This is a genomic window from Nannocystis bainbridge, from assembly GCF_028368995.1.
GTDB classification, from domain to species: Bacteria; Myxococcota_A; Polyangia; order Nannocystales; family Nannocystaceae; genus Nannocystis; species Nannocystis bainbridge.
In genome coordinates, this window is the sequence record NZ_JAQNDL010000002.1 from 1,786,792 (window position 1) to 1,902,134 (window position 115,343).

Sequence of the window (115,343 nt, forward strand, 5' to 3'; positions counted from 1 at the left end):
GATTTCCACCACCACGGCGCGTTCTTCCTGCCGCACGCCTTCAACTTCTTCGCCTCGTTCGGCAAGCCGCGATCGCAGCCGACCTCCGCGTGGCCGCGTCGCTTCGATCACGGCACCGCCGACGGCTACCAGTTCTTCCTCGACGCCGGCCCGCTGCAGAACCTGCAGGACCACCACCTCCGCGGCGAGGTCACGACCTGGAACCATATGGTCGAGCACCCGAACCGCGACGAGTTCTGGCAGAAGCGCGACCTGCTGCCGCACCTGCGCAAGGTCGCCCCGGCGGTGATGGTCGTGGGCGGCCTTTTCGACGCCGAGGACCTCTACGGCCCGCTCAACATCTACCGCGCCGTCGAGCGCAACAACCCCGACGTCTTCAACATGCTCGTCATGGGCCCGTGGGTTCACGGCGGTTGGTCGCGCACCGAGGGCGACCGCCTCGGCGACATCGAGTTCGGCGCCAAGACCTCGCGCGAGTACCAGGAGCGGCTCGAGCTGCCGTTCTTCGAGCATTTCCTCAAGGGCGCCGGCGCCCCGCCGAGCGGCGAAGCCCACGTGTTCGACACGGGCGCGCGCCGCTGGCAGACCTTCCCCGCCTGGCCGCCGCAAGCTGTCCCGAGGGACCTGTACTTCAGGGCATATCAGTCGTTGACCAGCGGCGCCCCGCGCGAGCGCGCCGGCTTCGACCTGTTCGAGAGCGACCCAGCCCACCCGGTCCCGTACACCGCCGAGACCGCCATCGGCATGACAAAGGAGTACATGACCGAGGACCAGCGGTTCGCCGCCCGTCGGCCCGACGTGCTGGTCTACCAGACGTCGGAGCTGATCGAGGATCTGACGGTCGTGGGGCCCGTCGAGGCCGAGCTGTTCGTCTCGACCACCGGCACCGACGCCGACTGGATCGTCAAGCTGATCGACGTGCTGCCGGACGACACCGGCGCCACCAGGGGCGAGCGCGACGAAATGAAGTACGCCAAGCTCGGCGGCTACCAGATGATGGTCCGCAGCGAGGTCGTGCGCGGCCGCTTCCGCGACAGCGCCGAGAAGCCGGCCCCGTTCGTGCCGGGCAAGGTCACCAAGGTCACCGTGCCGCTGCTCGACGTGCTCCACACCTTCAAGAAGGGCCACCGCGTGATGATCCAGGTCCAGAGCTCGTGGTTCCCGCTGGTCGACCGCAACCCGCAGACCTTCGTGGCCAACATCTTCAAGGCCCAGGCCAGCGATTTCAAAAAGGCCACGCACAAGGTCCACCACGCGGCGAGCCACCCCAGCCGGGTGCGCCTGCCGGTGCTCGCCGCGGCGCCGGCGAAGTGACACGACGAACAGCGTGACGCAGGTCGCGCGGCACACCGCTTCGAAAGGACGAACCTCGCGGGTGAGGCGACAACCTCGCCCGCGAGGTCGCTACCAACCTCGCCGAAGCCACGCGGCCAACCTCGCCCGCGCGCCTGCGTCACGCTCGCGTCGTCCGGCGCGCGAACACGGCGAGGTGATGCGCGTGCTCGGCTCGGTAGCGCCGCTTCAGCCGCGCGGCCGGGAGCTTCAGCGCCTCGGTCAGCGCGCCGCTGTCGGCCAGCCCCGCGAGCCGCGGCAGGAATCGTGACACGGCGCGCACGCGGGCGTCGTCGCGTCGCGCGAGTCGGCGCGCGTTGTCGGCTGCCCACGCGTCGTAGTCGATCGAGGCAGCGAGCGCGAGCAGGCGATCGACCTCGTGCTCGCTGCGGGTGAACTCGGCCAGGTACCTGCCGACCGTCCCGTGGTGCCGCCGCTCCTCGGCGAAGCCGGCCGCCAGCAGCACGAGCCCACGCGCGGTCCCCTCGTCGAGCGCGGGCGCCAGTCGGAGCGGCGCCTCGCAGCCCGGGCACGCCTCGACCTCGTCCCCGCGCCGCCCCGGCGCCCGCGGACGCACAGACCACCGCGTCCCGCACACGTGGCAGCGCACCCGCCCGGGCCCGCGCTCAGGCATCGCTGTCCTTTGCGTCATGCCCATTCGAACATGTCGCATGAAACATGTCCATCAAGCCATGCCCCTGGAGACAGCCGCATGCACGCCGGCTCGCGCGCTCGTCCCATGCCCTCGCGGACAGCCTTCATCACGCCCGCTTCTTGAGCACGAACGTCGTCTGGCACCACTGCGGCTGCGGCGCGGCCAGCGGCGCGGCGACCCGCGGGCGGCTGTTGGGGGCCACCGTCTTGGTCGTGAGGTCCATGAAGCAGGTGGTGACCGCGATCCCGCCGGCGTCCGCGGGCGCGAGCTTGAGGAACGCGATGGTGTTGCTGATCTCGGTGCCGAAGTGGTACGCGCGCAGGTTCGGCGGGCCGGACGGGCCGCCCGGGTAGGCCAGCGGGAACGTCAACACGCCCTTGTCCTGCACGTCGAACGCCCGGGCGCCGATCGACTCCATGGTCGGGATCATGCACGCCGGCGAGCTGACGAGCTCCCACACCTTGCGGTCTTTGGCGGCGTCGAGCTCGAGCAGCCGGCTGTGGTGCACGTCGCCCGACAGCACCAGCACGTCGTACGGCGCGTTCGTCAGCGCTCGCCAGATCCGCGAGTACTCGCCCGGGAAATCGGGCGGCTGGTAGTCCATCCAGTTGCCGCGACCGATCCACAGCGGCTGGCCGAACAGCGCGATGCCGGGCGCCTCGAGGTTGGCGGCCCAGCGCTCGAACGCCACCAGCTCGGCCTCGCTGGTCATGCGCGGGCTCTGGGTCTTCATGATCGTGCGACCGGCCCGCAGATCGAGGGCGAAGCACGACACCGGCGGGATGTCGAAGCGGTACGAGAGGCCCGCGCGGGCCGCCGGGGGCGGGTTCAGCACCGCCTGGAACAGCTTGAGCGCGCCGAGGCCGGCCGCGGTGTAGTCGGCGCGCGTGTTCGCCATGCTGCGCGCCAGGTGCACCTGCCACTCGGGGAAGTTGTTCCACAGCTCGTGGTCGTCCCACAGGCAGAAGGTCGGCAAGTACGACAGCACGTCGGCGTAGCCGCTGCGCCAGTAGTACTGCAGATAGCGCCCGACGGTCTCCTCGGCCCCGCTGCGCGCCTGCCCCGGCGCGGCGCCGACGTCGACGTAGATGTTGTCGCCGACCAGCAGCTTGGCCGCGAGCGGCCCGTAGCTCGGCGCGGCCTGCAGCAGCTGCAAGTAGTCCTTGTGGCGGCCGAACGCCTCGTAGTAGCAGCTCGCCAGCGCCAGCGAGATGCCGGCCTTCGGCAGCGTCGCCGGGAACGTCTTGACGTGCACCGGCCGCTCGCCCGGCGCGCGCAAGTGGTAATCGGCGCCCGGCCGCAGGCCGCTCGCGTCGCACACCCACAGCGACAGCCCGGCCTTGCGCACGTGTTGATCGACGCGCGAATCGCCGGCCATGTGCGCGCGGATCTGCAGCGCCGGCGCGGGTCCGCCCTGCAACGCCTCGATCGTCACCGCCGGCTGCGCGTCGCCGTCACAGATCACGAGCGCGCGCAGGCGATCGGTGCTGACGGCGCCAGGGATGATGCGGACCGGCACGGAGGACTCGTGGCTCCACCGTAACGCAGGCGCCGCAGCGGCTCAACCGGGACTTGCCTCGGCGCGCGCACTCGTGGCACGAGAAGAGGTCGTGCCTGCGATCGTCCGCGAGGGTCAACGCGTGGTCTTCGACGAGCTCGGCCGCAGCGGGGGCCGCGTCGTCGTGCTCGCCCATAACTTGCTCGCCGGTCGCGGCAGCTTCGCCGCCGTCGCCGCGCAGCTCGCCACCCGCGCGCGTGTCGTCAACGTCGACCTGCGCGGCCACGGCGACAGCCGCGGGACCTCGCGGGCGTTCTCGACCGCCGATCTGGCCGCCGACCTCGCGGCGGTGCTGGACGCGCTCGCGGTGCGCGACGCGATCGTCGTCGGCACCTCGCTCGGCGCCGCCGCGGCCGTCGAGCTGGCGCGCGCGCGTCCCGAGTTGGTCGGCGCGCTGGTGCTGATCGCCGCCAACCCGCACGCCGCGAGCGCGCGCGACCGCGTCACCTTCGCCGCGCTGGCGACGATCCTGCGCACGCTCGGCCCGGGCCCGGTGCTCACCAGCGTGCTCGCGGGCCTGCACGCGCCCGACGCCGCCGCCGACGTGCGCGGCGCGACCACGGCCCACCTGCAGGCGATGGACCGCCGCGACATGGCCCGCGCGGTGTGGGCCTGGATCGCCCGCCCCGCCCTGCTGGCCCACCTCGACGGCCTCCGCCTGCCCGCGCGCGTGGTCGTGGGCGCCGCTGACGCTCCCGCCCTCGCGACCGCGGGGCGCGTGCTGGCCGAGCGCCTCGGCGCCGAGCTGTTCACGATCGCCGGCGCCGGACACACGGTCCAGGCCGAGCGCCCGCGCGAGGTCGCGGCGATCGTCGAGGGGCTGCTCGCCACGACAGGTCCCTGAGGACATGTCTGTTCGAGCATGGCTTCACCGACATGTCTTCACGGACATGTTACCGAGGTCATGTCTGTGAGGACGCGCTTCCGTGCCTGCCGGCGTCGCGCGACTCCGCCGCTCACCAGGTCGGCGGCGCCAGCGAAGTGCCGACCTGGAAGCGCGGGGCGCCGGTGGCTTGATCGATGGCGAGCAGCATGCCCGGCTTGAACGCGTAGATCGTCTGCGCCGGCGAGCTCGGGTGCGAGGCGAGCAGCAGGGAGCGCGTATAAAACCAGTTCTCGCTGAAGTCGGCCGACACGCGCGGCATGTCGCCGCGCCAGATGCTGCGCGCCCACTGCAGCTCGCCGGTGCGCGCGATCGAGGCCACGATCTCGGTCACCTCGGTGCGCTGCTCGACCTTCTTGGCCTCGAACGAGGTCGCCGACGGGTTGTTCTGGCTGGTCACGTTGCGGTAGGCGGTCATGTCGAAGAAGGCGCGCGGCCACGACAGCTCGTAGTTCACGATCGACGGCTTGAAGTCGATGCCGCCCGAGTACGGATCCGGCAGGCGGACCATCAGCCACTTGTCGTCCTCCTGGCGGAACACGATGTCGCTGATGTGGAGCATCACCGAGCGCTTGGGATCGCCGTCGGTGGTCCGCATGTCGGAGCACCAGGCGTTGCCGGTCCGCTTCATCTGGGTCTTGCTGTAGCGGCCGCAGACCTCCGGCGGATAGCCGCGGCTGTGATCGTCGGCCGGGTACGGGGTCGGATCGGCGTGGGCGTTCTGCAGCGGGCTGATGACCTTCAGATCGCTGTCGCGGTCGTCGCCTGCGTGGAAGCACCCGGCCGGCCGATCGCTGCGCACGTCGGCCAGCACGCCGGCGGCGCTGAGCATGACGCCGCCGTCGCGCTCGTCGGCGATGCCGAGCCAGAAGTTGCCGTCGACCAGGCACGCGGCGCCCGTCAGCGCCGGAATCTGCGCCGGGAGGTCGCCGGTCTTGACCGAGCCGCCGCCCTCGGCGATGAGCATCCACTTGCGGTTCGCGGCGACGAGGTAGACGCCAGGGCCGGCGAGCGCCGCCGCCACGGCCGGCACGCGCTCGCCCCTCCGCCAACCGTCGCTGCGCACCAGGTCGTCCGGCACCGGGCCGGTCGCGGCGTGCCACAGCACGCGCCCCGTGGCCTCGTCGAGGGCGATGAACTTGCCCTCGGCGCCCTCGTGGATCCACCCCGCGACCTTGCCGTCGGCCGTGCGGGCGGGGATCGAGGCCCAGGCCGCGCCGGGCAGCACGACCGGCGCGGGATCGATCGCAGGCACCGACCAGGTGTCGACCACCGGGCCCTTCAAGTAGGTCTCTTCGTAGCCCTCGCGCCACAGCAGCGAGCACATCGCCGCCGAGGTCGCGCTGACGACGAGACTTCCGATCAACAGGACGCGCATGGCGGGCTTCATGGCGGCGACTATAGCGACAAGGCGCGCGCGAGGGAGCGCAGCGGCGAACGCGGAGCCCGCCACCGGCGACTACGCCACGAAGGAAGGGCAGATCGAAAGCGAGCGCCTGCGTGACCTGCGTGGCCCGCGTCTGTCCCTTCAAGCAGGTCGAAGCAGAGACATGTCCTTCGGGACAGGCTTCATGACATGTCTCTCCGGACATGTTCGATCCACCGCTCGGCCGCGAGCCGCGGGGAATCATCTGTCTCTTCAGACAGGCCGAACGCTGCGCGCGGCACACCGCCCTCGCCTGTCCTCCAGGCGAAGCGGTCGGCGCCCTCGCGGACCGCTTCAGGCCGCGCGCGCGAGCCGCTGGATCAGCGCCCGCCGCTCGGCGCTGACGGAAGGCCGGCGCAGGAACTTGACCATGTCGTCGAGGCCCGACAGCGTCAGCTGGAACATCGGGAACACCCGCGCGATCTCGGCGATGGTGCCCGAGCGCCACAGGCTCGGCTGCTCCGGGTTGAGCCACACCGAGCGCGGGAAGCGGTCGGCGAGCCGCGCCAGCCACGACAGGCCCGAGGGGCCGCGGTTCGACTCCCACCAGTCGCCGCTCGTCATCGTCAGCTCGCCCGGGTGCATGTACGCGTCGCCGACCAGGATCACCGTCCACTTGTGGTCGAGCTCGCGCAGCAGGTTGCTGGTGAGCACCGGCTTGCGGAACTGGGCGTCCTCGTAGACGCGGCCGTACACGCAGTTGTGAAAGTAGTACGAGCGCAGCTCCTTGAAGCGGCCGCCCTGGTGGGCCGCGCTGAACAGGCGCGAGACCAGGTGCGCGTGCGGGTCCATGCTGCCGCCGACGTCGAGCAGCAGCATCGTCCGCACCTGGCTGTGGCGCTCGGGCGTCAGCACGACCTCGATGTCGCCGCAGTTGCGCGCGGTCGCGTCGATGGTCTCGTCGAGGTCGAGCTCGAGCTTGCCGTCCTCGCGCGACAGTCGACGCAGGCGCCGCAGGGCCGCGGCGATCTGGCGGGTGTCGAGCACGACGTCCTTGCGGAACTCCTGGAACCGGCGCGCGTCGGCCACGGCCAGCGCCGAGCGCCCGCCGCCCTGCCCGCCCACGCGGATCCCGGCCGGGTTCTGCCCGCCCTGGCCGAACGGCGAGGTGCCGCCGGTGCCGACCCACGTGTTGCCGCCGTCGTGGCGCTCCTTCTGCCGCTTGAGCCGATCCAGCAGCTCCTGCCGCAGGGTCTCGAGGTCGAGGCTCTGCAGCGCGGCGCGGGTCGCCTCGTCGAGCTCGCCGAGCGCCTTTGGATCCTGCAACCACGCCTCGAGCCCCGCGAGCAGGCCGCGGAGGTCGGCCTCGACGCCGCGGAAGACCTCGCCGAACACGCGGTCGAAGTCGTCGTAGTGGACCTCGGACGAGACCAGCAGGCAGCGCGCGACCTGGTAGAAGCCGTCGAGCGAGTTCTGATGCAGCCCGCGCGACAGCGCGTCGATCAGCGCCAGCCAGTTGTGCGTGCTGACCGGCACGCCGCGCGAGCGCAGCGCGTAGAAGAACTCGAGGAACAGCGCCCCGCCGGGCGATTGGTAGGGGGTCGCGAACATGGCCTCAGGACCCAGTCCTCGCCTTCAGGCGACGGCCGACGTTTTCGATGTCCTGCTCCTTCTTGAGCAGGGTGCCGAGGAAGGGGATCTTCGCTCCCAGGAGCTTGGCGGGGTCCATGCCCGACAGGCGCAGCGCCGAGAGCCAGTCGATGAGCTCGCTGGTGCTCGGCGGCTTGCGCAGGCCCTCGACGGCCCGCAGGGTGTAAAACGCCTCGAGCGCGCCGGCGAGCAGCTTGTCCTCGACGTCCGGGTGGTGCACGCGGACGATCCGCGTCATGAGCGCCTTGTCCGGGAACTCGATCCAGTGGAACACGCACCGGCGCAAGAAGGCGTCGGGCATCTCCTTTTCGTTGTTGCTGGTGATGATCACGATCGGCCGCTGACGGGCCGCGACGATGGCGCCGGTCTCGGGGATGGTGAACTCCATCGCGTCGAGCTCATGGAGCAGGTCGTTCGGAAACTCGAGGTCGGCCTTGTCGATCTCGTCGATGAGGACCACCACCCGCCGCTCGCTGGCGAACGCGCGGCCGAGCGGCCCCATGCTGATGTAGCGAGAGATGTCGCGCACATCACCGTCGCCGAACCGCGAGTCGTGCAGGCGGCGTACCGCGTCGTACTGATACAGTCCATCGACGGCTTTCGTCGTCGATTTGACATGCCAGCGCTCCAGTGGACACTCGAAGAAATTGGCGATATCTCGCGCCAGAAGCGTCTTCCCGGTGCCGGGCTCGCCCTTGACGAGCAGCGGCCGGCCGAGCGCGACGGACACGTCGACCGCGCGCGCCAGTTCGGGGGAGACGATGTACTCGGAAGTCCCTGAGAAGCTCTGCACTTCCGAAGAGCTTGGCACAACCACCGGCCCGATCATGTCCGTCCCCCGCGTACGAACCTCACGCCCCGCCTGGCTGGCCGCCCTCGCCGGCTTCGCCTTGCCGCTCGGTCCCACCGCCGCCCTGCTCACGCTCGGGCCCAGCTGCGACGAGGAGGACGTCGAGGACGCGTACGTCGCGGTGCCCCTGCCGCAGGCCGCCCGCGAGGCCGCGCACGCCGACGACGAGCTCGAGGTCGACGCCGACGACGTCCTGCTGCCGCCGATCGCGGCCGCCGAACCCGGTGAAGCTCCGCCCGCGACGAAGCCCGAGGTCGCGCTGCGGCCGCTCCCGCTCGGCATCCGCGGGGCCGGGCGGACCATCATCGCCTACGCCGCCCCGCGCCACGGCAGCGACATGCGCGGCCGCATCGACGGCGGCAGCACCTTCGCCATCTACGAGCTGGTCGAAGGGACAGATTGCCCCGGCGAGGGCTGGGCCCGCGTCGATCACCAGGGCTTCGTCTGCCTCAAGAACGCGATCGCCGACGAGCGCGCGCCAGCGCTGCAACCGCTGATCCCCGAGGGCCTGCTGGTGCCCTTCATCTACGCCAAGCCGAGGGCCGACCGTCACGGCAACTTGCTGGTCGAGGTGCCCCGCTTCAAGAGCAAGTTCGCCCTGACCCAGGGCGCCGAGCCGCTCGAGATCCTGGCCGCCAATCACCAGTACGCGTTCGTCGAGGAGATCCAGATCCCCGGCCACGGCAAGGTGATGCTCGACGAGAACGAGCAGGTGGTCCCGCTCGACGGCCTGAAGTTCGAGAAGCCGAGCGAGTTCACCGGCCGCGAGCTGGCCGTCCGCCCGATCCCCGCCGGCCTCGCCGCGGCGTGGGTCATCTCCCGCGAGGCGGTGCTGCGGCGCCAGCCGAGCCTCAAGGCCGCGATCGAGGGCCCGCTCGAGTACCACCTCGCGCTCGACGTGAAGCCCGAGCCGCAGCGCGGCGGCGGGGCCCGCTGGCTCGAGATCCCCGAGCATTTCGGCCCCGGCGAGTCGGCGTGGGTCGAGGCCGACAAGCTGCGGCTGTGGGTCGCCGGCCCGGCGCTGAGCGACATCCGCGACGACGAGACGTGGGTCGACGTCGACGTCGGCCAGCAGACGCTCGCGGTGATGCGCGGGCAGCAGCCGCTGTTCGTGACCCTGGTGTCGAGCGGCACCGGCCACAAGCCCAACACCGCGACGCCGCGCGGCGTGTACCGGATCCGCAACAAGCTGGCCTACGGGCCGATGCGCAACCGCGCCGAGGACGCCGAGGACTCGCCGTACCACGTCGAGGCCGTGCCGTGGGTGCAGTACTTCTACCGCCGCTTCGCCCTGCACGGCGCGTACTGGCACGACGGCTTCGGCCACCGCAAGAGCCACGGCTGCGTCAACCTGTCGCCCCGCGACGCCCGCTACGTGTTCGAGAAGACCGGCCCGCACCTGCCGCCCGGCTGGATGACGGCCTACGAGCACGGCGAGCACCCCGGCAGCGTGGTGCGCGTGCGCAAGGGCCTGGAGCCGTCCCCCGATCGCCGCACCGAGGTCGACCCCGGCGGCGACGACGAGGTCCTGATCGCCCGCGCCGAACCGGGTGTCTGAGCGGACAGGTCGCCAGGGGCAGGTCTGAAGAGACATGTCCTACGGGGCATGTCCGTGGAGACATCCTCTGGCGGCCACCGGGGCCGTCGGTCGCTCGGCGTAAGCTGTCCGTGAGGACATGCGCGAAGAGCCCTGTCCGTCGGGACAGGGCTCTTCAGACATCACGCGCTCGCCGGGGCCAGATCACTTGGGCGGCGGCGGCAGGTCGCCCAGACCCTCGCGCGGCGGCTTGCTCGGCTTGATGGTCTTCTTCGGCTCTTCCTTGGGCGGCTCGGGCTTCGGCGTGGTCTTCTTCGGCGTCGTCGTCTTCTTCGGCGTCGTCTTGGCCGGCTCGGGCGTCGGCGTGGTCGCCGGCGGCGTGGTCGCCGGCGGCGTGGTCGCCGGCGGCGTGGTCGCCGGCGTGGTGGCAGGCGGCGTGCCGGCGGGCGGCGTGGTCGCCGGCGGCGTGCCGACGGCCGGGGGCACGCCCGCGGCAGGCGGCGTGCCGGTCGCGGGATCGACCACCGGCGGCGTCCCGGCGGCGACCGGCGTCGGCGTCGCGGGCGGCGCGGTCTCGACGGGCGCGGCGTTGGCCGTCTCCTCGGACGCGCTATTGCCCAGGAACGCGGCATAGGCCGCGCCGCCGCCGAGCACGACCACGGCGAACAGCACGATCAACCACGACGGCATGCCGGGGCTGAGGTTGCTGGCCATCCGCTCGGGCCGCTCGCGCGAAAGGTCGGGCATGCTGTCGAGGCCGCCGACGAAGGTGCGCCCTCCCGCCTCGGGCTTGGCGTGGCTGCCGGTGAACTCGAACACGGTGCGCGAGCCGCCGGTCTGCAGCTCGTCCATGCGCGCCTTGCCGGGCGGCGGCGGCACCGGGCCCGACTGCGGGTGGTGATGCGGCTGCTGCATCGGCTGCTGCGGCGCCTGTCCCTGGGGATAGCCGCCCTGCGGATACTGCCCCTGCTGCGGGTACTGCCCCTGCTGCGGGTACTGCCCCTGCTGCGGGTACTGCCCGGGCTGCTGGGCGGCCATCGGCACCTGTCCCTGGGGATAGGCGCCCGGCGGCGGATGCTGCGCCTGCGGGTGCGGGTGCTGGCCTGGCTGCGGCGCCGCGCCCGGGTGGGGCTGCGAGGAGCCGGGGAGCTGCACTGCCACGCCGAGCTGTGCGGGCACGTACTGCGGCTGGGCGGGGTTCTGCGAGCTGCCCAGGGGTACGGTAGAGGACGGCGGGTGCTGATTCACAGGCGAAGACTCCTTGGGCCGCAGCGAGTGTGCCACGCGGCCGCGCCCCGAGCGAGGAATCCGCGTCGGAGACGGACGCGCCAAGGCGCGCGCGACTTTTGCTAGATTCGCCGGCGATGCGTGAGTCAGGCGGACGTTTCATCGCCATCGAGGGGATCGACGGGAGCGGCACGACGCTGCAGACGCGCGCGCTGGCGCATTGGCTCCGCGAGCGCGGCCACGAGGTGCTCGAGACCCGCGAGCCCAGCGGCGGCCCGATCGGCAGGCTGATCCGCGAGCGCCTCCACGTCGACGCCGCGCCGATCGATCCGGCCGCGCTGGCCCTGCTGTTCGCCGCGGATCGCCTCGAGCACATCGCGCACGAGATCGATCCGGCCCGCCGCCGCGGCCAGGTCGTGCTCACCGATCGCTATCTCCTGTCCTCGCTGGCCTACCAGTCCCTCGACTGCGATCTCGAATGGGTCCGCACGATCAATCAAGCGGCCCCGGCGCCCGATCTCTACGTGTTCCTCCGCGTGCCCGCCGAGGTGGCGTTCGCCCGCGTCCAGCGTCGCGCCGCCGAGGGCGCCGCGGTCCACGAGCGGTTCGATGCGCTCGAGCTGCAGCGCCGCGTGGCCCGCCTCTACGACGCCGCCGTCGAGCGTGGTGACCTCGGCGAGATCGTGGTCCTCGACGGCACCCTGCCCCCCGATCAAGTCACGGCCCAGCTCGGCGAGGTCTGCGCTCAGCGCGGGCTGTAGCCCCGCGGCCGCGGACCCGAGCTCGCGGCGCGGCTCGGGCGATCCGTGGGTGATCCCGGGCCGAGGCCCCGTTCGGTCGGTCTGCGGGCCCGCAGACCCCGTTGCGCGGCGCCACGCCCGCGGACTACCATGCCGCCGATGATCGACTACGCCGTGCTGTGCAGAGCCATCGAGGACTGGAAGGCGGGCAACGCCCTCAACATCCCCGCGTCGAGCCCCGTGCTGGTCGCGACCGAGACCGTGGTCGACAGCTACGAGGGGGACGACGCCGGCGACGAGGAAGTCGTCGAGACCGATGTCGACGCCGGTGAGGCGGATGTCGACGCCGGCGAGCACGAGGTCGACTCCGGCGAGGGCGAGGGCGACGTCGAGGTCGAAGGCGAGGCCGAGGCCCAGCAGCACGACCGGACGTACGTCTATCAGATGCCCGAGATCGTCGACGAGGAAGAGCAGGCCTGAGCTCCCGCCTGGCTGAACGAGCATGTCCGTGAGAGCATGTCCCCGGGGACATGGCGCAACGGACCTGTGATGAAGGGCCTGTCCGCGAGGACAGGCCCTTCGCGCTTCATGCTCCAAGGGACGCGTCCTTCGCTGGCGGGGCTGGCGAACTAGGCCCGGGTTCGAGCCCCGCAAGACGCCAAGCGTTCGCTCGCGGTGGGCCATTCGCTCACCGCCGGTTTGGGCGGCCCGAAAACACGAAGAGCGCCCGGCAGTGCCTGCCGGACGCTCCCTGCCCTCGCCGGCGCGCCGGCTCAGGTGCTCGTCAGCGCCAGCACGGCGACCGCGGCGATCACCAGCACGACGATGACGATGATCAGCGCCTTGGAGCCGCCGCCCGCGCCCTCGGCCGCCTCGGCGGTGGCGAACACCGACTCGGGCGGGTTGGCCGGCGTGGCGGCGGTCACCGTCGGCTTGGCCGGCTCGGACTGCGGCTTGGGCGGGGCCGTGAGGCCGCCGAAATCGAAGCTCGAGTTTCCGGCGAAGCTCGGCAGGTCGGGCGGCGGCTGCGGGACCGCGGCCTCGGCGGGCGCCGCCGGCTCGGGGTCGGAGCCGCGGAAGCGCGAGCCGAACGACGTCATCTCCTCTGTCCCGGGGGGCAGGTCGGCAGCCGGCTCGCTGGCCCGCGGGCGGGCCTGCTGGGCCGCGGCCGTCGGGGCGAAGGCGACGACGGTGCCCGAGTCGGTGGTGACCTGGCCGTCGTAGAACTCGGGATCGGTCGCCGGCGGCTCGGCCTTCGGCTCCTCTTTGCCCTGCAGCTCGGCCTCCATGAACATGGTCCAGCCGCGCGAGCTCGGCGCGCCCCCAGCGGCCCCAGCGGCCGGTTCGGCGGCCTTCTCGGGCGCGGGCGCCGGAGCGGCGGCCGTCGGCGGGGGCGCGCCGGGCAGCGAGTCGTTGAGCTCCTCGAGCATCGTCCAGCCGCGCGTGGTCGGGCTGGCCGGCGCCGGGGCGCTGGCCGCTGCGGGCGTGGTGACGGCCAGCGCGGCCGCGTCGGCCTCGGGCTCGTCCATGATCATCGTCCAGCCGCGCGTGCTCGGCTTGACCTCGCCGGTCGGGGTGACCGGTGCTGCGGCTGCGGCCGGCTGGACCGGGGCCGGCGCGGGCGTCGGCGCGGCCACGAAGGCAGGCGCGGCCATCGGGGCCGGCGCGACGGGCGACGGGCCGCCCATCGGCACGCCCGGCGCGGCAGCGCCGCCGGACTCGCCGTCGGTCGCCTCCATGAACATCGTCCAGCCGCGCGTGCGCGGCTTGGCGGTCTGGGCCCCGGCGCTGGCGCTGGGCGTCGCGGCCGGCGGCGCTGCGAGGTTCGGCGCGGACAGGCTCGGCGGGTTCACGCCTGGCGGGGCGAAGGTCGGGGCCGAAAGGGTCGGCGCCGCGACGCCCGGGGGCTTGCCGATCGACGGCGGGGCCAGCAGCGGCGGGGCGCCGAGCTTGGGCCCGACGCTGGGCGGCGCGGCGATCGCCGGCTTGGCGGCCGCCGGGGCGACCGGGGCCGGTTCAGGGGTGGGCGTGGCAGCCGGCCCGCTGGGGGCCGCGCGATCCGGGTCAAGCGCGTCGGGGTCGTGCATAGGGTCGTCCTGCTGGTCACGCGGGAAGTCGCGGACGATGTCGCCAAGATCGCCGAGGAACTTGGTCAGCGCCGGCCGCGCCTTGGGATCCTTCGCCAGGCCCGCGAACAGCGGCGCGGGCATCGAACTCTCGGGCGGGAGGCTGGCGGCGTGCTGCAGCAGCGCCGTGCCGGTGTCCTCGGTCGTGAACAGCGACTGGCCCTTGAGCAGGCGGTACGTCAGCGCCGCGAGGTTGTACACCAGCGTGCGCTCGTCGATGTTCTTGCCCTCGACCTGCTCGGGCGCGATGCAATCGATGGCGCCGAAGCTGACGCCGCCCTGGGGGTCGCCGACAGCGAAGTTGAAGAGCCGCACGTCGCTGCCGCTGCGCAGGATCGAAGCGGCGCCGAGGTTGCGGTGCACCACCCCGACCTTCTGCGCGGCCGCCAGCGCGACGGCGACATCCTCGACGATCCCGACGACCTCGCCCGGCGCAATGCTGCCGGCGTTCGCCAGTGGGACCCCGTCGAGGCGCTCGTGGACCTCGTAGATGCCGCCCTGCGACATCTTGCCGGTGTCGATCACCCGCACGATGTGCGGCGACTGGACCTTCTCGAGCTGCCGCAGCTCGCGGAGGCTGCGCTCGAGCGCCACCGGCGAGACGAAGCACCCGGCCGCGTACACCGTGACCTCGACCCGGCTGCCGCCGAGGTCCGTGGCCTCGTAGCTCACGCTGCCGTCGCGCTCCCGCACCACCGCGCCGAGGGTGTATGTCCCGTCGATCACTGTTCCCGGTGAGAGAGTTGGCGCGCCGGTGGTCGCTGTCGTCATGGGTTCTCCAGCAGGGGGGGAAGTCGCGCTCCGAGACTATGCGCTGCTAGGTAGTTGATCAAGCGCACAGCGGGCCCGGCGCCCGGCGACCAGGGCGACCTTGGCATGGTTCAGTCGCGACGAAAACCGAGAGGCCGTGCGACCCCGCCCCTGGGCCCCACGGTTCGTTGCGGTTCGCAGATCCGCCCGATCCCCGAAATCGGGGATCGGACACGACGAACCGCGAACTCCCGTGGAAGCTCATCGGCGGCGTCACCGCGGCGATCTCGCGCGCAGGCGTGCGCCTGGTTGTGACAGGTCGAGCCGGGCTCAACCCTTCGCCGGCGCAGCGCCCTTGGGCGCCGTCTTGCCGGGCTCGCCGAGAGCCGCGAACAGCTCCGTGGCGGAAAGCGTGCTGTGCTTGCCCAGCTTCATCTTGCGAGCGTGGCCAGCGTTCTTGTTTCGACGAGCGCGCTTGCGCTTGGTGACTGCTGTGAAGGAAGCCATCAGAGGTCCTGTTTGCGGGAGGGCGGAGGGATAACCGGGCTTATCGGGCTTGTCAACCGCGGGCACGAGGGCCCGGTCCGCCCCCTGCCCGTCCGGTCCAGGTCATTCGGCGCGTGAGAACACCCGCTCGACCGCCAGCACGCCGGTGATGTCGCGCAGCGTCGCCATCAGCGACGACAGCTGCTTGAGGCTGCGGACGGTGGTGTGGAAGGTGTTGATGGCGCGCCGTCCGCTGTCGTAGGCGCGGCAGTTGGCCTGCTTGATGTTGATGCCGTGGTGCGAGAAGGCCCGGCTCATCTCGGCGAGCAGGCCGACGGTGTCGGTGGTGCGGACCTCGAGCGTGACCGGCCCGTCGATCTCCAGGCCGGTCTCCCAGGCCAGGTGGAGGCGGCGCTCGGCGATCCGGCCGAGCGCCTCGGGACAGCCCTCGACGTGGGCCGCGATGCCCTTGCCCGGGACGAAGTAGCCGATCAGCGGATCGCCCGGCAGCGGCGAGCAGCACGGCGCGAGCTGGATCATCGGCGCCCCGGAGGTGCCGGCATCGATGCGCTCGCGCGTCACCATCAGCGGCGATCCCGGCGCACCTTGCCCCGGGGCCAGGCGGCCGAAGCCCGGCAGCTTGGGCCCCGGCTTCTTGCCCGACATGCGCCGCAGCACCCGCTTGAACAGGTTGTCGTCCTCGTCGGCGACCGGCGCGAGGGCGTCGGCGACCACCGCCGGCGTGACCTGGCCGGCGCCGAGGGCCTCGTACAGCCCGTCCTCGGTGCGCAGGTCCTTGGGCAGATCGAGGTCGGCGATCCGGCCCGCCAGCGGCCCCTGTGCCTCGAATTCGGCCAGCTTGCGCCCGCGCCCGGCCAGCTCCGTGTCGAGCAGGCTGCGGCCGAGCGCGCGCAGGCGGCCGCGCTCCTGCTGCCGCAAGTACTGCTTGATGCGGGCCTGCGCGCGCGAGGTCTGGCACATCTTGAGCCACTCCTTGCGCACCGCCGGGTTCGGCGTGGTGATGATCTCGATCGTGTCGCCCTGCCGCAATTGATAGCGGAGCGGCACCATGTGGCCGTTGATCCGCGCGGCCGAGCAGTGGTTGCCGAGGTCGGTGTGGATCGCGAACGCGAAGTCGATCGGCGTCGCCCCGCGCGGGAAGGTGTGGATGTCGCCCTGCGGCGTGAACACGAACACCTCGTCGGCGAACAGGTCGGCCTTGACCGCGGCGATGAACTCGTGCGGGTCGGAAACCTCGCCCTGCCAGTCCATCAGGCTCTTGAGCCAGGTGAGGTTCTGCCAGCCCTTCGAGCCGGCGCGGTCGCGTCGCCACTCCGAGACGATGCCCTTCTCGGCGACGTCGTCCATGCTCTCGCTGCGGATCTGCAGCGTCAGCCGGACCCCGTGGGCCATCACCGCGGTGTGCAGCGCCTGGTAGTGGTTTTGCCGCGGCAGCGCGATGTAGTCGCGGAACCGGCCCGGCACCGGCGTGAAGCGGCCGTGGACCACCCCGAGCGCGGCGTAGCAGCCGGCGCGGTCGCGGGTGATGATGTGGAAGGTGACGAGGTCCGAGACCTGGTCGACGCCCTCGTCTTGCTCTTCGGACAGGCGGTAGACCTGGTACGGCCGGCGCACGCTGGCCCGCACGCTGGCCCGCCCGAACAGCCCCTCGGGCCAGTCGACGCGCTCGTCCTCGGACGGGTCGACCGGCGCCGGCGCGACCGGCCCGGCCGGCGGCAAGAAGGCCGCCTGCAGCTCGGCCAGGCCGCGGGCCACGAAGTCCGGCGCGCCGGCGAACAGGCCGTCGATCTTGCTCTGCACGCCGTCGTAGATCGCCGGCTCGAGGTAGCGGAACGACAGGTCCTGCAGCTCGGTGCGGATCCACTGGATGCCGAGCCGGTTGGCCAGCGGCGCGTAGATCTCCATCGTCTCGCGGGCGATCCGCTGGCGCTTCTCGCCCGGCATGTGCTCGAGCGTCCGCATGTTGTCGAGCCGGTCGGCGAGCTTGACCAGCAGCACGCGGATGTCCTGGCTCATCGCCAGCAGCATCTTGCGGAAGCTCTCGGCCTGCTGCTCCTGACGCGACAGGTACGGCACCTTGCCGAGCTTGGTGACGCCGTCGACGATGCTGGCGATCTCGCCGCCGAACTGCTCGGTCAGGTCGAACACCGAGAGGTCGCTGTCCTCGACCGCGTCGTGCAGCAGCGCCGCGATCACGCTGCTGGTGTCGAGGCCGAGGCGCGCGATCGTCTCCGCGACCCGCAGCGGGTGCGTCAGGTACGGCTCGCCGCTCTTGCGCGCCTGACCGGCGTGGCACTTCTCGGCCAGCGAGAACGCCTGCTCGACCGCGCTCGTGTCGGTCACGCCATGGTCGCGCAGCTCGGCCAGCAAGGGGCCCACGCTCGGCTCGGACGGCCTGTCGCAGACGACCTCGCTCACGCGCCCTCCTTGTCGCCGCCACCGCGGGTGATGCCCAGCACCTGTTGGCCCGACAGCACCGCCTCGGCGGCGCTGCGCTGGCGGGCGCAGCGCTGGCCCTCGGCGATGTAGATCGCGCGCAGGGCCGCGTAGGCGCGGTCGAGGTCGTCGTTGACGATCACGTAGTCGTACTCGCCGTAGTGGCTGAGCTCGTCGCGGGCGACCCGCAAGCGGCGCTCGATGACCTCGGGCGCGTCGGTGTTGCGGGACTGCAGCCGCCGCTGCAGCTCGCCGAGCGACGGCGGCAGGATGAACACCAGCACCACGTCGCTCGGGAAGCAGCGCCGCAGCTGGCGCCCGCCCTGAAAATCGATGTCGAACAGCAGGTCGGTGCCGCTGCCCAGCGCCTCGCGGACCAGCGGCGCCGAGGTCCCGTAGTTGTTGCCGTGGACCAGCGCGTACTCGGCGAACTCGTCGCGCGCGACCATCGCCGAGAAGTCGTCGTGGTCGACGAAGAAGTACTCGCGCCCGTGGACCTCGCCGGCGCGCGGCGGCCGCGTCGTATACGAGACGCTGAACTGGACCTGCGGGAACTCGTCTCGCAGGCGCCGGCAGAGGGTCGTCTTACCGGCTCCAGAAGGGCTTGAAACAACGAGCAGCAAACCTTTGTAATCACTCGACATTCTGAACCTGCTCACGAATGCGTTCCACGTCTCCCTTGGCGGCGATGACGAGCGCGGAGCCGGTGTGGCTCGTGATCTTGCTGCCGATCGTGGTCAGCTCGCGGAACAGCTCCTGCGCCAGGAAATCCAGGACCTTGCCCTGCCCGACCTGCGGCGGGGCGTCGAGGGTCGCGCGCAGCTGGCCGAGGTGGCTGTCGATGCGCGCGAGCTCCTCTTCAATGTCCCCGCGCTGGACCAGCGCGGCAACCTCCTGGGCCAGGCGCTCCGGCGGCGGCGGACTCACGCCGGCCTTGTCGCACAGGGCCGTGACCCGCTCGCGCAGGCGCGTCAGCAGCCGCTCGGCCTCGCCGGCGCGGGCGGTCTGCAGCGCCGCCGCGTGGCCCTGGAGCGCCCCGGCGAGCTCGCGCAGGGCCGACTCGAGGGCCGCGCCTTCCTGCTCGCGCATGGCGCACAGGCCGTCGAGGGCCAGGTCGACGAGGTCGTCGAGCTCGGCCGGCGCGCTGCTCGGAGCCTCCCCGGCGCCGCCGCTGCGGGCCGCGAGCAGCCGCAGCACGTCGAGCGCGGTGAACGGCGCCAGCGCCCCGCCGCCGATCGTGCCCGCGTGGACCTCGATCTGCCGCGCCTGCGCCAGCACCTCGGCGACCCGGTCGAGCTCCGCGGGTCCGAGCGCCGCGGCCCCGAGCGCCGCTTGCAAGTGGACGTAGACGTCGACGCGACCGCGTCGGAGTCGCGCCTCGACCTTGCGCCGCAGCGCGTGTTCGGCTGCCGCGCCGAACGGCTGGCGGATCTTCACCTCGAGGAAGCGCTGATTGACGGAGCGAAGCTCGACCCCGAGCCGCATCGGTTGTCCGGCGATCTCGGTGACACAGCTGGTCGCGCCGAACCCTGTCATGCTGCGAAGCGGCACCTCTGCTCACTATCGCCTCCGCGCCCTCCGCCGCAAGTTGTGGCGAAAGCCGGGGCCCCTCGCACCGACGCGTCGGTGGCCTGCGGATCGCCTGCAGGCCCGCACGAAGGGCTACCGCCGGGGGCGCCCGAGCGCCTATGCTCCTGCCCGCGCATGGTCCGAGCTCGCGAGATCCCCGCCCGCGGCGCGTGGGCCCTGTCGGCGATCCTCGCCGTCGGCCTCGCCGTCCCGGCCCGCGCCGCCGGGCCCTCGGCCTCGCCCGATCCGGGCGGACCTGCCCCCGGGCCTGCCGTCACCGCCGCGGCCCCCGCCGCTCCGGTCGCCACCCCGGCGCGCCCGGCCCACCCGCGCCTCAGCGAGCGCGTGCCGGTGCGGCGCTGGGCGCTCGGCGTCGAGGGCGTCGGCATGCAGATCCCTCCGCTGCGCCCGCGGGTCGTCGATCTCGACGCCCGCTACCTCGGCAACTCGGTCGCCGCCGGCGGCGTCGGCGCGCTGGGGCGCTTTCGCGTTCGCCCGCCGCTCGCCCTCGAGCTCGCCGTGCGCTCGGGCTCGGTGCGCTACCGCAGCGGCGACGATCTCATCTCGCAGGACCTGCTCATGGCCGAGTTCGGCGCCCTGCTCTTCCTCGCGCGCGGCGACATCGGCCACTTCGCGCTCGACGCCGGCGTCGGCGGCCTCGCGCACGCGATCCGCTACGAGCTCGAGGGCGGCCGCGCGGGCACCCAGATCGTCGGCGCCTTCACCGTCCGGGTCGGCGCCGACCTCGAGCTGCTGCTCGGTCGCATCGCCCTGACCTTCTCGCTCCGCGGCTACGGCGTCGTCACCGACGTGGCCCGCACCCGGGCCAGCGGCCCCTTGTTCGCCGGCGAGACCGCCGCGCGGAGCCAGGCCCCGCTGCCGCGCCACCAGACCCACCTGCTCGGCTCGGCTGGCGTCTTGTACAGGTTCTAAAGCACATTGCCCGCAGGACATGCCCCAAAGAGCATGTCGTAAAGGCCCTCAGCGATCGCCGGCCTGATCGGCCTCGGCGTCGAAGCGGGCGAACATCTGCTCGAGCCCGCGGTAGCGGAGGCCGGCCTCCGCGTCGTCTTGATGCGCGGCGCCGGCGTCCGGCGCGGTCGGGAACAGGAGGTGTAGGAACAGGATCCACGTCGCCATTTGCTTGCGCTCCTCGTGTTGACTCGCTAGTAGCAGCGTGTCGCACCCGCCTCAACAATTCGGCAAATCGGCGTAGAACGCCCGTAGGACGCCGATTCAGCCGCGAATTCCCGAACGCATCCCGGCCGCCGCGCTTGGCGTCCGCCGATCTCGAGCGAGAAGTCGCCGGCCCCGCGGATCGCAGAATCTTTGACACGCGTCGCCGCGCGCACGCGGGCGTGTCGCTCGCACGCGCCGTGCGGCCTCGTCGCCGCGCCGGCGCAGCGTCGCTCACGTCACGAGCATGAGCGGGCCTCGCACCGCGCCTTCACGTCGTCACGGCTCGTGGATCCACGCGTCGTCGGTGCGGCCCGGCGCGAAGCCCAGGCGATCGAGCCGCGGCAGATCGTCGACGAACTGCACCCCCGTCAGCGTGCGCGCCAGCAGCGTCACCGCCAGCGGCGCGTGCAGCACGATCGCCGGGCGCAGCTCGCCGAGCCGCGTCGCTATCGCCTGCTTCGCCCGATCGCGATCGATGCGGGTCAGCGCCGCGCGGTAGGTGTCGATCGCCGCGTCCAGCGTCTGGTCGGCCACCCCGGTCAGGTTGTGCGCGCCGCGGCTGTGGAACCACGGGTAAAGATCGACATCGGTGCCCGAGGCCAGCCGCGCCAGCGCCACGCTGAACTTGCCGCCGCGCAGCAGGTTCGCCTGTACATAAGGCCAGCTCGCCGTCACGCTCGGCGCCTGCACCCCGAGCAGCTTCCACGCCCCGCGCAGCGCCCGGGCCACGCCCGTCGCCAGGCCCGGGCTCGCGTCCCACGTCAGCGGCAGGCGCAGCATCACGCCCTGCCGGCGCCTCAGGCCGCGCTCGTGGATCCACCCCAGCTCGTTGAGGATCGCGTCGGCAGCGGCGCGCCCGCTCGCGTCGGCCGTCGCTGCCGGCCGCGCCAGCAGCGGTCCGAGGCCGGCCTCCGCGTCGCGGCCCTCGGCCAGCGCCACCAGATCGATCGGCGCCGGCGCGTGGAGATCGACCGGCGCCGTCAGCGGCAGACCGGGCAGCCCGTAGACCTGCAGCGCCAGCTCGCCGCGCGGGGCCGCGAGGTCGAGCGCCGCGCGCATCCGCGGCCCCGACTGCGGCCCTTCCCGCAGGTTAAAGAGGAGCAGGTCGAAGCGCGCCGGGCTGACCAGATACGCCGCGAAGCGGGCCGCCATCGCCGGCTTCGCCAATTCCTTCGGCACGTGGATCGGCGCCACCTCGGCCAGCACGTGGACCTCCGCCCGGCGCAACGCCGTCAGCGCCGCCGCCCCGTCGTCGATCGCGCGCAGCACGATCCGCCCTGCCAGTCCTGGCGCCTTGCTCGTGCGCTCGAGCATCAGGTGGACATCGTCGCCGGCGACGAAGCGGAACGGCCCCGAGCCGATCGGCTGATCGGGCTGCGCCACCCGTCCGCGCGGCACGATCTTGATCGCCGCGATCTTCTCGAGCACCAGCGGATCGTCGTGCTCGAACACCAGCCGCAGCCACCGACCCGAGCTGTCCTTCGGGCCAGATGGCGGCCCGTCCGCCGGCACCGCCGCGCGCAGCCCGTCGAGGCCGTGACGCTGACGCAGCCCCTGCCCGCGCGACCCCAGCCACTGGTTCACGCTGAGCAGCGCGTCCTCGCGCGTCACCGCCGAGCCGTCGTGGAACTGCGCGCCCTCGCGGAGGTGACACACCACCCCGCGGCCGGCCGGGTCGTGGTCGACCTCGCAGCGGTCCGCGAGCGCCATCTCGATCCAGGGGGCGCTGTCCCCCTGGCGCCGGACCAGGCCCTCGAACAGCAAGTCGTCGACCACGCGCTGGCCCCACGGGTCGAGCTCCGTGAACGGGTCGAGGCTGGCGGGCAGCCGGCGCACCGCCACGACCACCGTGTCCTCGGCCGAAGGCGAGATCACCGGGGTCTGCGGGCGGACTTCGCTCGGACCCGCGGCGGGGACCACCTCCGCGGGAGGACTGCTGCAGGCCCCCGCGAGCGCGAGGCACGCCGCCGCCAGGGATCGCAGGACGGGCAGCATGCCCCGCCCTCTCGGTCTTCGGCGGCGGACCGGGAATGGGGCCGCCACCTGCGCGCGTGGGCCTCGGGCGTCGCTCGGCGATTGCACCCCCACCGTCTACCAAACGGCCCGAGCACTTGAAACTACGCGCGTGCGCATGATACAGCCACAATCGTCGGCCTTCCCCCACGGGAAGGCTCGAAGGACGACGCTCCCGATGATCCGCTCTGCTTCTACGCTCCTGATCACGACCGCACTCTGCATGGCTCCATGGGGCTGCGGAGGCGAGCCTGCCCCCAAGGTCAAGAAGTCCCAGGAGGACGAGGGACCGTCGGCCGCCGACAACGTCAAGTTCGAACTCCCCGCCCCGCCCGACTTCGACGAGGGCAAGGTGGCCGAGAAGTGGGAAGACGGCGCCTGGTCGGTCTACGGCCTCCGCAAGGAGATCGAGGAGAACGTCAAGATCGGCGACGCTGGCCAGGAGATCGAGCTCAAGGGCTACGTCCAGGACATCTACGAGCCGCCCGCCTGTCCCGAGGGCGAGAAGTGCCCGGTCGGCAAGCAGCCGCACATCTGGATCACGGACAAGGCCGAAGAGAAGGGCAAGAAGCGGGCGATGATGGTCGTCGGGTACCGCTTCACGATCCCCGACTACGACGCCAAGCGGTGGGAGAAAGTCCCCGACGTGGTGTTCGAGAAGGGCAAGCAGTACACCTTCAAGGGCAAGTTCAAGCGCTTCTCCGACCAGGGGTTCGCCGACGCCCGCGGCCTGCTCGACTTCACGTACTACAAGGCGGTCGACCCGACCACCGGCACCGAAGGTTGGATCGCGCCCAAGGCCGCTGCGTGGCACCCGATCGAGCTGCTCCGCGTCGAAGAAGAGCAGCGCAAGTTGGTCGAGAAGGTCAACAAGGGCAACAAGAAGGGCAAGTGAGGCTCGCCGTGCACAAGATCTTCCTGGGCTCGCTGTTCAGCTTCTCCCTCGCCTTCGCGCTCGGCGCCTGCACGTCGCCCGAGATCAACTCGTGCGAGAATTTCCGGGAGGTCCGCGGCAGCTGCGACGGCAACAACGCCTTCCGCTACCAGCCGGTCAGCTACGACCTGTGCAACAACGTCGACCCGGAGTGCAAGGCGTTCTACGACTGCGCCGCCGCGCTGCCCTGCGTCCCCGACGCCCGGGCGTTCGTCCTCGGCGTCGAGAACGAGGCCATGAAGATCGGCGGCAAGCCGTGCATCCCTCGCAGCCAGGACCCCGAGTGCGGCAAGCAGTGCTGCCCGGTCGACAACTACCGCACCCTGTGCCAGCAGCCCGAGGACAAGGAGTGCACCGACGAAGACCTCCGGATCCCCGAGGAAGAGGACGACGAGTAGACCCACGTCTGCTCTGATTCGCCTCGAAGGCGGCCCCGGCTTCGCGCCGCGGCCGCTTTCTTCGTGCCCCGCGAGGCCATGTCTTCGCGGCGCCTCGTCGATGCGAGCGACGCATCGCGCTCGATCGATCGGGGCGCTGCGACCACGACGAGCGCCCGCAGCCTGCTCGACTTCACCCCTCGTGTTCTGCCGGTTGCTCCGCGGCCGCGAGACGTGCAACGCTCGCCGAGACCGGTCCAGTGAGGCTCACCGTGCACAAGATCTTCCTCGTCACCGCGTTCGCGTTCGCAGCTGCCTTCACCCTCGGAGCCTGCACCACGCCCGAGGTGGAGTCGTGCGAGCAGTTCAAGGACACGCGCGCCGCGTGCGACGCCAAGAACGGCAGCGACACGAGCTCCGAGGACAAGGACGCCGACCTCTGCGAGAACGTCGACGCCGAGTGCAAGGAGTTCTACGACTGCGCCCGTCAGCAGGAGTGCGTCGAGGTCGGCGGCGTGTTCCGCCTCGATTTCGCCAAGGTCTGCACCATGCCCGAGGGCAAAGAGTGCACCGAGATCGCCGCCGCCGAGTGACTCGAGCCCGGCGTCTGCGAGCCACCGCGCGAAGCGATCGGTCGGCCAGCGAGAAGAACATCGCGCCGGCAGGCAGCGACGGACGAGCGAGCCGCGCCACGCAGCTCGCACCGCTCGCGCTCCGTCGCCACGCGCCTCAGCGCCGCTGCGCCGCCTCGGCCGCGTAGTACCAGTCGGCCCCGCGAAGGCGCACCCACGCCGGCGAGCCCTCGATCGTCGGGCCGACGTCGACCGTCACCGTCGCCGCTCCCGGTCGCAGGATCTTCGCTGTCATCGGCTCCCCGCGTGGTTCGCCCTGGATGAGGCGCGTCGCCCGGAACTCCTCCCAGCCCGTCAGCCCCGCGAGCAGCGCCGGATCGCCCGACGTCGACCACGTCGCCTCCTCGATCGCCTCGCGGGTCGCCGTCGCCGAACGTGTCCCTGAGGACAGCTCCACCCGGCGCGCCTGACCCAGCCAGAAGCGCAGCGGATCCGCATACAGGAGATCCTCGCTCAGCGCCTGACACGTCGATTTCGCCAGCAGCGCCGCGCGCGGCTGGTTCGGCACGTGGCCCACGCAATCGGGGTGCAGCTCCAGCACCGCCGCCTCGCTGCCCGTCCGCTCGACCCGGATCGTCCGCAGCGGCGCCGTCACCGGCCGGTCCGTCCACGCCTCGGCGCGGGCTGCCTGCAGCGCCGCCAGCATCGCCTCGAGCCGCACCTCGTCGAGCGCAGCCGCCCCGTCGGGGTGGACCGGCGCGTCGAGGCGCCACACCCCGAGGTCGAGGCGCACGCTCTGGCGCACCGCCTCGCTGCCTCGTCCGGCCAGGATCTCGAGCTCCCGCACCTCACCTGCCCCGAAGGACAGCAGCCTGCGCTCCGCGAACGTCTCGCGGCCGAACGCCAGCACCAGCGGCTCCTCGCGCGCCACGATCAGCGGCGGCGCCTCGTCGCGGCGGCACGCCAGCCGCACCCCGTCGGCCGGCCCGCAGCGCAGCCGCAGCCGCTGACTGCTGTCGGACTCGATCGTCAGGTCGACCTCCGCGCGGAACCCCGACAGCGGCTGTGCCGGCAGCTCGACCGGCGCCTGCTGCAGCGTCGTCCACCAGCGGAACACCTCCGGCTCCGCCACCTCGTGCAGCGCCCCGTCCTCCTCCACCACCCAGCCGCCGCCCAGACGCCGCAGCCGCCGCTGCGCCGGCGCCTCCATCTGCACCGCCAGCACCCGCCCGTACGCGTACGGCGCCAGCTGCGGCTCGATCAGCCCGCCGTCAGGATCGTCGATCGGCCACGGCGCATCGACCTCGGCCTCCACGCAGCCGCGGATCCCCGCCCCGCGATCGACCACCACTCGCCCTGGCTGCCCCGGGCACGGCGGCCCCAGTCGGACCTCCCAGCGCCGGCCCGATCGATCCTGGACCTCGAGCCATGGCGTCACCGGCAGCTCGCTCGCCTCTGCCGGCGCCGGCTCGAACTCCGCCGCCACGATCCGGTCGAGCCGCAGCGCCACCGCCGGCTCCGCCAGCAGCTGCGGCGACGCCCCCGTCACCACCCGCCACAGCGCGTCCGCCCCGCGCGCCAGCTCGAGCGGCCCCACCCGCACCGCCGCCGCCTCGCTGGCCTCGATCGGCACCAGTCGCCGCGACAGCCACGCCGACGCCGGCTGGGCCAGCGCCGCGCCCAGCTCCGGCTCGATCACCCACGTCCCGCCGTCCGCGATCGTCCCGTAGTCACCGACCCCGTCGCTCGCCGCCCCGTGCAGCGTCACCGCCAGGCGACGGCCCTCGACATCGACCGCGATCTCGCCGCGCGCCGGCCCCAGCGGGCTGTCCTCGGCCACTGCGCGCAGCGTCGTCGCCATCCGCAGCGAGCTCCACAGCCCCGCCAGCCCCTCCGCGTCCGCCGGCCCCAGCGGGCTCTCGCCCACCGTCACCGCGTGCTGCCCGTTGGCCCCCGGCGCCAGGATTACTGGCGGCTGACCGGCCTGCGCCAGCGTGATCGTCGCCCGCTCGAGCTCCGCCTCGCTCAGCCCCGGGAACACCCGTCGGGCCGCCGACTGGGCGCTGTAGATCATCGGCGCCGCCGGACCTCCGGCCCACGGGTCGAACCGCAGCAGCGCCGCGCTGGCGATCGCCGCCGCCGTCAGCGCCAGCGTCAGCGCCCGCGGCCGCCACGAAGCTGCCCGCGAGAACATGTCCTTTACGACATGTCCTTTCATACCCGCCGCCTCCACGAAGCTGCCCGAGAGAACATGTCCTTCACAACATGTCCTTTCATGCCCGCCGCCTCCACAGCACCCACAGCCCGAGCGCCGCCCCGAAGCCTGGCAGCCCGACCAGGCACATCCATACCATCTGCGCCAGCTGCTCCTCCTGCAGCACCAGCTTGACGTGCTCGCGCGGTCGCGGCCGCAGCCCCAGCAGCGCGTCACGCTCGCTGAGCCAGCCGACCGCGTTGAGCAGGAAGTCGCGCCCGCGGTCGTAGACCACGTCCTCGCGCAGCATCGCGTTGAGGGCGAAGTCCGCCGACCCCACCACGATCATGCGCGACCCGCCGAGCTCCGCCGCCGCCGCGATCGGCACCGGCCCCTCGCGGTCGACCGCCGCGTCGAGGCGGGGCGCCTCGCCGCGCGTGAACGCCAGGATGTCGGCCTCTGCCCATCCGCGCTCGCTCGTCTGGATCAGCGTCGTCGCCGGCCCCTCGACCGCCAGCTCGCGCACCTGCAGCAGCGAGATCGGCTGCCCCACCAGCCGCGCCGTCGCCGGGTGGTCGCCCCAACCTTCTTGCAGCGTGAACGCCAGGAACGGCGTCGCCCCGGCCATCGGCGACGGATCGACCACCACCCGCTCGCCGAAGCGGATGCCTCGCTGCGCCGTCAGCTCTTCGAGCCCGTTCGGCGCCAGCCCGCTGCTCCCGCGCAGGATCACCGCCCCCGCCAGCAGCAGCACGTCGCCGCCGCCGGCCATGAAGCGCCCGACCTCCTTCACGTGCTCGGGCGGCAGCGGCCCTTGCGGCCCGCCGACCAGCAGCACGTCGCAGCCCGTCAGCCCCTCCGGCCCCGACAGATCGGCGACCCGCACCGTCAGCCCCGCGTCGCTCCACAGGTCACGCAGGTGCGCGTACCCGCTGTACGGCTCGAGGCTGTCGAGCGCCGGCTCGCCGTGGCCCTGCGTCGCGCACACCACCACCCGCCGCGCATCGGTGACCGCCAGGAACTTGCCGAGCAGCGCCTCCTCGCCGCGGAACTCCTTCACCCGCGGCCCCGTCACCTGCACGTCGGGACCGGTCGCGAAGGACACCAGATCCGACGGCAGCAGATGCGCCTTGCGCAGCCCCGCCCCCTGGCCCGAGCGGACCAGCACCACCCCGTCGGCCAGCTCGCGCCCCGTCAGCGCGAAGTCGGCGATCGCCGCGCTCGCCTCCTGATGATCGCGGTCCGGATCGACGAAGCGCACCCGCAGGTTGGCCGCCGCCGTCGTCATGCGCGCCAGCACCTCGCGCAGCTCCGCCTGCAGCGGGTTCGGCCGGCCGCCGCCGATCGTCGACGGCACGATCACCGTCACCTCGACCGCCGCCGGCAGCCCTGCCAGCACCTCGCGCGCGCGCTCGCTGAGCGAGTACACGTGCCCGCCGGTCCAGTCGCCGCGCTCCGCGTGCCGGCTCGCCAGCATCGCCGCGTTCGCCAGCGTGAACGCGGCCAGCGCCACCTGCAGCCCGTGCTCGAAGCGCCGCCGCGGGCTCACCACCGCCACCGCCGCCAGCAGCAGCGCCGTCGTCACCGCCAGGTGCAGGTACGCCCACCGCGGATCGACGATGCCCTGCGCCAGCTCCTGCATCATCGTCAGAAGGCTCGTCGCCTGGATCGCCCGGCTCGCCGCCTCGGACTGCATCTGTCCCTCGAGCAGGCCGCTCATCACCGCGATCGTGCACACCACGAACGTCATCACCGCCGCCGCCAGCTGGCTGCGGGCGATCGCGCTGGCCAGCAAGCCGACCGCCAGGAAGCTCGCGCCGACCAGCCCGACCCCGAGGTACCCCGCCAGCACCGGCCCTGCCTCCGGCCGCGCCCCCGCGCCCATCAGCAGCACGTAGAACGCCGCCGTCGGCAGCCACAGCGCCGCGTAGAACGCATACGCCCCGCCGAACTTGCCCGCGATCAGCTGCCCCGGCGACAGCGGCGCCGTCAGCAGCGCCTCCAACGTCCCGAGCCGCCGCTCCTCCGCCACCAGCCGCATGCTGAGCGCCGCACAGATGAAGATCACCGGCAGCCAGAACAGGAAGAAGCTGCCGCCGAAGTAGAACTGCATCACCGGCCCCGGCGCCGCCAGCGGGTCGTTGAGCACGCGCAGCAGCAGCGCGAAGTTGTAGCCCTGGTTGAGCAGGAACAGCGTCGCCACCAGGTACGCCAGCGGCGTCACGAACAGCGACAGCAGCTCCTTGCGGGCCACGTGCCAGGCCCCGCGGACCCACCACCCGAGCGCGCTCACGCCTCACCTCGCGCGTCCGACTCCGGCCCCGACTCGCCGCTCGTCAGCCGGTAGAACCGCTCCTCCAGGCTGCGGCGCCCGACCTCGAGCCGCACCGGCGGCACCCCGGCTTGCACGCTCGCGCGCCCGATCGCCGCCGCCAGCGCCTCTGCCTCGCCCGCGTCCGCGCAGCGGACCCGCGCCTGCGAACCTTCGCCCGCGGCCGTCGGCCCCTCGATCTGCCCCGCGCCCACCCCGGCCAGCGCCAGCACCTCGGCCGCGCGCGTGGGCGGCCCGTCCCAGCGCACCACCACCTCGCTCGCGCGCAGCGCCTCTGCCACCGACTCGTCGGCCACGCAGCGGCCCTGGGCCAGCACGACCACGCGGTCACACAGCGCCTCGACCTCCGCCAGGATGTGCGACGAGAAGATCAGCGTCTGCCCGCCGCCGAGCGCCTTGAGCATCGCCCGGATCTCGAGCACCTGGTTCGGATCGAGGCCGACCGTCGGCTCGTCGAGCACCACCAGCGGCGGCGCCCCGAGCAGCGCGTCGGCGATCCCGACCCGCTGGCGATAGCCGCGGGACAGGTGCCCGATCGGCCGCTCGAGCATCTCTGCCAGCCCCGTCTGCTCCGCCACCCGGCGAATTTCGGCGGCCCGCGCCTTGCGGGGCACCCGCTTGATCGCCGCCCGAAAGTCGAGGTGCTCACGCACCCGCAGCTCCACGTACAGCGGCACCTGCTCCGGCAGGTACCCGACCTGCTCGCGCACCTGCAGCGACTGCGACGCCGCGTCCAGCCCGGCCACCGCGACCTTCGTCGTCGCGCTAGCCTGCACCGGCAGAAACCCGCACACGATCCGCATCAGCGTCGACTTGCCGGCCCCGTTCGGGCCCAAAAGCCCCACGCGCTGCCCCGGCGCCACGCGGAACGACACGTCGCGCAGCGCCGGCGCCGGCGCTCCTGGGTAGCGGTGCGACAGGTGATCGACCGCGAGCGACGCCGGCGCGCGCGTCATCGCTTCGTCGCCGGCGCCTTCGCGCCCCCGGCCGCCTCGCGCCCGCCGTCGCCCGCCGCGCTATCCTGCGGGACCTGTCCCTTCGCACCTGTCCCAGGGGCGCTGTCCTGCGGGACCTGTCCCTTCGCACCTGTCCCCGGGGCGCTGTCCTGAGGGACCTGTCCCTTCGCACCTGTCCCCGGGGCCCCGTCCTTCGCGCCGGCCCCGCCCGCGGCGCCCTGCGCGGTCGCCCCGGCCTCGGTCCCCTCGACCGGCGCTGGCCCGGGCCGCGACTCGAGCGGGTCGCGCTCGATCTCCTGGATCGCCCACAGCATCGCCGCCTTGGCCTCCGGATGCGCCTCCTTGGCAGCAGTCTCGGTCAGCGGCGCCTTGTAGCCGACCAGCCGCTGGCTGCCCATCGCCTCTGCCAGCGCCTGGCGCACGACCGGGTCCGGCTCGCGCGACAGCGCGTAGAGCAGCGCCAGCGCCGTCCCGTTGTCGCGCGCCGGGATCAGCGCCCGCGCGCACGCGGCCCGCTGGTCGACCGGCATCACGTAGGTGCCGTCCTTGTTCTGCAGCGTCAGCCCGTCGATCAGCCCGCGGCGGCGCATCTCGTAGGCCGCGTAGGCCTTCGTCGCATCGTCCGTGCGGCCCGCCTTGACGTTGACCTCGCCGAGCAGCAGCCACGCCTCGAGGTCGTCGGGGTCGTCCTTGATCACGGCCTCCTGCTCGGGGATGGCCGCCTCGAATTGCCCGTCGCCGGCCAGCGCCAGCGCCAGCACCCGCCGCGGCTCGATCTCGTTCGGCAGCAGCGCCATCGTCTGGCGATAGAACGAGATCGCCGTCCGGCGATCGCCCGCCCGCTCGTGCAGCGTCCCCAGCAGCAGGCTCGCGTTGGCCCGCAGCGGCACGTCGCTCGCGTTGTCGGCGATCTCGCGCAGACCCGGCCCCAGCTCGCCGACGAGCCGCTGCGGTCCGTCCTTGTCCTCCGGCAGCAGCGCCGCCAGCCGCTCCTTCGCCTGCAAGTAGAGCTCGGCCCGCGACTCGTCGGTCGGCCCTGCCTTCGTCTCCGGCGCCGCCTTCACCTCGGCGCGCGGCTTCGGCGGGGGCGCCGGCGGTTGCCCCTCCCCGCAAGCCGAGAGTCCGAGGAGCATGACCGCGCACCACCACGCCGAAACTGTTCGCATGGCCCCGGGACAACGCCCTCGGCGACTCGGTTCCCGCGCGCGGGTTCGCTGCTGCACGCCGGGAAAGGTGCCACAGGTCCCGCCCCTTGAACACCGGGCGACCAGCCCCGCGAGAGGTCCGGCTCGGTCCTCCTCTGTTCGCAGTCGGGTCCGCTCAGCCGAGCACCAGCCGCGGGAACCGCGGGTGCGTGCTCGCGGGCGCGGCCAGGATCGGCGCCACCGCGTCGGCGATGTCCATCGCCACCGCCCCCACGTGCAGCCGCTCGCCCGCCGCGCCGTGCACATGCACCCCCGCGCACGCGCCCGCCCACGGCGAAAGCCCGCGAGCCAGCAGCGCCGCGATCACCCCCGCCAGGCAGTCACCGCTGCCCGCCGTCGCCAGGGCAGGCCCCCCGCTCACGCACACCGCCAGGCGCGCATCGTCGGCCACCAGCGAGCCCTCGCCCTTCAGCACCACCACCGCCCCGGTCACCGTCGCCAGCGCCCGCGCCGCTCGCGGGCGATCGGCCTGGACCCGCCCCGTCGTCCACGTCTCACCTGTCCTTGCGGACAGCAAGCGAGCCGCCTCCGCCGGGTGCGGCGTGATCACCCGCGGCTGCTGCGTGCGCGCCTCGATCTCGGCCAGCGCCGACGCGTCCCACACCGCGGGCCGTCGATCCTCGCGCCACAGCGCCGCCAGCCCCGCGCGATCTTCCGCCCGCACCAGCCCCGGCCCGACCACCAGCACCTTCGCCGCCGGCGCCGGCACCTCTCCACGGGCCTGCACCATCAGCTCCGGCCGATGCGCCACCAGCTGCGCCTGCACCTCGCGGTCGTCGGTGGCGATCGTCACCAGCCCGGCCCCTGCCCGCAGCGCCGCCGCCCCGGCCAGCACCGCCGCCCCCGGCGTGCCCGCCGAGCCGCCGACGATCCCCACGTGCCCGCGCTCCCCCTTGTGCGACCCCGGCCGCAGCTCCGCCAGTTCACGCGCCACCTCGGCCGGATCGATCAGACATGCATCTTCGGACATGTCCCGAGAGACAATCCCGATCGACGCCACCACCACCTCGCCGGCGGCCGCCCGCCCGGGCGTCACGTGCAGCCCCGGCTTCGAGCGCACGAACGTCACCGTGCGATCGGCCGCGAACGCCGGGCCCGGCGCGGCGCCGGTGTCGGCGTCGATCCCCGTCGGGATGTCGATCGCCAGCTTCGGTCCCGGGCGCCCGTTGGCCCACTCGACCGCCGTCACGAACGGCTGCCGCAGCGGCGGCGTCGCCCCCGTCCCCAGCATCGCGTCGACGATCAGCGCCTCCTCGTCCTCGCGCGGCAGCCCGCGAGCGATCGGCACCCCCAGCTTCTCCGCCAGCGCCACTTGCTGCGCCAGCTCGGCCCCCAGCCGCTCGGTCAGCAAGAACACCCGCGCCCGCACCCCCCAGCCGTGGAGGATCCGCGCCACCGCCACCCCGTCGCCGCCGTTGTTGCCCGGCCCGCACAGCGCCCACACCGGCCGGTCGCTGCGCATCGCCAGCGCCTCGCGGGCGCAGCACAGCGCCGCTCGCTCCATCAACACCGGCGACGGCGTCCCCAGCTCGTCGATCGTGTGGCGGTCGGCCGCCGCCGCCTCGCTCCTCGTCCACAACGTCGCCGGCGCTCGCTTCATCCCCCGCAGGATAGCTCCGCCCGGCCGCGCGCGCGAGCGCCCGGGCCCGGCCGTGCGTCGCACATGTCCCGAGAGCCATGTCCTTGCCGTCACCGGCCCGCGCTGCCATCCTCGGGCGCAATGGGTCCCCTTCGTATCGGACGCAAGCTATCGACCAACCTCGTATCCGCGGCAGCGCCCGCTCGCTCACCCACGGACGGGCCCGCTGGCCCGACGCGACGCGAGCACGCCACGACGCCCGAGCTATCCCCGGTCGTCGTCAGCCACCGCCTCTCCGCAACCTTTTACGATCACTCCTCCACCCGCGCCCCGCATCGACTCGTTTCTCGCGCCTCACGACCCGACGCCGCATCGCCGCGTCACGTTTCGACGCGGTCGTTCGGCCGTCTCGTCCCGAGCTGGACGCGCGTGCCGATTTCGATCGCCGGCGCTCGCGGGGCCATCCTGCTCGCGCTGCTCCTGTTGCCCGCCTGCATGTCGTACGGCCCGCCCGTGCGCAGCCCCGGCTACGGCGCCCCCGGCCGGATCCGCCAGGGCCAGCTCGAGGTCGGCGGCTCCGTCGCGCACCCCGGCCGTCCTGGCAGCGGCGGCCCCTTCGTCGGCTACGGCGTGCGTGACTGGGCCAGCGTCGAGGTCGGCGCCGACTTCTCGTTCCGCCAGTGGGCGCTCGGCTACCTCGGCGGCCGCTTCACGTATGCCCCCAAGCGCGACCGCAAGCTCCACGGCGCCCTCGACGGCGAGCTCGGCGTCGGCGGCGGCGTCGGCGGGTACTTCTATTGCCAGCCCGCCCAACAGCCCTGTGGCGACCCCCGCGGCTGGTCCGATCGCGCCGCGCTCGGCGGCTACGTCGGCGGCGGCGCCGGCTATCACTTCAGCTTCTTCGCCCTCTACGCCCGCGGCCGCTTCCAGGCCACCGCCGCCGAGGGCCTGCCCTCGACCGTGTTCGGCTCCCTCCACGGCGGCATGCAATTCCGGATCGCCCGCCACGTCGACCTGTTCACCAGCGGCGGCCTGTTCGGCCTCCACAACCGCCAGGGCAACCGCATCGACCCTTACTGGGACGTCGGCCTCTCGGTCTACTTCGACGTCGTCCGCCGCCAGCGCCCGACCGCTTCGCGTCGCCCGTTGAACATGTCCTTTTGAACATGTCCTCGGCACCATATCATTCGCGGCTCACTGCGAGCCGACGCCGGCTCTGATACCCTGCGTGAGCATGGACCCGCGCACCGTCGACGAGTTCCTCGCCATCTCGTGGCCCGAGGGCGAGCGTCACGAGCTTCACGACGGCCGGGTCATCGCCGGGACCCTGCCGACCCGCGCGCACCAGACCCTCCTGATGGCCCTCGCCTACACCCTCGCCAACGGCCTTCACGACCCCTGGGAGGTCCTGCTCGCGGCCGGCATCGCCTCGCCGACCCGCGCGCATACCTGCTACCAGGTCGACCTGCTCGTCACCTGCGAACCTCCGCAACCGCGCCAGCGCATCATCCACGCCCCCGTCCTGCTCGTCGAGGTCCTCTCGCCCTCCACCCAGGCCAACGACCGCAACCGTAAGCTGCCCGACTACCGCCAGATGCCGAGCGTGCAGGAGGTCCTGCTCATCGACAGCGAGGCCATGCACGTCGAGCTCTATCGGCGCTTTGAAGGCACCCGCTGGCTCAGCGAAATCTTGCGTGAGCCGACCGACCTCCTGCACCTCGAGAGCGTCGGCCTCGACCTCGCCCTCGCCGACCTCTATCGCCGCGTCATCTTCCCCGGCGACGAAGCCGCCGCCTGAGCGCGCCGACTTCTCTCTCGCCGTCGCGGCGGAGCGCTCGCCGAATCGCCCCGGTGACGCGCCGCGCCCCGAGCGTCCATCGCCGGGATGCCCGAGAGCGGCGAGCCGAACAGCGCGATGCCGGGTGCCTCGGGGATGGCGGCCCAGCGCTCGAACGCCACGAGCTCGCCCTTCGCTCACCTGTCCCCGAGGACAGCCCACCTCCGCGACGCCCGCCGGCCCGCGCTGCGAGCTCCCGCACGCGCCTCGCCGGTCGCTCGGCTTTCTCGTACAATGCCCCCGCCATGCCCGACCCGTTGCGCGCCTGTGCGGTCTCGTTCCTCAACGCCTGGCCGCTCGTCCAGCCGCTCGTCGGCCAACATCTGCCCGGCGATCGCATCCCGCGCCACCCCGACGGCACCCCGCTGTTCGAACTCAGCCTCGTCTTGCCCAGCGAGTGCGCCCGGCGCCTCGAGGTCGGCGAGTGTGATGTCGCCCTCGTCCCGGTCGCCGCCTGCGCCGCCCATCCCGAATGGGAGGTCGTGCCCGAGGTCGGCATCGGCTGCCGCGGGCCTGTGCACTCGGTGCTCCTCGTCTCCGCCGTCCCCCTGGCGCAGATCGAGCGGATCTACCTGGACGCCGCCTCGCGCACCTCCGTCATCCTCATCCAGCTGCTGCTGCGCGCCCAGGGCCTCGACCCCGAGTGTGTCCACGCCCCGCACCGCGAGGGCGCCGGCCTGGTCCAGGGCACCCACGCCGCCCTCGTGATCGGCGACGCCGCCATGGCGCTGCACGATCGCTTCCCCCACGTCTTCGACCTCGGCGCCATGTGGCTGGCGCAGACCGGCCTCCCGTTCGTGTTCGCCGTCTGGGCCGCGCGGCCCGGCCTCCTCACGCCCGCCCACGTCACCGCCCTGCAAGACGCCCGCGCCTACGGCCTCAAGCACGCCGAGGAGCTCGCCCACGGCTTCCGCGAGCAGCAGCTCCAGGCTGGCCTGCCCCCCCGCGACCTCCTCAGCGACAACGCCTACGCCAACTACCTCCGGCGCGCGATCCGCTACGGCCTCTCCACCAAGGAGCGTGAGGGCGTCGTCGAGTTCCTCTCGCGCGCCACCGCTGCCGGCCTGCTCAGCATCCCCGGCCACGACCCTGACGACCCGGTCCACATCCGCTTCGCCGGCGGCGCCGAGCCCGAGGCGCTGGTCGCCGCTCGCCGACCGCGGCCGCCGCTCGCGGCCGACGAGTTGCTCGCGCGCGCCGCTGCCGGCGGCCGCCTCGACCTCGCCGAGGGCATCTTCCTCTACGAGCACGCCGACCTCATGGCGCTGGGCGCCGCCGCCGACGCTCGCCGCGCAGCGCTCCACCCCGAGGGCGTCGTCACCTACATCATCGACCGTAATGTAAATTATACAAACGTGTGCGTAACACGTTGTAAGTTCTGCAATTTTTATACCCCACCCGGAGGCCGCGGCGGCTACGTCCTGAGCCGCGAAGAGCTGGCCCGCAAGTTCCGTGAGACCGAGGAATTGGGCGGCGTCCAGATCCTCCTTCAGGGCGGCCTCAACCCCGAGCTCGGGCTCGAGTGGTACGAGGACTTCTTCCGCTGGACCAAGGCCAACTTTCGCCTCGCGCTCCACGCGCTGTCGCCGACCGAGATCATTCACATCGCCCAGCTCGAGGACTTGCCGATCCGGGACGTCCTCGTGCGGCTGCGGGCGGCCGGCATGGACAGCTTGCCGGGTGGCGGCGCCGAGATCCTCGACGACGAGATCCGCACCCGGATCTCCCCCTTCAAGAACACCGCCGACGAGTGGCTGGCCGTCATGCGCGAGGCCCACGGTCTCGGCATGAAGACCACCGCCACCATGGTGTTCGGCTTCCAGGAGACCGCCGAGCAGCTCGTCCACCACATGGACCGGATCCGCGGCCTGCAGGACGAGACCGGGGGGTTCACCGCCTTCATCACCTGGCCGTTCCAGGCCGACGGCACCCGGCTCAAGCTGCGCGACGACACCAGCCCGCTGCGGTACTTGCGGGTGCAAGCGCTGGCCCGGCTCTACCTCGACAACGTCCCCAACCTGCAAGTCAGCTGGCCGACCCTGGGGCCCGAGATCGGCGAAGTCGCCCTGCGCTTCGGCGCAAACGATTTCGGGTCTGTCATGATCGAGGAGAACGTCGTCTCCCAGGCCGGCGCGCGGTTCATGATGAGCGCCGCCGAGATCGAGGCCCACATCCAGCTCGCTGGCTTCGTGCCCGCGCGCCGGAACATGCGTTACGACCGTCTGCCGGGCGTTTCGTCGAATGGCGCGGCTGTCGCCGCGTCAGCCGCCGCGGACGGCGGGCTCGGGGCCTTGTGACCCCTCGCACGTCCGCGAACGGCCGGCTGCACTCCGAAAAATCCCGCGAACATAGTAAACGCCCCCCAGGGCTGTCCGAGCGGTCTTTCGACCGGTTCGGACCGCCTCACTCCACGAGCCTCCGGGCCCCGTCATTCACGCACCGGATCCGCCCCAGCGAGAGCCTTCGGGCACGAATCGGACCGCGCAAGAACCCGCACCATGACAGTACATCGGATCAAAAAGGGACTCGACCTCCCGATCACCGGCGCGCCGCAGCAGGTGATCGAGGCCGGCTCGCCCGTACGTCACGTCGCCCTGCTCGGCGCCGATTACGTGGGCATGAAGCCGAAGATGGAGGTCAAGGTCGGCGACGCCGTCAAGCGCGGGCAGTTCCTCTTCGAGGACCGCAAAGCGCCCGGCGTCCGCTTCACGGCCCCTGGCGCCGGCTCGGTGGTCGCCATCCACCGCGGTGAGAAGCGGGCCTTCGTCTCGCTGGTCATCGCCCTCAACGAGCGCGAGCAGGCCGGCCAACCTGGCCCCGAGGACAGCGTCACGTTCGCCAGCTGGACCCGCAAGCCGGTCGAAGAGCTGAGCGGCGACGAGGTCAAGGCGCTGCTGGTCGAGTCGGGCCTGTGGACGGCCCTGCGCCAGCGCCCGTTCTCCCGCGTCCCCAGCCCCGAGTCGACCCCGCGCGCGCTGTTCGTCACCGCGATCGACACCAGCCCGCTGTCGGCCGACGTCGCCGTGGTGCTCAAGGGCCACGAGGCCGACTTCCAGCGCGGCCTGGCGGCGCTGAGCAAGCTCGCGCCGAAGACCTACCTGTGCAAGGGCCCCGGCCTGTCGCTCGACGCCGGCGGCGCCACGAACGTGCGCGTCGAGACCTTCGAGGGTCTGCACCCGGCCGGCCTGGTCGGCACGCACATCCACCTGCTCGAGCCGGTCAACCGCGAGCGCGTCGTGTGGCACATCGGCTACCAGGACGTCGTCGCCGTCGGCCGCCTCGTCGCCACCGGCGAGCTCGACTTCCGCCGCGTCGTCGCCCTCGGCGGCCCGGTCGCCAAGCGCCCGCGCCTGCTCGCGACCCGCAACGGCGCCAGCCTCGACGAGCTGACCGCCGGCGAGCTCAAGGTCTCGCCGGCCGGCGAGAACCGCGTCGTCAGCGGCTCCGTGTTCGGCGGGCGCAAGGCCGTGGGCGAGGCCGACGGCTACCTCGGTCGCTTCGTCAACCAGGTCAGCGTGCTCGCCGAGGGCCGCCAGCGCGAGCTGCTCGGCTGGCTCGCCCCGGGCGCCGGCAAGTACAGCACCATCCCGGTCTACTTCGGCTTCCTCGGCAAGCTGTTCGGCAAGAAGTTCGACCTCACCACCACGACCAACGGCTCGCCGCGGGCCATGGTCCCGATCGGCATGTACGAGCGCGTCATGCCGCTCGACATCCTGCCGACCTTCCTCCTCCGCTCGCTGCTCGTCGGCGACACCGACCGGGCCGTCGAACTCGGCGCGCTCGAGCTCGACGAAGAAGACCTCGCGCTGTGCACCTTCGTCGACCCGGGTAAGTCGGACTTCGGCGCCGCGTTGCGGCACAACCTCAACGAGATCGAGAAAGAGGGCTGACGCAGATGCGAAAACTGCTCGACAAGCTCGCGCACTCCTTCGAAAAGGGCGGCAAGCACGAGAAGCTGTACCCCCTCTACGAGGCGGCCGACACCTTCCTGTACACGCCCCCGGACGTCGCCAAGCGCGACTCTCACGTCCGCGACGCCCTCGATCTCAAGCGCATGATGACCACCGTCGTCATCGCGCTGATCCCGTGCGTGTTGTTCGCGATGTACAACACCGGCCTGCAGGCGCACCTGATGATCGCCAAGGGCGCCGCGCCGCTCGACAACTGGCAGACCGCGCTCTTCCAGATGTTCGGCCTCGGCTTCGACCCGGCCAGCCTGCTCGCCTGCTTCCTGCACGGCGCCATCTACTTCCTGCCCGTCTACGCCATCACGATGGCGATCGGCGGCAACTGCGAGGCGATCTTCTCGGTCGTGCGCAAGCACGAGATCAACGAGGGCTTCCTCGTCACCGGCCTGCTGTTCCCGCTGACGCTGCCGCCGACCATCCCGCTGTGGCAGGTCGCGCTCGGCATCGCCTTCGGCGTCGTCATCGGCAAGGAGGTCTTCGGCGGCACCGGCATGAACGTGCTGAACCCGGCGCTGACCGCCCGCGCGTTCCTGTTCTTCGCCTACCCGGCCCAGATCTCGGGCGACCAGCCGTGGGTGGCCGCCAACCTCTCCGCGCTGCCGCAGGGCGTCTCGGGCGCCACCGCGCTCGCCCGCGCCGCCGTCGACCCCGGCGTGGTGATGAACCAGACCGGCGGCTGGACCTCGACCTGGTGGGACGCCTTCATCGGCACCATCCCCGGCTCGATGGGTGAGACCTCGACGCTGGCGTGCCTGATCGGCGCCGCGGTCCTCATCATCACCAGGGTCGGCTCGTGGCGGACCATGCTCGGCGTCGTGCTCGGCACGCTCGCGCTGTCGAGCCTGTTCAACGCCATCGGCAGCCAGACCAACCAGCTGTTCAACTTGCCGTTCGAGTGGCACATCGTGCTCGGCGGCTGGGCCTTCGGCACCGTGTTCATGGCCACCGACCCGGTCTCGTCGGCCTTCACCGACACCGGCAAGCTGATCTACGGCTTCGGCATCGGCGCCCTCGTCGTCCTGGTCCGGGTCGTGAACCCCGCCTACCCCGAGGGCATGATGCTGGCGATCCTGTTCATGAACATGTTCGCCCCGCTCATCGACCACTTCTTCGTCCAGGCCAACATCAAGAGGAGGCTCGCCCGTCATGGCGCATAGTACCGGCTACACCATCGGCTTCGCCGCACTGGTCTGCGTCGTCTGCGGGGTCGGCATCGCCAGCGCCGCGGTCGCGCTGGCCGACCGCCAGGCCGAGAACAAGAAGCTCGACCAGCAGAAGCAGGTCCTCGCGGTCGCCGGCCTGATGCAGGAGGGCGAGACGCTCAAGCCCGACGAGGTCAAGAAGCGCTTCGCCGACAACATCAAGCCCGAGGTCGTCGACCTCAAGGGCGGCGTGGCGGCCCAGGGCGTCGACCCCGCCGGCTTCGACCAGCGCAAGGCCCAGAAGGACCCGGCGCAGAGCCGCGAGGCCCCGCCGAACAACGCCAAGGTCCTGCGCCTGCCCAACAACGCGCTGGTCTACAAGGTCCTCAAGGACGGCAAGGTCGACACCCTGATCTTCCCGATCGAGGGCTACGGCCTGTGGTCGACCCTGTACGGGTTCATCGCCCTCGACGCCAAGGACACCAACACCGTCAAGGGCATCACCTTCTACCAGCACGGCGAGACGCCGGGCCTCGGCGGCGAGGTCGACAACCCCAAGTGGAAGGCCCTGTGGCCCGGCCGCAAGGTCTACGGCGACAAGGGCGAGCCGCAGATCGCGGTCGTCAAGGGCCAGGCCGGCCCCGCGGCCAGCGACGCGTACCGCGTCGACGGCCTGTCCGGCGCCACGATCACGAGCAACGGCGTGACGAGCCTGGTCCGGTTCTGGTTCGGCCCTGACGGCTTCGGTCCCTACATCCAACACTCCAAGGCGGCGGGGGGTAAGTAAGTCATGGACAAGCAGACCAAGGGCGTCCTCTTCGACCCCCTGTTCAACAACAACCCGATCGCCCTGCAGGTGCTCGGCATCTGCTCGGCGCTGGCGGTCACGACCAAGCTCGAGACCGCGCTGGTCATGTCGATCGCGCTGACCATCGTCACCGCGTTCAGCAACCTGGCGATCAGCCTGATCCGCAACCACATCCCCTCGAGCATCCGCATCATCGTCCAGCTGACGATCATCGCCTCGCTCGTCATCATCACCGACCAGATCCTGAAGGCTTTCGTCTACGACGTGAGCAAGCAGATGAGCGTCTACGTCGGCCTCATCATCACCAACTGCATCGTCATGGGCCGCGCCGAGGCCTACGCGATGGCCAACAAGCCCGGCATCAGCTTCCTCGACGGCGTCGGCAACGGCCTCGGCTACAGCATGGTGCTGCTGGCGGTCGCCGTCCTCCGCGAGCTGTTCGGCTCCGGCAAGCTGTTCGGCGTCGAGATCCTCAAGACGGTCAACGACGGCGGCTGGTACACCACCAACGGCTTGATGGTGATGTCACCGTCGGCGTTCTTCATCATCGGCGGCATGATCTGGGCTCTCCGGGTCGCCAAGCCGGCGCAGCAGGAGAAGGAGTGAGCCCATGCTCGAGCACTACTTGAGCCTCCTGGCGAAGTCGATCTTCGTCGAGAACATGGCCCTGGCGTTCTTCCTGGGCATGTGCTCCTTCCTCGCGGTGTCGAAGAAGGTCGAGACGGCCATCGGCCTGGGCGCCGCCGTCATCTTCGTGCTCGCGGTGTGCGTCCCGCTCAACCAGTTCATCATCGTGTCTCTCCTCAAGGAGGGCGCGCTGGCCTGGATCCACCCGAGCTTCGCCACCGTCGACCTCACCTTCCTCAGCTTCCTGGTCCAGATCGGCAGCATCGCCGCCGTCGTCCAGGTCGTCGAGATGGCGGTCGACCGCTACGCCCCCGCCCTTTACAACGCGCTCGGCGTGTTCCTGCCGCTGATCGCCGTCAACTGCGCCATCCTGGGCGCCTCGCTGTTCATGGAGCAGCGCGAGTACAGCCTGGGCGAGGCGGCCGTGTTCGGCGTCGGCTCCGGCATCGGCTGGGCCCTCGCGATCGTCGCGTTCGCCGCCCTGCGCGAGAAGATGCGCTACAGCAACGTCCCCGAGGGTCTGCGCGGCCTCGGCATCGCGTTCATCCTCACCGGCCTGATGGCGATCGGCTTCCTCGCCTTCTCGGGCATCCAGCTCTGACCCGTCGAGAGCCCCACCGTTATGACCACCATCATCATCCTCGGCGTGGCGATGTTCACGTTCGTGATCCTGGCCCTGGTGCTCATCCTGCTCGCCGCCAAGGCGAAGCTGGTCAACACCGAGGCCGTCACGATCGGCATCAACGGCGACCCCACCCTGGCGATGCGGGTCCCCGCCGGCAGCACGCTGCTCAACACCCTCGCCAACCAGAAGATCTTCATCCCCTCGGCCTGCGGCGGCAAAGGCAGCTGCGGCGTATGCAAGGTGAAGGTCCACAGCGGCGGCGGCTCCATGGTCCCGACCGAGGCCGGTCACATCAGCAAGGGCGAGGCTCGCGAGGGCTGCCGGCTGTCGTGTCAGGTCAAGGTCAAGGGCGACATGCAGATCGAGCTGCCGCACGAGATCTTCGAGATCAAGAAGTGGACCTGCAAGGTCCGCTCGAACAACGGCGTCGCCACCTTCATCAAGGAGTTCGTCATCGAGCTCCCGCCCGGTGAGGTCGTCCCGTTCCGCGCCGGCGGCTACATCCAGATCGAGTGCCCGCCGCACGTCGCGAACTACAAGGACATGGTCATCGAGGACAAGTATCGCGACGAGTGGGACAAGTATAACTTGTGGCGCTACGTCTCGAACTGCACCGAGACCGTCGAGCGCGCCTACTCGATGGCCAACTATCCGGAGGAGTACGGCATCATCATGCTGAACATCCGGATCGCGACCCCGCCGCCGAAGCTCCCCGACGCCCCTCCGGGCATCATGAGCTCGTTCATCTTCAGCCGCAAAGAGGGCGACCCCGTCGTCATCTCCGGCCCGTACGGCGAGTTCTTCGCCCGCGAGACCAAGAACGAGATGGTGTTCATCGGCGGCGGCGCCGGCATGGCGCCGATGCGCTCGCACATCTTCGACCAGTTCAAGCGCCTCCGCACCGACCGCAAGGTCTCGTTCTGGTACGGCGCCCGCAGCCTCCGCGAGGCCTTCTACGTCGAGGACTTCGACGGCATCCAGAGCGAGTTCCCCAACTTCAAGTGGCACCTCGCGCTGTCCGAGCCCAAGCCGGAGGACAACTGGACCGGCTACAAGGGCTTCATCCACCAGGTGCTGCTCGAGAACTACCTCAAGATGCACCCCGCCCCCGAAGACTGCGAGTACTACATCTGCGGCCCGCCGATGATGAACGCCGCCGTCATCAAGATGCTCACCGATCTCGGCGTCGAGCCCGAGAACATCATGATGGACGACTTCGGCGGCTGAAAAGCGCCGAACCCACGCAGGGCAGCCCTTCGTGTCGGATCCGCTGAAACAAAAGTACGGGAGCAGGGCGCAGGTCCTGCTCCCGCTTTGTCTTGTGGCGTTCGTGGCCCTGAGCGCCTGGCGCCTCTGGCCTTCGGGACAGGTCGCGCGAACGCCCGCGGGCGCGCCCGCAGCCGCCTCCACGAGCGGCCCGACGCACGTGGTCTCGGGCCCGACGATGGGCACCACGTGGCGCGTCACCGTGGTCCATGAGGGCCGCGACCCGGCGCCGATCCTGCCGATGATCGAGGCCGAGCTGGCGCAGATCGATCGAGAGATGTCGACCTGGCGCGACGACTCCGCGATCAGCGAGTTCAACCGCCGCACCGAGACGTCTGCCTTCCCGGCCCCCGCCGCGCTGGTCGAGGTCGTCGCCCAGGCCCGCGACGTCAGCGAGCGCAGCGGCGGCGCCTTCGACGTCACCGTCTCGCCGCTGGTCGACGCCTGGGGCTTCGGCCGTCCCGGCCCCGTCGCCGCCCCGCCGACCGACGAGCAGCTCGCGGCCCTGCGCGCCCAGGTCGGCTGGCAGTCGCTGCACGCCGACCGCGAGGCCGCCACGCTGCGCAAGGACCAGCCCGCGCTCACGATCACGCTCTCGGCCATCGCCCCCGGCTACGCGGCCGACGTCCTGTCCGACCGCCTCGTCGCGCTCGGCTTCCCCCGCCACCTCGTCGACGTCGGCGGCGAGTTCCGGGCCCGCGGCGACGGCCCCGAGGGCCCGTGGCGCCTCGGCATCGAGCGCCCCGACGGCCCTACGGATGAGCGCGTCGTGCAAGAGGTCGTGCCGTTGCGCGACGCCGCGCTCGCCACGAGCGGCGACTACCGCAACTACCGCGAGCAAGCCGGTCGACGGATCTCGCACACCATCGACCCACGCAGCGGCCGTCCGATCGATCACAAGCTGGCCTCGGTCACGGTCATCCACCGCACGGCCGCGCTCGCCGACGCGTACGCCACCGCGCTCAACGTCCTCGGCCCCGAAGACGGCTTCGCCCTCGCCGAGCGCGAGGCCCTGCCGGCCCTGTTCCTCGTGCGCGAGGGCGACGGCTTCGCCGCCCGCGCCACGGCGGCCTTCGCGGCCTTGCGCGGGGCCCCCCCGTCCGCCACCCTGAGTCCCTGACATGACCACGATCGTGCTCACCATCGCCGTCCTCGCGGCCGTCATGCTCGGCATGGCCGTCGGCGCCATCTTCGCCGGCAAGTACCTCAAGGGCTCGTGCGGCGGCCTCGCCAACGGCAGCTGCGAGTGCACCGACACCCAGCGGCGCGACTGCTCGACCCGCCCCGCCGCCTGAGCCGTCCCTCGGGACATGTCCCCTGCGACATGTCCTTCATCACCTGCTCTATCCGACAGGTCGTGGGGCGCGTCGACTGGCGTGATCGCGGCAGATGAGCGACGCTCGCCGCGGTCTGGCATGACGATCACCGACGCGGCCTACCTCGACGAGCGGCTCCGGGGCCTGGACCTGGCCCCGCTCCCGGTCTGGGTGCTGGACCCCGAGGTGATGCGGATCGCCTGGGCCAACGGCCCCGCGCTCGACATGTGGCGCGCCCACAGCCGCGAGGAGCTGGCCGGCCGCGACTTCCGCGTCGGCCCCGAAACCGTGCTCACGCGCCTTTACACGGCCATCGCGCGGGTCCGCGAGGGCCACTCGTGGTGGGACGAGTGGACCGTCTACCCGCGCGGCCAGCCGGTCCAGATCAAGGTCCACTTCTCGCCGCTGCCGCTGGCCGACGGCCGGATCGTCGTCCTCCAGCACGTCGTCCCGCGCGACGAGGGCCCCGCGCCCGATCAGCTGCGCGGCGTCCAGGCGCTCGTGCTCACGCCGATGATCGTCGCGCAGGCCGAGTTCGACGGCCGGATCGTCATGAAGAACCCCGCCGCGATCCTGGCCTTCGGTCGCCTCGCCGATCACTGGCCCGCGTGGTTCGTCGAGCCCGCCGCCGCCGAGGCCATGCTCGCCGCCGCTGCGGCCGGCGACAGTGTGCGCCGCGAAGTGCGGGTGACCACCGAAGCCGGAGAACGGGTCCACGTCGTCGAGGTCTGCCCCGCGCGCGACGCCGTCACCGGTCGAATGATGGCGCTCATCCATCACGCCGACGAGACCGCGCGTCACGGCGCCGAGGTCGAGGCCGCGCGTCACCAGCGGCTCGCCGAGGAGCTCGACCGCACCCTCGCCCTCGTCGATCATCAGCGCCGCGAGATCCTCGGCCTGTCCGCCCCGCTCCTCGACATCGACGACCACACCCTCGCCATCCCGCTCGTCGGCGCCTTTGATCGCGAGCGCGGCGCCGACCTCGAGGCGCGGGTCCTGCCTGCCATCGCCGAGCGGCGCGTCCACACCGTCCTGCTCGACCTCACCGGCACCCTCGCCGGCGACGTCGCCAACGCCGAGCAGCTCATGCGCTTCGTGCGAGCGATCCGCCTGCTCGGTGCGCGCGCGATCCTCACCGGCATCCGCCCCGCTCTGGCCCGCGCCCTCGTCGAAGTCGGCTTCGACGGCGGCGAGACCCCGTTCGCTCGCTCGCTCGCCGCCGGCCTCGAGCTCGCGCGAGCTCGCTGAGCCCCGCGGACGCCAGCCTCAATCTCGCGTGCTGCCCTGATGGCAGACCCGAAGCCCGTCCGCCGCTGTGACGTGCGACGCCGAGCTCCTCACTCATCTTACCTTCGAGACATGTTCATTCGAACATGTCCCATCAACCATTCATCATCTCACCCGCGCCAGCAGCTCGACCAGTTGCCCGCTGAGCATCCGGTACAGCGCCGCCGCCTCGCCCTCCAGCGCCGCCTCGTGGCGCGTCAGCGCTGCCCGGTCGCCGCGCGCCGCCGGCCCTGACACCCCGCGCGGGATCCCCAGCGCCAGCAGGTTCTCGAGCGCCGAGCGCAGCAGCTCCCCGACCGCGTGCGTCGCCATCGGCCCTGGCAGCCCCAGCGAGCGCATCGTCGCCGCCGACAGCTCCGCCAGCACCGCCACGTGGTTGCCCGCCAGCGCGCACGCGGCGTGGTAGCGCGTGCGCTGCTCTGCCGTCAGCCCTTGCAGATCCAGGTGGCCCTGCGGGCCGATCCAGCGCAACGCCACCGCGCGCGCCTCCGGGTCCCCCTCGATCCCGAACACGCACGAGCCCAGGCGCCCCTGCGGTCGCTCGCGGCGCAGGCTGCAGATCGGGTGCAGCGTCCCGACCGGGTGGCCCGCCGCCGCCGCCGCCGCCAGCCCTTCGCGCGCCACCACGGCCCCGGCCGCGTGCAGCACCGGCACCCGCGGCGCCGCGCGGGCCACCAGCGCCGCCGCCATCGCCCCCAGCTGACCATCCTGTCCCAACAGCCAGATCGCGTCGGGTGTCCCTTCGGGCAGCTCACCTGTCCCGTCGACCAGCCCGCGCCCCGACCCCGTCGCCGTCGACCAGCCGCGCTCGCGCAGCCACGGCTCGGCGTGGGCCGCCACGTTGCTTCGACCGAACAGCCACACATGGCCGACGTGACCGACCTGCAGCCGGCGCAGCACCGCCGCCGGCACCGCCATCGTCAGGGCTTCCTGCGCCGCAGGATCATCGCCCGCCGCCAGCCAAGCGCGCACCGCCGTGCTGCTGATCTCCGGCAGCGCGCAGTCCTCGGCGTCGGCGAACCCGACCCGCGGCACCACGATCGGCGAGAACTCCGCCGCGATCTCGGCCGCCCGGTGCCAGCGCTGCAGCTCTCCGCGCACGACGATGTCCGAACCGACCACCAGCCGCACCGCGTACCCCGGGTGCTCCTCCGCCACTGTGCGCAGCAGGTCGTAGCTGTAGCTCGGCCCCTCGCCGCGCCGCGCCGCCAGCCGCGCCTCGACGTCGCTGACCTCGACCGTCTCGGCCTGGGCCGCCATCGCCAGGCGCGTCAGCGCCAGCCGCTCGGCGAACGGCATCATCGACTTGGCGAACGGGTGCGACCAGCACGGCGCCACCAACACCCGATCCGCCAGCCCGCGCGCCAGCAGATAGGTCGGGATCAGCGCGTGTCCGAGGTGCGGCGGATCGAAGCTGCCGCCGAGGACGGCGAGGACGGGACGCTGCATGCGCCCGCGATCGTCCCAGCCTTCGCCGGCCGCGGCAAGTCGCCGCGCGCCTTCGACCCGCTCACTCCGGGTACAGCAAGAATTCGCGGCGGCGGGCCACGAACGCCGCGCGCTGCGGCTCCTGGCTCGCCGTCATCTCCGCCAGCGACGTCTGCGCCTCGATCGCCGCGCGCAGCCACGGCCCGCCGGCCAGCAGATCGATCGCCGGACGATCGGCCACGAACTCGTACGGCTCCGTGCGCCAGCGCATCGCCCCCTGTCCCAAGCGCCAGGTCGCGCGCAGCACCGCCCAGCTGGTGCGCAGCGAGCGGACCGCCGCCGGCTCGCGCACGTGCAGCTGGACCCCGCCGCAGCGGCGCCCGGCGAACTTCTGGAACATCGGCTTGAACCCGAGCGGCCGCACTTGCAGCCCCGGCAGCGCCGCGTCGTCCTCTTGCAGCGCCGCCGCCAGCGCCTGCCCGTCGAGCCACGGCGCGCCGAAGATCTCGAACGGCCGGGTCGTTCCGCGGCCCTCGCTGAGGTTCGTGCCCTCGAGCAGGCACTGCCCCGGATACACCAGCGCCGCGCCCATCGTCGGCATGTTCGGCGACGGCAGCACCCACGGCAGACCTGTCTCGAAGAACAGCATCGATCGCGCCCAGCCCGCGCACTGCAGCACCTCGAGCCGCTCGCACCCGACCCGCCCGCGCTCGAGCATCGCCATGCGCGCCAGCTCGCCGAGCGTCATCCCGTGACGGACCGCCACGTCGTGCAGCCCGACGAAGCTCTCCTCGTTGGCCGCGATCGCGCCGCCCTCGACGAGATCGGGCGACCCGCCGAGCGGGTTCGGCCGGTCGAGGATCAGCACCCGCAGCCCCGCCTGCAGCGCCACCTCGGCGGCCAGCACTGCCGTCCACACGTACGTGTAGTAGCGGCTGCCGATGTCCTGCAGATCGATCACCAGCCACGCCGCCCCGTGGAACATCTCCGGCGTCGGGCTCAGGCTGGCGAACGTCTCGCCGTACAGGCTGTACGCCGGGACCGCCGCCCGCGGCGCCTCGCCGGCCACCACCTCCATGTCCTGCGCCGCCGCGTCGAGCCCGTGCTCCGGGCCCAGCAGGCTGACCACGCGCGCCCCGATCCGGGCCATCACCGCCGTCGCGTGCTCGAGCTCCGCCGTCACCGACGCCGGGTGGCACAGCAGCGCCACCGGCACCTCGCGCAGCCGCGGACCCTCGCCGGCGGCCAGGCGATCGAGCCCCGTCTTCACCGCGGGCGCGCGGCCACCTGACCCTTCAGACATGTCATGAGCGAGCACGCCCTCGCTATAGCGGTCCGCCGCCTCGCCCTCAAATTCTCGGGCGCTCCCGCCGCGGGGCGGCCTCGCCCCTCGCCCGGTCTGCGCCCCCCTGATTCGTCGCTTTTTTGGGCCGCTCGCCGGGGCTTGGCATCCTACCTGTATGCGCGATCCTCTGGCGCCCATCCCCTCGCCCACCGTCAGCCCCAACTTCTGGGACACCGCCCTGCTGCCCCGCGGCACGCGCGTCGGCGGCGACGAGCCCGTCGAGGAGTTCTCGCCGCTGCGCCTCCTGCAGCGCGACCAGGGCGACACCCACGGCCTCGATCGCCGCAGCCGTCGCCGCGCCGGCGCTCAGCCCTCGGGCGACCCCGACCACGGCAGCGCGCGCCTGATCTCCGCCGTCCACACCGTGCGGCGGGCCCTCCTCGGCCTCTCGACCGCTCACGGTTGGGCCCTCGTGCGCACCTTGACCGTCGCCCCGACCGGTCTGCTCGTCCACCTCCTCGACCTCCTCAGCCCCGGCCTCAACCCCGAGCTGCGCGACCAGGGCCGCAACCTCCTGGCCCGGATCGCCCCGCAGCTCGGCGCCCCGCTGCGGCCGCGCGCCATCCACCGCCCCGGCTCGCCGCTGGCGACCGTCGGCGGCTGTCTGCTGGCCCCGCGGGTCGTCGCCGATCTCTCGACCTGGGCCTCGCAGCCCAGCGCGCGGCGCGGCACCACCCGGGCCGGTCACGGGGCCTTCGCCGTCACCTTGCTGGCCCCCGCCGCCGATCCGCGCGGCGGCGTCGTCCGCATCGAGGGCGAGCTGGTGCCGATGACCGACCCGCAGCCGCAGGTCCTCGCCGTCGCCCTCTCGCCTCGGGCCCTCGCCGAGCTCGCACGCACCCTGCAGTGGCCCGAGGGTGGCCCCGCGCGGGTCGAGGTCGAATGAGCCGGGGGCCCGCCGCGAGATCCTCCCACCGAGGCCACGTTTTTCCCGCCAACGGCGTCGGTGGGCTCGCGCGCGCGGGAAAAGTTCGGTAAAACGCGGTCCCTTGCCCCCAGAGGAGCATTGACGCTGCTTTGCCTTGTCTCTATCCTCGCAGGCAACATCTCTGGCGTATCACTTTCGACACACCAGCGATCGGCGCTCCACGGCCCCCACGGGCCGCTCTCCACGGCCTCCGGGCCTGCATCTGCTCTTCCCGGCCCATCGGGCCTGTAGCGTGACTACCAAGGGGATCCGGCCTTGAACGCACCCAAGAAACCAGGAACCGACCTCAGCGCCCTCAAGGCGCGCCTCGCCAAGAAGACGGACGCGGCCCCACCGCCTCCCGCCGAGCCGGCAGCGCCGGCGGCTGCTGCTCCGGCGGCGCCCAAGGCGGCGCCTCCGGCCCGGCCGCCGTTCAAGAAGTCGGCCCCGCCGACCGATCTTCCGGCCCCGGGCGAGTCGGCGCCGATCGACATCCCCCCGCCGGGTGAAGTCGCCGCGCCGATCGACATCCCCGCGCCCGGCGAGGTCGCTCTGCCGCCGCAGCCTGTCGCGCCCGAGCCCATCGCCGCGGTGCCTGCCGCGCGCAAGAGCCTCGAGGACGGCACCCCGTTCGGCGCCACCGCCGTCGCCTTCGATCCGAACGCCGGCCTCATCGACTCCGGCGAGGTCCAGGCCAAGGGCAACCGCGGCCTCGTGATCCTCGCCGCCGGTGCAGCGCTCGCCTTCGGCGTCGCGCTCGGCTGGATCGGCCATCAGATCACCTCGAAGGGCGAGGTCAAGGCCGCGGCGCTGAAGAAGGGCGGCGACATGTACAACGAGGCCAACAAGGTCTCGGACATGCGCAAGGGCATCTCGCTCAAGATCGACGAGCTGCAGAAGCTCGTGTCCACCGACCCGGCCAAGGGCGCCGAGGAGCTGGCCAACCTCGTCAAGACCAACTTCGAGAAGAGCCCCAAGATCGACGATCTGTTCGGCTGGCAGCTCGCGGGCATCGGCCCCGAGGGCATCCGCCGCACCTTCGATCTCTACGAGGAGGCCAACGGCCTGCGCCTCGACCTCGGCTACCTCGTCAACTTCGTCGCCGGCAACGGCAAGGCGTTGACCGAGACCGGCGGCCCGCGGCTGTTCGCCGTCAAGTTCAAGAAGGACGGCGCCGTGCTGGTCGAGCGCGGCGAGCCGATGTGCGGCGAGGCGCCTTGCCCCGAGGGCAAGGAGGGCGAGGCTTCCGGTTACAAGGTCCGCGACGCGGTCAACCAGGAGTTCTCCGTCGCTGCTCGTGGCACCGACGACGGCCAGGTCCTGCCGCTGTCCGCCGACACTCAGGTCTACGGCTACGTCGTCGGCCTGAACCCGGAGAACAACGCCAAGCTGGTCGCAGCCTCGCTGTTCGCCAAGGTCAAGGCGCGTCTCGAGGAGATGTCCAAGGCCGAGGGCCGGGCGCTCAAGGCTCTCAAGAGCTACTCGGACGATCCGAACATCGACGGCGGCGGGCCCGCCGATCCCGGCGCCGACTGAGTGCAGTCGGGATCACAGCCGCCCGTCCCACCCGCCGGCACCGCTGCCGACGACGCTGCCCCTTCGCGCCCTGCCGGCTCCGCAGGGGCAGCACCTCCGGTCCCCCCGCCGCCGCCGGCTCCACCGCGGCGCTCGGGGCCCGCGGGTCCGTCGCCGGTCGCTGCCGGCGCTCGGCTGTGGGTCACCAACCCGGCCCGCGCCGGCCTGTTCGGCTGGCTCGTGCGCTACTACCTGTTCGCGGCCGCGTGCGTCGCCGTGGCTCTGGGTTACTTCGGCGTGCGGGTCTACCGGGCCTATGACGCCGCCCTGCCCGACATCGCCGACGTCGAGCGCTACGACGCCCTCGCGCCGGGTGTCACGCGGATCTTCGCCGTCGACGGCAGCGTCCTCGCCGAGCTCGCGCGCGAGCACCGGGCCTACGCCCCGATCGACGAGATCCCCGACCGCCTGATCCAGGCCTTCCTCTCCGTCGAGGACCGCCGCTTCTTCACCCACGCCGGCCTCGACTGGCGCGGTCTGGCGCGGGCGACCCTCGCCAACCTGCGCTCGGGCACCGTCATCCAGGGCGGCAGCACGATCACCCAGCAGGTCGCCAAGGGCTTCCTCAGCGACGAGCGCACCCTCGATCGCAAGCTGCGCGAGGCGCTGCTGTCGCTGCGGATCGAGGGTCGCCTCGGCAAGTGGCGGATCCTCGAGATCTACCTCAACAAGATCTTCCTCGGTCACGGCGCCTACGGCGTCGCTGCCGCCGCCAGCCGCTATTTCGGCAAGGAGCTGCACGAGCTCACCCTCGCCGAGGCCGCGCTGATCGCCGGCCTCGCGCGCGCCCCCTCGCGCTACAGCCCGCTCGCCAGCCCCGAGCGCGCGCTCAAGCGGCGCTCCGTCGTCCTCCAGGACATGGTCGAAGCCGGCGCCATCACGCCGGCCGAGCGCGACGCCGCCGACGACGAGCCGCTCAAGCTGGCCGCCGCGCCGCCCGACGTGTTCCGCCTGCGCGCCCCTTATTACGCCGAGCACGTGCGACGTGAGGCCGGCCTCCGCTTCGGCGACGCCGCCGTGCTGCAGGACGGCCTGCAAATCGAGACCGCCGCCCAGATCGACATGGGCGCCCAGGCCCACGCCGCCATCGACTCGGCGCTGCGGCGCATCGATCGCCGCCAGGGCTGGCGCGGCCCAGTCGCTCACCTGTCCGATGAGACAGCCCGCGCCACCCTGCTCGAGCGCACCGGCGACGAGTACGGCGACGACGCCATGACCGCCGACCCGCAGCGCTGGCGCCTCGCCCTCGTCACCGAGGTCAACGCCAAGCAGGCCAGGGTCCGCGTCGGCAAGGTCGAGGCCCTGCTGCCGCTGAAGAAGATGGCCTGGGCCTCGCGCTACGACCGCAACACCGGCGTCAACGACGTCAAGATCACCCGCGTCGACGAGGCCATCGAGGCCGGCGACGTCGTGTGGGTGCGGCCGGCGCAGAAGCGGCGCAGCGTCATCGCCGAGATCGACGACGAGGCCGCCGCCGCCGAGAGCGCCGCGAGTGAATCCGGCGACACCTCCGCTGGCTCCGCCGCGCTCGAGCCGCCCGACGAGGCCACCGGCCTGCTGCTGGTCGAGCTCGGGCAGATGCCGCGGGTCGAGGCGTCCCTCTACACCATGGCCCACGACACCGGCGAGGTCGAGGCGATGGAGGGCGGGCTCGACTACGACCGCTCGCAGTTCAACCGCACCACCCAGGCCTGCCGCCAGCCCGGCAGCGTGTTCAAGGCCATCTACTACGCCCTCGCGCTCGACGGCGGCCACTACAACATGGGCTCGGTGCTCGAGGACAAGCCCTACGTGCCCGAGCCCGGCGAGATGTGGAGCCCGCAGAACATCGGCCAGACGCTCGACGGCAAGGTCCTGCTGCGCACCGCGCTGATCAAGTCGCTCAACCTGCCCTCGATCCGCCTGTTCGTCAGCCTCGGCGCCGACAAGGTCGTCCCGTGGGCGCGCCGGCTCGGCTTCACCACCGAGCTCATCGCCGACCGCGCGCTGTCGCTGGGCGCCTCGTGCGTGCGCACCGACGAGCTCTCGCGGGCCTTCTCGATCTTCGTCCGCGGCGGCTCGTGGATCGACCCGATCTACATCCGCCGCGTGATCGACAAGCGCGGCCAGACCCTGCTCGACCAGCGCCACCCGCTCGACGCCGGCGTCGACGTCGCCGGCCGCCTCGACCGCATGGCCGCCCTCGCCGTGCACGGCCCGCGCCAGGTCGTCGACGACCGCACCGCCTTCCTCATCACCCGCCTCATGCGCGAGGTCGTGACCGCCGGCATCGGCGGCCGCGCCTCGCAGATCGGCGTGCCCGCCGGCGGCAAGTCGGGCACCGCGTCGAAGAACGCCTACACCACCGACACCTGGTTCGTCGGCTTCACCTCGCGCCACATGACCGCGGCGTGGATGGGCGACGACACCTACGAGCGCTCGCTCGGCGACGAGGACGCCAGCTACACCACGGCGACCCCGATGTGGACGCAGTTCATGGCCGGGGTGGTCGCCGGGATCCCGCACGAGAACCTGCCGATGAACCGACCCCCGGGCATCAGCAGCCGCAACGTCGACGCCCGCACCGGCGAAGAGCCGATGGCCGGCATGCCGTCGGCGACGCTCTACTTCAAGGACTGACCGGTCCCTTCGGACATGCCCTCTCGGGCATGTCCGGGAGAGCATGTCCGAGAGAGCATGCTCCGTCGGACAGGTCATGGCGCCGTCGCTCACGGGACGAGCGGCCCGGTGGGTGCGGTGCCACCATTCCGTTTCGGTGCGCCAGCGCCGAATGCATCGAGACGCAGCGTGACCGCGGTTCGGCAATGCATGCACTGCGATTTTTGCGCTTCCGGGCCGCCTTCGTCGCAGAGGCTTCATGCCCCCGGCACCTACACCTGCGTGTCGCACCGACTGAGCCCAGCAAGCGCCCAAAAAGGCGAAAATCTCCCCACCCGACTGGCGCCGCCCACGGAACCAAGGGGGTTCCCGGGTGGTTCCGAATCTCCCGGATGCATCCTGGGGTCCCTGTGACCCTCTCCTCGTTCGCGCGCTGGGAGCCACGCACTCGCCGAAATCATCGTTCGCTGGCCCCATGGTGGCAGAGTCGATGAATCGACGGATCTGGCCACTCGATCCCGCGACGGTGCGCATGGAATCCGTCCTACCGCGGCGATAGAGCCGTCTCGTTGCGATCGGACACGTCGCGGTCGAAGGCCGTGCTGCACGAGGTGGTTGTGGTCGAGGTCATCGCGGTCGTTGCTCGCATGGCGGTCGCCTTCAGACTTGCCGACGACGCCGCCCGCACCTGAGCGACCCGGCGTCGGAGCTGGAGAGTCGAGACCACCATGCTATTCAACCAGACGAGTATCCTCCTCGCGTCGTTGACCGTCGCGTTCGCCATCCCCTTCATCGAGCCGACGTGCGACCTCGGACCGCACGATCCGGGGAAGTGCCACGACCGGCACGACTGCGAAGACGACGAGGTCTGCGTCGACTACAAGTGCGAGCCCGAGAAGGAGTGTTACAAAAACGCCGACTGCGACAACGACGAGAAGTGCGTCGACGGCGAGTGCGAGCCCGACAAGGACAAGGAGTGCTGGAAGGACGACGACTGCGACAAGGGCGAGAAGTGCGTCGACGGCGAGTGCGAGCCCGACAAGGACAAGGAGTGCTGGAAGGACGACGACTGCGACAAGGGCGAGAAGTGCGTCGACGGCGAGTGCGAGCCCGACAAGGACAAGGAGTGCTGGAAGGACGACGACTGCGACAAGGGCGAGAAGTGCGTCGACGGCGAGTGCGAGCCCGACAAGGACAAGGAGTGCTGGAAGGACGACGACTGCGACAAGGGCGAGAAGTGCGTCGACGGCGAGTGCGAGCCCGACAAGGACAAGGAGTGCTGGAAGGACGACGACTGCGACAAGGGCGAGAAGTGCATCAACGGCGACTGCAAATATACGAAGGACTGCCGAATCTGACAGCCGATGCGCCCGCTCTTTCTGACGAGCCCGGGAGCGGCGGTTCGTGTCGGAATCATTGTTCGTTCAGCCCGACGCCGTGCCCGCCAGTTCGGGCGCGGCGGCGTCCGCTCGCCTCAGACGGTCCGGGAATCGCTGCGCCCCGCCCTGCCGACGATGCTCGCCAGCCGACCGATCCTGTCGCATCGCACATGTCCGATGCGACATGTCCTCACGGCCTTCTTCGTTCGCGGCCCGGTACTGGCCGGGCCTCGCCGTGCCGGACCGGCGAGCGCCGGCCCGCGGCGCGAGCTCGCTCAGAACCAGGTCGACAGCCCGATCGTGGCAGCCAGCGTGAACGACTGCGCGGTGCGGCCCCACACCGGCGGCGGCGCGGCCGGTACTCCGGGGCCGCCGGTGCGGCCGATGCCGTGGACCCACCGGTAGTCGAACGTCAGGCCGAAATCGACCGAGAAGTACTGCGTCACGAACGCGTGCGCGCCGAAGCCCACGCCGAGCAGCGGCGCCATCGCCCCGCCGCGGTTCCAGTTGGGGCCGTCGTTGTTGGTCAGCGTCGCGCCGGTGAAGCCGGTGCGGACCAGGATGAACGGCAGCACCGGCCCCTCGGCGATCGGCAGGATCTCGAGGTACGGCGTGAACGTGCCGACGAACGCCGTCGTCGAGTTGTCGTTGTCGCCGTCGTTGGGGTCGTTGTTGCGGTCGAACGAGTGGCTCAGGTTCATGCCGAAGCGCGCCCCGAGGATCAGGTGGCGATGGATGCCGTAGCCGACCCCGAGCGCGATGACGGACGCGCCGCCGATCGGGTTGCCGTCGATCGCCACCGGGCGACCGGCGCCGAAGCCGATGACGTTCACGCGGGGGTTGTTCGGATCGCGCGCCTCACCCGGGTCGTAATAAGGGCGGCCCTGCGTCCACGACAGCGCCTCGGTGTCGAGGTGGACGCGGACCTTGCCCTTCGGCGCGACCCTGGCTGCCTCTGCGGTGGTTGCGAAGGACCCCAGGGCGCAGACGAGCGAGACGGAGAGTGCGAGTCGATGGAGCTTCATGGCCCCGCCAGGGTAGGCCACGCGCGCCGTCGAGCCAAGCACCGCGGCGCTTGTGAAGATCGCGGCTTCGAGGCTACGCTCGCGGGCGAGAGGCCGCCATGTGGGCCGAGGCTCGAGCACTTCGCCCAGTCTGGTAGGGCATTTGATTTCGGATCAAAGGGTCGCGGGTTCAAATCCCGTACTGTTCACCACCGCCGCGGTCGGGCGGCCTCTCACTGATTTTCCCCTGCCCTCGCGCACGGGTCTCGCCCGCAGCGAAGCGACACGAAGGACTCGCCGAGCTCGCGTCGCCAGCGGCCTCGACTGTGCCGCTCTGCTAGTCGGCCGAACGTCGCACCACTCGACTTCGCCGCGCCGAGCGACTTGATTCGTGACCACCGAGCCATGCACCGCTCGGCCTCGCCGGCTCCGGTAGCGAGCGCATGAAAGCGACCGAGCATTGCGAATCATCGCCTCCGCCGCGCGAGTCACCGCGTGGAGCGTCGCCGTCGCTCGTCGCCCGGTCTTCGGCGCGCGACCTCGTGAACGACTCGAGCGTCGCCGTCGCTCGCCGCAGCCTCCGCTCTCGGGCGCGTGATTTCGTCAGCGACAGGAGCCTCGTCGTCGCTCGTCGCCTCTGGCCTCTGCGAGCGCCGCACGCTCTTCTTTTCCGCTGCGCGGCCGCTCGCTCGCCCACGGGCCCCGCGACCTCGCGCGCGTCGCAGCGACCTCGTGCACGTGCACGGCCGTTGCGGTCGCTCGCGCGGCCCTCGTGATTGACCGCATCCTCCACCTCCCGTACGGTATCCAGCGGGCTGCTCCGCGACTGCGTGGCGTACGCTCGCTTCCCTCACCGCGAAGAGCCGTATGACCGCCGCCACTCGAGCCCAGCCGCGCGCCGCCGCACCCGAGCGGATCCTCTCCCTCGATCGTCTCGCCGCTCTCTCGAGCGACGCCCTGCGCGGCCTCTACGCCCGCGGCTCGGTGCCCGACGATCTCACCGCGCTCGACGGTCGCCCGAAGGGCCGCATGCTGGCGGTCCGCGGCCTCGAGCACGGCCCCGCCGGCCGCCTGCTGCGCGCCATGGCCCGCCACCCGCGCTTCCCGTGGGACGGCAAGAGCTTCTTCCCCGACCAGGCCGACGCGAGCCGCGGCATCAACCGCGTCGACCTCGTGGTCCGCCGCTTCGATCTGTTCCCGTTCGCCACCCGCATCGAGCCCTCGGTGCTCGACGGCCAGCCGTGCGTCTACCTCGACTACGAGCAGCCCGGCAACCCCTGGTTCATCGCCCGGATCCGCGACGAGCTCCGCGAAGTCGGGCCCGACCTGTACCTCGGGCCTGCCCTGTGGAAACGCCTCCGCGGCGGCGCCAGCCACCTGCTGTGGTTCGCCGTCGATTTCGCCACCCCGTCGAACGCGTGACCCCGGCCCGGCGACGCGGCCACTCGCGGGCATGTCCGTGGCGACATGTCCTCGTAGACATTCGATGCATGTGCCCTTTCGGACATTCTCGAAAGGACATGTTCGATTCGACATGTCCTCATGGTCATGTCCGTGAAGACATTTCGCCTCGGCCTGAGTCCGGGCGCGCGTCCCGTGCTCACCGCCGAGGCCGCCTGCGACGAGCCAGCGCCAGCGCCAGCAGGCTCCCGAGCCCAGCGCCGCCGTCGGCCTGACATCGTCCGCATCCGGCGGTCCGCGGCGGCGGCTCCCCCGTTGCGCCGCCCGGACTCGCCAAAAGCCGCGTCGCCTCATGGACGGCGGCCAGGCCGCCCACCACGTGCTCCGCCAGCACCACCTCGCGGCCCGCCGGGGCGGCCACCGGCACGTGCACGATCTGGTAGCGCTGCGATCCCCACACCTCGCGCCGCGGCTGCGCGCACGCGATCAGGCCGGGCCACCGGTGGCGAATGGCGAACTGGGCCTGAAAATTCGTGCCGCCATCGCTCGGCTGCGACTGCACGTTCTCCGTCACCGGCGCCAGCACCAGATCTTCGCCCGCAGCGGCCGGGTCGAGCCGAAGCTGCAGCTTGGTGTGCGTCAGCCCGTTGGGCCCCTCGTCCGGCCCCCAGACGCGCGGCCGGGGTTGCCGCCGCGCGTACTTGCTGCGCACCGCGGGATCGGTGGCGAGGAACGGCTCCTCGGCGGCGAGATCGAACTGAACCGCGTGGCTCGACGGAGGCGCTCTCCACATGGCCCAAAGGTCATCCCCGCCCAGGCTCCCCATGGTCCCCCAATCCAGCGGGGCCCCGAACTCCCGCCGGTGCGCGTACTCGGTGAGCACCGCCCCCGGCCGCGCCGCGAACAAGTGATCGAGGAGCGCCGCGTAGACCCCGTCGAACACCGCCTGGCTCGCCGGCGAGAGCTCGAGGCTGGACGGCACCGCCACGTTGTCACGACCGACGGCCCCGTACTGCCCATGCGCCAGCACGTGGACCGTCAGCGCGCGCGGCCCGTCAGCGTCGAGCAGCCCGAGTCGCACCGGCAGCGCCAGCGTCTCGCTCTCGTAGCTGAACTGCAGCGGCGACAGCTTCACGCCGCCCGTCGCGTCGCGCCGCGCGCGGCCGCGGTCCACTCGAGCCACCAAGAATCGCAGGCCCGCCTGGGCGTACGACCGCAGCGCCGCCTCGGCGCCGGCCGGCAGCGCGTAGCCGTGCTCTCGCAACCACTCGACCACCCGCGCCGAGTCGCGCGCGCCGAGCATCTCGAAGTCGTACTCGCTCGCGGTCGGGCGCGCCTCGATCGGCACCGGCGGCCACGTATCGAACCACAGGCTGCTCGCGTTCCTGACCGGGAACCAGTCCCCACGCGCCTGCGCCTCGGCCTGCTCGCACGGGTTCTGCTCCCACACCGCCGTCAATCGCGGTCTCGTGGCCGCGTCGACCCGCGCCAGCACGTCGGCCGGCAGCGTGCGCACGTCCCCGCGCCGCAGCGCCTGCGGCACCGGCACCACCAGCGCGAAGTCCTCCGGCGGCCCTGCATATTCGCTCTGCATCGTCACCACCGTGCGCGTCCCGTCGCGCAACACCACCACCGTGGCCGCTCCTCCGCGCAGCGTCGCCCCCGGCCGACCGACGAAGAGCCCCATCGCCGCGGCGGAGTCCGGGGCCAGCGACAAGCTGCCCGAAAGCACCGCCATGCGCGCCACTCGCCACTCCCGCATCCTCCCTCGCTATCACGCCAGCGCCCCGCCCTGATCGGACACCGAGCGGACGCACTCCCGGGCAGCAACTCGCAGTCGCAGCCGCGCCGCCAGCGAGCCCCCACGCGCTCCTTTCAAGCCGCTGAACGCTCCACCCGCTTCGCTCCGCCCATCGCCGCCGCGAGCGCATGAGTCCGCCCGAGCCGCGTCGCGGCTCGACCGGCATGACCGAACGGCCATGTCCTTGTGAACATGTCCTACACCATCACCCGCCGTGCACGCCCGCGCGCCCTCGCCCGCGTCGGCATGGCATACTCGCCCTCCCCGTGCTCCGCCGCTTCGCCCTGCTCGGCGACATCCACGCCGAGGATCGCCGCCTCGCCTTGGCCCTCACATGGCTCAAAGGACAGGCCATCGACGCCGTCCTCGCCGTCGGCGACCTGGCCGACGGCGACGGTGACCTCGACCACTGCTGCGCCCTCCTGGCCGCCCACCGGGTCCTCGGCGTGTGCGGCAACCATGATCGCTGGCTCCTGGGTGACGAGCTGCGCGGGCTCAAGCACGCCCACCAGGCCGTCGACCTCGCCCCGGCCACCCTCGCCTACCTCGCGGCCCTGCCAGCCACCCGCAGGCTGGCGACCGTGCGCGGCGACCTCTTGCTCGGCCACGGCGTCGGCCCCGACGACATGGTCCGGCTGCACGCCCACCACGCCGGCTACGACCTCGCCGCCAACTTCGCCCTCGCCGATCTGCTCGCCGATCCGTCGCTGCCGCTGGTCGCCGGCGGGCACACCCATCACCGCATGGTCCGCGCCTTTGACCGCCCGGCCGGCCCGCCGCTCGTGTTCATCAACCCCGGCACCCTGCACCGCGATCACGACAGCGGCTTCGCCGTCGTCGACCTCGAGCGGGCCCAGGTCGCCTACTTCGATCTCGTCGAACAGCCCGACCATTCGCTCGCCGTCCGCCCCGCCGAGGTCGCCCCGCTGCCGGGCGCCTGAGCGAACTCCGGGACATGTCCGCCGGGACAGCCGCGTCCCGTCCGTCGCGGCGACGGCCGCACTCCGGGCCCGCAGACACCGTTCCCCGCGAGCCGCGTCGTCGCCGTGACGACCGCGCCCGGTGACAGCCCGCGGCCCCGCGGCCCCGCCGACGCTGCGACGGCTGCACACACGCACGCACGGACGCCGTTCCCTCGCCGGCCTGGCCGTCGCCTCGCCGCCACTTGACGCCTCGCGCGGCCTCCGTGAACACTCCTCGGCGTGAACTTGCAGATACACAGCCCGCTACTCGTGACAGTATTGGTCACCGATCCACGCCTCGACGAGGGCGAGCGCGAGGCGCTGGCCCAGGCGCTCTACCTGCAGCTGCGCGACGCTCACGACGCGTTGCTCGACCTCCGTCGCCCGCGCGAGAGCGAACTGCCGCCAGGCGCCAAGGCGGCCGGCGCCACCGTCCTCGGGGCCTTCGTCGCCACCGTCGCCGCCGCCTCCTTGCGCCACTTCTTCGAGATCTTGGAGGAGCGCCTGCGGGCCCTCGAGGTCTCCCTTCAGCTCGACCTCGGCGGCCGCACCGTCCGGGTCATCGCCCGCAGCGCCGCCGACTTCGAAGCCGCCCTCGCCGCGGCCGCCGAGCTGGCCGCGGGGGGGCGCTGAGCGTATGGCTCGACGTATCGCCCTTATCGTCGGCGTGAGCCACTATACCGGCCTCGCCCCGCTGCCCAACTCGCTCCGCGACGCCGCGATGCTCGTCTCGGTGCTGCAGCACGTCGCCGGCTTCGACGACGTCCAGCTGCTGCAGGACCCCGACGAGCGGCGCCTCGGCGAGGCCGTCGAGCTGCTGTTCAACGACCGCGCCCCCGAAGACCTGCTGCTCTTCTATTTCTCGGGCCACGGGGTCAAGGACGACCGCGGCCTGCTGTTCTTCGCGGTGCCCGAGACCCGGCGCCACGCCAACGGCGAGCTCGTGCGCTCGTCGGCGGTCAGCTCGCGCCACGTGCACGACGTCATGAACAACTCGCGCTCGCGGCGGCAGGTCGTGATCCTCGACTGCTGCTTCTCGGGCGCGTTCGCCGACGGCACCCACGCCAAGGACGGCGGCCGCGTCGACCTGCGCGAGAGCATGGGCGGCGAAGGCCGGGCCGTGCTCGCCTCGAGCTCGTCGACGCAGTACTCGTTCGACACCCAGGACGGCGGCCTCTCGCTCTACACACAATTCCTGGTCCACGGCATCGCCACCGGCGAGGCCGACCTCAACCACGACGGCCTCATCACCGCCGACGAGCTGCACGAGTACGCCCGCACCAAGGTCCAGGCGACCCGCCCGGCCATGTCGCCGCAGATCCTGCCCGCCAAGGAGGGCTATTCGATCGTCATCAGCAAGGCCAGGCGCGTCGATCCGGTGCTCGCCTACGCGGCCAAGGTGCGCGAGCTCGCCGATCCCTCCGGCGCGCTGCCGGTGACCGCCGTCGAGGTCCTGAGGCACCAGCGCCGGCAGCTCGGGCTGTCCGGCGATCAGGCGCGCCTGCTCGAGGAGAACGAGCTCGCGCCGATCCGCAAGCGGGCGGTCAACCGCGCCACCCTGCGCCGCTCGGTGTTCGCGGCCCGGCGCAAGAAGCGGATCGAGGTCGACCGACCGCTCCTCAACGAGCTGCGGATCGCCCTCAACCTCACCGAGAGCGACCTCCGCTCCATGCTCGAGGAGCCGATCACGCTCCAGCGCCAGAAGGTCCGCGGCTGGATGTTCTGGCCCGAGCGCATGGCGATCCTCAGCGCCTTCATGGTCGGCTTCGCCATCGTCGTCACCCTCGCGCGGCCGACCTGGGACGCCTGGCGCGCGGACACGAAGACCACGCCGCAGCTCCAGCCGCACGTCGTCGCCGCGCCGACCGAGCCGAAGCCGCCCGCGGCCGAGGCCAAGCCCCGGCGCGAGCGGCCGTGGTGGTGCATCTGCTACGTGCGAAACAACGACGTCGCCGTCACTGCCTGTCGCGAGTCCGCCGCGAACTGCGAGTCGCTGCGGCGCGTGATCCACGGCGGCTCGGACGAGATCCGGGCCCGCTCCGCGACCACCAGCTGCGAGTCCGTGCACGCCGAGCACCCCGGCGACGTGCTCGTCGCCAGCACGTGGCGCCCGTCGCAGAAAGCGGGCTCGTGGGTCAGCGAAGGCGCCTGCCTGCTGCCGGCGCGCTGACGGCTCTCACGGGGTGCAGTCGTGATAGCCCAGGCCGTTCCACGCCAGGTTCGGGCACTCGTCGCCCATCGCCTTGACGATCGCGCCCTGACCGACGATGGCGCGCGCGGCGAGCCGATCGACGTCGGCCGCCGCCTGGCTCGAGTAACCGCCGACGAACACGAAATAGAGGCCCTTGCCGAAGTTCTGGTGGACGATCCACGGCATCAATCGGCGCGAGCGCAGGACGGCGCGGGCGATCCCGCGGGCCTCTTCCAGGGTGTTGTCGGCCGAGATCCGGATCGCGTACGCGGTCTGCGAGTGATCGACGCGCAGGACCTCCTCGAGCTCGGCCTCGCTCGCTTGCGACGCGCTCGGCCGCGGCGCCTCGGTCGGCGGCGGCGGGAGCTTGATGACCTCGACCGGCGCGTGGCCATCCGCGCCCGACGAGCACCCGAACAGGGACGATGCGATAGCGAGCGCGACATAGCTGCGCCCGCGGCGAATATGGAGCTTCATCCCGCCGATGCTACGCAACCGCGCGCCCGGGGCAATCCGCGAACGCCGATAACTCGCGCCCGCTCGCGCAGCCCGCCGTGATCCCCGCGCCGCAGACCATGTCCGCGAGGACATGCCCGAAGGGACCTGCTCTTCGGAGCATGTCTTCCGGGGCCTTTTAGAATGTTGGGCGGGCGCCCGTTCGCCGCGCGACGCTGCTCTTTGCGCCTCTGAAGGTTCGCCGCGAGGTTCATCGCGCAGCGAGGTTCATCGCGCAGCGAGGTTCATCGCGCCACCCTCGTCCCGACGCCGACCGCGAGCCTCGCCGCGCTCGCATGCCCATACGAACATGTCAAAAACGCCATGTCCTCGCGGACATGCCCGTACGAACATGTCCCTCGCTACACCCCGCTCACAGGCACTCGTTGCGCGGGTCGCCCGGCTCGTGGCACTTCAGGCACACCCGGTGGTTGCGGGCCGCCAGCGCCGAGCAGCGCATCGACGCCGCGAAGCCGGGCCCGTGCGGGCTGACGTTCAGCCCCGGCATGGCGGCCCTGGTGGTAGCGTGGCAGGCCAGGCAGCTGTCCTCCGTGTGGCAGCTGGCGCAGGTGGCGATGTTGCGCTGGGCCGCGAACGCGTGGCTCTGCGGCGAGTCGGGCGGGCCCTCCCAGCCGATCGGATGGAACCGCAGCGACGAGCCGACCCCGAACTTCGCGTCGGGCCCGCTGCCCATCCCGAGCCGCTGGTGGCAGGCCAGGCAGTCGGTCTGCATGCGGTGACACGACTGGCAGTCCTGCGTGTTCGCGCGGGCGTCGAGCGCGTGCGTCGTCATGTAGTCGCCCGCGTGGATCCGCATCGGCCGGACCGCGCCCGCGTGGCAGTCGGTGCAGAACGTCTCGTTGTGGCACTGCGCGCACAGGCTCGGGTTGGCCTTGGCGATCCCGCGGTGGTCCTCGACGAACGCGAGGTCGTGCGCCGCGCCCCACGAGCTCTTGCCGCGGGGCACCAGCGCCGGCATCACCCGGTCGCTGAAGCTGCGCGTCGCCAGCTTGCCGTTGGTGTCGGCCGGGTGGCAGGTCGCGCAGCTGCTGCTGGCCTTGCGGCCGTCGTGGCAGGTCAGGCACGACGCCTCGCTCGGCAGCTGCAGCACCGTCGCCATGCGCACCTTCGACATGTCGCCGTGGCACGACTGGCAGTTGGCGCCGGCCGTCAGGTGCTTCTTGTGCGAGAAGTTGAGGTTGGCCTTCGGCGCCCGCAGCGTCGCCGTCACCCGCCCCTCCGACAGCCGCGTGTGGCACTGCCCGCAGCGCGCCGGCTCGGTCGCCGGGCGCGGGTGCTGCGGCCCGTGGCAGCTGTCGCACACCGCCCCGGTCGGGAAGTTGAAGTCCGCCGTCTTGTCGCTCTCGCCGATCTTGGTGTGGCAGCGCGCGCACGCCAGCCCGAGCCCGAGGTGCTGCCCGTGGTTGAAGCGCAGCGGGATGTCCTGCTCGGGGTACACCGGGCTGCCGCCGCGCATCGGCCCGTGCGTCACCGGGGCCGTCGCCGGCACCTCGCCGATCGTCAGCCCGCCGCCCGCCTGCACGTAAAGACCTGTCCCGAAGGCCAGCCCGATCATGGTGACCGCGGCGGCCGCCGCGAGCCCGCGACCTCGTCCTCCCCGTGGTGTGTTCGTGTACCGCGTCATGCTCACCTCCGGACCCGGATCGACCAGTCGGCCGTCAGCGCGCCGAACAGCCGGAAGGCCTGCGAATAAAAGGTCGTGAACATCTCCTCGCCGAGCACCGCGAGGTGGATGCCGCGCCACAGCTGGGCGTTGAGCCCGAGCTGCAGCGCCACGCTGTAGCCGCGGCGCGCCCCGGTCAGGTCGTCGCGGTAGTACACGCCGTAGATGCGGGCGTCGAGCGCCAGCCGGTCCCACCACACCATCGTCCGCGTGTCGAGGCTGCCGCCGGCCCGCGTGCCGCCCTCGCCACCGAGGCCGTAACCGTCGAGCCGGCCCGAGAAGCGGCGCCCGCGGTACGCCGCCGACGCCCCGCCGCCGGCACCGAGCTGCAGCGACTTGAGCGGCGAGGTCGCCAGCGCACCCGTCGTCTCGCTGCGAAAGAACCGCATCTGCCCGCGCGCCTGCAGCGAGATCCGCGGCATCGGCCGCACCTCGAACACCAGCCGCGCGTCCTCGAACGGCGTCAGCGCGAACACGTTGAAGATCGAGTCGAGGTCGAAGATCGGCAGCGTGCGGATGTACAGCGCGCGCAGCAGGTGCTGCGGCGTGAACGCCAGCTGCAGGCCCGCGGTCACGTCGTCGAGCCGACCTGTCCCGAGGTTCATGCGCAGCGCGCCGTACGGGCTGACCCGCCCGCCGGCGAAGTTGCCGGCGAAGCTGGCGCTCACCACCTCCTGATCGACCCCCGAGGGCAGGCCGAGGCTGCCGTCGTCGTCGACGATCTTGCGGTTGATGCCGGCCGGCGTGAACGTGCGCCGGTAGGCCACGCGCGCGTCGATCCACTTGAGCCCCCACAGCGACACGCCGGCGCCGAACATCGGCGAGAACGCGCGGTCGGCCGCGGTGCCCTGGGTCCCGTCGAGCTCGAACGTCGGCAGCCCGAACACCGCCGTGCCGTCGACCTGCAGCCCGCCGAACGCCTCGAGCGCGAGGTGGGCCGGGATCCGCACGCGCGTCCACGCGCCGTCGAACGCGTACCAGTCGAGCCCGCTGAACTCGAACTGGCGCCCGAGCTTGAAGTCGACCCGGTTGCCGAGGTTCTCGCCCTCGAGGTACGCGAACATGACGTCGATCTGGCGCCCGTCGATCGAATTGACCAGCCGCCCCGACGTATCCTCGCCCGGACGCACGTAGCTGCCGAAATCGTGGCGCAGCCGCATCGAGGTCACGATCCGCAGCTGCCCGTCCTCCCACGCCCGCCGCCGCTCGTCGGCCGCGCGCGGCGGCATCAGCTCGTAGACCCCCAGGTTGACGTACTGGACCAGCCGACGCCGCGAGAGCAGCTGTCCTTCGGGACCTGGCACTTGGACCATGTACCCTTCGCCCAGCGTGCGGGCGACCGCGCGCACCTCGGTCGCCGCGGCCTCCTCGGGCGCCGCGGCGATCACCGCGGCCAGCGCGAGCGGCAGGGCCCGGACGCGGCCCCGGCCCGGCGCGCCGGCGACGCTGTGCGCGATCGATCCCCCTGCCCGCAGCAAACGCTCGTATGCTAAGCCATTCGCCGGCCCTCGGTCTCCACCGATCGTGCCGCCACCACCTCGCCCCGGGGTCCCCCTTGCCGCGCTCCCGTCTCGCACGACCCAGGTCCGCCGCGCCCATCCATCGCTCCGCCGCCGCCACGCCGGCCGCACGAGGACCTGGCGCCGCGCGCACGGACCCCTCCGCCGTCGGACCTGCGCACGCGACCGGGCCCTCGATCCCGGCGGCGATGACCGCGAATTCATCTTCGCCCGACAGCCGCGGTCAGCGTGCCGCTTCGTCCGCGACGCCGACCGCCGACCGCCGTCACGCCGCGTCGCGGGCCTCCCTCCGCGAACCCGCGCACTCGGCTTCAGGCCCCGCGATCGCGGCGCCTGCCCCCGCCACCGCCCCGTTGCGGCGCGCGAGCCGCCGCACCGCCCTCGCTCTCGGCCTCGCGCTGATCGGCTGTCGTCCGCAGGCGACCACCGCCCCGAGCGACACCGGTCCGGTCGCGTGGATCGACGCCGACCCGCTGCAGCCGGCCGAGATCCCCGCCGGCGGCGCTCCGCGGGCCGCCGTGGCCCGCCTCGATCGCCTGCTCGACCTCCTCGACGCCGCGCGCTTCACCGGTGACGAGGCCGCGCGCGAGGCCCTGTGGACTGCGCTCGGCGGCGCCGCCATGGGTCGCGGCCCAGAGGCCACGCGCGAGGCCGAGACGCGGCTCTTGACCGCCGCGCTGGGCCTCGATCTCAAGCCCGGCCTCGACGACGACGCGCGTGGTTTCCTGGCCGGCGCCATCACCTTGCTGTCCGCCGATCTCGGGCTCGTCGCCGGCAGCGAGGACCTCTCGGTGCGGGTCGCCGCCTACCGCAACATCGCCGAGGACGGCCACCCGCGCGCCGCCGACAACGCTCGCTGGCGCCTCTACGACCACGTGCGCGGCTGTTTGGCCGGCGCCGCCGCGGCCACGCCCGAGCGTCGGCTCGAGGTCGCGGTCCACGGCCTGTATGTCCGCGAGGACAGCCTGGCCGCCTGGCTCGACGACCGGGCCGTGCACGCCCAGGCCCCGTGGCCGCCGCCCGCCGAGATGTGGGGCCTCCTCGTGGCCGAGCGCGACGCCCTCGCCGCCCTGCCGCGCTGGCGCGGCGCCCTGGCTCGCCGCGACCGCGACGATGCTGTCCTTCAGGACACCTTCCTCGCCGCCCTCCCGGCCGCCCGCGACAGCGCATGGGACCTCCAGCGCGTGCCCGCCGGGACTGGCCGCAAGGACAGCCTCGCTCCCGTCGTCGGCATCGCCGGCGAGGAGGTCACGGTCGACCTCGGCCGCCCCGGCGCGCGCCGCAGCAGCCGCGGCGCCCCCGAGCTCGTGCGCGCCGTCGAGGCCGCCCTGGCCCGCGACGGCCGCGGCGCCGTGCTCCTGGTCGCCCCGCCGCTGCTGCCCTCGCCCGCGCTGGGCTCGATCCTCCGCACCCTGCTCGACGCTCGCGTCGCCCGCATCGAGTCGGCCGTGCGCGAGCCTCGGCTGCCCGAAGGGACAGGTGACATCGTCGCCACCCTCCCGCTCGAGGTCGTGCGCCCCAGCGACCAGGGCCCGGCCGCGCAGGCCCTCGCCCGCGCGCGCGTGCGGGTCCACCTCGGCGGCCGCGGCCCGCGGCTGGCCGTCGACGGCGGCTGGCTCGACCTCCTGCCCGGCCCCTCCGACCTCGACGCCCAGCTCGCCCGCCTCGACCGCGCCTACCCGCGCGAGCGCATGATCACCCTGACCCTCGGCGACGACGTGCTCTACCAGCAGTTGCAGGATCTGCTGCGCGCGCTGCTCGGCGGCCCGCAGCGGCGCTTCGACGTCGTCGCCTGGACCCCGGCCGCCGCCCCGCCGCCCGCCGAGCCGGCCGACAAGGCCGTCGCCGAGGCCCGCCGCAAGCTCGAGGTCCGCAGCGAGCTGTTCCAGCGCACCGCCAGCGCCGGCCTCGTCCTCCCGGCCCCGCCGCCCGGCGCCCCGTCGGCCCCGCTCCTGCCCGAGGGCGACCAGAAGCGCGCCGAGGCGCTCGCCCTCGGCTTCGTCCGCTGCCTGCCCGAGCTCGAGACCCCGCTGCGCCCCGGCGAGGCCGTCGACGTCGAGCTCCGCTTCGAGGAGGGCCGCCTCGCCGGCATCGAGCCCAAAGCGCCCAGGACCCGCGTCGCCGCCCCGCGCCTGGCCGCCCTCAAGACCTGCATCGAGGACGAGGCCCGCGGCTTCCGCCTGCGCGAGCAGCAGGCCGCCGTGCGCTTCATCGTCCGCGTCCGCCCGAGCTGATCGGCATGCCCACGCTCCGTCTCCATACCTGCCCCCCAGGACATGGCCCAGAGGCCATGTCCTCCGAGACCGGCGCGATCGACCATGCCCTGATCGCCATGTCCTTCGAAACCTGTCCCTCCGAGCATGTCCCCGAGGCCATGCTCCTCCGACCCGCGCCCGCACGCGCCTGCGAGGCCGCGTGATCCGGCTCGCCCTCCCGCTCCTCGCCGGCGCGCTCACGGCCGCGCTAGCGACCGCCTGCGAGCCGGCCTTCGACTGCCAGGCGCCGGTCGACGCCGACGCGCTCGAGCTCTCGGGCGAGGGCGCCGGCGCCACCATGAGCTCGTTTTGCAGCGCCTACACCCTCGGGGTCGAGGTCGACGCGCTGATCATCCACAACACCCGGATCCAGCGCCTGCAGCTGCCCTGCCTGTGCGGCGTGACCGAGTCGCTCGAGATCACCGACAACCCCGAGCTCGTCGACCTGAGCGGCCTCGGGCGCGTGCGGGCGATCGGCGGCGGCCTGATCGTCGCCCGCAACCCCAAGCTCGAGTCGCTGACCGGCCTGCCGGTCGACGCAGCGCTCGGCGTCTCGATCGACGAGTCCAGCATCGTCATCGAGGACAACGACGCCCTCGTCGACCTCGCTGGCCTGCCTGACGGCGGCGGCGAGCTGCGCGGCGACCTCCAGATCGTCGGCAACGAGCGCCTCGCCAGCCTCTCCGCCCTGCCGCCCGGGCTCATGCGGGTCCGCGGTTTGCGGGTCGCCGGCAACCCCGCCCTCGACGACCTCGGCGGCCTCCCGCGGGGCCTGACCTCGATCGGCGACGGCGGCCTCGTCCTCGCCGAGAACCACGGCCTGCGCGATCTGGCCGGCCTCCCGCCCGGCCTCGCCAGCATCGACGGCCCGCTCGTGATCCACGGCAACCTCGCCCTCGAGCAGCTCGCCGGCGTGCCCGCGGCGCTGGTCGTCGTCGGCGCGCTCGAGATCAGCGCGAGCCCGCTCCTGCGCGACCTGTCCGGCCTGTCCGAGGGCCTGCAGGTCGCCGGCCTGCTCGAGATCCGCGACGACGACGGCCTCGTCGACCTGTCCGGCCTGCCCGCCGGCCTGCAGCTCGGCCTCGATCCCGAGACCGGCGACAGCTTGCGCGTGCAGGACAACGACGCCCTCGTCGACCTCGCCGGTTTGCCCGCCGACATCACCGCCCTGGCCGGCAGCGCCCGCATCGTCGCCAACCCCGACCTCGTCGATCTCGCCGGGCTCTTCGGACATGTGCGAAAGATCGGCGGCAGCCTCGAGATCGGCGAAAACCACGCCCTCGTCGACCTCACCGGCCTGCCTGACGACCTTCAGCTCGGCGTCGATCGCCTCGGCCTCAGCTTCATCATCGCCGGCAACCAGGGCCTCGAGCGCCTCACCGGCTACCCCGCCGGCCTCGCCGCCTTGCCCGGCGGCCTCGCCGTGCTGCAGAACCACGGCCTGCCCGACCTCACCGGCCTCGAGTTGCTGCGCCACGTCGTCGGTGACCTCATCCTCGGCCGCCGCCGCATCGCCGAGCTCGAGCTCCCCTGCACCGACCCCGAGGCGCTCGGCGGCAACGAAGGCATGCAGACCCTGAGCGGCCTGTCCGCGCTCGAGCGCGTCGACGGCAACCTCGCGATCGCCTGCAACCCCGCGCTCGTGGCCCTCGATGCCTTCGCCTCCCTGCAGTCCACCGGCGGCAGCCTCACCCTGCGTCAGAACCCCGCCCTCGCCGACATCACCGGCCTCGGCGGCGCTGCTGGATCCCTGACCCACGTCGGCGGCGTATACGAGCTCGAGTGCAGCCCGCTCGTCGACCCCGAGGCCGCCGTCGCGGTGCTCGACAAGGTCGACGCCCCGGTCCCCACCGTGCTCGACCTCGCGTGCCCGTGACGCCACGCGTACGAGCCCTTGGGTACTCGTGACGCACCGCGCGTACGGACCCTCGCGGGCCCGTGACACCCCGCCTATGAGCCCCGCAAGCCCGTGACGCACCGGCGTACGAGTCCCACGTCACACGGGCCTCAGCCGCGCAGCCCCGCCCACGCGCCCGCCCACGCGCGCACCTCGAACGTCACCGCCCATGACGCATCGCCCTTGCCCCACGCCGTCAGCAGCACTCGTCGCCGGTGCCGCGACACGCTCACCCGCGGCTGCTCCCCGTTCTGCCACCGCAGCGGCGAACTAGTCTCGGCCCACGGCTTCTCGCACAGCACCACCAGGCGCACCAGCTGACACCACGGCAGCGGCACCACCAGCTGCGCCCCCGCCGGTAGCTGCGGCGACGTGATCGTAATCGCCGGATCGTCCACCCCGCCGCCGCAGTCGAGCGCGACCTCGTTCAGCCGCGTCGCATCGTCCCACGTCGTCGTGTCGTGGTGCCACGCGCCCCGACCCCCCGGATCGTACCCCGTTCGCGCGACCGGCCCGGCCACCCGCGCGCGCAACCCCGTAAGCCGCTCCGCGAGCCGCTGCAGCGGCGCCGCGTCGACCGCCTCCTCGCGCACCGCCGAAGCGTGCAGCGAGAACCAGTACGGCCCGATGCAGTCGCGGTAGCCGAGCCCGATCTCGTGGCCGCACGCGCACACCAGGTTGGGCAGCTCCGGCCCGTAGTGGGCCAGCCCGCAGCAGCCGATCGTGCGCGCCCCGTCGGCGTGGATCCGCAGCCACTTCATCGACGGCGCGAGCAGCCACGGATAGCTCGCCGGCTCGGTCAGGAGCGACCCGCGGAGCAGCGGGCTGTCGCGGCGCACGAACCACCGCGACGGCAGCGACCACGTGTGGCTCATGTGGAGGTTCAGCGCATCCGCCAGCTCGAGCTCGCGCAGCCACGACGTGAGCGCCGCGCCGCAACGAGGACACCGAAACCGCGAGCGCATCGCCGCCACCCCGCCAACTTACCGCGAACCCGCGAGGCCCGGCGCACGCCCTGCGATGCCTCGCTCCTTCGCTGCCGCGCGACCCCTCGACTCCGCGCGCTCCCTCGACTCCGCGCGACCCCTCGACTCCGCGCACCCCCGACCCGCACCCGATAGCGACCGCTCGCAACCTCCGGCACCTCTCGCAGGCCCGGGCACCGCGTTGTCTCGGCCTCGGCGCGGCGATAGGCTGCGACGGTGAGCGGACCTATCTATGAAACGCTGCTCGAATTCAGCCGCACCCTCCGCGACGATCACCTCGACGAAGATCTTTCACGCATCGAGCTGCCCAACAACCGCGTGCTCGACACCCAGGTAATTCACGCCCGCGGCAAGCTCGACGGCCGCCCCGTCGTCGTCTCCTACCACTCGCACTGGATCGTCGGCTCCACCTATCGACCGCATATCCTCGAGGTCTTCGTCACCGGCAACCACCTCAAGACCGAAGCCGAGTGCCGCGCCCGCAGCTTCCTCGACGACGTGCTGCGGTGGTTCGGCGGAGGCGGCCTGCGCGGCCCCGACCCGATCTTCACCGAACGACGGATCGACGCCGCCAGGGACGCCGACCTCACCGACCTCGACCGCCCCGAGTTCACCGCCCGCCTCGCCAACCTCAGCGGCCTCGTCTACTGCCACAAGGTCCAGATCCAGGCCGGCACCGGCATCAACGCCTGGTTCCACGCCCTCCCGTTCCAGCGCTCGCTGCCCCAGCTCCAAGCCCTCGTCCGCACCGTCGCCGACCTCGCATCCACATGACCGTATCGACATGCTCTCGGAGACATTTTCGATAGGACATGTCCTATAGGACATTGTCCACACAACATGTCCTATCCGACACTCGATCGCGTCCCGAGCAACGTCTTCCACGCTGCCTAACTCACCCGAACCCAAGTCAGCGCATCGCATAGCGTCGCGTCTGCACCGAGCCGCGCCGCACATGTCCTATCCGACACTCGATCGCGTCCCGAGCAACGTCTTCCCACGCTGCCTGACTCATCCGAACCCAAGTCAGCGCATCGCATCGCATCGCATCACGTCTGGCCCGAGCCGCGCCGCACATGTCCTATCCGACACTCGATCGCGTCCGAGTAACGCCCCCCTACGCCGCCTGACTCACCCGTACCAAGCCAGCGCCTCGCCTCGCATCTGCACCAAGCCGCGCCTCGCAAGCTCCCCATATCGCCTCGGGCCTCGGCTAAAGCTCGCTGCGTAAGCTTTCCCTTCGTATCGCCTCGGGCCTCGGCGAAGGCTCGCCGGTCCCTTCGTATCGCCTCGAGCCCCGGCCGAGCCTCAAGCTCCCCCGCATCGCCGCGAGCCTCCGCGAAGAATCGCCGCGCAACGAGCCACGCCGTTATCGTCGCGAGAAAGCGCCCGTTCGGCGGCCAGCCCTGGCCGTCGAACGGGCGCCGACGCTCTCTCCCAGGAGACACCCCGCATCGAAGCCCACGACGGCGAGGCTGCCTCTCACGGCTGCAGCCGTGCCTGGGGGTCCGGGGAAGGGTCGACCACAGCCCCCCCGAAGGACATGTCCCCACCTCCATCTAGAACGGCTGCAAGAACGTCAAATTCACCCCGACCCGCGGCAGCTGAAACTCCCCCGGCGCCACCCCTTGATACTCTGCCAGATAATCCGGCAGCACCTCATCGAGGCACGTCGAGCGTCGGCGGACCAGCGGCACCGCCACATCGAACCGGATGAACTGCGGCGTCACCCCCAGCAGCTGCAGGAAGGCCGTCACCCCGTAGCCGACCTGCCCGTACCAGCTCTCCTTCCCGAACCACCCGCGCAGCGTATCGCACGGCGACACCGAAGCCGCCCCTGTGAACAGCGTCCCCCCGATCCCTCGCAGCCAGAACAGGTGGACCAGGTTCACATTGAAGTTCGACCAGAACATGTGCCGGTACTCGAGCTGCGCCAGCGCCACCCCGCGGCCGAACAGCTCGTTCCCCCCGTACGCTCCGAGCCCGTCGACCCCGCCCGCGCGCACCAGGCTGCGGAACTCCGGCCGGCCCATCAGCGGCACCATCATCGTCAGCTCGACCCGGCTCGCCAGCGTGTGTTGGTGTGCCAGCGGCCAGATGTGCACCCACGACGCCGACGCCGTCAGCCCGTGCCGGTGATCCGGCGCTGGCACCCCCGTGCGCAGCGTCTCCTGCGCGTACAGCCCGAACGCCAGCCGGTGCCCGCGATCGGGCCACAGGCTGAACTTGCGCGTATCGTCGATGATCGCCAGCGACTGGGCGAACCGCACCCCGCCGACCCCGTCGAGCCCGCGCGCTGTCAGCGAGTGGACCTCGCCGAACATGCGCACCCGCCCGCGCCGGCGCCGGCGGTTGACCTTGTCGCCGAACCACACCGTCGCCCCGCCGCCGATCGCCGCCGCCGACTCGCGGTCGCGGTGCAGCTGCAGGTGGCCGATCGATCCGAGGTCGCGGCGCCGGCTCATCTCGAACAGCACCCGCCCTGACAGCGCCTGCAGCCGCGCCGCCGGCGTCTGCCCCGCCAGGAACTCCGACGCCGACACCTCGAAGCCGAACCCCGTGTAGACGAAGCGGAAGCTCGTCGGCGAGCGATTGTTGTAGAGCGGGTCGACGTTGCGCCGCGGCCCCTGCGGCTCCTCGAGCAGGCGCGTGCGCGGGTCGACCATCACCGAGCGCAGCTTGTGCTGCGTCTCGAGCGTGAACACATGGTCGATCGTACCTGACCCCGGGGACACCTCGTGATTGTTCCCCGACCCCAGCGACCCGTTCCACACCAGATAGTGGCGCTGCCCGCCGCGCTCGGTCGCCAGCACCTGCACCGGCTCGACCGCCGCGTGCTCGCCTTCTCGCCGGATCGTGATCGTGTGCTGCCAGCGGCCGTCATCGAGCGGCACGCTGTCGACCTTCGCCACCGAGTAATCGACCGCCGGATAGGCCGCCAGCCACTGGTCGAAGAACCACCCGAGCGAGCGCCCGTAGGCCGCCTCGGCCGCGGCCACCGGGTCGCCGGTGCGGTCGCGCGCGACCCTGTCGTAGAACGCCTCGCGCTGGCCCGGCGTCAGCAGGTCGACCATCTTCTCGTGGATCCGGCGCCCGGTCGGCAGCGGGTGCGAGAAGAACAGCGGGTGCAGGCGCAGCGGCATGACGTCCTCGCTGCCGCGGAAGTAGCTCTGGGCGAACGCCGCCTGGCCGGTGTAGAGGAAGTTGTCGACCATCGGCACGAACGTGATGCGCCGCAGGATGTCGCTGGCGAACTCGTCGCCCTGGGCCCGGCGGGCCCGCCACACGTCGAGCAGCGCCGTCGCCACCGCGTCGTAGAGCCACAGGTCGGTCGACGGATCGTGGCGACCCACATAGGCCCCGTACATGATCTCGTCGAGCATCGCCCGGGCCGCCGCCGCCTGATGAAAGCCCTGGAACCGCCGGCCCGGCGACACCTGGGCGAACTGATCGCTGACCAGCACCGCCGACGGGTGCGCCTGGGCGATCTCGGCCCGCAGCGGCCCCTGCACCACCGTCAGGCGGCTGTCGGGCGGCGGCTCCAGGCCGGCGATCGTGGCCACGTCGATCGCCTCGCGGGCGATCCGCAGCATGTGACCCGGCACGTCGCGATAAAGCTGCAACCAGCGCTCGTCGGGCACCTGATCGCCCGGGCGCCAGAACATGTGGAGCACCTCGATCCGCACCCCGCGGTGGGTCTCGTGGGCCCGCTTCCACCGCGGGCCCCAGAACACCTCGGGGTACGCGACCTCGTCCGCCCCGACCGCCCCGCTGACGACCACCACCTCGTCGCGCCCCAGCGCCTTGGCCTCGCTGGCCGTCGGGACATGTCCTGGAGACCATGTCGGAACCGCGGCGAACCGCGCGTCGACCGTCCAGCGCGCCGGCGTCACGATCCGCGCGTCGGGGTCGAGGCGCGCGCCGCCGCGGGCCGGCGCGCTCGGCAGCGGCGCCACCGCCCCGCTCAGGCTGCAGCGCCGGCGCGAGCAGCCGAACGGCCAGTAGCGGCGCGGCACCTCGACCGTGTACGCCAGCGTCAGCGTGTCTGTCCCTTCGGACATGGTCACCTCGACGTCGCGGCGCGCGTGGATCTGGCGGACCCGCGCCGCGCCGGTGTGCTCGCCGACCGTCAGCCGCCCGCGGTGGAACGGCCCGTCGAGGTAGTTCGCCTTGGCCACCTCGTCGAGCTCGTTCGGCTCGCGCCCCAGCGCCTCGGCGAAGTTCAGCAGCACCAGCGTCTCGCCGGCGCGGGCCGGTCGGCTCAGCGTGTAGGTCGCCTCGCCGACGGCCGCCCCGCCTGCTCGCGGCACTCGCTTGCCGTCGGGCAGCCGCTCACCGCCTCGCACGACCTCGAGGCGGACCGCCACCGCCGTCACCGCGAGCGCGTCACTCGTCGGCGCCAGGTCCGTCGCCGGTCCGGTCGGCGGTTCCGCGTGAGCTTGCAGCGGCGAAAGGCCCGACGGATCTGAAGCGGCCTCGATCGGCTCGTCGCGCGGCACCAGGACCGGCGACGTCCGGACCGCCCACGGACTCGCCGTGACGCCCGGAGTCGCCGTCGCGACCGCGAGTCCGACCAACCACGGCGCGAGCAGCCCACTGGACAACCGCGCTCTTCTGGGGCCAGCCACAGCCGGCTTGAGAGTGCCCGACCTCTCCCCACCGCACCAGGGCCAGCCGCTCACCCGGCGTTCGGCGCGGGTTTGCCCACCGTTTCCCGCCACGAGCTTGCCCACCGGGCAGGCCGGGCTCTACAGTCGTCGTGGCGGGTCCCCGCCGGAGCTTTTAGCCATGACTTCGCTTTCTCGATGGTTCCGCGGCGCGCGCGCCCCAGGTTCGAACGGTATGACGGCACAGGCTCGACCGCTGCCGGTCAGCGAGTGGCTCCGCGGCTTCACCCTCGGCCTCCTGGTCGCCGTCGGCTGCGGCCGCAGCGACTACCTCGGCCCCTGTGCCAGCGACGCCGACTGCGGCACCGGCTACATCTGCGCCGCCGACGGCGTGTGCATCGAGGTCGGCGGCGAGTGCATCGTCGACGCCGACTGTCCTGACGGCGAGAAGTGCCTCAACTACGAGTGCGTCGGCCCGCAGGTGTGCGACGACAACCTCGAGTGCCCCCCGGGCACGATCTGCGTGATCCCCGAGGGCGAGGACATGGGCGTGTGCCAGGGCCCGCCGCCGACCTGCCCGCCCTGCCCGGTCGGCACCGAGTGCGACGACAACGGCCAGTGCGTCCCGGTCGACCCGCCCGTCTGCCAAAACGACTTCGAGTGCCCCCAGGGCCAGATCTGCGTCGACGGCACCTGCACCGACCCCGGCGAGTGCGAGTTCGACTTCGAGTGCCCGTTCGAGCAGCAGTGCGTCGAGGGCCAGTGCGTCCCGGTCGGCTGCGACTTCTGCCAGTGCGAGAACGACTTCGACTGCCCGTTCGGCCAGGTCTGCGTCGACAACTTCTGCCAGCCGGAGTGCTTCAGCGACGACCAGTGCCCGTTCGGCGAGGTCTGCCTCGACGGCTCCTGCGTCACCGGCGAGTGCACCATCGACCAGGACTGCCCGCCCAACGAGGTGTGCGAGAACGGCTTCTGCCAGGGCCAGTTCTGCTTCGACAGCACCGACTGCGACCCCGGCGAGCAGTGCATCGATTTCCAGTGCGTGCCCGGCGGCATGTGCCAGACCGACGCCGACTGCCCGCAAGGCACCGAGTGTGAGAACGGCGCCTGCGTCCCGATCGCCGGCTGCAACACCGACCTCGACTGCCCGCAGGGCCAGCAGTGCCAGGGCGGCGTGTGCATCCCCGGCCAGCTGTGCATGAACGACGCCGACTGCCCGCCCGGCGAGCTGTGCGTCGGCGGCGTCTGCTTCTTCCCGCCCGAGTGCATCCAGGACGCCGACTGCCCGGCAGGCCAGCTGTGCGTCGACGGCGACTGCCAGGATCCGCCGCCGCCGATCTGCATGTCGGACCTCGACTGTCCTCCGGGACAGGTCTGCAACCTGCAGACCCTGATGTGCGAGCTGTCGCCGCCGCCGCAGTGCATCGACAACGACGACTGCCCCGCCGGCCAGATCTGCGACGCCAACCAGCAGTGCGTCGACGCTCCGCCCCCGCAGTGCATCGACAACGACGACTGCCCCGCCGGCCAGATCTGCGACGCCAACCAGCAGTGCGTCCCCATCGTCCCCCAGTGCATCGACAACGACGACTGCCCGGTCGGCCAGATCTGCGACGCCAACCAGCAGTGCGTCCCCATCGTCCCCCAGTGCATCGACAACGACGACTGCCCCGTCGGCCAGATCTGCGACGCCAACCAGCAGTGCGTCCCCATCGTCCCCCAGTGCATCGACAACGACGACTGCCCCGTCGGCCAGATCTGCGACGCCAACCAGCAGTGCGTCCCCATCGTCCCTCAGTGCATCGACAACGACGACTGCCCCGTCGGCCAGATCTGCGACGTCAACCAGCAGTGCGTCCCCATCGTCCCCCAGTGCATCGACAACGACGACTGCCCGGTCGGCCAGATCTGCGACGCCAACCAGCAGTGCGTCCCCATCGTCCCTCAGTGCATCGACAACGATGACTGCCCGGTCGGCCAGATCTGCGACGCCAACCAGCAGTGCGTCCCCATCGTCCCTCAGTGCATCGACAACGATGACTGCCCGGTCGGCCAGATCTGCGACGCCAACCAGCAGTGCGTCCCCATCGTCCCTCAGTGCATCGACAACGACGACTGCCCGGTCGGCCAGATCTGCGACGCCAACCAGCAGTGCGTCGTCGCCCCGCCCCCGGTGTGCGTCGGCAACGACGACTGCGTCATCGACGAGGTCTGCATCGCCGGCACCTGCACCTTCATCGGGGACTGCCAGACCGACGTCCACTGCGCGACCGGCCAGACCTGCGAGGCGGGCGTGTGCACCGGCCAGCCGCAGTGCACGACCAACGCCGAGTGCGCCGCCAACGAGTTCTGCCTGTTCGGCGAGTGCTTCGCGCCGAAGATGTGCGTGAAGAACAAGGACTGCGACACTGGCCAGGTCTGCGTGTTCGGCCTGTGCTCCGCCGGGGTCGAGTGCGCCGAGCATGCCGACTGCCCGGTCGGCCAGGCCTGCTTCGAGGGTCACTGCAACACCCTTTGATGGGCCGCTCGCGCCGATGACGAGAGCCCGCAGCGCCGTCGCTGCGGGCTCGTGACGTCGGCGCCCCCTGGCGCCCCCTGGCGCTCACGCGCGCGGCCTGACGCGCGAGCCGCCCGATGCGCTTCGTTCCGCGCGCGCGCCCGTTCGTGCCGCCGACGCGGTCGTTCGTGCCGTGGCCCGCGTCGCGCGGCGCGGCGCGGGGTCTCATCGCCGTGCCCATGCCCCGCGCCCTCGCCGTCGTCCTCGTCGCCCTCGCCGCCTGTCCTGCCCCGTCGGGGACGGTCACCGGCACCACTGGCCCGACCACCACCGGCTCCACCTCCGAGGTCACCGGCTCCACCTCCGAGGTCACCAGCTCGACCATCGCAGCTCCGACCTCCACGACTTCGACCACGACCTCGACGTCCGCGAGTTCTTCCACCACCGCGCCCGAGCCCGCCGACCTGCCCTGGTACGAAGACTTCACCGCCACCTTGCCTGGCCCCTCGACCACCGGCCAGACCATGGAGGCGCGCGCCGCCGACCTCGACGGCGACGGCGACCTCGACCTCGTGCTCGCCAAGGAGTGGCAGCCCAACGCCCTGCTCCTGAACGATGGCACAGGTCACTCTTTCAAAGATGCCTCTGACCGGATCCCCCAGGCCGTGCACGACCACGAGGACATCGCCATCGCCGATCTCGACGGCGACGGCGACCTCGACATCGTCGTCGCCAGCGAGGACGACGCCGCCAAGGAGCTCTACCTCAACGACGGCCAGGCCCTGTTCGTCGACGCCTCCGATCGCCTGCCGCAGCTCGGCAAGTCGAACGCCGTCGCCGCCGCCGACATCGACGGCGACGGCGACCTCGACCTCGTGTTCGGCTGCGACGGCGCCGAGCGGATCTTCGTCAACGACGGCGCCGCCGTGTTCAGCGACGAGTCGGCCGTGCGGATCGCCGCGACCACCGACGTCACCCAGGACGTCGCCCTCGGCGACCTCGACGGCGACGGCGACCTCGACCTCGTGCTCGGCAACGAGGACGGCAACCGCCTGCTCTTCAACGACGGCGCCGGTCATTTCAGCGACGTCACCGAGGGCCGCCTGCCGCCGCCCGCCGCCCCCGAAGAGACGCGCAACGCCGACCTCGGCGACCTCGACGGCGACGGCGACCTCGACCTCTACTTCTCCAACGTCCGCTTCCGCCCCGACCGCGACCCGCAGGATCGGCTGCTGATCAACGACGGCGCCGGCGCCTTCGCCGACGAGACCGCGACGCGGCTCGGCGTCGAGCAGTGGTGGACGATGGACACTGATTTTGTCGACGTCGACGCCGACGGCGACCTCGATCTCGTGCAAGCGATCATCCCCGCCGGCAAGCGCTACCGCCTGCGGCTCAACGACGGCGCCGGCCTGTTCACCGACGTCACCGACACCCACCTGCCCGCGACTGCGATCGGCGCCGGCGTCGAGGTCGAGGCCGGCGACTACGACGGCGACGGTCGCCTCGACCTCTACCTCACCGGCTTCGACAGCCCTGACCGCCTGCTCGTGCGCAAGTAACATGCTGGCGATGCGCCCCGTGCTCCGCGCTCTCGGCCTGTGGCTCGCCGTCGTGACGATCTTCGTCGGCAAGACCTGGGCCTCGTCGCAGCTGATCGCCCGGCCCTTGCCGCTCGCCGACATCGTCGTCGCCGAGCTGCTGACCTTCGGCCCGTGGCTGGCCCTGGCGCCGCTCGCTCTGCTGGCCGCGCGGCGCTTCCCCCTGGTCGGGCCCGGCCGCGCCCGCCACCTCGCCGTCCTCCTCGTAATCGGCGTCGGCCTCGCGCTGCTCCACGTCGTGCTCGCGGTGCTGCTCGTCGCCTTGCTCGCCGGCGCGTGGCCCTCGCTCGGCGCGCTGCTCGAGCAAGTCCGCCACGCCTTCGCGCGCGCCGCTGGCCCTCACCTGGTCGTCTATGCCGCCCTGGTCGCCGTCGCCCACGCGCTCGCGTTCCGCCGCGACGCCGAGGTCCGGGCCCGCCGCGCCGCCGCGCTCGAGGCCGCCCTGGCCCGCGCCGAGCGCGATCGCCTGCGCATGCAGCTACACCCGCATTTCCTGTTTAACACCCTGCACGCCGTCTCCGCGCTGATGAGCCGCGACGTCGCCGGCGCGCGGCGCATGATCGCCGGCCTCAGCGAGCTGCTGCGGGTCGCGCTCGACGACGACGACGACGACGTGCCGCTCGCGCGCGAGCTCGAGATCCTGGGCCTCTACCTCGAGATCCAGCAGACCCGCTTCGCCGAGAGGCTGACGATCACGCTCGACGTCGACCCGGAGGCCCGCGCGGCGCGGGTGCCCAAGCTGCTGCTGCAGCCGCTGGTCGAGAACGCGATCCGCCACGGCATCGAGCCGCGGGCGGGCGGCGGCGCGCTCGGCCTCGAGGCCCGCCGCCGCGGCGATCGCCTGCAGCTCACCCTGCACGACGACGGCGCCGGCCTGGCCCCCGTCGCGCGCGAGGGTGTCGGCCTCGGCAACACCCGCGCGCGGCTCGAGAAGTCGTACCCCGGCGATCACCGGTTCTCGCTCGCGCCCCGCCCCGGCGGCGGCGTGGTGGCCACCATCGACCTGCCGTTTCGCCGCGGCTAACCTCGACGCAGAGCCGATGACCATCCGGGCGCTGATCGTCGATGACGAGCCGCTCGCGCGCGACCTCCTGCGCGAGATGCTGGCCGCGCACCCGCGCGTGGCCGTGGTCGGCGAGTGCCGCAGCGGCGCCGAGGCCGTGCGCGCGATCGACCGGCTCGCCCCCGACGTCGTGTTCCTCGACGTGCAGATGCCGGAGATGAGCGGCTTCGAGGTCGTCGCGGCCGTCGGCGCCGCGCGCATGCCGAGGGTCGTGTTCGTCACCGCCCACGACCGCTACGCCGTGCAGGCCTTCGAGGTCCACGCGCTCGACTACCTGCTCAAGCCGTTCGACGACGCGCGCCTGGCCCGCGCGGTCGCCCGCCTCGACGCCGCCGGCGACGGCCTGGGCGCCCGCCTGGCCGCCCTGCTGGCCGAGCGCGCGCCGGCGCGGCCCGAGCGGCTGGTGATCCACGACGGCGGCCGCGCGGTGTTCGTTCCGCTGGCCGAGGTCGACTGGATCGAGGCCGCGGGCAAGTACGTGGTCGTGCACGCCGGCGCCGCCAGCCACGTCCTGCGCGAGTCGATCTCGACCCTCGAGGCCGAGCTGGACCCGCGCCGGTTCGCCCGCATCCATCGCTCCACGATCGTGCGCGTCGAGCAGATCCACGCGGTCGAGACCCTGCTCGGCGGCGACTACGAGGTGGTCCTCCGCGACGGCACCCGCCTCACCACCAGCCGCGGCCACCGCCACCGCGTCCAGGCCCTGCTCGGCCGCCGCGGCTGAACCACGCCGCGAACTCCAGCCTCACGCGGCGCATCCAATCCCTGCGGCCGGCTCGCTGGCGTCACCGACGAACTCCTCGGGCTCGGCCGCCTGACCTTCGGCCGCTCGCGGCGCAGTGACACGAGTCCTGTCTGCTCCGCGTCGTGCGGCGCAGACGGTCGACATGCCCGCGAAGACATGTCCATCGCGCAATGTCGCAACAGACATGTCCCCGATGACATGCCCCTCGAGACATGCCCCCGGGGACACCTCGCTCGCGCCGCTCAGCGCGCCGCCGCGACGCTCGGCTGCCCCTTGGGGAAGCTCCCGTACGAGAACAGCGACGCCGGGGCGACCTCGACCACGTCGGCGATCTTCTTCAGCCCCGCGAGGTCGACGCGCTCGCGGTTGCCGACCAGGCTGACGACCGGCGGCACCGCGGCGAAGCTCGACGCGAAGCCCTGCAGCTGCTCCTGCGTCATCGCCCCGATGGTCTGCCACACCCACGGGCGCGGGTCGGTCTTCTCACCCAGCTCGTCCCACGCGTGGACCATCCACCCGCTCGCGCGCGGATCGACGCGGCTGCTGCGGTACTCCTGCTCGATGGCGGCGCGGGTCGAGCCCAGGCGCACGCTGTCGAGCGGGCGGCCGAGCAGCTCGAAGAACACCTTGAGCGCCTCCGAGGTCTTGTCCGACTGCGTGCCGAGCCCGCCGCGCAGCGCCCACGCGTCGGTCGGCCGCGAGCCGGCGAACAGCACGCCCCACGCGTAGTAGACCAGCCCTCGCGACTCGCGCATCTCCTGGAACAGCAGCGTGTTCATGCCGCCGCCGAGGTACTCGCTGAGCATGCGCGCCGCCGGCCGCTGCTCGCGGGCCAGCGCGGCCGACGGCAGCGCCACCGCGATCGTCGACTTGGCGACGTCGCGGTGGGTGAAGTAGAGCGTCGGCTTCGGCACCTTGCGGTAGGCCACCGGCGGGCGCTGCGGCAGCTTGCGGTGCTGCTTGCCGAGCGCCACGACCTTGGCCGCCTCGGGCGCGGCGCGCGGGCCGAAGTAGAGGGTCTTGTGCTGGTAGTCGACGAACTCGCGCGCCAGGTTGGCCAGCGCCGCGGGCTTGGCCCCGACGATCTGCGCGTTGGTGGGGGCCTGCAGGTACTCGCTGTCCTTGCCGTGGATCGCGTAGTCGGCCAGCGCGCCGGCCAGCTCGTCGGGATCCTCGAGCGCGTCGCGACGGGTGCTGATCACGTTGTCGGCGATCCCGCGCAGCACCACCGGATCGATCTTCACCTCGCGCAGCCAGCGATCGACCAGCGCCAGGCTCTGCTCCATGTTGGCGTCGACGCCCTCGACGGTGATGGCGCTCTCGTGAGCGCCGCACGCGAACTCGACGTGGGTGCCGAGCGCGAACAGCTTCTTCTTCAGCGCCTCGGCCGACAGCTCGCCGGCGCCCGACTGCTCGACCACGTCGAGCGCGTGGCACAGCATGCGCTCGCGCTTGTGCCCGCGCTCGAACCGGTAGGTCAGCGAGAACAGGTCGTTGCGGCCGTTCTGGACCGCCACCAGCGGCCCGCCCGGCAGCTCGGCGCGCACGTAGTGGGTGCCCTCGACCAACCACTCAGGCTCGATCGGCTTGGCCGGCCGCTTCAGCGCCGCCTCGGCGAACTGGCTGTGCCGCTCGGGGTGCAGCTCGACCGGCGTCAGCGCCGGCTTGTCGATCTTGGCCACCTCGGGCTTGCCGGCCTTCCGATGCACGGCGCTGAAGTTGGCGCCGAGGTACTTGTTGGCGACGCGCACGACGTCGTCGCGGGTGACCTCGCGGATCTTGCGATCGCGGGCGACCACGTCCTGCCACGCGCGGCCCTCGACGAACGCGTCGGCCATCTTGTGCGCGCGGAAGCTGTTGCTCTCGCGGGCGCGCTTGTCGGCGATGTCCTGGTTGAGCACGATCGCCGCCACGTCCTCGGCCGTGAACTCGCCGCGCTTGAGCTTGGCGACCACGCCCAGCAGCAGCGCCTCGACCTCGGCGTGGGTCTGGCCCTCGCGCAGCTGGGCGCGCGTCATGAACCACCCGGACTCGTGCAGGAACGTGCTGCTGGCCCCGGCCGACGGCACCTTCTGGCTCAGCTCGAGCTCGACGTTGAGCAGGCCGCTGGTGCTGTTGTCCATCAACCAGTCCATCACCGTCAGCGCCGGCTCGTCGGCGTGATCGGACGCGGTGGTCTGCCAGGCCAGCGCGACCTCCTGCTCACCCTCGGCGATCACGTCGGCCTGCACCCGCGCGGCGATCGGCTGCAGCGAGCCCGGATCGAGCTTGTCGAGCGCCCGCGGCTCGAGCTTGCCCAGCGCCTGCTCGAGCTTCGGCAGCGCGGTCGCGGCGTCGATGTCGCCGGCCAGCACGATCGCCATGTTGTTCGGCACGTACCAGCGGCCGAAGTAGTCGACCATGTCCTGATATGCCGGGACCTTGAGGTGCTCGATCTCGCCGATCGTCGTCTGCGTGCCGTAGGGGTGGCGCGGGAACAGATTGCGCGTGGTCGCGAAGTAGGTCCGCGCCCACGGGTTGTCGAGCGAGAGGTTCTTCTCCTCGTAGACCGCCTCCATCTCGGTGGTGAACAGGCGGAACACCGGATCGGAGAACCGCTCGCCCTCGACGTCGGCCCACACGTCGAAGCGGTTGCTCGGCACGTCGACGATGTAGACGGTCTGGTCGAACGAGGTGAAGGCGTTGACGCCGAAGATCCCGAGCTCGGCGTAGACGCGGTCGAACTCGTTGGGGATAGCGGTGGCCGCGACCTTCTGGTTGGCGGCGTCGAGCTCGGCGAAGATCCGCTGGCGCTCGGCCGGATCTTTGGTCGCCCGCAGATCGCGGTACAGCTGCTCGATGCGGGCCAGGTGCGGCGCCTCGGCGGCGTGGTCGAGGGTGCCGAGCTCGTCGGTGCCCTTGAAGAGCATGTGCTCGAGGTAGTGCGCGAGCCCGGTCGAGCTCGCCGGATCGGAGCGGCTGCCGGCGCGCACGGCGATCCAGGCGTCGAAGCGCGGCTTCTGCCGATCGGTGCTGATGTACACGGTCATGCCGTTGCTCAGCCGGTGCACCGAGACGGCCAGCGGATCGCCCGCCAGCGCGGCGTGGGTCGGCGGCAGCGCGGAGGCGGCGAGGATGGCGTCGCGGGCCGCCGGAGCGCCGGCGGCCGCGGTCTCGCCGGGCGGCGTGGAGGTCGTGGAAGCGGCGGTCTTGCAGCCGACGGCGGCGAGGACAAAGGCGCCGAACAGGCGCGAGGCGAACGTGGACATCGATGCGATCCGGTGCGGGAGCGCCCAATCTTACGCCGCCGCGATCGTGGTCACGCCCGGCTCGCGCCGCGCGAACATGGTTCGAGGCCGCGGCGCGGCGAGACGTCGATCACGCCCTGCGCGGCGATCCGCGGGCCGGCGCGGGCGCCGGCGTCAGTTGGGCATCGGCACCGGACCCGACGCCGGGCGGGTGCCGCGGCGGCGCACGACCGGACCGGCGTGGTGGTGCACCATCTTCCAGTCGCCGTCCTCGCGCACGAACACGTTGGTGGCCACCAGCTCGGTGTCGCCGATCGTCTGGGCGCAGATGACGTAGCCCATGTCCTCGCCCGGGTACGCCTCGGCGGCGCCGTACTCGATCTCCCGCGGCGCCGAGCCGGCCAGGATCGCCTGCCAGCTCTCCATGATCTCCTCGCGCTCGACCAGCGGGGTCCAGCCCGGATGCACGCACGTCACCGGCACCGCCCGCGCCCACACGTCGTCCATCGCGCCCAGGTCGGCGCTAGAGAAGGCCTCGTAGAACCTACGGTTGGCGGCCAGCAGCGCGTCGCTCATCTGCGGCAGATATAGCAGCCGCCGTCGCCGACGGCTCGCGCCGAACATCGCTCGTCCCGGGACGGATCGAGCGCGCCGTCAGTCGCGCGGACCGGCGATCCCGACGCTGCGGGTGAGGCGCGCCCGGGCCTCGATCACGCGCGCGGCCGCGCCCTCCGCGGTGGGGCCGAGGGCCGTCAGGTGGCCCATCTTGCGACCGACGCGAGGCTCGGACTTGCCGTAGAGGTGCAGCTTGACGTCGGGCAGCGCCAGCGCGGACGCGAAGTCGGGCGGACCCGCCTGCCACACGTCGCCGAGCAGGTTGGCCATCGCCGCCGGGCGCAGCAGTTCGGTCGAGCCCAGCGGCAGGCCGCACACCGCCCGCAGCTGCTGCTCGAACTGACAGGTGACGCACGCGTCGATCGTGAGGTGGCCGGAGTTGTGCGGCCGCGGTGCCAGCTCGTTGATCAGCAGCGCGCCGCCGGGCAGGCAGAAGAACTCGACGCACAGCACGCCGACGACGTCGAGCGCCTCGAGCAAGCGGCGCGTGATCGCCTGCGCCTCGGCGGCGACCTCGGGCGCGACGCGAGCTGGCGCGAGGGACAGGTCGAGGATCCCGCGCACGTGCTGGTTCTCGACCGGCGCGTACACGGCCGTCTCCCCCGTCACCCCGCGCACCGCGACCACCGACAGCTCGCAGGCGTAGCCGACCCACGCCTCGACGATCGCCTCGTCGGACCGCAGCGAGGCCCACGCGGCCTCGGCCTGCTCGGGGCCCTCGAGCTTGACCTGGCCCTTGCCGTCGTAGCCCCAGCCCGCGGTCTTCAGCAGCGCCGGCTGGCCGACCGCCGCGAGCGCCGCCGCAACTTCGGCGGCCGAGCGCGCGGCGCGGAACGGGGTGACCGGAAAGCCATGTCCTTCGAGCCATGTCTTTTCGCGCAGGCGGTGCTGCGTCGTGTGCAGCACCGAGCCGGCCGGGCGCACCGGCGCGACCGCGGCGGCGGCCTCGACCGTGGCCGCCGGCACGTTCTCGAACTCGAAGGTGACGACGTCGACCGCCGAGGCGAACCCGCGCACGGCCGCGAGGTCGTCGTAGGGCCCGCGCAGCTCGAGATCGGCGACCTGGCCGGTCGGCGTGTCGGCGTCGGGCGAATAGGTGTGCACGCGGTAGCCGAGGCGGCGGGCGGCGATCGCGAACATGCGGCCGAGCTGGCCGCTGCCGAGCACGCCGATGGTCGCGCCGGGCAGGATCGGCGCCCTTGGGTCACGCATCGGGCAGCACCTCGGCGCGCACGTCCGCGGCGCGCCTGCTCTGGAACTCGCGCAGCGCCTCGGCCAGCGCCGGGCGGGCCAGCGCCAGCACCCGGATCGCCTGCAGCGCGGCGTTGTAGGCCCCGGCGGGGCCGATCGCCAGGGTCCCGACCGGCACGCCGCGGGGCATCTGCACGATCGACAGCAGCGAGTCGAGGCCCTGCAGCGCCGAGGTCTGGATCGGCACCCCGAACACCGGCAGGCGCGTCTCCGCGGCCACCATGCCCGGAAGGTGGGCGGCCCCGCCCGCGCCGGCGACGATCACCGCCAGCCCGCGCGCCTCGGCCGTGCGCGCGTACTCGGCCAGCCACTCGGGCGTACGGTGGGCCGAGACCACGCGGCACTCGTGCGGCACGCCGAATTGCTTCAGCACCCCCGCGGCCTCGCGCATCGTCTCCCAGTCGGAGCGGCTGCCCATGATCACGCCGACGAGCGGTGGCTCGTCGCCGCTCGATCGGCTCGGTTCGACAGGGCTCGCTCGCTCGCCAGCCGGGTCCCCTGCGCTCATGGGCGGATTATCCCGATCTGGTGGAACACGACAACAAAAACTCGTGTACCTGGCCCTGATGGCGAGAATTTCCGCGTTCGTGGCCGCTTGCCTGGTGTTCTTGCTGGCCAGCGAGGCCGGCGCGGAGCTCGAACCGAAGCGCAAGGGGCTGCAGGTCGATGTCGCGGGCGGCCTGTCCTTTTGCATGCCGGGCGGCGCGGCGCGGTGTAAGCGCGTCGACGGCGTCGTCGCCCCGCACGCCGGCGGCGTCGTCACCGTCGGCTATCGGTTCCGCCCGTGGCTGCTGGCCGGCCTTTCGTACGAATTCGGGCTGCTGCGGCCGTCGTACACCGACATCCTCGGCGGCCGCCAGCTCTACGGCCCCGCCCGCCACCAGGGCCTGTTCGGCGTCGTGCGCACGGGCGTCGACATCGGCCGCATCGATCTCGGGCTCGAAGTCGGCCTCGGCTACTCGCAGCAGGTCGCTACCTACGTCCTCGACGAATTCCGCGGTCAGCGCTACGGCACGCTCGGGTTCGCGGCCCGCGTCACGCCGCTGCTCGCCGTCTACCTCACCCGTCGCGTCTACATGGGCCTGCGCTGGGACGTGACCCTGAACTTCCACCGCAGCCCGGCGTGCAGCCCCGGGCGCTGTGACGGCCCCGTGCGCGCGCCCGCGTTCGGCCACCACTCCCTGCTCGGCCTGATGGTCGGCGTCACGATCTGAGCGGCTTCCGCGCGATTTCACCCGCGCGCGCATGCTCGATCGGCCGGCGCCTTGCGCCGTCGCCGACTGCCTCACAGAACACCCGCATGACCCCTGCCCGGTTCGTCCTCTGCGCCCTTGCCGCGACCCTCACCCTCAGCGTGGCCACTGCCGTCCAGGCCGCGGACGTGAAGCGTCGCGGCGGGCAGGCCGAGATGATGATCGGCGGATCGCTGTGCATCCCGAGCCAGGCCGGCTGCAAGTCGACCGACGAGATCGCCGGCCGCACCATGCCTTCGTTCGGCATGGGCTTCACGCTCGGCTTCCGCCCGCTCCGCGCCCTCATGATCGGCGCCGCCTACAACGTCGGCTTCTTCAACGCCGACTATCAGACCGCCAGCACCGACGCCTACCGGGCCTCGTACCAGAACAGCTTCTTCGCGGTGATCCGCGGCATCCTGCCGATCTGGCGCCTCGACCTCGGGCTCGAGATCGGCCCCGGCTTCTCGCGCCAGGTGTTCAACGCCCGCGGCGGCGTGCTGCCGTACGATCGCCAGTATTCGCAGGGCTTCGCCCTCAAGACCGCGCCCTCGATCGACTTCTTCGTCACCCGCCAGTTCTTCATCGGCGGCAAGGTCGACTTCATCTGGAATTTCCACCGCGAGGTCTGCACCGCCGACGGCGGCAACCGGGCCTGCTTCAAGCGCGACGACAACGATCAGGCCAGCGTCCACCAGATGATCGTCGGCTTCCACCTCGGCACCACCTTCTGAAGTGAAGTGAAGCGACGCGCGGCGGGTCGGGCGCGCTGCTAAAGTCCGCCGGCATGTGGACCCCGCCCGCCAAGATCCGCCACGCGATCCCGCCGGCGCGCTGGCCGAGCGCCGCGGAGGCGGCCGCCAGCCGGTGGTTTTCGCCGATCGACGTCGGCCCCTGTCGGCTGCACGCGCGCACCTGGGTCCCGGCGATGGTGCCGTGGCGGGCCTCCGACGACGGCCGCGTCACGCCCGACGTGATCGCCTGGTACGCGCGCTTCGCCGCCGGCGAGCCGGGCGCGCTGGTGGTCGAGGCCACGGGGATCCGCGACGTCCCGAGCGGCCCCTTGCTGCGGATCGGCGACGACCGCTTCGTCGCCGGCCTGGCCGACCTGGTCGCCGCCGTGCGCGAGGCCAGCGGCGGCCGCACGCGCCTGTTCATCCAGCTGATCGATTTCCTCGCGGTCAAGCGCCGCCCCGCGCCCGACAAGTTCTTCGCCCGCTTCTTGCGCGTCGACGCCGGCCACCGCGAGCGCCTCGCCGCCGCCCTCGCCGACGACCGCTGGCTGGCCGCGCCCGAGGCCGAGCTGCGCGCGTTTCTCCTGGCTGCCGAGACAGGTCTCTTGGAGCAGGTCCTCACGGACAGGGAGCGACGCGAGCTCGAGTTCGGCTACCGCGAGCTGGTGACCGACCTCGACCTGCCGCACGTGCGCGACCTGCCGCGGGTGCTGCCCGAGCTGTTCGCCGCGGCGGCTGCGCGGGCCGAGGCCGCCGGGTTCGACGGCGTCGAGCTGCACTACGCCCACGCCTACACGATGGCGAGCTTCCTCTCGCGCACCAACACCCGCGCTGACGGCTACGGCGGCACGCTCGCGGGTCGCGCTCGCCTGCCGCTCGAGGTGCTCGCGGCCGTGCGCGCGCGCGTCGGCGCCGGCACAGCGGTCGGCTGCCGCATGCTCGGCGACGAGGTCATCGCCGGCGGCAGCGACCTCGCCGACGCGGTCCAGTTCGCCCGCGACTTCGCGGCCGCCGGCATGGATTTCGTGAGCGTGTCCAAGGGCGGCAAGTTCGACGACGCCCACCCGCCCAAGGTCGGCGAGGCCGTCTACCCCTACACCGGCCCGAGCGGCTACGAGTGCATGCCCACGGTCCACAGCGACGCGCGCGGCCCGTTCGCGCGCAACGTCCCGCTCGCCGCCGCCATCCGGGCCGCCATCCGGGCCGACGGCCGGATCACCCCCGTGGTCGCTGCCGGCGGGATCCACGAGTTCGGCCAGGCCGAGGCGATCCTCGCCGCCGGCGACGCCGACATCGTCGCCGCCGCCCGCCAGAGCCTCGCCGACCCCGACTGGTTTTTAAAGGTTCGCGAGGGCCGCGGCGCCGAGGTCCGCCGCTGCAAGTTCACCAACTACTGCGAGGCGCTCGACACCCAGCACAAGCAGGTCACCTGCCAGCTGTGGGACCGCGTCGAGCTCGACGAGCCCGGCCTGACCCGCTCGCACGACGGCAAGCGCCGGCTGGTCGCCCCGACCTGGCGGCGCTGACCTGGCGCAGCGGACATGTCGCAAAGGACATTCCTGGAGCGCCAGCCCGGGCTGCCCCGCACGCCGCGAGGACCGGCTGGTCGCCCCGACGTGGCGGCGATGACCTGGCGCATCGGACATGCCGCAAAGGACATGCCCTGGAGCGCATGTCCGGTTCGACATGTCGTGAAGGACATCGAACTTCGCAGGTCCGTGCTCTCGGAGGCTTCCTCGCGGACATGTCCTGAGCCTCGGTCCCGGGTCACCCGCGGCGGGCGATCCGCGACTCGGGCGTGCCGGGGCCGATCGTGAACAGCGCCAGCGTCAGCTGACAGCCATCGGCGCTGACGGCCACCGGGCAGGTCACGAAGCCGGGCACGCGCAGCTGGGCGCTGCGGGTGACGCCCTGCCAGGGGGCGTCCAGGCCGTCGCGTTCGGCGAACCACACCCCCGCGCGGCCGTCGTTGGGATCGCCGAAGCCGCCGCCCTCGCTGTCGAACGCGCCGAAGAACAGCCGCAGCCCGTCGGGCGCCAGCGCCGGACAGGCGAGCACGCCGAAGCCCGGGTCGGCCGGCGTCACCTCGACCGGCGCCACGTCGGGGAAGCTCGGGTGCACCTGCGGATCGCGGGCGACCTGCCAGAACTTGAAGCCGAGCTGGAACTGCCCCCACGCCGGCCCGTCGTCGCGCTGGAACAGCAGCGTCGCGCCGTCGGCGGTCGGGTTGGGGTGGCTCTCGACCCGATTGCCGAACGCCAGCGCCCCGCCCGCGACCGTCGGTACGCCCCACCCGTCGCCGTCGCGCGGCAGCACGTAGATGTCGCCGTTGCCGCCGAAGAACAGCTCCTGCGTGGCGGCGACGAACGCGGGGTGATCGGCCTCGAACGACGACGACGGCCACACCGACGCCCCGGCCGGGAACGCCACCGCCGGGTCGTCGCGGACCGAGCGGACCACGTGCCACTGGCCGCCCAGGAACGCCCGCCAGTGCAGCGTCTCGGCGTCGGGCGACAGCATCGGCGAGCTGCCCGGCGGGTCGAGCCCCAGCGACTCGACCGCCCAGTCCTCGACCCCGAGGCCCCAGCAGCCGACCGGAGCGCCGGTCGTCTCGGTGGTCCCCGAGGACATGTCCGGAAGGACACCCGTGGTCGAAGACGAGGTCGTCGGCGAGCTCGTGCTCGCGTCGGTCGTGCCCGTCGGCGCCGATGTCGATGTCGTCGTCGTCGAGGTCGTCGTCGACGACGCCGTGGTCGCGCCGCCCGAGCCGCCGCCGGTCCCGCCTTCGCCGTCGAAGGCCGGGTTCTGTCGCAGGCAGCCAGCCACCAGCGCCGCCGCCGTCATCGCCCACGCGCGCCGCATCTCCGATCGGCATAGCGGATCGCCGGCCCGCCGTCGACGTCCGCAAGGCCGGGCCCCGTGTGACCGACGTTCGGCGGCCGGCCCGCCGCTCTCACGGCCCGAGGATCGGCGCCTCGATGAACGCCGGGACCACGTCGTCGCGCAGGTGCACCCGCGCGACCAGCCCGTCGGGGTCGAGCCCCGCGGTCGCAAAGTCGAACACGTGGCCGATCCCGGACACGTACGGCACCTCGTGGGTGTCGCCGACCGGCAGGTCGTCCTTGGTGAACGACAGCGTCAGCGGCACGCGCAGGTGCACGGGCGCGTCGGCGGCGACCTCGGGATCGAGCAAGCGAAAGCCGCCGACCGGCCACTTGTCGTCCATGACGTAGGCCGGCGGCGGCCGCGTCACGTCGAGCGTCAACTGACCGCCGGCGAGCACCGCCGAGAGCGCGTGCTCGGGCGCGAACGCGACCTCGAACGGCGCCGTCGTCAGCGCGTAGTCCTCGGTCGCCTGGCCGTCGAACGCGCGGCCGTCGATGCGCAGGCGATAGGTGCCGGCCGGCAGGTCCGCCGGCACCTGCCAGTCGACGAACCACTTCTGCTGGCGCTCGGCCAGCAGCTTGCCGTTGGGCTTGGGGTCCGGCGCGTAGTGGGTGAGCATGTGGTAGCGGCTGTTGTCGAGCGCCGCACCGGCCCAGCCGCTCGGCGACGCCACGTCGACGAAGCCGCCGCCGTCGTCGACCTGGACCGTCACGCGCGGCTCGCCGAGCCCCGGCTCGCCGCCGTTCCAGGCCGCCCGCAGCGTCTCGCCGCGCCAGATCGTCGGCGGCGGCTCGGCCGTCAGCCCGGGCGCGTCGACGCCGGCCTCGAGCGCGCGCGGCTCGAACGACTTGCCGACCGACAGCGACGGCGACTGCTCCGACCACACCGGCGAACCGTCGCCGGCGATCAGCGCCTCGACCTCGGTCATCTGCCCGTCGACCAGGTACTTGGCGAGCAGCGGGCCCCACAGGCTCATCTCCGACTCGTAGCCGCCCTGCAGCCAGTCGTCGGGCTGGGTCAGGTACAGCAGGTGATCCTGCGAGTAGCCGAACACCATGCCGTCGACGGCGCGGTCCTCGTAGGCGGTGCGCGCGTACTGAATCACCGACGCTGTCGGCTCGCCGGGCAGCGTCAGCATGTAGAAATCGTCGAGGCGCGCCACGGTCAAGTAGGTCTGATGGACCTCGCCGTGCGGCACCGTCTCGCCGAGCGACTCGAGCAGCCCTTGCATCGGCATGCAGTTCTTCGGCTTGCCCTCCAGGCTGGTCGCGGGGTTGCCGTCGTCGACGTCGGCCTCGGCGCCCTTGCACTGCCACGCGCCCCACAGGTACGGCCCGCCCTGCGCGTTCTGGAACTCGGGGTAGTCGTCGTAGCCCATCCCGCTGTACGTCAGGTCGATGCGGCGCGAACGGACCCCGAGCGTCGCCTCGTCGCGCCACTCGATCGCGTCGTAGAGCGCGAGGATCCGCGGCGCCGCGGCGTGACCGATGCGCTCGATGCGGGCCGGCTCCGGGTGGCCGAGGCCGTCGCCCGCGGGCGAGGCGTCGCCGCCGCCCGACTGCGCGAACATGCCGAAGATCGGCTGGCCCTTGGCGGCGAAGAACGCCTCCTCGAACTTCATCTCGAGCCCGCCCGCCGCGTCCTCGGTGAACAGCTCGTTGGGCGAGTCGAACACCGTGCCGTGCATGCCGAAGTTGATTACCGTCGCCATCGGCGTGCCGTCGGGCCGGCGCACCGCCAGCAGCGTCAGGCGGGCGTCCTTGCCGTACGTCGGGTCGTTCTCGCCGCGGCGGTCGCGGTACACCGCGTCGTCCGGATCCCAGTCGTCCAGCCACGTCGCGCCCCACTGCGCCGGCGCCAGGTCGGCGACCGCGGCCGCGATCACGTCGGCCATCGCCGTCGTCATGCGATCGATCAGCTCCTCGTCGGGCGAGTCGCCGCCGACGAACCCGAGCGGCGCCGGCAGCCGCCAGTAGCGGGCCAGGTTGTGGTGCGAGTGCGTCGCGGCGGTGATGAGGCGGCCGGTGATGTCGATGCCGTGGTCGGCCTTGAGCTTCTCGATCGCGCCCTCGGTCAGCGAGTGCTCCGAGCTCATCGTCGGCATCTTCATCACCACCAGCCGCTCGCCGCCGACCTCGATCACCATCGCCTTGATCGTGCCGAGCCCGTAGAAGCCGCTCGCGCCGTTCAGCAGGTGGTTCCACGGCGTGTTGTTGGTGACCGTCCGCCCGCCGTAGCCGGCCATCGACGCGCCGACCGGTCCGGTCAGATAACCGACGGCCACGCCGGCCTGGATCGGGCCCTGCGGCAGCGGATCGATCTCTTCCGTGGTGCTGGCGGTCGTCCCGCTGGAGGTCGTCGGCGGCGCCCCGGACGAGGTCGGTGTCACATCGGTGGACGAGCCGGTGGCGGCGGTCGCGTCCGACGTCGACGAGGCGTCCGTGGCCGACGTCTCCGCGGCCGAACCCGGACAACCTGCCAGCGCGAGCGCCGCGAAGGCCCGCCACCACCAAAGCTGCTGCTTCATCATCATCGCCGACTATACCGTCGCGTGACCGCGACAGATCCGCGCCAGCGCGGCCGGGGCGTGCACGCGAGCTCACGCTCCCCGCTGCGCCCGCGCCCGCGGGGCCCCGGCTCCGCCGACAAAGCTGGCTGCCTTTGCTAGCCTCGGGACCTCGCGCCCGTTGTGACCCCCCTCGCCGGTGCCCTCTTCGCAGCCACGTGCCTCGCCGCGCGAGCGTCGGGCCTCGCCTCGTCGTGGGCGCAAGAACCTGTCTCGAAGGACAGCGAGCTCGCGCCCGAGCTGACGCCGCCGAGCGATGTGGCGCCGCCGAGCGGGCCGCTCAAGTCGGACGCCGCGGTCGGTGGGGGCCCCGAGCCGACCCCTGTGCCTGCGGCCGCGCTGCCGCCCGCCACCGTGCCCGAGGGCGCGCGCCCGGACACCATGATGACGCCGGCCGGTCCGGCGCCGAACCTGCCGCCGCGTGAGCGCGTGCGCTGGGGCTGGTTGACCCACCCGCTGTCGCCGACGCCGAGCCAGTATCAGATCCGCAAGGGCCAGAGCCCGCACCGCGTGCTGCCGCTGCCGAGCGTGCGCTCCCAGCCCGGCGTCGGCCTCATGCTCGGCGCCAACATCTCGTACGCCTATCGCCGCAAAGAGGGCGACCCCAACCGCATCTACATGATCTTCGAGTCGCGGGTGTCGCTGAAGAAGGTCCAGGACCACAGCTTCTTCATCCGCCTGCGCGATCTCCTGCGCCGCGAAGAGGTGTTCGAGTTCGGCGTGCTCGGCTACGTCGACCCCGTGTTCCCGTACTACGGGATCGGCAACAACAACAACCTCGAGGGCATCGACCTCCAGGCTCGCTACTACCAGGCCCACCTCAACACCGTCGGCGGCTCGCTGACCTACCAGCACCCGCTGTGGCGCCTGCAGGCCCTCGGCGACAAGCCGCCGGGGATGCTGCGCTCGTACGCCGGCCTGGCCTACTACGCCGACCGCGTGCGCACCTACGACAACTCGCTGCTGCAGGCCGAGAACCCGGCCGCCGACCTCAGCGCCCGCCGTGGCCTCATCCGCCTCGGCCTGACGTGGGACCGCCGCGACAACGAGTGGAGCCCCGGCAAGGGCAGCCTGTTCGACGTCATCGTCGACAACGCGGGCCCGTGGACCGGCTCGACCGACGCGTGGGGCCGGCTGTCGGCCAACTTCCGCACCTACTGGACGCTCGGCGTGGACAAGCTGGTGCTGGCCCACCGCCTGAGCTTCGACGCGCTGTGGGGCGACGCGCCGCTGGTCCCGCTCGGCGAGTTCGGCGGGCTGCTGACCACCGACGGCCTCGGCGGGGCGTCGGCCGGCCGCGGCTGGATGCGGCGCCGCTACATCGGCCGCCTGAAGGCGTTCGGCAGCCTCGAGCTGCGCTTCGAACCGCTCGAGCTGAAGGTCCGCCGCCACACGCTGGGCATCGGCCTCAAGGGCTTCGTCGATCTGGGCGTGGTGGCCGACCGCATGCAAGACCTGCCGAAGCACTGGCATGTGTCCGGAGGGACCGGTCTGCAGGTGATCTGGGACCAGTTCGCGGTGCTGCGGCTCGACGCCGGCTTCTCGCGCGAGAGCTTCGGCATCTACTTCATCAACGAGCACGCGTTCTGAGGCGCTGACTCGCGGGCGCGCGGCAGGGCTCGCGCGGGTCGCTCCGCAACTGCCGACTGCGGCTCGAGAGGCCGACCCGCACGCGGCCGCCGTCGCGGGCACGAAAAAAAGACACGCCTCTCTGCGCGCCCTCTTCGAGAGGCCGACGCACACGCGATCGCCGGCACGCACGCGGCCGCATCGCGCGCACGGAGAAAGGCGCGCCTCTCGGCGCGCCCCCTTCACGTCTCACCTGTCCTTGCGGACAGCTTCGCTCAATCGGCGTCGCCGGCTTCGGGCTCGGCCTTGGCGTCGTCGCCGGCGGGCGCGGGGCCGCGGGCCTTCATCTCGATGGGCGGGTGGCCGGCCGGCATCTCGCTCGGGTTGACCACGGCCGGGCGCTTGGGGCCGCGCGGGTCGGGGCCGAGCAGCTCCTCCATCTTGTTCTGGACCTTGTACTTGGCCAGCAGCGCGTCCTTCAGCTCGCGGCGGCCCTGGTGGAGCTTGCGCTGGCTGAGGCGCTCCTTGATCTGGTCGGCGAGCGCCTCCTTGGGCAGGTCGCCGGGCGGGTACTTGGCCAGGATCTTGATGATGTGGATGCCGAACTTGGTCTCGACGGGCTTCGAGATCTCGCCGGGCTTGAGCTTGAAGGCCGCGACGCTGAACTCCTCGACCATGCGGTCCTTGGTGAAGATGCCGAGGTCACCGCCCTTGTCGGCGCTGGGGCCGACCGAGTTCTCCTTGGCCAGCTGCGTGAAGTCGGCGCCCGCTGCGGTGGCCTTCTTGTAAAGCTCGTCGGCCTTGGCCACCGCCTCCTTGCGCCACTTGTCCTTGTCCTCCTGCGACGGCTCGGGCGGCTTCTCGCCCATCGGCGTCGGCTGCTCCTGCGGCCCGATCGGGATCAGGATGTGCGCGGCGTGGATCCGCTCGCCCTCCGACTTGTAGTTGGGCTTGATCTTCTCGTACTCCTCGTCGACCTCGGCGCTGGTGACCTCCAGCTTGCCGTCCTTCTCGAGGAACTGCTGCTCGAGGATCTCGGCCACGTACATGTCGCGGAGGCTCTGCTCGGTCTCGCCGCGGCGCTGCAGGTGCTTGTCCCAGTCCTTGATGCCCTGCTTCTGCTGGGTCTCGCGCTCGGCAAGCTTGGCAGCGTCGGCCTCGACGCCGCGGGCCTTGGCCTCCTGGCGCAGGATCTCGTTGTAGACCAGGCGCTCGGTGATCGACTTGCGATAGCGCCGGTCGGCCGACGGCGGGATCTCGCGGCCGCGGTCGGTGTACTTCTTCACCTTGAGGTCGTAGATGTCCTTGAACTGGGCCAGCGGGATCGCGACCTCGTTGACGGTGGCGATGACTTCCGGAAGCGCCGGCAGGCCCTCGCCCGCGGCGGCCTTGGTCGGCTGCTCCGGGGCGGCCTTCTCGTCGGTCTTCTGCGGCGTGGGCGTGCTCGGCGAGCAGCCGACGGCGAGGGCGAGACAAAGTCCGAGGGACACGCGAGGGACGAAGCGAAGCATTCTGTTCTCCTGGCCGAAGCGAAGCGGGCTGAGCCCGTGCAGACCGGTCGCCGCATTCGCGCGGCGACCGCAGGGCGTCGGCGGCGCGAGATTGTAAGCCGGAGCGAGCGTCCGATCCAAGCGGCGACAAGCGCGGCCCCCCCGGCGCAACGGACCCGCCCCCCGGAGACCGCGCGTGAGCCTCCCCCGCGGCGCCTGCGGCGATTTTCGCGTAGCATCCCGCGCCCATGACCCGCCTGGTCCAGATCCGCGGCACGAGGACGGCGCCGGAGCCGCCCATGACCGCGCAGGAGCTGCCCGCCACGTCGGAGCTCCCCGGAGTCGCCGGGCCGCGCGTCTACGTCGAGACCCTCGGCTGCCAGATGAACGAGGCCGACTCTTCGCTCATCGTCGGCCAGCTGGCGGCCCGCGGCTACGTGCGCGTGCCCGATCCGGCGACCGCCGACGTGATCCTGCTCAACACCTGCGCGGTCCGGGAAAAGGCCGAGGAGCGGGTCTACGGGCGCACCAGCCAGCTGCTGCGGCACAAGAAGGACAATCCGGATCTGGTGTTCGGCATTACCGGGTGCATGGCCGAGCACCTGCGCGACAAGGTCCAGAAGCAGGCGCCGCACATCGGCCTGGTCGCCGGCCCCGACAGCTACCGCCGGATCGGCAGCCTGGTCGACCGCGCGCGCGCCGGGGAGCGCGTCGTCGACGTCGCCCTCGACCGCGAGGAGACCTACGACGGCCTCGACGGGGTGCCCGACGACGACGGCGTCAGCGGTCAGGTCACGATCCAGCGCGGCTGCGACAAGTTCTGCACGTTCTGCGTGGTCCCGTACACCCGCGGCCGCGAGCGCGGCGTGGCCCCGCGCGAGGTCCTGCGCCAGGCCAGGCAGCTGGCCGAGCGCGGTTACAAAGAGATCGTCCTGCTCGGCCAGACGGTCAACTCGTACGTGTGGGAGGACGCGAGCTTCGCCGACCTGCTGCGGGCGATCGCGGCGCTCGATGGGATCGAGCGGATCCGCTTCACGAGCCCCTACCCCGTCGACTTCACCGACCCGCTGATCGCGACGATGGCCGAGCTCGAGAAGGTGTGCCCGTACATCCACCTGCCGGCGCAGTCCGGCTCGGATCGGATGCTGACGGCGATGAAGCGCGGCTACTCGCGCGGCGAGTTCGTCGATCTGGTCGGCCGCCTGCGCGCCGCCATGCCCGACCTGGCGCTGTCGACCGATCTGATGGTCGGCTTCTGCGGCGAGACCGAAGAGGATCACGCCGAGACGCTGTCGCTGATGCGCGAGGTCCGGTTCGACTCGGCGTTCATGTTCCGCTACAGCGACCGCGGGATCACCTACGCCGCCCGCAAGCTGCAGGACGACGTGCCCGACGAGGTCAAGGGCCGCCGCCTGCAAGAGGTCATCGAGCTGCAGGAGCAGCACACCCGCGCGTCGCACCACGCCCGCGTCGGCAAGCGCGAGCGCGTGCTCATCAGCGGCCTGTCCCACCGCGGCGACCGGGTGCTCGGCCGCACGCCCCGGTTCCAGAGCGTGCTGCTGCCCCTCGGGACAGGTTCTCCGGGACAGACGATCGAGGTCGCCATCTCGGCGACGACGGGCCACTCGCTCATCGCCAGCTGAGCGCGGCGCCGTCTCACTCGGCGGCCGCCGTCGACTCCGCGCGAGCCAGCAGCGCCGCTCGCCGGGCCCGGCTCAAGTACAAGAAATTCGCCGGCAGCCCGAAGCGCAGCGGCGCCTGCGTCGCCGGCGAGTCCTTCGCCGGGAAGCGCTCTGCCAGCGCCGCCGCCGCGCGCACGAGCGTGCGGTCGATCGCCCCGAGGTCGTACTCGGCCCCGAGCTGCAGCTTCGCGCGGACTGGCGGCGGCACGATCGACACCGCGGCGCGGGCGACCGCGCGGTAGAAGAACCCGAGCCCGCGGGCCCAGTCGGTCCATCATCGCCGCGAAGTCGGCCTCGCACGTGAGCACGTTCTGGACCCCGTAGAGGCGGGCGACCGGACCGCTCTCGGCGAAGTAGCGGTCGCGGTCGGCGGCGGACACCGGGGCGACGAAGCGGTCGTACGCGGTGAGGAACCCGTAGACCGCGGTCGCGCTGACCCAGTCGAGCAGCTCCGGGTCGAGCGCCCGGTACGGTTCACCGGCCGGCGTCGCGCCGTTGACCTTCGCGTGCAGCTTGTTGACGCCGGCGATCACCCGCCGCGCTGCGCTCTGCGGCCCGAACGCGCCGACCATCGCCGCGATCGCGGTCCGCCGCGAGCGACCGACCGGGTCGGCCTTGTACGTCGAGTGGTCCCATACGCCGCTGCGGATCCGCGCGTCCGCGAACTCGAGCAGCACCGCCGCGATGCCGCCGATCGCCAGCGCCACCGGGTTCTTGTAGATGCGCCAGTGGACCGAGTCCGGGCCGACGAAGCCGGGCTCGCCCCGCGGGTTCGCGTAGTCGATCTGCCAGCCCATGTACCGCGCCCGCGAATCACTGGAGCCCATGCCGCACCTCCCGAGGACAGCGATCGTATGACCGTCCTTCGCGCCGCGGGCAAGCCTCGCCGCGAGCGGGCCCGCGCTCAGAGTCACGTCGGGGGCCGTCCTAGTCACATGTTCCTTCAGACATGCTCTTTCGAACATGCCTTCGAGGCCATGTCCGGGGCGGCTCCCCGCCCCCACGCGTGCTCGGTGTCGGCGCGGCGTGCCGAAGCGCGAGAGACTGCGCCGCTGCGCCGCGAGTCCTGGTCTCGCCGGTGGTCGGCGGCGGCAGCAAGAGCGGCGGCGCCCTCGCTCGCGACCCAAACGCGAAGGGCCCGCGCCGCAGCGGCGCGAGCCCTCGCTCGGGACGGCCTGCGTCGGCCTCAGAAGTTGAAGCCGAAGCCGAAGCCCTGCATGCCGCGGCTGAGGATCGGGCCGCCGCGGACGTTCTGGATCCGCGACACCGACTTGAGGCTCTTCTCGGTCTTGATGAAGTCCTTCGCGTCGGTGCGGTCCTGGTAGATGATGACCGCGAGCACGCCGGCGAGCAGGACGGTGGTGAGCAGGGCGACGTCGCCGCCGATCAGGCGGTTGCGCATCGTGTTGCCCTTGTCGGCCACGTCCGAGGCCATGGCGGTGTACTCCTGGGACTGCAGCGGGTCCGTCTTGTCGAGCTTCGAGTTGTTGAGGTCGTCGAGCGCCGACTTGTACGGGCCGCGGGCCGCGAGGCCCAGCGAGTAGAAGATGCCGGTGGTGAGCAGGGCGCCGGCGGTGAGGCCGAGGGCCACCCACGCGCGGGTCTGGAAGTAGCCGAACACCGGGCCGCGCTTGCACACCGGGCGCAGGTCCTTGGGGTCGTCCTTGTTGACGCGCGGCTTGGGCGGGCCGTTGCGGCAGAAGTCCTTGAAGTCCTTCTTGAGGTCGACCTTGACGTTGCTGGTGTCGATGAGCTCACCCTGGCCGGCCGCGACCTTGCCGACGGCGTCGTCGATCGCCGCCTTCTCGGCCGCCAGCTCCTCGGGGGTCTTGGCCGGCTCGTCGAGCTCGGCGAGGATCTTCTGCTCCTCGGCCGTGGCCGGGGCGACGGGCGTGCGATAGTTGTTGAGCGTCGTGACCATCGCCCGCGGCAGCGCGAGCGGGAGGATCAGGTCGTCGGGGTTGATCGTCGGCGTGAACTCCTTGACCTTGGCCTTCTTGGCGACGTCGTAGACGACGATCGAGCTCGGCGTGGTCGGCCCGCCGACGGTGCCGTAGATCAGGTAGTCGTAGCCGGTGCCCGACTTGGCGGCGCCCTTGTTGAGCCACTCGATGACCTTGCCGACGCACGCGTCGGCCCCGCCCTTGCACTTGACCTTGCCGGCGGCGCCGTCGATGTCGAGCGCGACACCCTTGACGGTGTAACCGGCGGCGCTCATGTCGGTCAGGATCTGCGAGCGCAGCCCCTCGGCCGCCGCCGGGTCGCCGCTCAGGCGAAACAAACCGATCGTGTTGCCGGTCGAAGCAGGAGCCGGCGCCGCGGCGAACATGCCGAAGGACGCCGGCGAGGACGCAGCCGCGGGCAACGGCGAGAAGGCGAGCGCCGCACAGAGGACGCCGGTAAAGGCGCGGAGGAGCGGCGACGGGCGAGACGACGTGATGGCTGCGGTCATGTGGCGGGTCGGGGAAGCGCGGGGATGATAGCGGTCTGATTTTGCCCTGGAAAGCCCCACGATCATGACCGGGGCTCAGGGGTCGCCGAATCCGACGCGGAACGGACCCGCGGGACCAGCACGAGGCCTGCGAGGGTGATCAGGACCCCGACCCCGAGGGCGATCCACATGGTCCGGTTGGCCTGCGCCGCGAGGGCCTGCCGGCCCGCCACGACCACGATCGCGGCCGCCAGCAGGTGCTCGGCGATCGCGGGCCAGCGCCGCCTGCCCGGCACCGCCAGCGCGAGCCCGGTGCCGGCCATCCACGCCATCGCCGCGGCCGGCGCGAGCAGGGCCGCCGCCCCCGCCGACATGCGCGACAGCACGAGCAGCGCCGCCGGGACGATCACCGCAAGCAGCGCCAGACGAGCCGCCAGGACCGGTCTGCGCGGCCCGAGCGCAGACCCCGCGAACCGCACCACCGGGCCGAGCAAGGCCGCCAGCAGGCCGACCAGCAGCGCCAACGCCGAGGCGGCGACGATCCCCTCGGCGACTTCGATGCCGAGCCCGCTACCGCGGTGGAGCGCCTCCCCCAGCCCGGCGATCGCCCCCGCCAGCGGCAGCGCGTGCGCCGGATCTGTCGGCGGCGTCAGCTCGGGCGTCCACCAGGTCGCGGCCGCCAGGCTGCCGGCGAGCCCGAGGGTGCCGGCGGCGATCGGCAGGACGCGCGCGACCAGGCCGCGCCAGCCGCCCGACGCCCGCGCCGGGCCGACCGCGATCGCGGCGTGACCTGACCCGAGGGCCAGGAGCGCGACCCACGGTCCGAGCGCCAGCGGCGCCTCCCAGCCGGCCGGGCGCGACCAGGCTTCGACCTGTACCGAGAGACCTGGCGCGAGGAACATGAACGAAAGGACAGCCGCGATCGCGGCGGTCGCCCCGCCCCAGCGCGACAGTCCGGCCGCGGCCTGGCCGCGCGGCCCGCAGGCGGCCACGAACACCAGCCCGAGGGCGATCCAGGCCCACGCCCGCAGCTCGCCGTAGACCCGCTCGCGCGGCCACCCGAGCGCGCGCGCCAGCGACAGCCGCGGCTGGCCGAGCGCCTCGGTGTAGCCGGTCCAGCGCCCGGTCAGCCCGAGCCCGGCGCTGGCCTCGGAGCTGTACTTGTCGGGGCACATGCGCTCCATCACCGGGTCGGGCTGGCGCGGGCGCGGGTTGTTTGGCGCGCCGGGGCACACGAACTCGACCCGCGATCCGCGGCCGACCCCGCCCGAGGTCACGTGCAGGCGCGGCTCGGTCGGCGCCTCCGCCGGCCGGTCGAGCCGCTCGCGCGCCTCCGGCAGCTCCTCGGCCGTCACCGTCGCCGCGGCGAACGCCTGGTACGCGCGCGCCGGCCCGTGCTCGGCGTACTGCAGCTCGGCGATCTTCTGCAGGTCGCGGGTCAGCGCCTCGGCCAGCGCCGCCGGGCCGTAGCCCTTGCTGCCGTCGGGCTCGACGTAATCGTTGATCGGCAGGTCGAACGGGCCGTAGCCGTCGATCACGATCGCCGTGGTCTGAAACGGGTGGATGCCGAGGATCGGCCCGCCCCACGTCTCGCCGCGCGCGTGGGCCCCGGCGGCCTCGAAGCGGGCGCCCGCGGCCCCGGCGGCGAATGTCCCCAAGACCATGGCGCAAAGGACAGGTCCTTGCAGCCATGTCCTTCGGGCCAGGAAGCCGAGCGGCAGGACCAGCGCGGCCAGCAGCGCCGGCGCGGCCGCCCACAGCGCCGCCGGATAGGCCACCACGACCCCGGCGATCGCCCGCGCGGCGACGGTGGCGATCGGGATCGCGGGGGCCAGGATCAGGGCCGCCAGCGCGATCCGGCGCGCCCGCGGCAGCCCGGCGATCACGGCCGGATCGGGGGCCCCCGGGCCGCGCCGCGCGACCAGCAGGACCGCGCCGAAGCCGATCACGACCGCCGGCACAGCGCCCCACGCGAGCGGCACCGCCAGGCCCGCGGTCAGGCCGACGCCTGCGGCGACCGCGACGCCGCCGAGGTCGGCCACGGCCGGCGCGGGCCCGGGCGAGGGCGGCACGATCTCGGAGGCGGCAGGGCCCGCGGACACGCGGCTCTTTTACCAGAGCGGCGCGGCGAGGCGGCGCAGATCGGCTAACCTCCCCGCCGATGTCCTCTCCCGCGATCACCGGGCCGCTGCCCCTCCTGCCCCTGCGCGGCGCCATCATCCTGCCCGGCGTGACCCAGCCGGTCGACCTCGGACGCAGCTCACCCGCGATGCAGGCGGTGCGCGCGGCGCAGGACCGGGGCCGGGGCGGCGCGGGGCGCGTCATCGCCGTGCTGCTGCGCGACACCTCCGCCGCCACGCCCGACCTCGATCAACTCTACCCGGTGGCCATCGCCTGCGAGGTCGTGCAGGTGCTGGCGGGCACGCCGGGGCGCACCTCGGTGACCCTGCGCGGGCTCAGCCGCGTGCGCGTGAGCGACATCTACCCCGAGCGCGACTACCAGATCGCCGAGTTCGACCCGGCCGCCGAGATCGTCCACGAGCCGACCCTGGCCTACGCGCTGGCCGGCGCGCTGCAGGACCTGGTCAAGCAGCACGACGGGCTGCAGCCGACGGCCTCGAAGTCCAAGGCGCGGGCGCAGGCCCAGGCGACCATCCTCGCCGAGCGCATCCCGAGCCTCATCGCCGACCTCGCGGCCGCGCACGTCGAGCTCGACGGCGACGAGCGGCTGGCGCTGCAGCAGGAGGTCGACGTGGTCGTCCGCCTGCGCAAGGTCATCGAGCTCATCAGCCACCGCACCAACGTCCTGCAGGTCAAGCGCGACCTCGATCGCTACGTCCGCGAGCACCTGTCGAAGCACGAGCACGACGCGCTGCTGCGCCACAAGCTCAAGGCGATCCAGCACGAGCTCGGCGAGTCGGAGGGCGAGGCCGAGGAGCGCGCGCTGCAGGACCTCGAGCGCCGGCTGCAGGCCGCCGAATTGCCGACCGACGCGCGCGCCGCGGCCGACCGCGAGCTCGGGCGGCTGCGGCGGATGAACCCGCAGAGCAGCGAGGCGACCACCTGCCGCACCTGGCTCGAGTGGCTCGCCGACCTGCCGTGGAGCCCGGCGACGATGACGGCCGACAACCTCGACATGGGCGCCGCGCGGACCCTGCTCGAGGACAACCACTACGGCCTGCAGAAGGTCAAGAAGCGGGTCCTCGAGTACCTGTGCGTGCGCAAGCTGGCGCCCGACAAGCGCGGCCCGATCCTCTGCCTCGTCGGCCCGCCCGGCGTCGGCAAGACCTCGCTCGGGCGCAGCATCGCCGACGCGCTCGGCCGCCGCTACGTCCGGATCTCGCTCGGCGGCATCCGCGACGACGCCGAGATCCGCGGCCACCGGCGCACTTACATCGGCGCGCTGCCGGGCCGGTTCATCCAGGCGATGAAGCGCGCCGGCACCAAGAACCCGGTCATCGTCCTCGACGAGCTCGACAAGCTGGTCGGCGCCAACCTGCGCGGCGACCCGGCCTCGGCGCTGCTCGAGGCCCTCGACCCCGAGCAGAACGTCGACTTCCACGACCACTACCTCGGCCTCGACTACGACCTGTCGAAGGTCATCTTCCTGTGCACCGCCAACGACCTCGGCACGATCCCCGGGGTGCTGCGCGACCGGCTCGAGATCATCCAGCTGACCGGCTACACGATCGAGGAGAAGCTGCAGATCGCCCGCCGCCACCTGCTGCCGAAGCAGCGCCAGGAGAACGGCCTGTCGAAGATCGCGGTCGAAATCCCCGACGAGGTGCTGCTGATGCTGGCGACGCAGTACACGCGTGAGTCCGGGGTCCGCAACCTCGAGCGCGAGCTGGCCTCTCTGCTGCGCGACGTCGCCATGCAGATCGCAGAGGGCAAGCAGCCGGGCCTGACCGTCGGCGTCGACGAGGCGCTGCGGATCCTCGGGCCGCCGCGCTACTACGACGAGCTCGCGGCCAAGGAGCCGTCGCCGGGCCTGGTCACCGGCCTCGGCTGGACGCCGACCGGCGGGACGATCCTGTTCGTCGAGGCGCAGCTGACCCGAGGGACAGGTCAGCTGCGGCTGACCGGCAAGCTCGGTGACGTGATGAAGGAGTCGGCCCAGGCCGCGCTCAGCCTGGTGCGCAGCCGCGGCCTCGAGCTCGGGGCCGACGCCGCGGTGGTCCGCGACCTGATGAAGCACTACGACGTGCACATCCACTTCCCCGCCGGCGCGGTGCCCAAGGACGGCCCCTCGGCCGGCATCGCCATCTCGACGGCCCTGGTGTCGCTGTTCTCGCGCCGGCCCGCGCGGGTCGACGTCGCCATGACCGGCGAGATCACGCTGCGCGGCCAGGTGCTGCCGGTCGGCGGGATCCGCGAGAAGGTCCTCGCCGCCCACCGCGCCGGCATCCGCGACGTCATCCTGCCCGACCGCAACCGCAAGGACGAGCCCGAGATCCCCGAGGCCGCCCGCGCCGACATGCGCCTCCACTACGTCAAGCACATCCGCGAGGTCCTCGACGCGGTGCTGCTGCCGATCGAGGACGTCGAGGCCGCCGAGTAGCGGGTGCGATGGCGCTTCGAGCATGTCCCGGGGGGCATGCTCGAAGAGACATGCGCGTCAGGACATGTCGAACCCGACATGTCCATCAGGACATGCGCGCGGGCGCGGCTTCAGCCGGCCGAGCGCGGCGCGGTGCCTGGCCCTCACCCCGTGCGAGCCACAGCCGCTCCCGGCCCTGCTCTCGCAAGCCGCGAGCCGCGGCCGCTTCCGGCCGGGCTCTCGCTAGCCACGGGCCCGACGGGCCCCTGCCCTCACTTGGCGCGGATGACCTGGTCCTCGGCGGCCTTGATCTTGCGCGTGTAGTCGACGATCTCGGGGTAGCGCGCGGCCTCGTAGGTGCCGGTCACCAGGGTCGAGCGCGTCGTCATCTTGATCTGCCCCGGGCCGACCTGCTTGACCGTGCGGCGGTAGGTGCCGAACGGGCCCTCGATCGTCTCCTCGGTCGGCGGCGCGGTGAAGCCGGCGCCGTCGAGCTTGATCGTCAGGCTGGCCTCGAGCAGCGGCGCGTACGGCATCGCCCAGCCGGTCTTGCGCTGCGGCAGCGAGGCGTAGTTGAGGCCCATGTTCATCGGCACCGAGTTGGCGCGCATCAGCAGCTCGCCGCCCTGCTGGACGATCGCGCCGCGGACCTTGGCGGTGAAGCGCAGCCGCAGCGGCTTCGGCAGGTCGAGCTTGTGCTCGATGTCGAGGTCGACCAGCTCGGCGCCGGAGCCGACCAGGATCGCGCCGAGCTCGGCGCGCTCGAAGCCCTCGTTGATGCGGTCGGCGTCGAGCGTGCGCAGGCCCTCGCGCCAGGCGGCCGCCTCCATGCCCTGGAGCTCGATCGTGCCGCGCAGCGTGCCAGTGCCGTCGCGCGCCAGCTCGAGCTCGAGCTCGTAGCTGCGGCGGTCGGCCAGGCTCGGCGGCGAGGCCGGCAGCTTGACCGGGCCCGGCGCGGGCTCGTCCTCGTCGAGCTGCACGCGCATGCCCTGCGCCTGCGACAGCCCCGGCATCAGGTAGCCGATCGGCAGCACCTTCGAGGTGGTGAGCACCATCGTCGGCGCCTTGCCGCCGGTGTGGACCGCCAGGATCGGCACCTCGTAGGTCTCGAGCATCGGGCTGCCGCCAGGCAGCGGCTTGAGCGAGAAGTTGTCGCGCGCCAGCCAGAGCTCACTGCGCACGCCCACCTCGCGCAGCAAGGCCTTGAGCAGCGTCTGCCGGTTGCCGCGGCGGGCCGACAGCGTCGCGGTGGCCGGCGTCGTGATGTCGCCGGACTCCTCGACCTCCTCGACCACCCACGCCCGCAGCGCCAGCAGCTTGGCCTGCGGGGTGCTGGCGTTGCGCGTCAGGTTGACGGCCAGCGTCCGCAGCTCGGGGTTGGCGCGCTGGCCGGTGTAGATGCGCAGGCCGAGGCTGGCCAGCCACTTGTTGGGATCGACCGCGGTGTAGACCCGCACCGACGGGACCTCGTCGAGGATGTGGCGCATCTGCGGCTCGACGCCGATCCGCTGCGAGCGCTCGACCTTCCAGGTCTTCAAGACCAGGTCGGTGCCGGCCAGCGAGCCCTCGACGGTGGCCGGGGCGCCGACGCGGCGGTCGACCTTGATCGCCACCGACTTGGGGTGCGCGACCAGCAGCTCCGACACGTGGAACGGGGTCTCGGCCGACTGGAAGCGGAACGTGGTGAGGTCGATGTAGCCGGGCAACAGGCCCAGCGGCTCGCGGTCGAGCAGCAGCTCGTACTCGACGCAGTCGCCGATCTGCAGCCCGCGCAGGCTGAGGCCGCTCTTCTCCGGGATCGACTCCGGCTCGAACACGGCGCCGTCGGCCTTGATGGTGTGCAGCGTCAGCACGCGAGCGCCGTCGGGCGGCGTGATCTCGCCGTAGCGATCGATCGCCTCTTTGCTGCGCAGCTCGATGATGGTGTGGACGAGCTGGCGCTGGCTGCCGTCGTCGTAGACCCGGATCGCGCTGCGATCGAGCACCAGCACCTCGCTCGCGCCCTCGTAGTCGCCGGGGCGCGGGGCCGCCGGGGCGCCGGCCGGGGCCGCGACCGCGAAGTTACTGGCGCGGTAGGCCGCGACCAGCGGGGCTCCGTCGACGCGCAGCTTCTGCAGGTCGTCGGGGATCCCGAGGCCGGCGGCGATCGTGTGCAGGGCCGAGCTCTGCGGGGCCTTGGTGAGGGCCGCCTGCACGCTCGCGCGCGCGGCCGCCGGGTCGCCGGCGCGGGCCTGCAGGTCGGCGGTGGCGACCAGCGTGCGCGCGCCGAACGGCCGCAGCGCGAGGATCTTCTTGCGCCACGCGATCGCGGCCGGGTAGTCGCCCTCCGAGATCTCGAGCTCGGCCAGCTGCTCGATGACATCGAGATCGTCGGGGGTGCGCTCGAGCAGCTTGAGCAGCAGCGCCCGCGCGTCGGCGTTGCGGCCGCGGCGGAACGCCAGGGCCGCGCGCGAGCCGGTGGTGCCAGCGCAGCGCTCGAGCTCGATCGCCAGCGCGTCCTCGCGGGCGACCTCGCTGCGCCGCTGCGCCAGGGTGCGCTGGGCCTTGAGCACGGCGCACGCGCGCGGGTGGATCGCGGCGGCCCGCGCCAGCGCGGCCTCGGCCAGCGGCTCGTTGCCGCGGGCGAGGTAGGTGGCGAAGCGGACCAGCTCGCCCGGCACGTGGCGCAGCGCCTTGGCGGGCAGCGCGGCAAGGGCCGCCTCGACCTCGCTGACCTCGTTCTTCTCGAGGTCGAGCTCGAGCAGGCGCACGCGCGCGCGATCGAGGTCGGGCGCGAGCCGGACCGCCTCCTCGATCGCCTCGCGCTGGCGCGACGTCGAGGCGGTGCGCTCGCGCGACGGATCGGCGATCTCGAACGCCGCGACCAGCACCTGGCCCTCGGGGAAATCGGGCCCGTAGGCCTGCAGGTTGCCGGTGAAGCGCTCGGCGGCGTCGGAGTCGCCCTCCGCCAGCGCGTCGGCGGCCGCCAGGTAGGCGCGCAGCGGCAGGTAGCTCGGCCCGGCCAGCGGCCCGCGATCGGCGAGCAGGTCGTGGTGACCGATGCGCAGCGGCTCGCCCGCGAACGGGGTCGTCGCCGCCGGGCCGTCGGCCTTGGCCTGGATCGGCTTGCCGGCGGCGTCGGTGGCCCGCACCAGCACCCAGGTCTTCTCGCGCGCGGCCGCGGTGTGGATCTCGAGGCGATGCGGCCCGGGCGCGACCTTCAGCTGCAGCAGGTTCTCCGCCGCCGGCCAGCGGTCGCTGCGATCGCTGCGGAAGATCGGCTTGCCGTCGAGGTAGACCCGCATCGGCTCCTGGCTCGACAGACTGAGGACGAGGCTGTCCCCGGGGACAGCCAGGCTCGTGCGCATGCGCCTGACCCCGCCGCGGGGCGTCATGTTCCACGTGCGCACGGCGCAGGCCAGCGGGGTCAGCACGGCCGTCGTATCGGCCTTGAACGTGTCTGTCCCGGAGGACATGTCCTTTGCGGCAGCCCGCAGCTCGAGCGCCTCGAGGCTGCCCTCGACCGGGCCGACCGTGAACGCGCGCACGCAGCCCTGCTCGTCGTAGTACTGCAGGTACGGCTGGTCGAGGCGGCGGGCGATCTGGGCCCGCAAGCTGACGAGCGGCTGGACCACCTCGACCGGCAGGCGGTCGCGCGCCAGCTTGTCGTAGAAGCGGACGAAGTCCTCGTCGTCGTCGGGCAGCTCGCCGTGGTTCTCGCCGATCAGGCGCGCGGCCAGCTCGGCCAGGCCGGTCTGGACGCGGCGCGCCTCGGGCTCGGCGCCGGGCTTGGTGGCGCCGACGATCAGCGCCTGGGCCATGCTGCGGGTCGTCTTGAGGTCGAGGCGGGCGTCGGCGAAGATCATGCGCGAGGCCTGCGCGACCATGTCGCCCTTGCCGGCCAGGCGGTCGAGGATCGGCCGCGCCTTGGCGGGCTGCTTGAGGAACAGCCAGTGCAGGTGGGCCGCCTCGCGCCAGGCCGCGTCGTCGTCGGGGTGCGACTTGAGGCGGGCCTCGAGCGCCTTGAGGCGGGCGCGCGCGCTGTCCTCGGTGTGCGGCTCCTGCGTCGCCTCGCGCGGCTTGCAGGCCGGGGCGGCGGCGAGCAGCGCCAGGGCCGAGAAAACAGCTGTACGAAGGGACATGCGCGAACGAACAGGGTGCAAGGGCAAGGTGCTCCGGGACATGTCAGTTCGCCCCCCGCGGCTCGGGGCGGAGCTCGAACGCCTGCTCGAGGGCGCCGTCGACCTGGCCGAGGAACTCGCGCAGGGCGCGGTAGTCGGCGGCCTTGAAGCGGTGGGTGCGGTACTCGAGCTCGGTGCGGACCTCGACGCGGTCGCCGCGGCCGGCGACGTCGAGGGAGAAGCGGGCGAACGGGGTCTCGAACGACTTGCCCGCCGGCGATGAACCAAAGGTGTAGCCCTTCGGCGCGGTGACCTCGATGACGTTGACCTCGGTGGCCGGGGCCGCCATCACCAGGTCGTGCTCGCGCGTGGCTTGGCTGGCGAGGCCGCGCTGCAGCCCGGTGCGGTGGCCGAGCACGTTGAAGCGCAGCACGTCGCCCTGGCGCTGGGCCCACGCGGGCACGCTCCAGGCGCTCTGGATCTGGACCGGGTGCAGCACGTCGTCGATGCCCGGGACCGCGAGCTCGCGGATCTCGAGCCCGGGGAACTGACCACCCCACACCTGCGTCAGCCGCTCCCTGCGGTTCTCGGCCGCCTGCAGCGCGCTGCGCCACGAGGCCGCCGAGGCGCCGGTGACGGTGAACTGGTGCTTCACGTCGGCGCTGCCGTCGGCCTTGAGCTCGACGGTCTGGTGGACGAGCTGCTTGTTGTCGCCGCTGGCGCTGACCGGGATGGTCTTGAACTCGGCGCCCTTGCCGTCGCGCACGATGAGCACCGTCGCGCCCTGGTCGCCGGTCGGCAGCTCCTCGGGCCCCGAGAACTCGGCGGTGCCGTCGAGGTAGAGGTCGAGGCTCGGCACGTAGGTGATCGCGTGGTTGAAAGCCGACAGGCTGGCCGGCGTGGCCCCGAGCGTGCCCTGGTCGCGCGTGCGCACCAGCACCAGGTGCGAGGCGATGCCGGCCTCGGCGAGCATGACCTTGAGCAGGCTCGCCTTGTCCTTGCAGTCGCCGAAGCGGCGGTCGTACACGTCGGTGGTGCGGTAGGGCTTGAAGCCGTGGATGCCGAACTCGAGCCCGACGTAGCGGGTCGAGGTGATGACGTGCTTGTAGAGCGCGCGCACCTTGTCGCGCTCCCCTGCCCCTTTGGGCAGGCTCTTCAGGACCTCCTGGACGGCCGCCTTGATCTTGGCGTCGACGACCAGCTGCTCCTTGACGAGGTTCCAGTACCAGCGGCCGACCGCGTCCCAGTCGCTGTAGGTGCTGACGTGGAGGTACTTGACCAGCTCGGTCCAGCCCGGCATCCCGCTCTCGGGCTTGATCCCGCGGCGCTCGCCCATGCTCACGCGGTAGCGCACGGTGCCCTCGCCGGGCCCGGGCTCCTGCGCGACCGGCTGGTTGAAGTAGAGCTTCCGCGACGACGGCGCCTCGAGCACGTACTCGCGCAGCAGCTGCGGCTCGAACCCCTCGAGCGGGACCATCTCGCCGAAGTAGTCGTCGAACTTGTTGTGGAGCGCGGTGTCGCGGCGCACGAACGCGACCTCGAGCACGTCGCCGACGCGCAGGCCGCCGAAGTTCACCCGCTGCTGCCGCTGGTCGTAGAACATGCGGTAGCCGGCGTCGGTCAGCGAGACCACCGTCGGATCGCCGATCTCCTCGATGCGCCCGTCAGCCCGCCGCACGCGCGCGCGGCGAACCTCGACGTAGGCCTCTTCGGGGTCGTAGACCATGCCCTGCACGGCCTGGCTGCGGATCCCGCGGTCGTCGAGGACGCGCACGACGCGGTGCTCGAGCCGCTCGGTCAGGCCGTTCGGCAGCACGCGCACCACCGTGCGGTGGAGCAGGACCCCGGCGTCCTTGCCAGCCCACGACTTCGGGGTCGGCTTCTTGGCAAGGACCTCGAAGTCGACCGGGTAGCGCGACAGCAGGTCGTCTTTTTGGGTCGCGTCGAGGGTCGCCAGGTAGTCGCGCAGCTCGGGCTGCTGTGGCCGCAGGGCCAGTGAGCGCCGCACGCTGCGGATCGCCGCCGGACCGTCGCCGTCGCGCGCGGCCAGGCGGGCCAGCGCGGTGTGGATGTCGGCGTCCTGCGGCGCGAGGTCGACGGCCGCCTGCAGGGCCGCGCGCGCCTTGGCCAGATCGCCGCGCGCCTCCTCGAGCCGGGCGACCTCGCGGAACGCCTCCGGCAAGCCGGGCACGGCGGCCGCGCGTCGGCGGCCGACCTCGGCGGCCGCGTCCGGCTTGCCGAGCCGCAGCTTGCCGTCGGCGATCTGCCGCGCCAGCCCGCCGTCGGTCGGCCGCTCCCCGGCGAGCTGCTCGAGCAGCGCCAGCGCCGGCTCGGTCCGCCCGAGGTCGAGCAGGCGGTCGGCCTTGTCGCGCAGCAGCAGCGCCGACCCGGGGTAGCGCTTGAGCATGGCCTCGACCCATTCGAGCGCCGCCAGCGGGAAGCCGTCGGTCGCCAGCCGCGTCGCCAGGGTCAGCTCGATCAGGACATCGTCGGGCGTGGTCGTGAAGGCCTCGTCGAGCAGGGTCCGGCCGCGCTCCTCGAGCCCGAGGCTCTGGTAGCGCAGGCTCAGGTCGGCCAGCATCGACGCCAGCAGCGGCGCGCTCGCCTTGCCCTCCTTGCGCGCGCGCTCGATGCCGGCCAGCAGCGCGGTCCGGCTCGAATTCTGGTCAGGGTCGAGGATCGACAGCAACTGGGCGCTGCGGGCGCTCTTCAGCGCGTCGTCGGCCTCGCGTGCGCGGTCGACCGCGGTGCGATCCTCGGGGGCGAACGGCGCGGTCCAGCGGTAGAACTCGACCAGCGCGAGCCGGTCGGCAGGCCGCGGCTTCGAGCCCTGAGCGCGCGCCTCGAGCAGCCCGCGCAGGCTCCGGACCGGCTTCAGCTTGGCGAGCTGTTTTGCGGCGGATTTCGCGGCCTTGGGTGCCGGCGGTTCACCCGATGGTTGAACCGGATCCGGGGCGCTGCCGCGGACCTCGAGGCCGGCCAGCGGGGCGCCCGACGGCGCGCTGATCCGGGCGTAGAAACCCCAGAGGCCCTCGTCGGCGCCGAGCTTGATCAGCAGGCGGTTCCACCCGGCCTGCAGGCGCAGCGGGTGGGCGTCCTGGAGCGCGTTCGGCGAGTGGTAGCTGTCGGCCTGACCGACCGGGACGCCGTCGAGCCAGATCTTGTAGGCCCCGGCGGCGCCCAGGTGTAGGGCGGCGTCGGCGGCCCGCTCGCTGCGGATCCACAGGGTCGCGTAGCCGGTGACGTCCGAGTCCGGCTGGAGGAGATCGCCCAGGTTGACGAAGCCGTTGCGCGGCGCCTTGGCGTGCACGAACGCGCGCCACGGCAACGGCTCGCCCGGCAGCTTGCCGACGAAGGTCTGGCCGGCCGAAAACGGCGCCGTCTCCGGCTCGAACACCTGGTCGTGGCCGCCGCGGCCGCTGTTGTCGAACGGACCGACGATCTGCCAGTCGAGCAGGTAGCCCTCGGCGCGGAAGGCCGCCTCGGCGTCCTGGCCCTGCCCCTGCCCCTCGTGCTCGAGCAGCTGCCCGCGCACGTAGCCGGCGTAGCTGGCGACCAGCGGCTCCCGGTGCTTGCGCGCGCCGTCGACGAAGGCCAGCAGCTCGTCGCGCGGGACCTCGCCGTGGAGATCGTAGACCAGACCGAGCAGCGCGAGCACGGCCGCGGGCCCGGTCTCGTTGCGGAGCAGCGCCTTGCGGCGCTCGAACTCGCGGACCCATCGCCCCGGGTGGGCAGCGTCGCGGACGCCGGGCTTGAACAGCGAGGCCTGCGGCGCGGCGGCGGGCGGGGTCGGAGCGGTGGCAGGAGCGGCCGGTCCCGGGGCCAGGGCGAGCGCGAGCGCGAGCCAGGCGTGGCGGGCGGCTGTGACGGCGAGCATGGGCGGGCCATGATGCGGGAGTTTTTCCCCGGTTGCCACAGTCCGCGCACCAGTGCGCGAGCAGGCCGTGGCGCGCGGCCGGCGAGGCGCGCGCGCCCGACCGTCAGGCCTTGCGGGCGAGTCCGACGATCTCGTCGACCACCGCCGGCTCGGCCAGCGTGCTGATGTCGCCGAACCCGCCCGGGTCGAACTCGCCGCCCGCGATCTTGCGCAAGATCCGGCGCATGATCTTGCCCGACCGCGTCTTCGGCAGCCCGCGGACCTGCAAGATCCGGTCGGGCGTGGCGATCGGGCTGATGACCTTTCGGACCTGTTCCTTGAGCCCGGCGATCAGCTTGTCAGGGTCGGCGCCGTCGAACTCCGGGCGGGTGATGACGTAGGCGCAGATCCCCTGCCCCTTCAGGTCGTGCGGGAAGCCCACCACCGCGGCCTCGACCACCGCCGGGTGACCGACGAGCGCGCTCTCGATCTCGGCGGTGCCGAGGCGGTGGCCGGCGACGTTGAGCACGTCGTCGACGCGGCCGGTGATCCAGTAGTAGCCGTCGCCGTCGCGGCGGCAGCCGTCGCCGGTGAAGTAGTAGCCGGGGAAGCGCGCGAAGTAGTTGGCGAGGAAGCGCGCGTGGTCGCCGTAGATCGTGCGCGCCTGCCCGGGCCAGCTGCCGGCCAGGCACAGGTTGCCGGCGACGTCGTTGCCCTCGAGGAGGTTGCCGTCGTCGTCGAGCAGCAGCGGGCGCACGCCGAAGAACGGCAGCGTCGCCGAGCCCGGCTTGCAGGCGATCGCGCCGGGCAGCGGGGCGATCAGCACCCCGCCGGTCTCGGTCTGCCACCAGGTGTCGACGACCGGGCAGCGGCCGTCGCCGACGACCTCGAAGTACCAGCGCCACACGTCGGGGTTGATCGGCTCGCCGACGGTGCCGAGCACGCGGACGCTGTCGCGCCTGTACTTTCGGACAGGCTCGTCGCCCTCGCGCAGCAGCGCCCGCAGGGCCGTGGGCGCGGTGTAGACGATGGTCGCGCGCAGGTCGTCGACGACCTGCCAGTAGCGCCCGGCGTCCGGATAGGTCGGGATCGACTCGAACATCACGGTGGTGACGCCGTTGGCCAGCGGGCCGTAGACGATGTAGCTGTGGCCGGTGATCCAGCCGGCATCGGCGGCGCAGAAGTGGATGTCGCCCTCGCGCGCGTCGAACACGTAGCGGTGGGTGGTGGCGGCGTAGACGAGGTAGCCGCCGGTGGTGTGGAGCACGCCCTTGGGCTTGCCGGTCGAGCCCGAGGTGTAGAGGACGAACAGCGGATCCTCGCTGTCGACCCACTCGATCGGGCAGGTCGCGCGCTGACGGGCCAGCTCGTCGGCGAGCCACAGGTCGCGCCCCGGCGTCATCGCCACCTCGGCGCCGGTGCGCCTGGCGACCAGCACGGTGCGCACGCTGTCGAGCCCGGCGACCGCGGCGTCGACGACCGGCTTGAGCGGCACCCGCTTGGGCCCGCGCAGGCCCTCGTCGGCGGTGATGACGACGGCGCACTCGGCGTCGAGGATCCGCTCGCGCAGGGCCTCGGCGCTGAAGCCGGCGAACACCACCGAGTGCACGGCGCCGATCCGGGCGCAGGCCAGCATGGCGCACGCGATCTCGGGGATCATCGGCAAGTAGATGCAGACCCGATCGCCCTTCTTGACGCCGTGGGCCCGCAGCACGTTGGCGAACCGACCGACGCGCTCCTGCAGGTCTCGGAAGGTGATCGTCTCGTACTCGCCGGGCTCGTTGCGGGCCCACAGGATCGCCGGCCGATCGGGCGTGACC

82 protein-coding genes, 1 tRNA gene and 1 pseudogene (2 of these 84 only partly in view) are annotated in these 115,343 nt (G+C 72.2%); 43 read left to right on the forward strand and 41 right to left on the reverse strand.

Features of this window, described 5'->3' with window-relative positions; all coding sequences use genetic code 11:
- Positions 1-1,314, forward strand: the 3' portion of a protein-coding gene (locus tag POL25_RS24720; RefSeq protein ID WP_272088617.1) for a CocE/NonD family hydrolase. 660 nt of this gene lie to the left of the window's left edge; 1,314 of the gene's 1,974 nt are visible here — the last part of the coding sequence; its start codon lies beyond the left edge, outside the window; it ends in the stop codon at positions 1,312-1,314.
- 139 nt (positions 1,315-1,453) lie between these two features.
- On the opposite strand, the gene POL25_RS24725 is transcribed toward POL25_RS24720, so the two are convergent.
- Complete coding sequence (locus POL25_RS24725; RefSeq protein WP_272088618.1) at positions 1,454-1,984, reverse strand: hypothetical protein; 531 nt, start codon at positions 1,982-1,984, stop codon at positions 1,454-1,456.
- Positions 1,985-2,093: 109 nt separating this feature from the next.
- Positions 2,094-3,506 carry a metallophosphoesterase family protein gene (locus POL25_RS24730; protein WP_272088619.1) on the reverse strand — a complete coding sequence of 471 codons (1,413 nt, stop codon included), beginning with the start codon at positions 3,504-3,506 and terminating at the stop codon, positions 2,094-2,096.
- Positions 3,507-3,597: 91 nt separating this feature from the next.
- Between POL25_RS24730 and POL25_RS24735 the strand changes: the two genes are divergently transcribed.
- Positions 3,598-4,389, forward strand: a complete 792-nt coding sequence (locus POL25_RS24735) for an alpha/beta fold hydrolase (protein WP_272088620.1) — start codon at positions 3,598-3,600, stop codon at positions 4,387-4,389.
- Between the two features lie 112 nt (positions 4,390-4,501).
- Here the strand turns inward: POL25_RS24735 and POL25_RS24740 are convergent, their stop codons facing one another.
- The 3 genes from POL25_RS24740 to POL25_RS24750 all read right to left on the reverse strand — a co-directional run bounded on the left by POL25_RS24740 (position 4,502) and on the right by POL25_RS24750 (position 8,273).
- Positions 4,502-5,818: a hypothetical protein gene (locus POL25_RS24740; protein ID WP_272088621.1), complete on the reverse strand. Its 1,317-nt coding sequence runs from the start codon at positions 5,816-5,818 to the stop codon at positions 4,502-4,504.
- Between the two features lie 330 nt (positions 5,819-6,148).
- Positions 6,149-7,405, reverse strand: a complete 1,257-nt coding sequence (locus tag POL25_RS24745; protein WP_272088622.1) for a vWA domain-containing protein — start codon at positions 7,403-7,405, stop codon at positions 6,149-6,151.
- Positions 7,406-7,409: 4 nt separating this feature from the next.
- The gene (locus POL25_RS24750; protein ID WP_373372106.1) at positions 7,410-8,273 is read right to left on the reverse strand and encodes an AAA family ATPase; all 864 of its coding nucleotides are present in this window, start codon (positions 8,271-8,273) and stop codon (positions 7,410-7,412) included.
- On the opposite strand from POL25_RS24750, the gene POL25_RS24755 reads away from it, so the two are divergent.
- The gene (locus tag POL25_RS24755) at positions 8,272-9,852 is read left to right on the forward strand and encodes a L,D-transpeptidase (protein WP_272088624.1); all 1,581 of its coding nucleotides are present in this window, start codon (positions 8,272-8,274) and stop codon (positions 9,850-9,852) included. The two genes, POL25_RS24750 and POL25_RS24755, sit on opposite strands and share 2 nt — an antisense overlap.
- A gap of 183 nt (positions 9,853-10,035) precedes the next feature.
- Here POL25_RS24755 and POL25_RS24760 read toward each other — a convergent pair whose 3' ends face one another.
- Entirely contained in the window at positions 10,036-11,079 is a 1,044-nt protein-coding gene (locus POL25_RS24760) for a flagellar basal body-associated FliL family protein (RefSeq protein ID WP_272088625.1), read from the reverse strand.
- Positions 11,080-11,195: 116 nt separating this feature from the next.
- Between POL25_RS24760 and tmk the strand changes: the two genes are divergently transcribed.
- Positions 11,196-11,819: a dTMP kinase gene (gene tmk / locus POL25_RS24765; RefSeq protein ID WP_272088626.1), complete on the forward strand. Its 624-nt coding sequence runs from the start codon at positions 11,196-11,198 to the stop codon at positions 11,817-11,819.
- Positions 11,820-11,957: 138 nt separating this feature from the next.
- Positions 11,958-12,278: a hypothetical protein gene (locus POL25_RS24770; protein WP_272088627.1), complete on the forward strand. Its 321-nt coding sequence runs from the start codon at positions 11,958-11,960 to the stop codon at positions 12,276-12,278.
- 293 nt (positions 12,279-12,571) lie between these two features.
- Here POL25_RS24770 and POL25_RS24775 read toward each other — a convergent pair whose 3' ends face one another.
- The 5 genes from POL25_RS24775 to POL25_RS24795 all read right to left on the reverse strand — a co-directional run bounded on the left by POL25_RS24775 (position 12,572) and on the right by POL25_RS24795 (position 19,153).
- Positions 12,572-14,695 carry a serine/threonine protein kinase gene (locus POL25_RS24775; RefSeq protein WP_272088628.1) on the reverse strand — a complete coding sequence of 708 codons (2,124 nt, stop codon included), beginning with the start codon at positions 14,693-14,695 and terminating at the stop codon, positions 12,572-12,574.
- A 309-nt stretch (positions 14,696-15,004) separates the two neighbouring features.
- Positions 15,005-15,181, reverse strand: a complete 177-nt coding sequence (locus POL25_RS24780; RefSeq protein ID WP_272088629.1) for a hypothetical protein — start codon at positions 15,179-15,181, stop codon at positions 15,005-15,007.
- A 102-nt stretch (positions 15,182-15,283) separates the two neighbouring features.
- Positions 15,284-17,599, reverse strand: coding sequence for a RelA/SpoT family protein (locus tag POL25_RS24785; protein ID WP_272088630.1), 2,316 nt, complete (start codon positions 17,597-17,599; stop codon positions 15,284-15,286).
- A complete protein-coding gene (gene gmk / locus POL25_RS24790) occupies positions 17,596-18,261 on the reverse strand; it encodes a guanylate kinase (protein ID WP_272088793.1) in 666 nt (221 codons plus the stop codon). The genes POL25_RS24785 and gmk overlap by 4 nt, the downstream gene beginning before the upstream one ends.
- On the reverse strand, positions 18,251-19,153 hold the full coding sequence (locus POL25_RS24795; RefSeq protein WP_272088631.1) for an endoribonuclease YicC domain-containing protein: 903 nt from the start codon (positions 19,151-19,153) through the stop codon (positions 18,251-18,253). Before POL25_RS24795 ends, gmk begins: the two co-directional genes overlap by 11 nt.
- Before the next feature lie 168 nt (positions 19,154-19,321).
- Between POL25_RS24795 and POL25_RS24800 the strand changes: the two genes are divergently transcribed.
- Positions 19,322-20,119 (forward strand): hypothetical protein, encoded by a 798-nt coding sequence (locus POL25_RS24800; protein WP_272088632.1) that lies wholly within the window; start codon positions 19,322-19,324, stop codon positions 20,117-20,119.
- A 48-nt stretch (positions 20,120-20,167) separates the two neighbouring features.
- On the opposite strand, the gene POL25_RS24805 is transcribed toward POL25_RS24800, so the two are convergent.
- Together POL25_RS24805 and POL25_RS24810 are read right to left on the reverse strand one after the other, a co-directional pair.
- Positions 20,168-20,326 (reverse strand): hypothetical protein, encoded by a 159-nt coding sequence (locus POL25_RS24805; protein WP_272088633.1) that lies wholly within the window; start codon positions 20,324-20,326, stop codon positions 20,168-20,170.
- A gap of 315 nt (positions 20,327-20,641) precedes the next feature.
- Positions 20,642-22,360 carry an ABC transporter substrate-binding protein gene (locus POL25_RS24810; RefSeq protein WP_272088634.1) on the reverse strand — a complete coding sequence of 573 codons (1,719 nt, stop codon included), beginning with the start codon at positions 22,358-22,360 and terminating at the stop codon, positions 20,642-20,644.
- Positions 22,361-22,601: 241 nt separating this feature from the next.
- On the opposite strand from POL25_RS24810, the gene POL25_RS24815 reads away from it, so the two are divergent.
- From POL25_RS24815 to POL25_RS24825, 3 genes are all read left to right on the forward strand, one after another.
- Entirely contained in the window at positions 22,602-23,273 is a 672-nt protein-coding gene (locus POL25_RS24815; RefSeq protein WP_272088635.1) for a hypothetical protein, read from the forward strand.
- 8 nt (positions 23,274-23,281) lie between these two features.
- A complete protein-coding gene (locus tag POL25_RS24820; RefSeq protein ID WP_272088636.1) occupies positions 23,282-23,710 on the forward strand; it encodes a hypothetical protein in 429 nt (142 codons plus the stop codon).
- Between the two features lie 251 nt (positions 23,711-23,961).
- Positions 23,962-24,282 (forward strand): hypothetical protein, encoded by a 321-nt coding sequence (locus POL25_RS24825; protein ID WP_272088637.1) that lies wholly within the window; start codon positions 23,962-23,964, stop codon positions 24,280-24,282.
- 136 nt (positions 24,283-24,418) lie between these two features.
- On the opposite strand, the gene POL25_RS24830 is transcribed toward POL25_RS24825, so the two are convergent.
- The 5 genes from POL25_RS24830 to POL25_RS24850 form a co-directional block, all read right to left on the reverse strand.
- Complete coding sequence (locus POL25_RS24830) at positions 24,419-26,455, reverse strand: hypothetical protein (protein ID WP_272088638.1); 2,037 nt, start codon at positions 26,453-26,455, stop codon at positions 24,419-24,421.
- A gap of 79 nt (positions 26,456-26,534) precedes the next feature.
- Positions 26,535-28,748: a Gldg family protein gene (locus tag POL25_RS24835; protein WP_272088639.1), complete on the reverse strand. Its 2,214-nt coding sequence runs from the start codon at positions 28,746-28,748 to the stop codon at positions 26,535-26,537.
- Entirely contained in the window at positions 28,745-29,743 is a 999-nt protein-coding gene (locus tag POL25_RS24840) for an ABC transporter ATP-binding protein (protein ID WP_272088640.1), read from the reverse strand. The genes POL25_RS24835 and POL25_RS24840 overlap by 4 nt, the downstream gene beginning before the upstream one ends.
- A complete protein-coding gene (locus POL25_RS24845) occupies positions 29,740-30,876 on the reverse strand; it encodes a tetratricopeptide repeat protein (protein ID WP_272088641.1) in 1,137 nt (378 codons plus the stop codon). The genes POL25_RS24840 and POL25_RS24845 overlap by 4 nt, the downstream gene beginning before the upstream one ends.
- 187 nt (positions 30,877-31,063) lie before the next feature.
- Positions 31,064-32,548: an NAD(P)H-hydrate dehydratase gene (locus POL25_RS24850; RefSeq protein ID WP_272088642.1), complete on the reverse strand. Its 1,485-nt coding sequence runs from the start codon at positions 32,546-32,548 to the stop codon at positions 31,064-31,066.
- 408 nt (positions 32,549-32,956) lie between these two features.
- On the opposite strand from POL25_RS24850, the gene POL25_RS24855 reads away from it, so the two are divergent.
- The 12 genes from POL25_RS24855 (at position 32,957) to POL25_RS24910 (ending at position 45,364) form a co-directional block, all read left to right on the forward strand.
- Positions 32,957-33,691, forward strand: a complete 735-nt coding sequence (locus tag POL25_RS24855; protein WP_272088643.1) for a hypothetical protein — start codon at positions 32,957-32,959, stop codon at positions 33,689-33,691.
- A 70-nt stretch (positions 33,692-33,761) separates the two neighbouring features.
- On the forward strand, positions 33,762-34,325 hold the full coding sequence (locus tag POL25_RS24860; protein WP_272088644.1) for a Uma2 family endonuclease: 564 nt from the start codon (positions 33,762-33,764) through the stop codon (positions 34,323-34,325).
- A 284-nt stretch (positions 34,326-34,609) separates the two neighbouring features.
- Positions 34,610-36,661, forward strand: a complete 2,052-nt coding sequence (gene mqnC, locus POL25_RS24865) for a cyclic dehypoxanthinyl futalosine synthase (protein WP_272088645.1) — start codon at positions 34,610-34,612, stop codon at positions 36,659-36,661.
- A gap of 201 nt (positions 36,662-36,862) precedes the next feature.
- The gene (locus POL25_RS24870) at positions 36,863-38,254 is read left to right on the forward strand and encodes a Na(+)-translocating NADH-quinone reductase subunit A (RefSeq protein ID WP_272088646.1); all 1,392 of its coding nucleotides are present in this window, start codon (positions 36,863-36,865) and stop codon (positions 38,252-38,254) included.
- 5 nt (positions 38,255-38,259) lie between these two features.
- On the forward strand, positions 38,260-39,489 hold the full coding sequence (locus POL25_RS24875; protein WP_272088647.1) for an NADH:ubiquinone reductase (Na(+)-transporting) subunit B: 1,230 nt from the start codon (positions 38,260-38,262) through the stop codon (positions 39,487-39,489).
- Positions 39,479-40,261, forward strand: a complete 783-nt coding sequence (locus tag POL25_RS24880) for a Na(+)-translocating NADH-quinone reductase subunit C (protein ID WP_272088648.1) — start codon at positions 39,479-39,481, stop codon at positions 40,259-40,261. Before POL25_RS24875 ends, POL25_RS24880 begins: the two co-directional genes overlap by 11 nt.
- Before the next feature lie 3 nt (positions 40,262-40,264).
- On the forward strand, positions 40,265-40,888 hold the full coding sequence (locus POL25_RS24885) for an NADH:ubiquinone reductase (Na(+)-transporting) subunit D (RefSeq protein ID WP_272088649.1): 624 nt from the start codon (positions 40,265-40,267) through the stop codon (positions 40,886-40,888).
- Between the two features lie 4 nt (positions 40,889-40,892).
- Positions 40,893-41,510, forward strand: coding sequence for an NADH:ubiquinone reductase (Na(+)-transporting) subunit E (gene nqrE, locus POL25_RS24890; RefSeq protein ID WP_272088650.1), 618 nt, complete (start codon positions 40,893-40,895; stop codon positions 41,508-41,510).
- Between the two features lie 21 nt (positions 41,511-41,531).
- The gene (nqrF, locus tag POL25_RS24895) at positions 41,532-42,761 is read left to right on the forward strand and encodes an NADH:ubiquinone reductase (Na(+)-transporting) subunit F (protein ID WP_272088651.1); all 1,230 of its coding nucleotides are present in this window, start codon (positions 41,532-41,534) and stop codon (positions 42,759-42,761) included.
- A gap of 217 nt (positions 42,762-42,978) precedes the next feature.
- Entirely contained in the window at positions 42,979-43,920 is a 942-nt protein-coding gene (locus tag POL25_RS24900) for an FAD:protein FMN transferase (protein ID WP_272088652.1), read from the forward strand.
- A 1-nt stretch (position 43,921) separates the two neighbouring features.
- Positions 43,922-44,095: a hypothetical protein gene (locus POL25_RS24905; RefSeq protein ID WP_272088653.1), complete on the forward strand. Its 174-nt coding sequence runs from the start codon at positions 43,922-43,924 to the stop codon at positions 44,093-44,095.
- Between the two features lie 120 nt (positions 44,096-44,215).
- Positions 44,216-45,364: a PAS domain-containing protein gene (locus POL25_RS24910; protein WP_272088654.1), complete on the forward strand. Its 1,149-nt coding sequence runs from the start codon at positions 44,216-44,218 to the stop codon at positions 45,362-45,364.
- Positions 45,365-45,508: 144 nt separating this feature from the next.
- Here POL25_RS24910 and POL25_RS24915 read toward each other — a convergent pair whose 3' ends face one another.
- Complete coding sequence (locus tag POL25_RS24915; protein WP_272088655.1) at positions 45,509-46,852, reverse strand: DUF2520 domain-containing protein; 1,344 nt, start codon at positions 46,850-46,852, stop codon at positions 45,509-45,511.
- Between the two features lie 61 nt (positions 46,853-46,913).
- Positions 46,914-48,149: an exo-beta-N-acetylmuramidase NamZ family protein gene (locus POL25_RS24920; protein WP_272088656.1), complete on the reverse strand. Its 1,236-nt coding sequence runs from the start codon at positions 48,147-48,149 to the stop codon at positions 46,914-46,916.
- A 142-nt stretch (positions 48,150-48,291) separates the two neighbouring features.
- Here POL25_RS24920 and POL25_RS24925 point away from each other — a divergent pair, with 142 nt between their 5' ends.
- From POL25_RS24925 to POL25_RS24940, 4 genes are all read left to right on the forward strand, one after another.
- The gene (locus POL25_RS24925) at positions 48,292-49,062 is read left to right on the forward strand and encodes a hypothetical protein (RefSeq protein WP_272088657.1); all 771 of its coding nucleotides are present in this window, start codon (positions 48,292-48,294) and stop codon (positions 49,060-49,062) included.
- Between the two features lie 297 nt (positions 49,063-49,359).
- The gene (locus POL25_RS24930; RefSeq protein WP_272088658.1) at positions 49,360-50,619 is read left to right on the forward strand and encodes a hypothetical protein; all 1,260 of its coding nucleotides are present in this window, start codon (positions 49,360-49,362) and stop codon (positions 50,617-50,619) included.
- On the forward strand, positions 50,620-53,277 hold the full coding sequence (locus POL25_RS24935; protein ID WP_272088659.1) for a penicillin-binding protein 1A: 2,658 nt from the start codon (positions 50,620-50,622) through the stop codon (positions 53,275-53,277). It abuts the gene before it with no gap.
- A gap of 707 nt (positions 53,278-53,984) precedes the next feature.
- The gene (locus POL25_RS24940; RefSeq protein WP_272088660.1) at positions 53,985-54,614 is read left to right on the forward strand and encodes a hypothetical protein; all 630 of its coding nucleotides are present in this window, start codon (positions 53,985-53,987) and stop codon (positions 54,612-54,614) included.
- A gap of 296 nt (positions 54,615-54,910) precedes the next feature.
- Here POL25_RS24940 and POL25_RS24945 read toward each other — a convergent pair whose 3' ends face one another.
- Complete coding sequence (locus POL25_RS24945; protein ID WP_272088661.1) at positions 54,911-55,660, reverse strand: hypothetical protein; 750 nt, start codon at positions 55,658-55,660, stop codon at positions 54,911-54,913.
- A 114-nt stretch (positions 55,661-55,774) separates the two neighbouring features.
- Between POL25_RS24945 and POL25_RS24950 the strand changes: the two genes are divergently transcribed.
- Together POL25_RS24950 and POL25_RS24955 are read left to right on the forward strand one after the other, a co-directional pair.
- A tRNA-Arg gene (locus tag POL25_RS24950) sits at positions 55,775-55,851 on the forward strand.
- A 655-nt stretch (positions 55,852-56,506) separates the two neighbouring features.
- Positions 56,507-57,061 carry a hypothetical protein gene (locus tag POL25_RS24955; RefSeq protein ID WP_272088662.1) on the forward strand — a complete coding sequence of 185 codons (555 nt, stop codon included), beginning with the start codon at positions 56,507-56,509 and terminating at the stop codon, positions 57,059-57,061.
- A gap of 178 nt (positions 57,062-57,239) precedes the next feature.
- Here the strand turns inward: POL25_RS24955 and POL25_RS24960 are convergent, their stop codons facing one another.
- Entirely contained in the window at positions 57,240-58,778 is a 1,539-nt protein-coding gene (locus POL25_RS24960; RefSeq protein WP_272088663.1) for a DUF2330 domain-containing protein, read from the reverse strand.
- Positions 58,779-59,107: 329 nt separating this feature from the next.
- On the opposite strand from POL25_RS24960, the gene POL25_RS24965 reads away from it, so the two are divergent.
- From POL25_RS24965 to POL25_RS24975, 3 genes are all read left to right on the forward strand, one after another.
- Positions 59,108-59,782: a metallophosphoesterase family protein gene (locus POL25_RS24965; protein ID WP_272088664.1), complete on the forward strand. Its 675-nt coding sequence runs from the start codon at positions 59,108-59,110 to the stop codon at positions 59,780-59,782.
- A gap of 261 nt (positions 59,783-60,043) precedes the next feature.
- On the forward strand, positions 60,044-60,436 hold the full coding sequence (locus tag POL25_RS24970) for a hypothetical protein (protein WP_272088665.1): 393 nt from the start codon (positions 60,044-60,046) through the stop codon (positions 60,434-60,436).
- Positions 60,437-60,440: 4 nt separating this feature from the next.
- Positions 60,441-61,973 carry a caspase family protein gene (locus POL25_RS24975; RefSeq protein WP_272088666.1) on the forward strand — a complete coding sequence of 511 codons (1,533 nt, stop codon included), beginning with the start codon at positions 60,441-60,443 and terminating at the stop codon, positions 61,971-61,973.
- Positions 61,974-61,979: 6 nt separating this feature from the next.
- On the opposite strand, the gene POL25_RS24980 is transcribed toward POL25_RS24975, so the two are convergent.
- From POL25_RS24980 to POL25_RS24990, 3 genes are all read right to left on the reverse strand, one after another.
- Positions 61,980-62,471 carry an SPOR domain-containing protein gene (locus tag POL25_RS24980; protein WP_272088667.1) on the reverse strand — a complete coding sequence of 164 codons (492 nt, stop codon included), beginning with the start codon at positions 62,469-62,471 and terminating at the stop codon, positions 61,980-61,982.
- Between the two features lie 391 nt (positions 62,472-62,862).
- Positions 62,863-64,065 carry a cytochrome c3 family protein gene (locus tag POL25_RS24985; protein ID WP_272088668.1) on the reverse strand — a complete coding sequence of 401 codons (1,203 nt, stop codon included), beginning with the start codon at positions 64,063-64,065 and terminating at the stop codon, positions 62,863-62,865.
- Between the two features lie 71 nt (positions 64,066-64,136).
- Positions 64,137-65,651 carry a hypothetical protein gene (locus POL25_RS24990; RefSeq protein ID WP_272088669.1) on the reverse strand — a complete coding sequence of 505 codons (1,515 nt, stop codon included), beginning with the start codon at positions 65,649-65,651 and terminating at the stop codon, positions 64,137-64,139.
- A 395-nt stretch (positions 65,652-66,046) separates the two neighbouring features.
- Between POL25_RS24990 and POL25_RS24995 the strand changes: the two genes are divergently transcribed.
- Positions 66,047-67,927, forward strand: coding sequence for an amino acid adenylation domain-containing protein (locus POL25_RS24995; RefSeq protein ID WP_272088670.1), 1,881 nt, complete (start codon positions 66,047-66,049; stop codon positions 67,925-67,927).
- 181 nt (positions 67,928-68,108) lie between these two features.
- Positions 68,109-69,824 carry an NEL-type E3 ubiquitin ligase domain-containing protein gene (locus POL25_RS25000; protein WP_272088671.1) on the forward strand — a complete coding sequence of 572 codons (1,716 nt, stop codon included), beginning with the start codon at positions 68,109-68,111 and terminating at the stop codon, positions 69,822-69,824.
- A 131-nt stretch (positions 69,825-69,955) separates the two neighbouring features.
- Here POL25_RS25000 and POL25_RS25005 read toward each other — a convergent pair whose 3' ends face one another.
- On the reverse strand, positions 69,956-70,810 hold the full coding sequence (locus tag POL25_RS25005) for a hypothetical protein (protein WP_272088672.1): 855 nt from the start codon (positions 70,808-70,810) through the stop codon (positions 69,956-69,958).
- Positions 70,811-71,047: 237 nt separating this feature from the next.
- Between POL25_RS25005 and POL25_RS25010 the strand changes: the two genes are divergently transcribed.
- A complete protein-coding gene (locus tag POL25_RS25010; RefSeq protein WP_272088673.1) occupies positions 71,048-71,605 on the forward strand; it encodes a hypothetical protein in 558 nt (185 codons plus the stop codon).
- 785 nt (positions 71,606-72,390) lie between these two features.
- On the opposite strand, the gene POL25_RS25015 is transcribed toward POL25_RS25010, so the two are convergent.
- A complete protein-coding gene (locus POL25_RS25015) occupies positions 72,391-75,435 on the reverse strand; it encodes a BamA/TamA family outer membrane protein (RefSeq protein ID WP_272088674.1) in 3,045 nt (1,014 codons plus the stop codon).
- 238 nt (positions 75,436-75,673) lie between these two features.
- Between POL25_RS25015 and POL25_RS25020 the strand changes: the two genes are divergently transcribed.
- From POL25_RS25020 to POL25_RS25035, 4 genes are all read left to right on the forward strand, one after another.
- Positions 75,674-77,956, forward strand: coding sequence for a hypothetical protein (locus POL25_RS25020; RefSeq protein WP_272088675.1), 2,283 nt, complete (start codon positions 75,674-75,676; stop codon positions 77,954-77,956).
- Positions 77,957-78,174: 218 nt separating this feature from the next.
- Positions 78,175-79,497, forward strand: coding sequence for an FG-GAP repeat domain-containing protein (locus tag POL25_RS25025; RefSeq protein WP_272088676.1), 1,323 nt, complete (start codon positions 78,175-78,177; stop codon positions 79,495-79,497).
- Positions 79,498-79,507: 10 nt separating this feature from the next.
- Positions 79,508-80,560 (forward strand): sensor histidine kinase, encoded by a 1,053-nt coding sequence (locus POL25_RS25030; RefSeq protein WP_272088677.1) that lies wholly within the window; start codon positions 79,508-79,510, stop codon positions 80,558-80,560.
- A 16-nt stretch (positions 80,561-80,576) separates the two neighbouring features.
- Positions 80,577-81,323 (forward strand): LytR/AlgR family response regulator transcription factor, encoded by a 747-nt coding sequence (locus tag POL25_RS25035; protein ID WP_272088678.1) that lies wholly within the window; start codon positions 80,577-80,579, stop codon positions 81,321-81,323.
- A 263-nt stretch (positions 81,324-81,586) separates the two neighbouring features.
- Here POL25_RS25035 and POL25_RS25040 read toward each other — a convergent pair whose 3' ends face one another.
- From POL25_RS25040 to purE, 4 genes are all read right to left on the reverse strand, one after another.
- Positions 81,587-84,592 (reverse strand): M16 family metallopeptidase, encoded by a 3,006-nt coding sequence (locus POL25_RS25040; RefSeq protein ID WP_272088679.1) that lies wholly within the window; start codon positions 84,590-84,592, stop codon positions 81,587-81,589.
- Between the two features lie 153 nt (positions 84,593-84,745).
- Positions 84,746-85,147 (reverse strand): nuclear transport factor 2 family protein, encoded by a 402-nt coding sequence (locus POL25_RS25045; RefSeq protein WP_272088680.1) that lies wholly within the window; start codon positions 85,145-85,147, stop codon positions 84,746-84,748.
- Between the two features lie 78 nt (positions 85,148-85,225).
- Positions 85,226-86,398 (reverse strand): 5-(carboxyamino)imidazole ribonucleotide synthase, encoded by a 1,173-nt coding sequence (locus tag POL25_RS25050; protein WP_272088681.1) that lies wholly within the window; start codon positions 86,396-86,398, stop codon positions 85,226-85,228.
- The gene (purE, locus tag POL25_RS25055; RefSeq protein ID WP_373372111.1) at positions 86,391-86,855 is read right to left on the reverse strand and encodes a 5-(carboxyamino)imidazole ribonucleotide mutase; all 465 of its coding nucleotides are present in this window, start codon (positions 86,853-86,855) and stop codon (positions 86,391-86,393) included. The genes POL25_RS25050 and purE overlap by 8 nt, the downstream gene beginning before the upstream one ends.
- A gap of 148 nt (positions 86,856-87,003) precedes the next feature.
- On the opposite strand from purE, the gene POL25_RS25060 reads away from it, so the two are divergent.
- The 3 genes from POL25_RS25060 to POL25_RS25070 all read left to right on the forward strand — a co-directional run bounded on the left by POL25_RS25060 (position 87,004) and on the right by POL25_RS25070 (position 89,929).
- A complete protein-coding gene (locus POL25_RS25060; RefSeq protein WP_272088683.1) occupies positions 87,004-87,651 on the forward strand; it encodes a hypothetical protein in 648 nt (215 codons plus the stop codon).
- A gap of 86 nt (positions 87,652-87,737) precedes the next feature.
- Positions 87,738-88,403, forward strand: a complete 666-nt coding sequence (locus tag POL25_RS25065; RefSeq protein ID WP_272088684.1) for a hypothetical protein — start codon at positions 87,738-87,740, stop codon at positions 88,401-88,403.
- A 53-nt stretch (positions 88,404-88,456) separates the two neighbouring features.
- The gene (locus POL25_RS25070; RefSeq protein WP_272088685.1) at positions 88,457-89,929 is read left to right on the forward strand and encodes an oxidoreductase; all 1,473 of its coding nucleotides are present in this window, start codon (positions 88,457-88,459) and stop codon (positions 89,927-89,929) included.
- A 241-nt stretch (positions 89,930-90,170) separates the two neighbouring features.
- Here the strand turns inward: POL25_RS25070 and POL25_RS25075 are convergent, their stop codons facing one another.
- Both POL25_RS25075 and POL25_RS25080 read right to left on the reverse strand, forming a co-directional pair.
- Positions 90,171-91,265, reverse strand: coding sequence for a TolB-like translocation protein (locus POL25_RS25075; RefSeq protein WP_272088686.1), 1,095 nt, complete (start codon positions 91,263-91,265; stop codon positions 90,171-90,173).
- A 91-nt stretch (positions 91,266-91,356) separates the two neighbouring features.
- Complete coding sequence (locus tag POL25_RS25080; RefSeq protein ID WP_272088687.1) at positions 91,357-93,816, reverse strand: hypothetical protein; 2,460 nt, start codon at positions 93,814-93,816, stop codon at positions 91,357-91,359.
- A gap of 162 nt (positions 93,817-93,978) precedes the next feature.
- Between POL25_RS25080 and POL25_RS25085 the strand changes: the two genes are divergently transcribed.
- Complete coding sequence (locus tag POL25_RS25085) at positions 93,979-95,445, forward strand: BamA/TamA family outer membrane protein (protein ID WP_272088688.1); 1,467 nt, start codon at positions 93,979-93,981, stop codon at positions 95,443-95,445.
- 254 nt (positions 95,446-95,699) lie between these two features.
- On the opposite strand, the gene POL25_RS44520 is transcribed toward POL25_RS25085, so the two are convergent.
- The gene (locus POL25_RS44520) at positions 95,700-96,914 is read right to left on the reverse strand and encodes a peptidylprolyl isomerase (RefSeq protein ID WP_272088689.1); all 1,215 of its coding nucleotides are present in this window, start codon (positions 96,912-96,914) and stop codon (positions 95,700-95,702) included.
- Positions 96,915-97,162: 248 nt separating this feature from the next.
- Here POL25_RS44520 and miaB point away from each other — a divergent pair, with 248 nt between their 5' ends.
- Positions 97,163-98,557, forward strand: coding sequence for a tRNA (N6-isopentenyl adenosine(37)-C2)-methylthiotransferase MiaB (gene miaB, locus POL25_RS25095; RefSeq protein ID WP_272088690.1), 1,395 nt, complete (start codon positions 97,163-97,165; stop codon positions 98,555-98,557).
- Positions 98,558-98,570: 13 nt separating this feature from the next.
- Here the strand turns inward: miaB and POL25_RS25100 are convergent, their stop codons facing one another.
- The 4 genes and pseudogenes from POL25_RS25100 to POL25_RS25115 form a co-directional block, all read right to left on the reverse strand.
- On the reverse strand, positions 98,571-98,804 hold the full coding sequence (locus POL25_RS25100) for a hypothetical protein (protein ID WP_272088691.1): 234 nt from the start codon (positions 98,802-98,804) through the stop codon (positions 98,571-98,573).
- A 79-nt stretch (positions 98,805-98,883) separates the two neighbouring features.
- Positions 98,884-99,561: pseudogene (locus tag POL25_RS44985) on the reverse strand (oxygenase MpaB family protein); the annotation flags it as partial.
- Between the two features lie 221 nt (positions 99,562-99,782).
- Positions 99,783-101,048, reverse strand: a complete 1,266-nt coding sequence (locus tag POL25_RS25110; protein WP_272088693.1) for a hypothetical protein — start codon at positions 101,046-101,048, stop codon at positions 99,783-99,785.
- A gap of 62 nt (positions 101,049-101,110) precedes the next feature.
- Positions 101,111-103,129 (reverse strand): hypothetical protein, encoded by a 2,019-nt coding sequence (locus POL25_RS25115; protein ID WP_272088694.1) that lies wholly within the window; start codon positions 103,127-103,129, stop codon positions 101,111-101,113.
- Positions 103,130-103,188: 59 nt separating this feature from the next.
- Here POL25_RS25115 and lon point away from each other — a divergent pair, with 59 nt between their 5' ends.
- Positions 103,189-105,588 (forward strand): endopeptidase La, encoded by a 2,400-nt coding sequence (gene lon, locus POL25_RS25120; protein ID WP_272088695.1) that lies wholly within the window; start codon positions 103,189-103,191, stop codon positions 105,586-105,588.
- A gap of 251 nt (positions 105,589-105,839) precedes the next feature.
- Here the strand turns inward: lon and POL25_RS25125 are convergent, their stop codons facing one another.
- From POL25_RS25125 to acs, 3 genes are all read right to left on the reverse strand, one after another.
- Positions 105,840-109,688, reverse strand: coding sequence for a hypothetical protein (locus tag POL25_RS25125; RefSeq protein ID WP_272088696.1), 3,849 nt, complete (start codon positions 109,686-109,688; stop codon positions 105,840-105,842).
- A 43-nt stretch (positions 109,689-109,731) separates the two neighbouring features.
- Positions 109,732-113,544 carry a DUF3857 domain-containing protein gene (locus POL25_RS25130; protein ID WP_272088697.1) on the reverse strand — a complete coding sequence of 1,271 codons (3,813 nt, stop codon included), beginning with the start codon at positions 113,542-113,544 and terminating at the stop codon, positions 109,732-109,734.
- 103 nt (positions 113,545-113,647) lie between these two features.
- A protein-coding gene (gene acs, locus POL25_RS25135; RefSeq protein ID WP_272088698.1) for an acetate--CoA ligase crosses the window boundary here: on the reverse strand, positions 113,648-115,343 show its 3' portion. It continues 257 nt past the right edge of the window; 1,696 of the gene's 1,953 nt are visible here — the last part of the coding sequence; the start codon falls outside the window, past its right edge; it ends in the stop codon at positions 113,648-113,650.

What these genes read in the sequence shown, in the direction of transcription:
- POL25_RS24725 (WP_272088618.1), bottom strand. Translation starts at nt 1,984, where the DNA reads ATGACGCAAAGGACAGCGATGCCTGAGCGCGGGCCCGGGCGGGTGCGC.
- POL25_RS24740 (WP_272088621.1), bottom strand. Translation starts at nt 5,818, where the DNA reads ATGAAGCCCGCCATGCGCGTCCTGTTGATCGGAAGTCTCGTCGTCAGC.
- POL25_RS24745 (WP_272088622.1), bottom strand. Translation starts at nt 7,405, where the DNA reads ATGTTCGCGACCCCCTACCAATCGCCCGGCGGGGCGCTGTTCCTCGAG.
- POL25_RS24755 (WP_272088624.1), top strand. Translation starts at nt 8,272, where the DNA reads ATGTCCGTCCCCCGCGTACGAACCTCACGCCCCGCCTGGCTGGCCGCC.
- POL25_RS24750 (WP_373372106.1), bottom strand. Translation starts at nt 8,273, where the DNA reads ATGATCGGGCCGGTGGTTGTGCCAAGCTCTTCGGAAGTGCAGAGCTTC.
- tmk (WP_272088626.1), top strand. Translation starts at nt 11,196, where the DNA reads ATGCGTGAGTCAGGCGGACGTTTCATCGCCATCGAGGGGATCGACGGG.
- POL25_RS24770 (WP_272088627.1), top strand. Translation starts at nt 11,958, where the DNA reads ATGATCGACTACGCCGTGCTGTGCAGAGCCATCGAGGACTGGAAGGCG.
- POL25_RS24775 (WP_272088628.1), bottom strand. Translation starts at nt 14,695, where the DNA reads ATGACGACAGCGACCACCGGCGCGCCAACTCTCTCACCGGGAACAGTG.
- POL25_RS24780 (WP_272088629.1), bottom strand. Translation starts at nt 15,181, where the DNA reads ATGGCTTCCTTCACAGCAGTCACCAAGCGCAAGCGCGCTCGTCGAAAC.
- gmk (WP_272088793.1), bottom strand. Translation starts at nt 18,261, where the DNA reads ATGTCGAGTGATTACAAAGGTTTGCTGCTCGTTGTTTCAAGCCCTTCT.
- POL25_RS24795 (WP_272088631.1), bottom strand. Translation starts at nt 19,153, where the DNA reads ATGACAGGGTTCGGCGCGACCAGCTGTGTCACCGAGATCGCCGGACAA.
- POL25_RS24800 (WP_272088632.1), top strand. Translation starts at nt 19,322, where the DNA reads ATGGTCCGAGCTCGCGAGATCCCCGCCCGCGGCGCGTGGGCCCTGTCG.
- POL25_RS24805 (WP_272088633.1), bottom strand. Translation starts at nt 20,326, where the DNA reads ATGGCGACGTGGATCCTGTTCCTACACCTCCTGTTCCCGACCGCGCCG.
- POL25_RS24810 (WP_272088634.1), bottom strand. Translation starts at nt 22,360, where the DNA reads ATGCTGCCCGTCCTGCGATCCCTGGCGGCGGCGTGCCTCGCGCTCGCG.
- POL25_RS24815 (WP_272088635.1), top strand. Translation starts at nt 22,602, where the DNA reads ATGGCTCCATGGGGCTGCGGAGGCGAGCCTGCCCCCAAGGTCAAGAAG.
- POL25_RS24830 (WP_272088638.1), bottom strand. Translation starts at nt 26,455, where the DNA reads ATGTTCTCGCGGGCAGCTTCGTGGCGGCCGCGGGCGCTGACGCTGGCG.
- POL25_RS24840 (WP_272088640.1), bottom strand. Translation starts at nt 29,743, where the DNA reads ATGACGCGCGCGCCGGCGTCGCTCGCGGTCGATCACCTGTCGCACCGC.
- POL25_RS24845 (WP_272088641.1), bottom strand. Translation starts at nt 30,876, where the DNA reads ATGCTCCTCGGACTCTCGGCTTGCGGGGAGGGGCAACCGCCGGCGCCC.
- POL25_RS24850 (WP_272088642.1), bottom strand. Translation starts at nt 32,548, where the DNA reads ATGAAGCGAGCGCCGGCGACGTTGTGGACGAGGAGCGAGGCGGCGGCG.
- POL25_RS24860 (WP_272088644.1), top strand. Translation starts at nt 33,762, where the DNA reads ATGGACCCGCGCACCGTCGACGAGTTCCTCGCCATCTCGTGGCCCGAG.
- mqnC (WP_272088645.1), top strand. Translation starts at nt 34,610, where the DNA reads ATGCCCGACCCGTTGCGCGCCTGTGCGGTCTCGTTCCTCAACGCCTGG.
- POL25_RS24870 (WP_272088646.1), top strand. Translation starts at nt 36,863, where the DNA reads ATGACAGTACATCGGATCAAAAAGGGACTCGACCTCCCGATCACCGGC.
- POL25_RS24875 (WP_272088647.1), top strand. Translation starts at nt 38,260, where the DNA reads ATGCGAAAACTGCTCGACAAGCTCGCGCACTCCTTCGAAAAGGGCGGC.
- POL25_RS24880 (WP_272088648.1), top strand. Translation starts at nt 39,479, where the DNA reads ATGGCGCATAGTACCGGCTACACCATCGGCTTCGCCGCACTGGTCTGC.
- POL25_RS24885 (WP_272088649.1), top strand. Translation starts at nt 40,265, where the DNA reads ATGGACAAGCAGACCAAGGGCGTCCTCTTCGACCCCCTGTTCAACAAC.
- nqrE (WP_272088650.1), top strand. Translation starts at nt 40,893, where the DNA reads ATGCTCGAGCACTACTTGAGCCTCCTGGCGAAGTCGATCTTCGTCGAG.
- nqrF (WP_272088651.1), top strand. Translation starts at nt 41,532, where the DNA reads ATGACCACCATCATCATCCTCGGCGTGGCGATGTTCACGTTCGTGATC.
- POL25_RS24900 (WP_272088652.1), top strand. Translation starts at nt 42,979, where the DNA reads ATGGGCACCACGTGGCGCGTCACCGTGGTCCATGAGGGCCGCGACCCG.
- POL25_RS24905 (WP_272088653.1), top strand. Translation starts at nt 43,922, where the DNA reads ATGACCACGATCGTGCTCACCATCGCCGTCCTCGCGGCCGTCATGCTC.
- POL25_RS24910 (WP_272088654.1), top strand. Translation starts at nt 44,216, where the DNA reads ATGACGATCACCGACGCGGCCTACCTCGACGAGCGGCTCCGGGGCCTG.
- POL25_RS24915 (WP_272088655.1), bottom strand. Translation starts at nt 46,852, where the DNA reads ATGCAGCGTCCCGTCCTCGCCGTCCTCGGCGGCAGCTTCGATCCGCCG.
- POL25_RS24925 (WP_272088657.1), top strand. Translation starts at nt 48,292, where the DNA reads ATGCGCGATCCTCTGGCGCCCATCCCCTCGCCCACCGTCAGCCCCAAC.
- POL25_RS24940 (WP_272088660.1), top strand. Translation starts at nt 53,985, where the DNA reads ATGCTATTCAACCAGACGAGTATCCTCCTCGCGTCGTTGACCGTCGCG.
- POL25_RS24945 (WP_272088661.1), bottom strand. Translation starts at nt 55,660, where the DNA reads ATGAAGCTCCATCGACTCGCACTCTCCGTCTCGCTCGTCTGCGCCCTG.
- POL25_RS24955 (WP_272088662.1), top strand. Translation starts at nt 56,507, where the DNA reads ATGACCGCCGCCACTCGAGCCCAGCCGCGCGCCGCCGCACCCGAGCGG.
- POL25_RS24960 (WP_272088663.1), bottom strand. Translation starts at nt 58,778, where the DNA reads ATGGCGGTGCTTTCGGGCAGCTTGTCGCTGGCCCCGGACTCCGCCGCG.
- POL25_RS24975 (WP_272088666.1), top strand. Translation starts at nt 60,441, where the DNA reads ATGGCTCGACGTATCGCCCTTATCGTCGGCGTGAGCCACTATACCGGC.
- POL25_RS24980 (WP_272088667.1), bottom strand. Translation starts at nt 62,471, where the DNA reads ATGAAGCTCCATATTCGCCGCGGGCGCAGCTATGTCGCGCTCGCTATC.
- POL25_RS24985 (WP_272088668.1), bottom strand. Translation starts at nt 64,065, where the DNA reads ATGATCGGGCTGGCCTTCGGGACAGGTCTTTACGTGCAGGCGGGCGGC.
- POL25_RS25005 (WP_272088672.1), bottom strand. Translation starts at nt 70,810, where the DNA reads ATGCGCTCGCGGTTTCGGTGTCCTCGTTGCGGCGCGGCGCTCACGTCG.
- POL25_RS25020 (WP_272088675.1), top strand. Translation starts at nt 75,674, where the DNA reads ATGACGGCACAGGCTCGACCGCTGCCGGTCAGCGAGTGGCTCCGCGGC.
- POL25_RS25025 (WP_272088676.1), top strand. Translation starts at nt 78,175, where the DNA reads ATGCCCCGCGCCCTCGCCGTCGTCCTCGTCGCCCTCGCCGCCTGTCCT.
- POL25_RS25030 (WP_272088677.1), top strand. Translation starts at nt 79,508, where the DNA reads ATGCGCCCCGTGCTCCGCGCTCTCGGCCTGTGGCTCGCCGTCGTGACG.
- POL25_RS25035 (WP_272088678.1), top strand. Translation starts at nt 80,577, where the DNA reads ATGACCATCCGGGCGCTGATCGTCGATGACGAGCCGCTCGCGCGCGAC.
- POL25_RS25040 (WP_272088679.1), bottom strand. Translation starts at nt 84,592, where the DNA reads ATGTCCACGTTCGCCTCGCGCCTGTTCGGCGCCTTTGTCCTCGCCGCC.
- POL25_RS25045 (WP_272088680.1), bottom strand. Translation starts at nt 85,147, where the DNA reads ATGAGCGACGCGCTGCTGGCCGCCAACCGTAGGTTCTACGAGGCCTTC.
- POL25_RS25050 (WP_272088681.1), bottom strand. Translation starts at nt 86,398, where the DNA reads ATGCGTGACCCAAGGGCGCCGATCCTGCCCGGCGCGACCATCGGCGTG.
- purE (WP_373372111.1), bottom strand. Translation starts at nt 86,855, where the DNA reads ATGGGCAGCCGCTCCGACTGGGAGACGATGCGCGAGGCCGCGGGGGTG.
- POL25_RS25060 (WP_272088683.1), top strand. Translation starts at nt 87,004, where the DNA reads ATGGCGAGAATTTCCGCGTTCGTGGCCGCTTGCCTGGTGTTCTTGCTG.
- POL25_RS25065 (WP_272088684.1), top strand. Translation starts at nt 87,738, where the DNA reads ATGACCCCTGCCCGGTTCGTCCTCTGCGCCCTTGCCGCGACCCTCACC.
- POL25_RS25070 (WP_272088685.1), top strand. Translation starts at nt 88,457, where the DNA reads ATGTGGACCCCGCCCGCCAAGATCCGCCACGCGATCCCGCCGGCGCGC.
- POL25_RS25075 (WP_272088686.1), bottom strand. Translation starts at nt 91,265, where the DNA reads ATGCGGCGCGCGTGGGCGATGACGGCGGCGGCGCTGGTGGCTGGCTGC.
- POL25_RS25080 (WP_272088687.1), bottom strand. Translation starts at nt 93,816, where the DNA reads ATGAAGCAGCAGCTTTGGTGGTGGCGGGCCTTCGCGGCGCTCGCGCTG.
- miaB (WP_272088690.1), top strand. Translation starts at nt 97,163, where the DNA reads ATGACCCGCCTGGTCCAGATCCGCGGCACGAGGACGGCGCCGGAGCCG.
- POL25_RS25110 (WP_272088693.1), bottom strand. Translation starts at nt 101,048, where the DNA reads ATGACCGCAGCCATCACGTCGTCTCGCCCGTCGCCGCTCCTCCGCGCC.
- lon (WP_272088695.1), top strand. Translation starts at nt 103,189, where the DNA reads ATGTCCTCTCCCGCGATCACCGGGCCGCTGCCCCTCCTGCCCCTGCGC.
- POL25_RS25125 (WP_272088696.1), bottom strand. Translation starts at nt 109,688, where the DNA reads ATGTCCCTTCGTACAGCTGTTTTCTCGGCCCTGGCGCTGCTCGCCGCC.
- POL25_RS25130 (WP_272088697.1), bottom strand. Translation starts at nt 113,544, where the DNA reads ATGCTCGCCGTCACAGCCGCCCGCCACGCCTGGCTCGCGCTCGCGCTC.